The 87794-nt window shown below is 60.8% G+C and carries 82 protein-coding genes; 49 read left to right on the forward strand and 33 right to left on the reverse strand.

Annotation, left to right across the window (positions count from 1 at the left end; translation table 11 throughout):
- Positions 1-568 precede the first annotated feature (568 nt).
- Complete coding sequence (typA, locus tag HGI47_RS16550) at positions 569-2395, reverse strand: translational GTPase TypA (RefSeq protein ID WP_168853887.1); 1827 nt, start codon at positions 2393-2395, stop codon at positions 569-571.
- A 353-nt stretch (positions 2396-2748) separates the two neighbouring features.
- Here typA and HGI47_RS16555 point away from each other — a divergent pair, with 353 nt between their 5' ends.
- Complete coding sequence (locus HGI47_RS16555; RefSeq protein WP_168853888.1) at positions 2749-5433, forward strand: TonB-dependent receptor; 2685 nt, start codon at positions 2749-2751, stop codon at positions 5431-5433.
- Between the two features lie 54 nt (positions 5434-5487).
- Here the strand turns inward: HGI47_RS16555 and HGI47_RS16560 are convergent, their stop codons facing one another.
- The 4 genes from HGI47_RS16560 to pdeM form a co-directional block, all read right to left on the reverse strand.
- The gene (locus HGI47_RS16560) at positions 5488-6201 is read right to left on the reverse strand and encodes a L,D-transpeptidase family protein (protein WP_168853889.1); all 714 of its coding nucleotides are present in this window, start codon (positions 6199-6201) and stop codon (positions 5488-5490) included.
- Between the two features lie 113 nt (positions 6202-6314).
- Positions 6315-6623, reverse strand: a complete 309-nt coding sequence (locus HGI47_RS16565) for a hypothetical protein (protein ID WP_168853890.1) — start codon at positions 6621-6623, stop codon at positions 6315-6317.
- Between the two features lie 241 nt (positions 6624-6864).
- Positions 6865-7386: a translation initiation factor IF-3 gene (gene infC, locus HGI47_RS16570; RefSeq protein WP_168853891.1), complete on the reverse strand. Its 522-nt coding sequence runs from the start codon at positions 7384-7386 to the stop codon at positions 6865-6867.
- A gap of 180 nt (positions 7387-7566) precedes the next feature.
- Positions 7567-8241 (reverse strand): ligase-associated DNA damage response endonuclease PdeM, encoded by a 675-nt coding sequence (gene pdeM / locus HGI47_RS16575; RefSeq protein ID WP_168853892.1) that lies wholly within the window; start codon positions 8239-8241, stop codon positions 7567-7569.
- A gap of 43 nt (positions 8242-8284) precedes the next feature.
- Here pdeM and hemF point away from each other — a divergent pair, with 43 nt between their 5' ends.
- The 3 genes from hemF to HGI47_RS16590 all read left to right on the forward strand — a co-directional run bounded on the left by hemF (position 8285) and on the right by HGI47_RS16590 (position 11973).
- Positions 8285-9148 carry an oxygen-dependent coproporphyrinogen oxidase gene (gene hemF, locus HGI47_RS16580; protein ID WP_168853893.1) on the forward strand — a complete coding sequence of 288 codons (864 nt, stop codon included), beginning with the start codon at positions 8285-8287 and terminating at the stop codon, positions 9146-9148.
- Positions 9149-9236: 88 nt separating this feature from the next.
- The gene (locus HGI47_RS16585) at positions 9237-11324 is read left to right on the forward strand and encodes a bifunctional (p)ppGpp synthetase/guanosine-3',5'-bis(diphosphate) 3'-pyrophosphohydrolase (protein WP_168853894.1); all 2088 of its coding nucleotides are present in this window, start codon (positions 9237-9239) and stop codon (positions 11322-11324) included.
- Between the two features lie 127 nt (positions 11325-11451).
- Complete coding sequence (locus HGI47_RS16590) at positions 11452-11973, forward strand: hypothetical protein (RefSeq protein WP_168853895.1); 522 nt, start codon at positions 11452-11454, stop codon at positions 11971-11973.
- A 130-nt stretch (positions 11974-12103) separates the two neighbouring features.
- Here HGI47_RS16590 and HGI47_RS16595 read toward each other — a convergent pair whose 3' ends face one another.
- Positions 12104-12898, reverse strand: a complete 795-nt coding sequence (locus HGI47_RS16595; RefSeq protein ID WP_168853896.1) for a transglutaminase family protein — start codon at positions 12896-12898, stop codon at positions 12104-12106.
- A gap of 59 nt (positions 12899-12957) precedes the next feature.
- Positions 12958-13365 carry a DoxX family protein gene (locus tag HGI47_RS16600; RefSeq protein ID WP_168853897.1) on the reverse strand — a complete coding sequence of 136 codons (408 nt, stop codon included), beginning with the start codon at positions 13363-13365 and terminating at the stop codon, positions 12958-12960.
- Positions 13366-13746: 381 nt separating this feature from the next.
- On the opposite strand from HGI47_RS16600, the gene rpsM reads away from it, so the two are divergent.
- From rpsM to HGI47_RS16670, 14 genes are all read left to right on the forward strand, one after another.
- Positions 13747-14115: a 30S ribosomal protein S13 gene (gene rpsM, locus HGI47_RS16605; protein ID WP_168853898.1), complete on the forward strand. Its 369-nt coding sequence runs from the start codon at positions 13747-13749 to the stop codon at positions 14113-14115.
- Positions 14116-14164: 49 nt separating this feature from the next.
- Positions 14165-14554, forward strand: a complete 390-nt coding sequence (gene rpsK, locus HGI47_RS16610) for a 30S ribosomal protein S11 (protein ID WP_008065643.1) — start codon at positions 14165-14167, stop codon at positions 14552-14554.
- Positions 14555-14675: 121 nt separating this feature from the next.
- Positions 14676-15740 carry a DNA-directed RNA polymerase subunit alpha gene (locus HGI47_RS16615; protein WP_168853899.1) on the forward strand — a complete coding sequence of 355 codons (1065 nt, stop codon included), beginning with the start codon at positions 14676-14678 and terminating at the stop codon, positions 15738-15740.
- A gap of 119 nt (positions 15741-15859) precedes the next feature.
- A complete protein-coding gene (rplQ, locus tag HGI47_RS16620; protein ID WP_168853900.1) occupies positions 15860-16285 on the forward strand; it encodes a 50S ribosomal protein L17 in 426 nt (141 codons plus the stop codon).
- Positions 16286-16518: 233 nt separating this feature from the next.
- Positions 16519-18585, forward strand: a complete 2067-nt coding sequence (locus HGI47_RS16625; RefSeq protein ID WP_240950247.1) for a prolyl oligopeptidase family protein — start codon at positions 16519-16521, stop codon at positions 18583-18585.
- A gap of 139 nt (positions 18586-18724) precedes the next feature.
- Complete coding sequence (locus HGI47_RS16630) at positions 18725-20935, forward strand: prolyl oligopeptidase family protein (protein WP_168853902.1); 2211 nt, start codon at positions 18725-18727, stop codon at positions 20933-20935.
- A 128-nt stretch (positions 20936-21063) separates the two neighbouring features.
- Positions 21064-21672 carry a hypothetical protein gene (locus HGI47_RS16635; protein ID WP_168853903.1) on the forward strand — a complete coding sequence of 203 codons (609 nt, stop codon included), beginning with the start codon at positions 21064-21066 and terminating at the stop codon, positions 21670-21672.
- 138 nt (positions 21673-21810) lie between these two features.
- Positions 21811-22401 carry a hypothetical protein gene (locus HGI47_RS16640; protein WP_168853886.1) on the forward strand — a complete coding sequence of 197 codons (591 nt, stop codon included), beginning with the start codon at positions 21811-21813 and terminating at the stop codon, positions 22399-22401.
- 109 nt (positions 22402-22510) lie between these two features.
- Positions 22511-22834, forward strand: coding sequence for a DUF1476 domain-containing protein (locus HGI47_RS16645; protein ID WP_168853904.1), 324 nt, complete (start codon positions 22511-22513; stop codon positions 22832-22834).
- Positions 22834-23067 carry a BolA family protein gene (locus tag HGI47_RS16650; RefSeq protein WP_168853905.1) on the forward strand — a complete coding sequence of 78 codons (234 nt, stop codon included), beginning with the start codon at positions 22834-22836 and terminating at the stop codon, positions 23065-23067. The genes HGI47_RS16645 and HGI47_RS16650 overlap by 1 nt, the downstream gene beginning before the upstream one ends.
- A gap of 24 nt (positions 23068-23091) precedes the next feature.
- Positions 23092-23415: a Grx4 family monothiol glutaredoxin gene (gene grxD, locus HGI47_RS16655; protein ID WP_168853906.1), complete on the forward strand. Its 324-nt coding sequence runs from the start codon at positions 23092-23094 to the stop codon at positions 23413-23415.
- A gap of 347 nt (positions 23416-23762) precedes the next feature.
- The gene (locus tag HGI47_RS16660; protein ID WP_206066254.1) at positions 23763-24557 is read left to right on the forward strand and encodes an NUDIX domain-containing protein; all 795 of its coding nucleotides are present in this window, start codon (positions 23763-23765) and stop codon (positions 24555-24557) included.
- 86 nt (positions 24558-24643) lie between these two features.
- A complete protein-coding gene (locus HGI47_RS16665; RefSeq protein WP_168853907.1) occupies positions 24644-24928 on the forward strand; it encodes a hypothetical protein in 285 nt (94 codons plus the stop codon).
- A gap of 46 nt (positions 24929-24974) precedes the next feature.
- Positions 24975-25442, forward strand: a complete 468-nt coding sequence (locus HGI47_RS16670) for a hypothetical protein (protein WP_168853908.1) — start codon at positions 24975-24977, stop codon at positions 25440-25442.
- Positions 25443-25458: 16 nt separating this feature from the next.
- Here the strand turns inward: HGI47_RS16670 and HGI47_RS16675 are convergent, their stop codons facing one another.
- The gene (locus tag HGI47_RS16675) at positions 25459-25836 is read right to left on the reverse strand and encodes a winged helix-turn-helix domain-containing protein (RefSeq protein WP_168853909.1); all 378 of its coding nucleotides are present in this window, start codon (positions 25834-25836) and stop codon (positions 25459-25461) included.
- Positions 25837-25902: 66 nt separating this feature from the next.
- On the opposite strand from HGI47_RS16675, the gene HGI47_RS16680 reads away from it, so the two are divergent.
- Positions 25903-27060: an aminotransferase class I/II-fold pyridoxal phosphate-dependent enzyme gene (locus HGI47_RS16680; protein WP_168853910.1), complete on the forward strand. Its 1158-nt coding sequence runs from the start codon at positions 25903-25905 to the stop codon at positions 27058-27060.
- Here HGI47_RS16680 and HGI47_RS16685 read toward each other — a convergent pair.
- The 3 genes from HGI47_RS16685 to HGI47_RS16695 form a co-directional block, all read right to left on the reverse strand.
- Positions 27035-28075, reverse strand: a complete 1041-nt coding sequence (locus HGI47_RS16685) for an alcohol dehydrogenase family protein (RefSeq protein ID WP_168853911.1) — start codon at positions 28073-28075, stop codon at positions 27035-27037. The genes HGI47_RS16680 and HGI47_RS16685 overlap by 26 nt on opposite strands.
- A complete protein-coding gene (locus HGI47_RS16690) occupies positions 28072-28809 on the reverse strand; it encodes an SDR family NAD(P)-dependent oxidoreductase (RefSeq protein WP_168853912.1) in 738 nt (245 codons plus the stop codon). Before HGI47_RS16690 ends, HGI47_RS16685 begins: the two co-directional genes overlap by 4 nt.
- 119 nt (positions 28810-28928) lie before the next feature.
- The gene (locus HGI47_RS16695; protein ID WP_168853913.1) at positions 28929-31355 is read right to left on the reverse strand and encodes a TonB-dependent receptor; all 2427 of its coding nucleotides are present in this window, start codon (positions 31353-31355) and stop codon (positions 28929-28931) included.
- Between the two features lie 166 nt (positions 31356-31521).
- Here HGI47_RS16695 and HGI47_RS16700 point away from each other — a divergent pair, with 166 nt between their 5' ends.
- Positions 31522-32571, forward strand: coding sequence for an AraC family transcriptional regulator ligand-binding domain-containing protein (locus HGI47_RS16700; RefSeq protein ID WP_168853914.1), 1050 nt, complete (start codon positions 31522-31524; stop codon positions 32569-32571).
- On the opposite strand, the gene HGI47_RS16705 is transcribed toward HGI47_RS16700, so the two are convergent.
- Positions 32560-33528 (reverse strand): LysR family transcriptional regulator, encoded by a 969-nt coding sequence (locus HGI47_RS16705; RefSeq protein ID WP_168853915.1) that lies wholly within the window; start codon positions 33526-33528, stop codon positions 32560-32562. The genes HGI47_RS16700 and HGI47_RS16705 overlap by 12 nt on opposite strands.
- A gap of 113 nt (positions 33529-33641) precedes the next feature.
- Here HGI47_RS16705 and HGI47_RS16710 point away from each other — a divergent pair, with 113 nt between their 5' ends.
- The 6 genes from HGI47_RS16710 (at position 33642) to HGI47_RS16735 (ending at position 40290) form a co-directional block, all read left to right on the forward strand.
- The gene (locus HGI47_RS16710) at positions 33642-35189 is read left to right on the forward strand and encodes an acetyl-CoA acetyltransferase (RefSeq protein ID WP_168853916.1); all 1548 of its coding nucleotides are present in this window, start codon (positions 33642-33644) and stop codon (positions 35187-35189) included.
- Positions 35190-35199: 10 nt separating this feature from the next.
- The gene (locus HGI47_RS16715) at positions 35200-36384 is read left to right on the forward strand and encodes a CaiB/BaiF CoA-transferase family protein (protein ID WP_168853917.1); all 1185 of its coding nucleotides are present in this window, start codon (positions 35200-35202) and stop codon (positions 36382-36384) included.
- 148 nt (positions 36385-36532) lie between these two features.
- Positions 36533-38482 carry a TadE/TadG family type IV pilus assembly protein gene (locus tag HGI47_RS16720; protein ID WP_168853918.1) on the forward strand — a complete coding sequence of 650 codons (1950 nt, stop codon included), beginning with the start codon at positions 36533-36535 and terminating at the stop codon, positions 38480-38482.
- 71 nt (positions 38483-38553) lie between these two features.
- Entirely contained in the window at positions 38554-39099 is a 546-nt protein-coding gene (locus HGI47_RS16725) for a TadE/TadG family type IV pilus assembly protein (protein ID WP_370521775.1), read from the forward strand.
- Positions 39093-39764, forward strand: coding sequence for a pilus assembly protein TadE (locus tag HGI47_RS16730; protein WP_240950248.1), 672 nt, complete (start codon positions 39093-39095; stop codon positions 39762-39764). The genes HGI47_RS16725 and HGI47_RS16730 overlap by 7 nt, the downstream gene beginning before the upstream one ends.
- Positions 39765-39867: 103 nt before the next feature.
- Positions 39868-40290 carry a CHRD domain-containing protein gene (locus tag HGI47_RS16735; protein ID WP_168853920.1) on the forward strand — a complete coding sequence of 141 codons (423 nt, stop codon included), beginning with the start codon at positions 39868-39870 and terminating at the stop codon, positions 40288-40290.
- 837 nt (positions 40291-41127) lie between these two features.
- Here the strand turns inward: HGI47_RS16735 and HGI47_RS16740 are convergent.
- Positions 41128-42342, reverse strand: coding sequence for an argininosuccinate synthase (locus tag HGI47_RS16740; RefSeq protein WP_168853921.1), 1215 nt, complete (start codon positions 42340-42342; stop codon positions 41128-41130).
- A gap of 236 nt (positions 42343-42578) precedes the next feature.
- On the opposite strand from HGI47_RS16740, the gene HGI47_RS16745 reads away from it, so the two are divergent.
- Positions 42579-43313 (forward strand): class I SAM-dependent methyltransferase, encoded by a 735-nt coding sequence (locus HGI47_RS16745; protein ID WP_370521776.1) that lies wholly within the window; start codon positions 42579-42581, stop codon positions 43311-43313.
- A 30-nt stretch (positions 43314-43343) separates the two neighbouring features.
- Here the strand turns inward: HGI47_RS16745 and HGI47_RS16750 are convergent, their stop codons facing one another.
- The 3 genes from HGI47_RS16750 to HGI47_RS16760 form a co-directional block, all read right to left on the reverse strand.
- Positions 43344-44327, reverse strand: coding sequence for a phytanoyl-CoA dioxygenase family protein (locus tag HGI47_RS16750; RefSeq protein WP_168853923.1), 984 nt, complete (start codon positions 44325-44327; stop codon positions 43344-43346).
- Between the two features lie 154 nt (positions 44328-44481).
- Positions 44482-45831, reverse strand: coding sequence for an aldehyde dehydrogenase family protein (locus HGI47_RS16755; RefSeq protein WP_168853924.1), 1350 nt, complete (start codon positions 45829-45831; stop codon positions 44482-44484).
- Between the two features lie 122 nt (positions 45832-45953).
- Positions 45954-47228, reverse strand: a complete 1275-nt coding sequence (locus HGI47_RS16760) for a cyclopropane-fatty-acyl-phospholipid synthase family protein (protein WP_168853925.1) — start codon at positions 47226-47228, stop codon at positions 45954-45956.
- A 152-nt stretch (positions 47229-47380) separates the two neighbouring features.
- Between HGI47_RS16760 and HGI47_RS16765 the strand changes: the two genes are divergently transcribed.
- Complete coding sequence (locus HGI47_RS16765; protein WP_168853926.1) at positions 47381-49429, forward strand: S46 family peptidase; 2049 nt, start codon at positions 47381-47383, stop codon at positions 49427-49429.
- Between the two features lie 67 nt (positions 49430-49496).
- Here the strand turns inward: HGI47_RS16765 and HGI47_RS16770 are convergent, their stop codons facing one another.
- A complete protein-coding gene (locus HGI47_RS16770; RefSeq protein ID WP_168853927.1) occupies positions 49497-49874 on the reverse strand; it encodes a glycine zipper 2TM domain-containing protein in 378 nt (125 codons plus the stop codon).
- Between the two features lie 236 nt (positions 49875-50110).
- Here HGI47_RS16770 and HGI47_RS16775 point away from each other — a divergent pair, with 236 nt between their 5' ends.
- The gene (locus tag HGI47_RS16775) at positions 50111-51181 is read left to right on the forward strand and encodes a hypothetical protein (RefSeq protein WP_168853928.1); all 1071 of its coding nucleotides are present in this window, start codon (positions 50111-50113) and stop codon (positions 51179-51181) included.
- 10 nt (positions 51182-51191) lie between these two features.
- Here the strand turns inward: HGI47_RS16775 and HGI47_RS16780 are convergent, their stop codons facing one another.
- Positions 51192-52652, reverse strand: a complete 1461-nt coding sequence (locus HGI47_RS16780; RefSeq protein ID WP_168853929.1) for a porin — start codon at positions 52650-52652, stop codon at positions 51192-51194.
- A gap of 277 nt (positions 52653-52929) precedes the next feature.
- On the opposite strand from HGI47_RS16780, the gene lepA reads away from it, so the two are divergent.
- The gene (lepA, locus tag HGI47_RS16785) at positions 52930-54747 is read left to right on the forward strand and encodes a translation elongation factor 4 (RefSeq protein ID WP_168853963.1); all 1818 of its coding nucleotides are present in this window, start codon (positions 52930-52932) and stop codon (positions 54745-54747) included.
- A gap of 67 nt (positions 54748-54814) precedes the next feature.
- On the opposite strand, the gene HGI47_RS16790 is transcribed toward lepA, so the two are convergent.
- Positions 54815-56587 (reverse strand): DEAD/DEAH box helicase, encoded by a 1773-nt coding sequence (locus HGI47_RS16790; RefSeq protein ID WP_168853930.1) that lies wholly within the window; start codon positions 56585-56587, stop codon positions 54815-54817.
- A 262-nt stretch (positions 56588-56849) separates the two neighbouring features.
- On the opposite strand from HGI47_RS16790, the gene HGI47_RS16795 reads away from it, so the two are divergent.
- The 5 genes from HGI47_RS16795 (at position 56850) to HGI47_RS16815 (ending at position 60469) form a co-directional block, all read left to right on the forward strand.
- Positions 56850-57761: a CmcJ/NvfI family oxidoreductase gene (locus HGI47_RS16795; protein ID WP_168853931.1), complete on the forward strand. Its 912-nt coding sequence runs from the start codon at positions 56850-56852 to the stop codon at positions 57759-57761.
- A gap of 58 nt (positions 57762-57819) precedes the next feature.
- The gene (locus HGI47_RS16800) at positions 57820-58308 is read left to right on the forward strand and encodes a flavin reductase family protein (RefSeq protein ID WP_168853932.1); all 489 of its coding nucleotides are present in this window, start codon (positions 57820-57822) and stop codon (positions 58306-58308) included.
- 240 nt (positions 58309-58548) lie between these two features.
- A complete protein-coding gene (locus tag HGI47_RS16805; protein WP_168853933.1) occupies positions 58549-59244 on the forward strand; it encodes a Crp/Fnr family transcriptional regulator in 696 nt (231 codons plus the stop codon).
- A gap of 143 nt (positions 59245-59387) precedes the next feature.
- A complete protein-coding gene (locus tag HGI47_RS16810; RefSeq protein ID WP_168853934.1) occupies positions 59388-59585 on the forward strand; it encodes a hypothetical protein in 198 nt (65 codons plus the stop codon).
- On the forward strand, positions 59582-60469 hold the full coding sequence (locus tag HGI47_RS16815) for a bestrophin family ion channel (RefSeq protein ID WP_168853935.1): 888 nt from the start codon (positions 59582-59584) through the stop codon (positions 60467-60469). Before HGI47_RS16810 ends, HGI47_RS16815 begins: the two co-directional genes overlap by 4 nt.
- Before the next feature lie 126 nt (positions 60470-60595).
- Here HGI47_RS16815 and HGI47_RS16820 read toward each other — a convergent pair whose 3' ends face one another.
- Positions 60596-61285, reverse strand: coding sequence for an OmpW family protein (locus tag HGI47_RS16820; protein ID WP_168853936.1), 690 nt, complete (start codon positions 61283-61285; stop codon positions 60596-60598).
- Positions 61286-61533: 248 nt separating this feature from the next.
- Between HGI47_RS16820 and ccoN the strand changes: the two genes are divergently transcribed.
- The 12 genes from ccoN to HGI47_RS16880 all read left to right on the forward strand — a co-directional run bounded on the left by ccoN (position 61534) and on the right by HGI47_RS16880 (position 74436).
- Positions 61534-63183 (forward strand): cytochrome-c oxidase, cbb3-type subunit I, encoded by a 1650-nt coding sequence (gene ccoN, locus HGI47_RS16825; protein ID WP_168853937.1) that lies wholly within the window; start codon positions 61534-61536, stop codon positions 63181-63183.
- Positions 63184-63208: 25 nt separating this feature from the next.
- Positions 63209-63958 carry a cytochrome-c oxidase, cbb3-type subunit II gene (gene ccoO / locus HGI47_RS16830; protein ID WP_168853938.1) on the forward strand — a complete coding sequence of 250 codons (750 nt, stop codon included), beginning with the start codon at positions 63209-63211 and terminating at the stop codon, positions 63956-63958.
- Positions 63955-64125, forward strand: coding sequence for a cbb3-type cytochrome c oxidase subunit 3 (locus tag HGI47_RS16835; protein ID WP_168853939.1), 171 nt, complete (start codon positions 63955-63957; stop codon positions 64123-64125). The genes ccoO and HGI47_RS16835 overlap by 4 nt, the downstream gene beginning before the upstream one ends.
- Positions 64118-65041, forward strand: a complete 924-nt coding sequence (ccoP, locus tag HGI47_RS16840) for a cytochrome-c oxidase, cbb3-type subunit III (RefSeq protein ID WP_168853940.1) — start codon at positions 64118-64120, stop codon at positions 65039-65041. Before HGI47_RS16835 ends, ccoP begins: the two co-directional genes overlap by 8 nt.
- A 22-nt stretch (positions 65042-65063) precedes the next feature.
- Entirely contained in the window at positions 65064-66533 is a 1470-nt protein-coding gene (gene ccoG, locus HGI47_RS16845) for a cytochrome c oxidase accessory protein CcoG (RefSeq protein WP_168853941.1), read from the forward strand.
- A complete protein-coding gene (locus HGI47_RS16850) occupies positions 66530-67000 on the forward strand; it encodes a FixH family protein (protein WP_168853942.1) in 471 nt (156 codons plus the stop codon). Before ccoG ends, HGI47_RS16850 begins: the two co-directional genes overlap by 4 nt.
- Complete coding sequence (locus tag HGI47_RS16855; protein ID WP_168853943.1) at positions 66997-69123, forward strand: heavy metal translocating P-type ATPase; 2127 nt, start codon at positions 66997-66999, stop codon at positions 69121-69123. Before HGI47_RS16850 ends, HGI47_RS16855 begins: the two co-directional genes overlap by 4 nt.
- Positions 69120-69272 (forward strand): cbb3-type cytochrome oxidase assembly protein CcoS, encoded by a 153-nt coding sequence (gene ccoS, locus HGI47_RS16860; protein ID WP_168853944.1) that lies wholly within the window; start codon positions 69120-69122, stop codon positions 69270-69272. Before HGI47_RS16855 ends, ccoS begins: the two co-directional genes overlap by 4 nt.
- Complete coding sequence (locus HGI47_RS16865) at positions 69269-69535, forward strand: hypothetical protein (protein WP_168853945.1); 267 nt, start codon at positions 69269-69271, stop codon at positions 69533-69535. The genes ccoS and HGI47_RS16865 overlap by 4 nt, the downstream gene beginning before the upstream one ends.
- A gap of 4 nt (positions 69536-69539) precedes the next feature.
- The gene (hemN, locus tag HGI47_RS16870) at positions 69540-70874 is read left to right on the forward strand and encodes an oxygen-independent coproporphyrinogen III oxidase (RefSeq protein WP_370521779.1); all 1335 of its coding nucleotides are present in this window, start codon (positions 69540-69542) and stop codon (positions 70872-70874) included.
- Positions 70875-71015: 141 nt separating this feature from the next.
- Complete coding sequence (gene eda / locus HGI47_RS16875) at positions 71016-71630, forward strand: bifunctional 4-hydroxy-2-oxoglutarate aldolase/2-dehydro-3-deoxy-phosphogluconate aldolase (RefSeq protein WP_168853946.1); 615 nt, start codon at positions 71016-71018, stop codon at positions 71628-71630.
- Positions 71631-71652: 22 nt separating this feature from the next.
- Entirely contained in the window at positions 71653-74436 is a 2784-nt protein-coding gene (locus HGI47_RS16880) for a phosphoenolpyruvate carboxylase (RefSeq protein WP_168853947.1), read from the forward strand.
- A gap of 22 nt (positions 74437-74458) precedes the next feature.
- Here HGI47_RS16880 and HGI47_RS16885 read toward each other — a convergent pair whose 3' ends face one another.
- From HGI47_RS16885 to HGI47_RS16940, 12 genes are all read right to left on the reverse strand, one after another.
- On the reverse strand, positions 74459-75559 hold the full coding sequence (locus HGI47_RS16885; RefSeq protein ID WP_168853948.1) for a TrkA family potassium uptake protein: 1101 nt from the start codon (positions 75557-75559) through the stop codon (positions 74459-74461).
- 70 nt (positions 75560-75629) lie between these two features.
- Positions 75630-77033: a DASS family sodium-coupled anion symporter gene (locus tag HGI47_RS16890; RefSeq protein WP_168853965.1), complete on the reverse strand. Its 1404-nt coding sequence runs from the start codon at positions 77031-77033 to the stop codon at positions 75630-75632.
- Positions 77034-77098: 65 nt separating this feature from the next.
- On the reverse strand, positions 77099-77926 hold the full coding sequence (locus HGI47_RS16895) for a phosphoadenylyl-sulfate reductase (RefSeq protein WP_240950249.1): 828 nt from the start codon (positions 77924-77926) through the stop codon (positions 77099-77101).
- A gap of 24 nt (positions 77927-77950) precedes the next feature.
- Complete coding sequence (locus HGI47_RS16900) at positions 77951-78382, reverse strand: DUF934 domain-containing protein (protein ID WP_168853949.1); 432 nt, start codon at positions 78380-78382, stop codon at positions 77951-77953.
- Positions 78375-80027 (reverse strand): nitrite/sulfite reductase, encoded by a 1653-nt coding sequence (locus tag HGI47_RS16905; RefSeq protein ID WP_168853950.1) that lies wholly within the window; start codon positions 80025-80027, stop codon positions 78375-78377. The genes HGI47_RS16900 and HGI47_RS16905 overlap by 8 nt, the downstream gene beginning before the upstream one ends.
- Position 80028: 1 nt before the next feature.
- A complete protein-coding gene (locus HGI47_RS16910; protein ID WP_168853951.1) occupies positions 80029-80325 on the reverse strand; it encodes a DUF2849 domain-containing protein in 297 nt (98 codons plus the stop codon).
- On the reverse strand, positions 80322-81092 hold the full coding sequence (gene cobA, locus HGI47_RS16915) for a uroporphyrinogen-III C-methyltransferase (protein WP_168853952.1): 771 nt from the start codon (positions 81090-81092) through the stop codon (positions 80322-80324). Before cobA ends, HGI47_RS16910 begins: the two co-directional genes overlap by 4 nt.
- Before the next feature lie 69 nt (positions 81093-81161).
- Entirely contained in the window at positions 81162-82097 is a 936-nt protein-coding gene (locus tag HGI47_RS16920; RefSeq protein ID WP_370521777.1) for a mechanosensitive ion channel family protein, read from the reverse strand.
- Positions 82094-83338 carry a cystathionine beta-lyase gene (metC, locus tag HGI47_RS16925; RefSeq protein ID WP_168853954.1) on the reverse strand — a complete coding sequence of 415 codons (1245 nt, stop codon included), beginning with the start codon at positions 83336-83338 and terminating at the stop codon, positions 82094-82096. The genes HGI47_RS16920 and metC overlap by 4 nt, the downstream gene beginning before the upstream one ends.
- A 261-nt stretch (positions 83339-83599) precedes the next feature.
- Positions 83600-84355, reverse strand: coding sequence for a hypothetical protein (locus HGI47_RS16930; protein ID WP_168853955.1), 756 nt, complete (start codon positions 84353-84355; stop codon positions 83600-83602).
- A 133-nt stretch (positions 84356-84488) separates the two neighbouring features.
- Complete coding sequence (gene sseA, locus HGI47_RS16935) at positions 84489-85331, reverse strand: 3-mercaptopyruvate sulfurtransferase (protein WP_168853956.1); 843 nt, start codon at positions 85329-85331, stop codon at positions 84489-84491.
- A 136-nt stretch (positions 85332-85467) separates the two neighbouring features.
- Positions 85468-86094, reverse strand: coding sequence for a hypothetical protein (locus HGI47_RS16940; RefSeq protein ID WP_168853957.1), 627 nt, complete (start codon positions 86092-86094; stop codon positions 85468-85470).
- A gap of 49 nt (positions 86095-86143) precedes the next feature.
- Between HGI47_RS16940 and HGI47_RS16945 the strand changes: the two genes are divergently transcribed.
- Both HGI47_RS16945 and queF read left to right on the forward strand, forming a co-directional pair.
- Complete coding sequence (locus HGI47_RS16945) at positions 86144-86458, forward strand: hypothetical protein (RefSeq protein WP_168853958.1); 315 nt, start codon at positions 86144-86146, stop codon at positions 86456-86458.
- A gap of 265 nt (positions 86459-86723) precedes the next feature.
- Entirely contained in the window at positions 86724-87176 is a 453-nt protein-coding gene (queF, locus tag HGI47_RS16950) for a preQ(1) synthase (RefSeq protein WP_168853959.1), read from the forward strand.
- Between the two features lie 7 nt (positions 87177-87183).
- Here queF and HGI47_RS16955 read toward each other — a convergent pair whose 3' ends face one another.
- The gene (locus tag HGI47_RS16955) at positions 87184-87654 is read right to left on the reverse strand and encodes a MarR family winged helix-turn-helix transcriptional regulator (protein WP_168853960.1); all 471 of its coding nucleotides are present in this window, start codon (positions 87652-87654) and stop codon (positions 87184-87186) included.
- Positions 87655-87794 lie beyond the last annotated feature (140 nt).

Genomic DNA, 87794 nt, shown 5'->3' on the forward strand with positions numbered 1-87794 from the left:
GAAAACAGGCTGCGTGGGTGCATCAAACCTCTCCGTCCAATGCCCCGAATGAATCACAGCAAAGACCTCAACGCGAGGAGTTTTTGCGGGTGTCCAGCTGCTGCGATCCATAAGAGATCGTCTTCTTTGGATTTCCCCGTTCTGCCACTGAAAGGCAGTAAATTCTAAGTCCAATTGCTCTTGTCATGCCTAAGCCCGCCAAAATCATTTATAGGTCAGTGACATATAGCTGTGTCATTGTCCATCGCCGGTCACCTCGATTTGGCCCAAGCCAATCTCGAAACGTACGTCGTACTGGGTTCCAGCTTGCGGCAAGAACTCAATCGGCCTGTCGAACATTGTAGCGACCGTTTCGCTGGAGCGCGAGGGTGGCAGCCGTTGCATTTTTGCTTTTCTTGTTTGGGTTGTGCGTGGTGCGCGCGGTCCGACCCCTCCATCACCTTCGGTGGTCCCGCTCCCCGTTCCGGGGAGGAGCTTTTGTAACAGGCCCTCCCCCGGCCCCTCCCGCTTGAGGGAGGGGAGGCTAAAGAGAAAGGGCGGCCCTTTCGAGCCGCCCTTTCGTTTTTCCTTACGCCGCTTCCTTCTTCCGCGAGGCCTTCTTGCGCTCGTTCGGATCGAGGATCGCCTTGCGGATGCGGATCGACTTGGGCGTCACTTCGACCATTTCATCGTCGTCGATATAGGCGATGGCCTGTTCGAGCGTCATGATCTTGGGCGGGGTGAGGCGGATGGCGTCGTCCTTGCCGGTCGAACGGAAGTTCGTGAGCTGCTTGGACTTCATCGGGTTGACTTCGAGATCTTCGGGCTTGGCGTTTTCTCCGATGATCATGCCTTCGTACAGCGGGGTGCCCACGCCGACGAACAGGATGCCGCGTTCTTCCAATGGGCCGAGGGCATAGGCGACGGCTTCACCGTTGCCGTTGGAGATCAGCACGCCGTTCTTGCGGCCTTCGATCTTGCCCTTGTGCGGACCGTACTTTTCAAACAGGCGGTTCATGATGCCGGTGCCGCGCGTGTCCGACAGGAATTCGCCGTGGTAGCCGATGAGGCCGCGCGACGGGGCCGAGAAGGTGATGCGGGTCTTGCCGCCGCCCGAGGGGCGCATGTCGGTCAACTCGGCCTTACGGATGGCCATCTTGTCAACCACGGTGCCCGAATGCTCGTCGTCCACGTCGATCATCACGGTTTCGTAGGGTTCGAGCAGATTGCCGTCCTCGTCCTTCTGGAACAGCACGCGGGGGCGGCTGATGCCGAGTTCGAAGCCTTCGCGGCGCATCGTTTCGATCAGCACACCAAGCTGAAGTTCACCGCGACCGGCGACTTCGAAGCTGTCCTTGTCAGCCGACTCCGTGATGCGGATGGCGACGTTCGATTCCGCCTCACGCTCAAGCCGGTCACGGATCATGCGGCTGGTGACCTTGGAACCTTCACGGCCGGCCATCGGGCTGTCGTTCACCGCAAAGCGCATCGACAGGGTCGGCGGATCGATCGGCTGGGCCTTGATCGGCACGGTCACTTCCGGTGCGGCGATGGTGTTCGACACGGTGGCGACGGTGAGGCCTGCCAGCGAGATGATATCCCCTGCCTTGGCTTCCTCGACCGGCACGCGATCGAGGCCACGGAAGGTCATGATCTTGGAGGCGCGACCGGTTTCGATGACCTTGCCTTCCATGTCGAGCGCGCGGATTGGATCGTTGACGCGGATCGTGCCCGACTGGACGCGACCGGTGAGGACGCGGCCCAGGAAGTTGTCACGATCCAGCAGCGTGGCGAGGAAGGTGAAGGGCGCGTCTTCATCGAGGTTCGGCGGCGGCACGTGATCGACGATGAGCTGGAACATCGGCTCCAGCGTGCCTTCGCGGCGATCGGGATCGGTGCTGGCATAGCCGTTGCGGCCCGAAGCGTAGAGCACGGGGAATTCAAGCTGTTCGTCGTTCGCATCGAGCGTGACGAAAAGGTCGAACACTTCGTCGAGCACTTCCTGAATGCGTTCGTCAGGACGATCAACCTTGTTGACGACGACGATGGGCTTGAGGCCCAGTGCCAGCGCTTTGCCGGTGACGAACTTGGTCTGCGGCATCGCGCCTTCAGAGCTGTCAACCAGCAGGATCACGCCGTCGACCATGCTGAGGATGCGCTCAACCTCGCCACCGAAGTCGGCGTGGCCGGGGGTGTCGACGATGTTGATGCGGATGCCGTTCCATTCGATCGAGGTCGGCTTGGCGAGAATGGTGATCCCGCGTTCTTTTTCGAGATCGTTGGAATCCATCGCGCGCTCTTCAACGCGCTGATTGTCACGGAAGGTGCCGGACTGGCGGAAGAGCTGGTCAACCAGCGTGGTCTTGCCGTGGTCGACGTGGGCGATGATCGCGATGTTGCGCTGCTGGGCGGACATGAAAACGGGCTTTCGGTTTGGAATCGGGTGGGAGATCGGGACAAGCACAGGCCCGCTCCGGTATCGGCGCGCGCATAGAGGAGATTGTGCGTTGCGGCAAGCACGCTGAGTCAGAAGGGTGCGTTGCGGCAAGCACGCTAAGTCAGAAGGGCGCAACCGGTTGCGAGTGTGACCGGATTGCAACAGTGCATGGAAATGCATGATGAAGGCACAGTATCGGGGCGGACCACGATTGTTAGCGCGGATGCAGGTGTTTATCACTGTGCATGGGAAACAAGGATGACCTGCGGCTGCCCACGGGCGGCCTCTAACACGGCATAAACAGCCGGAATGATTTAAGGAATTTTGCAGCGATGACATTCGAACTTGGCCGCCGCAGTGGCCGCACCGCGCTTCTCGCTGGGGCTTGCGGGCTGGCACTCGCTTTCTCGGCAAGCGCGCAGGCGCAGGACGCCGAAGCAGGCGAAATGGCCCAGCCGGCAACCGACATGCCCGAAGCGGTGGCGAGCGGGAACGAGATCATCGTTACGGCTACCAAGCGCGCGCAGACGCTGCAGGACGTGCCGGTGGCGGTGTCGGTGACGACGGCCAAGACGCTGGAGCAGGCGCAGATTCGCGATCTGAAGGATCTGGTCAGCGTGGTGCCGTCGCTCCGCGTGACGCAGTTGCAATCGAGCGCGAACACCAATTTCATCATTCGCGGCTTCGGCAACGGGGCGAACAATGCTGGGATCGAGCCTTCGGTCGGCGTGTTTGTCGATGGCGTTTACCGCTCGCGCTCTGCCGCGCAAATCGGTGATTTCCCCGACGTTCAGCGCATCGAAGTGCTGCGCGGGCCGCAGTCCACGCTGTTCGGCAAGAACGCCAGCGTGGGCGTGATCTCGATCGTGACCGATGCGCCGAAGTTCGATTTCGGCGGCAATGTCGAAGCGAGCTATGGCAATTACGATGCGCTGGTGCTGAAAGGCGTGGTCACCGGCCCGGTGAGCGAGCAACTGGCGGTGAGCCTTGCGGGCGGGTTGAACAAGCGTGACGGCTATAACGAAGACCTTGGCACCGGCAACGCCACGAACGAGCGCGACCGTTGGTTTGTGCGCGGGCAGGCGCTGTGGGAGCCGAATTCGCAGATGCGGGTGCGCCTGATCGGCGATTATTCGAAGATCGACGAACTGTGCTGCGGTGTGGTCAACCTGCGGCCTTCGGATGCCACGCTGGCGATCCGTGCGCTGGGCGGGCAGGTGAACGGGCCGAACGAGGTCTATGCCGACCGCACCTATTCGAACATCGATTCCACCAACGATATCAAGAACTGGGGTTTTTCGGGGCAGGTCGATTATGATCTCGGCCCGCTGACCTTTACCTCGATCAGCGCCTATCGCCGCACGGACGCGGCGACCAATCAGGATTCGGACTTTTCCAGCGCCGACCTGATCGGGTTCAACGCACAGGATCAGGCGATCAAGACGTTCACGCAGGAACTGCGCGTCGCCACCAACATGGATGGCCCGCTGAACTTCCTGCTGGGCGGTTATTACTTCAACGAGAACATTCGCCAGACCAACCAGATCGGATGGGGCACGCAGGCGCGCGGTTATGCGGATTTCATTATCCGTGGCCTCACGCAGAACACGCAGTCGCTCCCCAGCCTGGAAGCGACGATCAGCGGCTTGACCGGCACCAACTATAGTGGACAGTTCTTCGCTGCTGGGCAGAAGCTGGACGAACGCTATCGCCTGAAGAACGAGGCTTATTCGTTCTTCGGCCAGGCGGATTTCAAGCTCGGTGACAAGATCACCGTTACCGGTGGTGTGAACTATACCAAGGATACCAAGAACTTCGCTGCAGCGGCGGATTCGAGCGACGTTTTCGCCAATCTCGATCTGGTGCAGATCGGCGGCACGGCGCTGAGCCGCACGTTCATCTCGACCGCACTTGGCACGACCAATCCGGCCACGATTGCGGCATTCGCACAGGCCAATCCAGCCCAGTTCGCCGCCTTGCAGACGCAAGCGGCAGGCTTTGCCGCGCTCAACGCCAACCTTTCGACCAGTGCGGCGGCGGCTGATGCCAACCCGCTGACGGTAGGTAACCCGTTGCTGGCATTGCAGCGGTTGCAGTTCCTGCCGCCGTTCCTTGCCGTGCCCAATGCGGTGGAGCCGGGGCGGACCAGCGACGACAAGTTCACCTATATCGTCCGCGTAGCTTATGACCTGACCGACGACATCAACGTCTATGCCAGCTACGCGACCGGGTTCAAGGCAAGCTCGATCAACCTTTCGCGCGATAGCCGCCCATTCCCGGCAGACCGCGCAGCACTGATCGCCAATCGCCTGACGGTGGTGAACCAGACCTACGGCAGCCGCTTTGCCGGGCCGGAAAGCTCCACCGTCTATGAAATCGGGCTGAAGGCAGATTGGGGCCTTGTGACCGCAAACCTTGCGGCGTTCGATCAGCGTATCAATGGCTTCCAGTCGAACACCTTCACGGGATCGGGCTTTGTGCTGGCCAATGCTGGCAAGCAATCGGTGCGCGGGCTGGAGTTTGAAGGCACGGTCAAGCCTGCAAAAGGCCTGCAGCTCAATGTCGGGATGACCTACCTCGATCCGAAGTATGACAGCTTCGTGCTTTCGGCGGTCGGCGATCTTTCCAAAACGCGCCCGGCGGGCATTCCTGCCATCTCGTCGACCTTCGGCGCATCCTATGACCACGAGTTCAACAGCGGCCACCACCTGATCCTGCGCGGCGATTTCCATTATGAATCGCCGGTGCAGATCGCGGAGGGGCTGCCTGGCTTCCTCGACGGCGGAACGCAGGTGGCGATTGCCGCAGCACGGCCCTATCGCCGCGAAGTCAACGAGTTGAACGCCTCGCTCAGCTGGGTCATGCCGATGGGGCTGGAACTGACCGTGTGGGGCCGTAACCTGACGGATGCGCGCTATCTGCTGTCAATCTTCGATACGCCTGCGCAGCCGGGTTCGATCTCTGGCTACACCAGCCAGCCCCGCACTTATGGCGTGGCCGCGCGCTACCGGTTCTGACCTGGGATAAGGTTGGGGAGACGGGAAGGGGGCCGCGAGGCTCCCTTCTTGGTTTCAGCGTACCACGTCTGCCAAGGGGCGCGCATGAAGCGCCGGGAAGGCTGCTTCAAGGGACTTTGTATCGGGCAGGATATAGACGTAGCCGCCCTTCTTGCCGAACATGGGGGCGATCTTGCCGTTGTAGATCGCCTTGGGCACGTTGATGCAGCCGAAAGTCACGCGGTTGTCGTCTATTGCGGGCGACAACATGCGCTTCGTGCGGTTTTCCTTGTTACCCGCCGGAATGGTGTGGATGGCGACGGAAGTGGCGTAATCCACCCATAGCACCTTAGTGTTTCCGGCGGCTTTGCCGAATTTCGCGAGAAAGCGGCCTGCGGGCGTTGTCTTCTCAGCCGGGCCGATTTCGGAAAGGCTTTTGGAGCCGACGCCCGGCGTTGCCTCGTCGCCTTCGGCAATACCGATCAGCACCGGGCCGCTGGCAACTGGCTTTCCGCCAGCATCATAGACAAGGATCATCGCGGCACGCTTGTCGATCACGATATAGGGCAGGGCTTGATTATCGCCGCTGTCGGCAACCCAATCGGTCACACGCTGGGCGGCAATGCTGAGCGGCGGAAGTTCGAAAGGCTTGGCGGGGGCGGCCTGCTTGCGTGAGACGCTTTTCTTTTTCGCTGAGGCTGATTGGGTGGGAGCGGCAAAGGCAGTTTCAGCAACGGGCGGTGAAAACAACAAGGCCAGCCCGGTTAATACGCCCAATACTTTCGCCATGTGTCTTTTAGCTCAATCTTTTTGAGGAACCGGACGGGCAACAGCGGCCCTGCGGAATTGGCCATGCTGCTGCCCGCCCGGCGGGGGAAACTACGTCAGTATGCTAGTGTGCCTCAGTTGCGAGCGCGCTTTTGCGGCTGCTGCTGCATCTGCATCATGCGCTGGTCCATGCTGTCCACACGACCGGTAAGCTGGTCGATACGCTGGGTGTTGGTCTGCGACTGGGCATTGGCAGCCTGAGCCTCGCCGCGTGCTGCCTGTGCAACGCCGTCAGTTGCCTGCAAGCGGCCTTCCACCCCGTCGATGCGCTGGTTTACCGTAGCGATCTGTTCGTTGACATAGCCCTTGGTGGCGCAGCCACCCAGCCCAAGCGAACCGGCCATGATGGCAACCGCAGGGATGATCTTGAGAGACGGCATCATATATATTGCTCCTTGTTTGGTTTTTTGGCGAACCGCGGCGGCAACGCGCGGTTGCGAAAAAAGGGCATGGCTGAATCGCCGGAGCGTGCGGGGATGTGGCTGAATTGATTGGTGGCCGGGGCAGGACATTGCCCCGCAAGACAGGGCGTTGCGCAGCAGCGACGCAAGGAGTAGGCGCAAGCCAAACGAAAAGGGCGCGCCTTGCGGCACGCCCTTCAGGCCTTCTGCAATGTTCCCGCGCTTACTTCGGCGCGAGGACCATCAGCATCTGGCGACCTTCCATGCGGGGGAAGGCTTCGACCTTGGCGATTTCCGCCACGTCGTCCTGCACCTTGCGCAGCAGGTTCATGCCGAGCTGCTGGTGCGAAAGTTCGCGGCCACGGAAACGCAGGGTGATCTTGACCTTGTCACCTTCACCGATGAACTTCGTGACGTTACGCATCTTCGTGTCGTAATCGTGGTCATCGATGTTCGGACGCATCTTGATCTCCTTGATCTCCTGCGTCTTCTGGCTCTTGCGGGCAAGATTTGCCTTCTTCTGCGCCTCGTACCGGAACTTGCCGACATCGAGGAACTTGCAGACCGGCGGGTCAGCGTTGGGTGAAACCTCAACGAGATCCAGGCCGACTTCGGCAGCCTGTTCGATTGCTTCGCGGGTGTACATCACACCCAGGTTCTCACCATCACCGTCGATCACGCGCACCTTGGGCACGTTGATCATATGGTTGAAGCGAGGCCCGCTCTTGACGGGGGGCGCCATCATGCGCCGCGGTGGGGGAGCTATAGTGCTTTCTCCTGCAGTTTGCCCAAATATACGATTGGCGCGCTCATATCACAATGTGCGGCCTTTGAAAGGCCCGGTTTGCATGAAGTTCCCGGCAATCACCGATTGGTGTTCGCGTGTTGCACGGAATCCCGGATGAGGCCGCATTTCAGAGCTTGGTCAGACGGGCTGACGCCAAAGCGCGAAGCGCGCCAGCTTTGCACCTGCCGGGACGATAGCATCGATGGCGCGGGCAGGCTGCAATGCGGCAAGGATAGCCGGATCGCCAGCATCCATACCCCCGGTTAACGCGCCAAAAGCTGGGAGAATCAGGCGGTTCTCGCTCGCCACAGCGCAAGGACGGGCGATGCTGCGGCCCCGGATCGATACGCGCAGCTTGGGGTGAAAGTGGCCGGAAACTTCCGCCTCTGCGCTGCCCTTGCGGGCGATGTGGCGCAGCTTTATGCCGCGCACATCAAGTTCATCGACCAGCGTCCCGCCCGGTGCTGCAGCGTCTTCATCGTGGTTGCCGGTGATCCAAACCCAGTCTGTTGTGCGCGTCAGGGCATCGAGCATTCCGGCTGCGTGCGGCTCCATCCGGGCTACGGCTGCGGCATCATGAAACGAATCACCAAGGCAGAACACCCGGCGCGCCCCAGTGTGGCGCAAGGCATCCGCCAGCCGCTCCAGTGTGGCGCGGCTGTCATAAGGCGGGAGCATCTGGCCGTGCCGGGCAAAGAAGCTGGCCTTCTCAAGGTGCAGGTCCGCCACCAGCAGCGCGTTTTCTTCAGCCCAGAACACTGCGCGTGACGGACCGAGCCGGAACTCCTGTGATGCGAACGAAAAGGGAACCATACTTCCCCTTGCCGTATACGGATTGTCTTGGCAAGGGCCGGGCATGAGCAACTGGACCGATCACACCGCCCGCGCCCGCACATGGTTCGAAACCTTGCGTGACCGGATCTGCGCCGAATTCGAAGCTATAGAGCGTGAGGCGGGGTCTGATGCGTCATTCACGTACACGCCGTGGAACCGCGAGCACGAAGGCGAAGCCGTGGCGAATGGCGGTGGCGGCGTTCAGGGCCTGATGAAAGGCAAAGTGTTCGAAAAGGTCGGCGTGAACGTTTCGACCGTGCACGGCGAATTTTCGAAAGAGTTTGCCGGCACGATCAATGGGGCCAGCGCCGATGCACCGGGCTTTACCGCCACCGGTATCAGCCTTGTGGCGCACATGGCCAACCCGCATGTGCCCGCCGTCCACATGAACACCCGCTTCCTGACCACCAGCAAGGCATGGTTCGGGGGCGGCGGCGATCTTAACCCGCCGATCCCTTATGACGAGGATACGGTGGAGTTCCACGCGACCTACAAGGCCGCTTGTGATCGACACGATGCGGAATACTACCCCAAGTTCAAGAAGTGGGCGGACGACTACTTCTGGATCCCCCACCGCAAGGTTCATCGCGGCGTGGGCGGCATTTTCTATGATCACCTGGAATGCGCAGATGATGCGGCGTTTGACGCCAACTTTGCCTTCACCCGCGATGTGGGCGAGGCGTTTCTGGCAGTGTTCCCCACGCTCGTTCGCCGCCGCATGGGCATGGCGTTCAACGATGCCGAGAAGCTGCGCCAACTCGAATATCGCGGGCGCTATGCCGAATTCAATCTGGTGTGGGACCGGGGCACGCTGTTCGGCCTCAAGACCGGTGGCAACATCGACGCCATCCTGATGAGCCTGCCACCGCAAGCCGTGTGGATCTGACGCTTCCCAATTGATCAAGCAAATCTATTGCAATTGCGAGGCTTTCCCTCTTGCGGGAAAGGGCTGCTTGCCGCCATCTAGGGCATAGATGCTGCGCCAGTACGAACTTGTCGAACGTGTTCTCGCCTATGATCCGCAAGCGGACGAGGCGATGCTCAACCGTGCCTATGTCTATACCGTGCAGAAGCACGGCACGCAGAAGCGCGCCAGCGGTGACCCTTACTTCTCCCACCCGGTAGAAGTGGCGGGTTTGATGACCGAGCTGAAGCTCGATCAGGACACGATCATCACTGCGCTGCTCCACGATACCGTTGAGGATACGCTGGCCACGGTGGACGAGATCGAGCGCCTGTTCGGCCCCGATGTGGCGCGGCTGGTCGATGGCGTGACCAAGCTTTCCAAGATCGAGACGATGAGCGAGAGCGAGCGCGCGGCGGAGAACCTGCGCAAGTTCCTGCTGGCGATGAGCGAGGACTTGCGCGTCCTGCTGGTCAAGCTGGCGGACCGCATGCACAACATGCGCACGCTCCACTATATCAAGAGCGAGGAAAAGCGCCGCCGCATTGCGCGCGAGACGATGGATATATACGCCCCGCTGGCAGAGCGGGTGGGCATGTACGAATACATGCGCGAGATGCAGTTGCTGGCGTTCGAGCAGCTCGAACCCGAAGCCTACGCCACGATCACGGGCCGCTTGTCCGCGATCCGCAGCGAGGAAGGCGCGCAGGTCGATGCCATCGCGCTCCAGATCAAGCAGTCGCTGGCCGAGGCGGGGCTGCGGGTAGAGGTTTCTGGCCGCGAAAAGCACCCCTATTCGATCTGGCGCAAGATGGCCGAACGCCACGTCTCGTTCGAGCAGATCACCGATATCATGGCCTTCCGCGTGCTGACCGAGAACGAGGACGATTGCTACAAGGCGCTGGGCATCCTGCACCGCCAGTGGCAGATGATTCCGGGGCGCTTCAAGGACTATATCTCCACGCCCAAGATGAACGGCTACCGATCGCTCCACACCGCGCTGATCTATTCCAACGCGATGCGCGTGGAAGTGCAGATCAAGACGCGCGAGATGCACGAGCTGAACGAGTTCGGCCTCGCCGCGCACTGGGCTTACAAGCAGAGCGACAAGCCCGATGGGCAGGTGGGCTGGCTGCGCGACCTGATCGAAATCCTCGAATCCAGCCACGACGCCGAGGAGCTGCTCGAAAACACCAAGATGGCGATCTATCAGGATCGCATCTTTGCCTTCACGCCCAAGGGCGCGCTGTTCCAGTTGCCCAAGGGCGCGACGCCCATCGACTTTGCCTTTGCCGTCCACACCAATCTGGGCGCGCAGGCGGTGGGGGCCAAGATCAACGGCCGCCACGTGCCGCTGCGCACGGCGCTGGGCAATGGCGATGTGGTGGAGATCATCAAGAGCCGCACGTCCGAACCGCAACTGTCATGGCTCGGTTTCGTCGTCACCGGAAAGGCCCGCGCTGCCATCCGCCGCTTCGTGCGCCAGAAGGAGCGCGCCGAAGTCGCCGCCATCGGGCGCAAGCTCTATGACGAGATCGTGGAGCGCCTGCCCACAAAGGTCGGCAAGAAGGCCGTGGCCGATGCGCTCAAGCGCCTGAAACTCGCCACCGAAGAAGACCTGATGTTCGCCATCGGCGCGGCCAAGATCGATGACCGGCAGGTGATGGAAGCGCTCGTCCCGGGCAGCGCGGCGAATATCCCGGAAGAGAACTGGCCCAGCCAGAAGCGCGCCATCGCGGTGCGCGGCCTCACGCCCGGCATGGCGTTCAAGCTGGCCGACTGCTGCCATCCGGTGCCGGGCGACCGCATCGTCGGCCTGCGCCGCCCCGGCAAGGGCGTGGAAGTCCACGCGATTGACTGCATGACGCTGGCCGATGGCGTCGACGCCGACTGGATCGACCTGTCATGGGACGCCCGCACCGACGGCGCAATTGGCCGCCTCCGCGCCGAACTCTACAACCGCCCCGGTACATTGGCCGAAATGGCCGGCATCTTCGCCAAGAACCACGCCAACGTGGTCAATCTGGAAATGACCCAGCGCGAGAACCCGTTCCATACTTATGAGGTAGATTTGGAGGTGCGCGATCTGGCGCATTTGACGCGCATTGTCAGTGCTTTGCGCGCGAGTGAGGCGGTGGCGCAGGCGGAGCGGATTTGAGGGGGGGAGGGTGATTGGGGATTTAGTAAACTGTCACCGCAATTTTCACCGTAATTTTGGGAATTGGTGTATTTAGTAAAGTTTCACCGTAATTCTAGGGATTAGGTATAATATGCCCAAAATTAGCATGAGCATTCGACTAATCTGGACTACGGCAATACTTGCGGCTTGTTCGGCAAACAACTCAGTTTCAACGGTTAGCCCCGAAGCCTATACCAACCTAAGTACTTGCTGGGAGCGGGAAGGTAGATTTCAGTCATTTGTCGTTTTGCATGAGCAGAACAGCAAGTACTATCCCTACTTCATTTCTCCGTGGTGCGACGTCCATGCCGAAGGCTATCCGAAGGGCTTGGGTTTCGTCCCCTATATCACGGCGCTCAAGTTTTCGGGTGATGGAGGAGCATTAAGGAGCGCTGCGCTTTTTGCCAATGATTTAGAAGCCACAACTCCGTCCCATTCCCCTCTCCCGATCGTTACGGATTCGGTGTACCTTTACGTCGGATCAGTTGAACGGCTGACGAACGATGGGTTTTTCTTCTATCGCATATCCGATCCAAAGAATTTTCAAAAGACCGGTCTGACGCTCTTAGATTTGATCGAGCAAAGCCCTGTGGCGAGGTTGCAGATGTTCAAGGATCGCGCGAAATAAGGGCAGCCTCGTGGGTGAACAAGCCCACTTAAATAAAAAATCGGGATAGTAGAAGAATTTCGGGAGCAGGCTACTTGACCCATATTTCTTCTTTCGTTGTCGAATGGGAATTACGGGGAGGCGATACAGATTAACCATCTGAATCGTTTTGCCCCACCTCCACCGACTGCGCATTCAACTCCGCCCCACCAAAAATCGTCAGAAACGCCACATCGGCCGCATCGCGTCCCACGCCGATCACCACGGTCTGCGCCGGGTCGGCCATGCCGGTGGCGTCCACCAGACGCCAGCCGCCTTGCAGCCACACTTCGGCCAGCGCGTGGAAATCGGGCGGGGTCACGCCCGGCGCATAGGCGCTGACCATGCGGGCCGGGATGCCGAGGCCGCGCACCAGGGCGATCAGCAGGTGGGCATAGTCGCGGCACACACCTTCGCGCGAATGGAAGGTGTCGAGCGCGGTGGTGCCGCCGTGGCTGGAGCCCGGCACATAGGTCAGGTGCCCGGCAATCCATTCGGTCACCGCCGAAACCGCCATGCCGCCGTCAAGCCCACCGAACTGGTCGATTACCGCCGCGTGCAGCGTATCGACCGGGCAATAGCGTGAGGGCAGCAGGTATTCGACATACTCCGGGGGCAGCGAGGGCAGGGGATCGGCAGCCAGCGCCGCCAGTATCGCTGCCTCGCGCGTCACGCGCACCTTCGCGTCATAGGCAACAGCGAACCTGTCGCGCGGCTCCAACCAGATGCGCTCTCCCACGCCGCCATGCCCGGCGATGGCACGCATCGCGTCCGGCGGGGTCAGCGCGAGCGTGCTTTCCAGCACCTCCTGCCCGGGCAGTGCCGCCGCGCCGATCTGCATCAGCACAGAGGCCTGTTCGCGCATCGTGTAGTCAAGGCGCACGGCGACGTCGATTTCGTGAGTCATGGTCGCCTCTATCCGCAATCCTGAGGAAAGTTCCGGCGCTTTGCCGCGCCGGTCGCGGTTCAGGTAGCGGTGGCGGCCCTGCGTGCATAGAGCCAGCCCAGAAAGGCGGTGACAACAATGGTCACCACATTCTGCAGGGCAGGGGCACCGTCCTTTGCGATCTGGTGCGTCAACAGCGAAATCGCCTCAAGCACCACGAGCGCGGCGCAGGCCATCACGCCCATACGCGTCAGTCGTGTGCGCAGCAAAGCGGCGATAAAGGCGAGCGTCAGGGCCAGTTCCAGCCAGCCGACGGCCCGGCCCAGTGCTTCGGGAAGGTGCGCGGTCCACGCCTTGTGCATGACAAGTTCGGCATGGGAGGAGAACGCCTTGTGCCAACCGACGAAGCCATGAAACAGCGCCAGCGGTAGCGTAAGCACCACGATCAGCCCCTGACGCACCAGTGCGAACTTGCCGTTTTCAGACATTGCCATCCCCCCCTATATTTTTAGAATACGTTTTCTAATATTATTGCAGGGTAAATGCAACGGCGGGCAGGGTGAGCGGGCCGGGAGGGGCCTTCGCGCGATGGTTTTGACCTTGGCGACGAATTGGGATATGATCCATCCGTAATGGAGCAGGACCGCGCCGGGCATGGCGTGCTGTCCGCGATCTTCGTTTGCGCAGCGGTTGACGTTACTATCGAAACCGCCTAATCGCGCCTTTCACTCTCAGTCGGGCATGTTTTGCGAAGTCAGGGTTAAGCACCTGAAACTTTGCGGAAATCCCGGCATTCGTGAGTGTTTTTCGCGATGAGATAGGGCGTGCGGCGTGATTCGCATCGTCCTGTGGAGCAAACGGAGAAGCAAGTGGCTCGTATTGCCGGGGTCAATATCCCCACCAACAAGCGCGTTATCATCGCGCTGACCTACATTCACGGTATCGGCTCGTTCAAGGCCAAGCAGATCGCTGACAAGCTGGGTATCGATCATACTCGCCGCGTGCAGGATCTCTCGGACGCTGAAGTGCTCCAGATCCGCGAAGCGATCGATGCTGATCACACTGTGGAAGGCGATCTTCGCCGCGAAGTGGCGATGAACATCAAGCGTCTGATGGACCTCGCGTGCTATCGTGGTCTGCGTCACCGCAAGGGCCTGCCGGTCCGCGGCCAGCGCACGCACACCAACGCCCGCACCCGCAAGGGCAAGGCCAAGCCGATCGCCGGCAAGAAGAAGTAAGACCTTTTCAGGTCCTTCTTCCGTCCCAGTTTCTCGAGGATAGAAAACAATGGCACGCGAACCTCAGCGCATTAAGCGCCGCGAGCGCAAGAACATCACCAGCGGTGTTGCGCACGTAAACGCCAGCTTCAACAACACCATGATCACCATCACCGATGCTCAGGGCAACGCCATTTCGTGGTCGTCGGCCGGCATGATGGGCTTCAAGGGCAGCCGCAAGTCGACCCCGTATGCCGCACAGGTTGCTGCAGACGATGCCGGCAAGAAGGCCGCCGAACACGGTGTCCGCACCCTCGAAGTCGAGGTCAAGGGCCCCGGTTCGGGTCGTGAAAGCGCGCTGCGCGCGCTTCAGGCGGTTGGCTTCACCATCACGGCGATCCGTGACGTGACCCCGATCCCGCACAACGGCGTTCGCCCGTCGAAGCGCCGTCGCGTCTGATCCTGCATAAGGCAGCAGGGGCGCAGGTACCGGCGCCCCTGCTGCCCAATACTTCGACCGGAGCCGGGAATTAAGCATCCCGGCAACCGGCAAAAGCCCGCACAAACCCCAGGGGAATTCCATGACTGTCAACATCAAGAACTGGCAGGAACTGAAGAAGCCCAACAATCTCGAGATCAAGCCGGGCAACGATGCCAAGCGCCGCGCGACTTTCGTTGCGGAGCCGCTGGAACGTGGTTTTGGTCTCACTCTCGGCAACGCGCTGCGCCGCGTGCTGCTCTCCTCGCTTCAGGGCGCGGCGGTCACCTCGATCAAGATCGAGAACGTTCTCCACGAATTCTCGTCGCTTGCCGGCGTGCGTGAAGATGTGACCGACATCGTGCTCAACGTGAAGCAGATTGCCCTCAAGATGCAGGGCGAAGGCCCGAAGCGTCTGCAGCTTTCGGCCACTGGTCCGGGCGAGGTCAAGGCTGGCGACATTGCTGTCACCGGCGACATGGAGGTCCTGAACAAGGATCTCGTGATCTGCAACCTCGACGAAGGCGCGACCTTCAACATGGAACTGACTGTCGATACCGGCAAGGGCTATGTCCCCGCCGTGTCGAACCGTCCGGTGGATGCTCCGATCGGTCTTATCCCGGTCGATTCCCTCTACTCGCCGGTGCGTCAGGTCTCGTACAAGGTCGACAATGCCCGCATCGGTCAGGAGCTTGACTACGACAAGCTCAACCTGACGGTCGAAACCGACGGCACGATCACCCCGGAAGACGCCGTGGCCTATGCCGCGCGCATCCTTCAGGACCAGCTTGCGCTGTTCGTCCACTTCGACGACCAGATGCCGGTTGGTCACGTTCCTTCGGTTGCAGGTGGCGTTGCTACCCATGCGCCCGAAGAAAGCGATGCGAACCAGCTCAACCGCTACCTTCTCAAGAAGGTGGACGAGCTGGAACTCTCGGTCCGTTCGGCCAACTGCCTCAAGAACGACAACATCATCTACATCGGCGATCTGGTCCAGAAGACCGAAGCCGAGATGCTGCGCACGCCGAACTTCGGCCGCAAGTCGCTCAACGAGATCAAGGAAGTCCTTTCGTCGATGGGCCTGCGCCTCGGCATGGACATCCCCGGCTGGCCGCCGGAAAACATCGAAGAAATGGCCAAGAAGCTCGAACAAGAGCTGCTTGGTTAAGAAATTCGGGGCGTCCTGCGGGACGCCCTGTTTTCAAAGGGTAACTTGGCGGCAACCCAATACAGCCGCCTGGATCGGGGTACCTCGCACGGCCCCCCTACGAACGGAAAGGTAATACCATGCGTCACAAGCTGGGCCAGCGTAAGCTGGGTCGTACATCTGCTCACCGCATTGCGATGCTGCGCAACATGGCAGCCGCGCTGATCAAGCACGAACAGATCACTACCACGCTCCCCAAGGCGCGCGAACTGCGCCCCTATCTCGAAAAGCTGATCACGCTGGGCAAGAAGGGCGGTCTTTCGAACCGTCGTCTCGCGCACGCCCGTCTGCTCGACGAAGTGCAGGAACAGAAGCTGTTCGGCGCTCTGGCAGAGCGTTATGCTGATCGCAACGGCGGCTATACCCGTATCATCAAGGCCGGCTACCGTGGTTCGGACGCTGCGCCGATGGCCGTGATCGAACTGGTCGACCGCGATACCTCGGCCAAGGGTCAGGATTCGGGTCCGGTGATGAACGCGGACGAGGACGAATACGAAGCCGCGTAATTTCGCGCTGCGGTTCGCCGGAAAAGATCAACGGGTGGGGCGTGATGCTCCGCCCGTTTTTCGTTGTTCCTCAGGACCCTGTAAACAGTGTAACCCTGTTCAGCTTCGCTTGCATCTGGCTGAACCATCCCTAGTTTCACCGGCAACTGAAATGAGTCGCACGAAAGCCCCCCATGACCTTGAACCGTCACCTCGTCGCCGCCGTTTCGGCGGTTGCCTTAACGGTGCCTGCAATGGCCGCTGAACCCGCTTTGACCTTCCCGCAGACCGAACGCGGGACCGTGGTGGAGCCTGCGTTTGGGGAGCAGGTGGCCGACCCCTACCGCTGGCTTGAAGCGGATGTGCGGGTCGATCCGAAGGTTGCGGCGTGGGTCGATGGGCAGAGCAAGTTCACCGACGCCTACCTCAAAGCCTTGCCGGAACGCGCGGCTTTCGAAGTGAAGCTCAAGGGCCTGTTCGACTATCCGCGCTGGGGTGTGCCACATGAAGAGGGTGGACGTCTGTTCCATACGTTCAATTCCGGCCTGATGAATCAGGCGCAACTGATCGTGCGTGATAAGGCCTCCCCTGAAGGCCGCGTGCTGCTCGATCCCAATGGGTGGGCCAAGGACGGCGCAACCGCGCTTGATGCGTGGGAGCCTTCGCCCGATGGGGCGACGCTCGCCTATACCGTGCAGGATGGCGGCTCCGACTGGCGCACGATGAAGTTTGTGAGCGCCGCCGATGGCAAGGCGCTGGCAGACGAATTGAAGTGGGTAAAGTTCAGCGGCATCGCGTGGGTCGGCACCGACGGCGTACTCTATTCGCGGTTCGAGGCACCGAAGGAAGGCGAGGCTTTTCAGGCGCTGAACTACAATCAGACCGTGTGGTATCACAAGCTGGGCACGCTGCAGTCCGCCGACCGTCCGGTCTTTGCCACGCCGGATAAGCCCAAGTGGGGCCACAACGCGCAAGTGACGAGCGATGCGCGGTGGCTGGTGGTGACCAGCCACGAAGGCACCGATCCGCTGGCTGCGGTTGCAATCGCGCCCATCAGCAAGGGCGATTGGGCCATCCGCCCGCTGATCGCAGACATGACCGCGCAGTGGGATCTGATCGACGGCGTGGGCGATACGCTGTGGTTCGTTAGCAGCAAGGATGCGCCGCTCAAGAAAGTCGTGAAGGTCGATCTGTCAGGCGCAGAGCCGACCTTCACGACCATCGTGGCGGCGAGCGACGCGAACCTTGAAGGCGCGCGGATCATCGGGGACCGTTTGTTTGTGGAGTATCTGCGCGACGTGAAGTCGGAAGTGCGGACCTTTACGCTCGATGGCAAGCCGCTGGGCACAATGGAACTTCCGGGCATCGGCTCGCTGGCCGGGCTTTCGGGCAAGCCGGGACACGATACCGGTTATTTCGGCTTCACCAGCTTCACTACGCCGGGCACGGTTTACAAGATCAGCGCCAAGACCGCGAAGTCTGCGGTTTGGCAGAAGGTACCGCTCAACTTTGCGCCGAATGACTACAAGGTTGAGCAGGTGTTCTATCCTTCGAAGGACGGAACCAAGATCCCTATGTTCGTGGTGCGCCGCAAGGATGCGACCGGGCCGGTTCCGACGATCCTCTATGGCTATGGCGGGTTCAACATCTCGCTGCCGCCCAGCTATTCCGCCGCGCGCATGGCGTGGCTGGCGAGTGGCGGAGCCTATGCCGTGGCGAACTTGCGCGGGGGTGGGGAATATGGCGATGCCTGGCATGATGCCGGGCGGCGCGCGCGCAAGCAGAACGTGTTTGATGATTTCATTGCGGCAGGCGAATGGCTGATTACCAACGGCAAGACGCCCAAGGACGGCCTTGCGGTCGAAGGCGGATCGAACGGCGGCTTGCTTGTGGGCGCGGTGGTCAACCAGCGGCCAGACCTGTTTGCGGCGGCGCATCCGGCGGTAGGCGTGATGGACATGCTGCGCTTTGATCGCTTCACAGCGGGGCGGTACTGGACGGACGATTACGGCAAACCCGATGTCGAGGCCGATTGGCGCGTGCTGCGCGCCTATTCGCCCTATCACAACGTGAAGGCGGGCACGCCCTATCCGGCAGTGTTAGTGACCACGGCGGACACCGATGATCGCGTGGTGCCGGGGCACAGCTTCAAATATGCCGCCGCGTTGCAGGCGTCAGGCCTTGGGCCGAAGCCTCAACTGATACGGATCGAGACGCGCGCCGGGCACGGATCGGGCAAGCCTGTTTCGAAGCTGATCGAGGAAACGGCGGACGTCTATGCGTTTCTGGCGCACTGGACAGGTCTGAAACCGAAAGACTGACGGGCCTTCTGGGGAGGCGTCAGGCGTCTCCCCTTGAATGTCAAAGTGTGCTAAGTTCCTGACAACGATGATTTGGGAGCAGGACAGCAAAGGAGCGCGCCTTTTGGGCGTGCTTGCCGCGACGGCGCTTTTCGCGTCAATGCCTGCACGCGCGAACGACAGAGCCGATGCCGACACGGCGGGGGCGGCAGTGCTTCCTGCCGCCGTTGCGACAGCGGTCACGGCAGGGGCTACGACCGCGCAATCTGCACCCAGTCGCCTTGTTCTGCCGCGCAGTGCCTATCCTGAAACGCACGCCGATGCTTTGGTAGAGCAGGTGTTCGGCCAGCGTGTTGCCGATCCATTCCGCTGGCTTGAGGCTGATCCGCGCAGCCAGCCCCAAGTGGCGGGCTGGATGGCGCGGCAGAACGCGCTTTCGGCTGACTATCTGGCCAAGCTGCCGCAGCGTGATCGCTTTGCCGCACGCATCCGCAGCCTTTTCGATTTTGAGCGCTATGGCTTGCCGCGCAAGGCCGGGACGCGCTATTTTTATACGCGAAACAGTGGTTTGCAGAATCAGTCGGCGCTGTGGATGCGCAAGGGTTTTGCCGGGCCGCAACGGCTGTTGATTGATCCGAATGCGTGGAGCGCAGACGGATCGCTGGCGATGGCGCAGTGGGAGCCTTCACCGAGCGGCAAGTTCGTAGCCTTTGCCGAGCAGGAAGCCGGGAGTGATTGGCGCACCCTGCGTGTTGTTGAGGTGGCGAGCGGGCGATTACTCGAAGAAAGGGTGCGCTGGGCCAACGACACCGAAATTGCGTGGATCGGTGATGAAGGCTTCCTCTATTCACGCTTTCCCGAACCCAAGGCAGGCGAAGATCCGCGCGCGCCGCGCTTTGACAAGGCCGTGTGGTTTCATCGCGTGGGCAGCGGGCAGGAGCAGGACGAAAAGGTCTATGCCACGCCCGACCACCCTGAATGGAGCCATAAGGCGCAGGTGACCACGGATGGCCGCTGGGCTTTGATCGTGAGCGAGGTGAGTACTGATCGACGCAATGCGGTTCACCTGATCCAGTTGGAAGGACGGCGCGCCGGCCAATGGAAGGCCGAGCCGCTGGTGCCCGGAATCATCGATCATTGGCGGCTGGTGGCGGGGATCGGCAACCGGTTGTGGTTCCTGACCGACCGGGGCGCGGCGAACTATCACCTCGTCAGCCTTGATCTGGCGCAACCGAGGGACGGGTGGAAGGTGGTCGTGCCCGAACGCGGCAATGTGCTGGAAGGCGTTCGCATGATCGGGGACCGCTTCCTGTTGTCCTATTTGAAGGACGGGCAGAGCGTTGCGGTGATGGCCGACCGAAAGGGGCGGCCCGGCAAGGCGATCACATTGAACGGCATCGGCACGGCCAGCGGATTTGGTGGTCGTCCCGGTGATACCGAAACGTTTTATCAGTTCACCAGCTTCAACATGCCGCCCGCGATATATCGCATGGACCTGCGCAGCGGTGAGGTGACGCCGTTTGCAGTGCCAAAGGCGGGCTTCGATCCTGCGGATTACAGCGTGGAACAGCGCGTGTTCACATCGAAAGACGGGACGAAAGTGCCGCTCTATGTTGTGCGGAAGCGCGTGCTGGCCCAAGCTGGTAAGCCGCTGCCGACACTGCTTTACGGTTACGGTGGCTTCGATATCTCGCTGACGCCCAGCTATTCTCCGGTGCGCATGGCGTGGCTTGAAGCGGGCGGGGCTTTTGCGCTGGCCAATATTCGCGGCGGTGGCGAGTTCGGCAAGGCCTGGCATGAAGCCGGGCGGCGCGAGAAAAAGCAGAACAGCTTCGACGATTTCATTGCGGCAGGCGAATATCTGATTGCGCAAGGCATTACTGCCGAAGGTGGGCTGGCGGTCCAGGGATCGTCAAACGGCGGATTGCTGGTGGGCGCTGTAGTGAACCAGCGGCCCGATCTGTTCGCGGCTGCCAATCCCGATGTGGGCGTGATGGACATGCTGCGCTTTGACCGGTTCACCTCTGGTCGGTTCTGGGTGGACGATTATGGCCGACCGGATCGCGAGGAAGACTGGCGCACGCTGCGCAGCTATTCGCCCTACCATAACATTGTCGAGGGCCGGGACTACCCTGCCGTTCTTGTCACCACGGGCGAGAACGACGACCGCGTGGTTCCGGCGCACAGCTTCAAATATGTCGCCGCGTTGCAGGCCGCGCAGATCGGTGATCGTCCGCATCTGCTGCGGGTGGAGCCACGCGCGGGGCATGGCGCGGGTAAGCCGGTGGACAAAGTGATCGCCAGCGGCGCGGATGTGCTGGCGTTTCTGGCCTATTGGACCGGGCTTGAGAAGGATGCTGCGCGGCAATGAGACCGTTCATGTAAATTGACATTTTTATGAACGGCGGCTGTCATGGCGGTTCAGCGCCGTCTCAGCGCGAATCAGGCAAACCTTCATCTGTGGCGGGAAAGGCCCGCCGAAGTTGAAGGATCAAAGCCATGAAGACATTCTCCAAGGCCCTGGTCGGAACTGCCGCAGCCGCTGCGGTTGCAGTGTCTTCGGCCACCCCGGCGATGGCCCGTGATCGCGGCGGAATCGACGGCGGCGATATCATTGCCGGTGCGCTGGTGATCGGCGGCATCGCCGCGATTGCAGCAGCGGCAGGCAGCAACAATGACCGCTACGACTATGACCGCGTTGGCTATGGTGGCAATGACTGGCGTGGTCGCGATGGATGGAACGATGGCCGCAATGGCAACTGGGGCAACAACAACTGGGGCCGCAGCAATCCGCGTGTGGCGGTGGAGCAGTGTGTTAACGCTGCCGAACGCAATGCCGGGCGTGTGAGTTGGGGCCGTAGGGCCGACGTGACGGACATCCGCGACGTGCGCAGCACTCGCTGGGGCTATGAAGTGCGCGGGCGGATTGCAGTGAACACGCAGGGCCGTGATTGGCGCAATGGCGATGCGCGCTATGGCCGGGGTTGGAACAACGACTATCGCGGCTGGAACTCGTCGCTGCGCGGCTATGACAGCGGTTCGTTCAAGTGCAGGATCGAGCGCGGTCGGGTGGTGGACATCGATTACAGCGGCATCCGTGGGTTGTAAGCCTGCGTGAAAATGACGCTGCGGGGCGGGCGGTTCAGGCATCGGAAAGCCTGAACCGCCTAGCCTTGGTTATAGAATGGGACGCCGGTGTGCTGCCACGGGATAGAGGCGGCAACCGGCAGGACGGGATTTCAGATCATGGCAGGACGCATCACGAAATTCGCATTGGCCGCCGCCGGTATGGCCACGGCGCTTTTGCCACTTGCGGCCGAGGCGCGGCCTGGATGGAATGGCAGGGGCTGGAATGGCGGTGGTTGGGGAGGACGCGGCTGGCACCGTGATCGCGGGATTGATGGCGGTGACGTTCTGGCCGGTATCCTGATCATCGGCGGCATTGCCGCGATTGCCAGTGCGGCCAGCAACGCCAGCAAGAACCGCGAACGCAGCGTTCCGCAGGACGATGGCTACCGCTATCGCCCTGAAGATGCCCCGCGCAATGACGATTGGCGCAGCGAAGGCCGCGTGCAGGACTGGCAGGGCAGCGGTCAGGTGGGGCAGAGCAACCGCGATGGCTATGGGCAGGGCAGCGCAACGCGGGGCCTTGATCAGGCGGTCGACAATTGCGCGACCGAAGCATCGCGCGGGGGTGAGGTGGATGAAATCTACGACGCCACGCGCAACGGCAGCGGCTATCGCGTTGCGGGCAGGCTGCGCAATGGAGACAGCTTTTCTTGCGATGTGAACGCGCAGGGCGGTGTGCTGCTGGATATCCGGCGCGGAGCGCGCTGACGCGCATCGTTGAGAGAGGCCGCATCAACGTTTCTTTTTGTGGTCCCTTGCCGTAGGCGCTTTGGCTGATTATCGGCTGAGAAAGGCTTTCAACAAGGAATATCGGCCGATGACCACTTTCGACGACCGCGAGAAGGCATTCGAAGCCAAGTTTGCCCGCGACGAGGAAATGATGTTCCGCGTTCACGCCCGGCGCAACCGCCTGCTGGGCGTGTGGGCGGCTGAGCGTATGGGCCTCGATGCGGCAGAGACGGAGGCTTATGCCAAGTCTGTGGTGCAGGCCGATTTTGAAGAAGCGGGCGACGAGGACGTGGTCCGCAAGCTGCTGGGCGATCTGGTTTCTGCCGGGATCGAAACCGACGAAGCGGAAATCCGCGCGGCGATGGAAGCCAAGCAGATCGACGCGCGCCGCCAACTGATCGGCGAAGTCTGATGGCGATGCCCGCTGCCGAGATCGAGGCGATGATCCGGGCTGCCTTGCCCGACGCCGAGATCGAGATTACCGATCTGGCGGGTGATGGCGATCATTATGCCGCGCGTGTCGTTTCGGCCAGCTTTGCCGGGATGCCCCGCGTGAAGCAGCACAAGCTTGTGTACGAAGCGCTTGGCGGGCGTATGGGCGGCGAACTGCACGCCTTGCAACTTACCACTGCCGTTCCCAATTGAGGGCGGAAAGGAACACCAAATCCCATGTCGACCGACCAGCGCATTTCCGAGATCGTCAACGGCAATGACGTCGTACTGTTCATGAAGGGTACGCCGCTGTTTCCGCAGTGCGGCTTTTCGAGCAAGGCGGTGGCCATTCTCGAACATCTTGGCGTGGAATATGCCACTGTGGATGTTCTGCAGGACATGGAAATCCGTCAGGGCATCAAATCGTTCTCGGATTGGCCGACGATTCCTCAGCTCTATGTGAAGGGCGAGTTCGTGGGCGGATCGGACATCATGATGGAAATGTTCCAAGCCGGCGAACTGCAGCAGGTGATGGACGACGCGGGTGTGAAAGCGGCCTGATGCGGTGATCATGGCGGCGGCAGGAAACTGCCGCTGCGGCCACAATTTGCGGCAAGAACAGGGCGCGGTCGGCAATTGCCGGTCGCGTCTTTTTTGTAGGTTCAGGTTTTGGGAAAGTCCCGGGAGAGGCGGAGCCAAGGGAGACCGGGGGGACTGGCTCCGCCTCGAGAAGAAATTACTCTTCGGGACGACTGGTACTATGCAGGCACCATGCCAGAATTGTCAAGGCATTATGAATAAAGGATTTTGCCTGTTTTGCGGAAATCTAACAAGCGCTGGTTGTAAAGCGATCCGACAAGATCGACGGGCTTGGCAAGCGATCTGCACCGCCCCATGATGCCAGCGTGATGGAAACGCATGATATCGAGCCGGAACACTGGCTGGCAAAGACGACTCCGGCGGCGACGATCGTCATCTTCCGGCGCGATCCCGAGGGCGGCCCGGCGCAGATACTGATGGTAGAACGCAACGCCAGCCTGAAGTTCGCAGGCGGCGCCACGGTGTTTCCCGGCGGCAAAGTCGATCCGGCGGATTTTGAGTTGGCTGCGCGGATTGCGGGCGACGGTGCGGATATTGACGATCTGGCCGGGCGTGTGGCGGCGATACGCGAAACGCTAGAGGAAACAGGCCTGGTCGTCGGGATCGAAGGATTGGTCGATGGCAGGATCGCAGCCGAAGCACGGCGAATGCTGATATCGGTGGGTGATCTGGCACAAGTGCTTGATGCCTATGGCTGGGTGCTTGTACCCGAACGGCTGGTATCGTTTGCGCGGTGGTGGCCAAAGCACCGAACTGAAAGAATTTTCGACACCCGCTTCTATCTTGCCGATCTTGGCACCGGAGCGGTGGATATCGAAGTGGATGCGACCGAGAACCGGCACCTGTTCTGGGCCAGTGCGCAAGGTGCGCTGGATCTGGCAGCGGAGGGACGGATCAGGATCATCTTCCCGACGCGCCGCAATCTTGAACGGCTGGCACAGTTCGCGACCTTCGACGATACCCGAACCCATGCTGAGGTGACCCCGGTTGAAACGATCAGCCCGTTCATGGAGCAACGAGACGGCGCGGCTTGGTTGATGATCCCCGACGGCCTTGGCTACCCGGTGCGCGGAGAACCTCTGGAAAACGCGCAAAGGGGCTGATCCGCTTAATTACCTAGCTCGCGTGAAGCGCGCGTTCAGGCTTTCGGCGTAATGGTGCCGATATGCTCTCAGCAAAGCGCGGCACGATGTCTGGAACGTTTGCCTTGCCTTCATCGCCACATCCGCAGCAGATTACACGCCCGGACGATGAGGTGCCGCTACCTCGTCCGGTCGAGGTGGACGAGCGCCCTGTCGATTCGCCAGTCCATGCTCTGCAGCAGAAGCTCATGCGGCTTGAACCGCAAGGCGAAGCTGATGATTCGGGGGAAAGCAAGCTACCGGGCTGGCTTAGGCTTGGCCTGCCACTTATTATGTCGATCAGCCTGTGGTTTGTAATCATTCAGTTTATCGGCGTGTTCTGGGCCAAGTAATCTTACGTAACGAATTGTTGACTGTCGGCCCGATATCCAATGCTTCATGCAAAGCCCAATCGACAAGCTGACACCCGATCAGATCCTCCGCCTTGCGCGCATCGTGGCGATTGTCACCGCGCTCGCGCTTGGCTTTGGATATGTCACCGATCTGTTGACGCCGGTGTCGGCGGGCATCGGGTCATTCGTGTTGACGTGTTCGCTGCTGCTTGCCGCGCCGCGCCAGAGAGCCACCGAATTGCTGGGCGCAGTCGCGGTGTGGCAATGCTTTGCCGAGTTCCTCTCCACGCTGGAAAGCGGTGAGTTTCAACTGTGGCGATTGGCTGTGGCGGTGGCGACGCTGGGCATGGCAATGGCAGTGATCCGCGTGCAGCACTTGCGCGCGCTGATGAGGAACCACCCCCAAACAAAGGTCGGCGATCTTGATCGCCGCACTGTTGGCGGCATTGGCGTTTTGCCTCCAACGGACGCCGAACTGGTGCAATTGCGCAAGGCCGAAGCTATGGGCCTTTGAGCACTGTAGGCGGGGACTAGGCGTTATCCTTCTGGCTGATCTTCGGCTCTACCAGCATGGCATCGGCCAACGCCTTGTAATCGGCGCAGTCTGACGTGCCCTGCAGCTTTGCCTGCAAGGCCCTGTAGTGGCTAAGTATCGCGGCACCCAACGCAGTCAGTCGTGCCCCGCCGCCCTTGGCACTGCCGGGTGAGGTTTCCACCAGTGGTTCCCGCCAACAGCGGTTCATCGCATCGACCAGCAGCCAGGCGCGGCGATAGCTCATATCCATCGTGCGTGCAGCGGCGGAGATCGATCCTTCGCGAACGATGGCATCAAGCAGGTCTGCCTTGCCCGGTCCCATCGCGATTTCATCGCCGCAATAGAGCTGAATCTTGAGTTTGAGGCGCTGCATCGGCGGTAGGTTACCGGGGGGCAGGGCAGCCTTGCAACTTGTTTCGGCGACCACTAGCACGCTGCGATGATCGCCCAAGTCGAACCGTTTCACGCCATCGCCGTCAGTCGCCTCGCGCATGATATGGAGGCTGCGGGGCACAGCGTCATCCACATGGAGTTCGGGCAGCCTTCCACCGGGGCACCTGCACGCGCCATCGCGCTGGCGCACGAGGTGCTCGACAATGAAGCGATGGGCTATTGGGAAAGCGTTCCGTTGAAAAAGCGGATCGCCCGCAGCTATGCCGAAAACTATGATGTGCAGGTAGAATGCGAGCAGGTCATTCTCACCTGTGGTGCTTCTCCGGCCTTCGTCATGGCGCTATCGTGCTTATTCAGACCGGGTGCGCGCGTGGCTTTGGCGCGGCCGGGATATGTGGCCTATCGCAACACGCTGAAGGCGATGTATCTTGAACCGGTCGAGATGGAATGCGGCCCGGACGAACGGTTTCAGGTGTCAGCGGCGGCGCTCGATGCGCTTGATCCTGTGCCGGATGGGTTGATCGTGGCCAGTCCCGCCAACCCCACCGGCACGATCATTGAACCGTCCGAGATGTCCGCGATTGCTGAGGTTTGTCGCCGCAAGCTCATCAAGGTCGTCTCCGACGAAATCTACCACGGCCTCAGCTATGGCACGAAAGCGGCTTCGATGCTGGAGCATCTGCCCGATGCGGTGATCGTCAATTCGTTCTCCAAGTATTTCAGCATGGCGGGCTGGCGGCTGGGCTGGTTGGTGGTGCCGCCTGCGCTGATCGACGCGGCGCGGGCGCGGATGGGCAACCTGTTCCTGACGCCGCCTGTGCTGGCGCAGAAGGCGGGGCTGATGGCCTTTGAATGCCGCGACGAACTGGACGGGCATGTCGAAACTTATGCGCGTAACCGTGCGATCTTGCTGGAAGCGCTGCCGCAGATGGGACTAGGCCGCATCGCCCCGCCCGATGGTGCGTTCTATATCTATGCCGATGCCAGCGAGTTCACCGACGATAGTTTGGCGATGTGCAAGGCGCTGCTGCGCGACACGGGCGTGGCAACCGCGCCGGGGATCGATTTCGACCCGGTGAATGGCAAACGCTTCATCCGCTTCAGCTTTGCGGTTTCCACGCCGCTGGTGGAAGAAGCGGTGCGGCGGATCGAGCCGTGGTTTGCCGCGCGGCGAGCGGTCAATCCGGAACAAGCACCATCTTGAGCGCACCCGCCTCGCGCGCTTCGAACAGGCGATAGGCTTCTGCGCCTTGCGACAGCGGCAAGCGGTGGCTGATGTAGCGTTCCGGTTTCAGCCGTCCCGATGCGACCAGCGGGAACAGCGAGGGCAGTTCTTCCGGCACGGAGCAGGTGCCAATGCGGAAGGTCAGCCCGCCCGCAAAGGCGCGCTCCAGTGGGAAGGGGAAACGGCGCGATTGCTGGACGCCGATGACCGATACCGTGCCGCGCACGCGGACAAGACGCAGCGCCATGTCCACGGTAGCGTCAGAGCCGACCACTTCGACCACGCAATCAAGGCGCCTGCCAAGCGTGTCTTCCTTGATCCGGGCCGCCGCTTCATCAGGATGCAGCGCGATGGCGCCGAGTGTTTCGGCCATAGCGCGGCGTTCGGGCACTGGATCGATGGCATAGACGACATGCGCACCCATCACGAAGGCGCTTTCCACTGCCATCAGGCCAATCGGGCCAAGCCCGATCACGCCGACCGACGCACCGGGGCGGATATCGGCCTGCCTTGCGCCGAACCATGCGGTAGCAAGGGCATCGGTCATCATCAGCGCCTGATCGCTGCTGACGCCTTCGGGAACGGGCACGGCGTTCGTGTCCGCCGCTGGCACGCGCACGGCTTCGGCTTGCGATCCTTGCAGCTTTGCCGAAAGGCCATAGCAGCCAGAGGCATTGTTTTCGCAGGTGTTGACCACGCCGGAAAGGCACGACCGGCAGGCACCGCAGCCGACGGCAGCGGGGATCATCACCTTCTGGCCCACCTTCAGCCGATGAACGCCACGCCCCACTTCGACCACTTCACCCACGGCTTCGTGGCCGACGCAAAAGCCGGTGTCTTCGGAAAAGCCGTGGCCGTGATAGATGTGCAGGTCCGATCCGCAGATCGAGCAGGCATCGACCCTGACGATGGCATCGCGGTCAGACTGCGGCGTCGGATCGTCCATGCTTTCATGGCGAATGTCGCGCGCGCCGTAATAGCGAAGAGCCTTCACAGCGTAAGCCCTCCATCGACGACAAGCGTGTGGCCGGTGACATAGGACGCCAGCGGCGAGGCAAGGAAGATCGCCGCGCCTGCCATGTCGGCTGGAGTGCCCATGCGGCGCTGCGGGATACTCGCCAGCGCGCCTTCAAGACGCTGCGGATTGGCGGTGGTGACTTTGGTCAGCTTGGTATCGACAAGGCCGGGTGCAAGGCCGTTGACGCGGATACCGTCAGCCGCAAAGGCTTGGCCAAGCGTCTTAGTCAGGCTGATCGCGCCTGCTTTCGATGCGGCATAGGCGGGATTGCCGATGTTGGCCTTAAGGCCGGAAACCGAACTGACGATCACGATTGATCCTTTACTGTCAGCCAGTTGCGGGCGAAACTTCATCGCGCAGTGCATCACGCTGTCGAGGTTGACCGCCATCACCTTGTCCCAGCCTTCACGCGCAAACTCACCGCGTTTGTAAACCACGGTGCCCTGACACAGCACGAGGACATCGAGCGCGGGGAAGGGGAGCAAGGCAGCTTCCACCGCATCGGGGTCGCCCACGTCGACGCAAGCGTAACCAAGGCCCGAAAGATCGGAACCATCGGCAGGATCGTAATCTGCGGCAGAGGCGCGGGTGCCCCAGACATGAACCTCAGCGCCGCGCTGGCGAAAGGCGTGGGCCACGCCATTGCCGATGCCGCTGGAGCCGCCAACGACCAGCACCCGCTTGCCGGTGAAATCGGTATCGTCGATCATCGCTCTCCCTTTCGGTCGCTAATTGCGACTCTCACATGCAGACTAACCGCCTTGCCAAAATGCGAAAGGCCCCCGCCTTCGGATGAGGACGGGGGCCTTTGCTGTCATGTTCTCTCGGCTCAGAAATTCGCGCGGACGCGGATGCCATAAGTGCGGGGGCTGCCGGGATAGGCGTTCCGGTCCCCCGTTTGCAGCGGCGTGGGGAAGGTCTGCGTGAACCATGTCTTGTCGAACAGGTTCTGCACCCAGCCTTCGATCAGAACGCCCGTCTGCGGCAGTTTGAAGCCAAGGTTGGCATTGACCAACGTCACCGGCCCTTGTTCGTCCAGCGTGGCGGTGCTGATCAATTGGCGGCTGGTATATTGGGCCTGAACGCGCGCCAGCAGGTTCAGATTATCGCCCAACGGCTGATCAAGATTGAGCGTGGCGTTGCCCGAAAACTTCGGCGTGAAGCGGAAGCGCGAGCCGGAAAGAACGGGGTCGATCCGGGCATCGACGCCATACTTCGCGTGAGGAATCCATGTGCCGTCAAGGCCGAGCGTCAGCCCATCGGTCAACTGGAACATGTTTTCGATCTCTACGCCATAATCCTTGGCGGACTGGGCGTTCAGCACCGTGAAGCGCAGGCCGATGAACTGCGCAATCTGCAAATCGGACAGGTCGTAATAGAAGAATGCGATATTGGTGCGGGCGCGACCGTCCATATACTGGAACTTGCCACCCACTTCGAAAGCGTTGACCTTTTCCGGCTTGTATCGCGGATCAAGCGGGGCCTGCGCTGGGGCGTTGCCAAAGAATCCGGCGCGGATCGCTGCGGGCAGGGCGTTGTAAACTGCCGCGTTGTTGATCAGTGTGCCCGCCGCGTTCACGTCCATGTTCACGCCGCCCGCCTTGAAGCCACGGTTGTAGGTGGCATAGAGCATCACGTCGTTGGTCGGCCGGTATTGCAGGCCCAGCGTGCCCGAAAGCGCCTTGTTTGTGGAGGTTTCATCGTAAGCTGGCGAGGGCGCTATGCCGAGTAGGGTGAACACGTCTGTCGGGATCGGGCGATAGAACGCATTGTTGAAGAAGCCGCGCTTCTTTTCGACCGAATAGCGCAGGCCGGTGATCACGTTGAACTTGTCGTTCACCGCGAAATCGAGGTGGGCAAACCCGGCATAGGATTTGGCGGTGCCGCCCATGCGTTCGGTCGTCCACGTTCCGGGCCCGGCGAATGCGGTGCCGGGCGCGACGCCAAGGCTTGCAAAGATCGCGTCCCAATAGAACTGCGCCTGGCTGGCCCAGGGCAGGCTGCGGCCCATGCGCAGCTTTTCGTCCGAGAAGAACGCACCGATTACCGCTTCGGCATTCAGCGCAGGAATCTTGGTGTTATAGACCAATTCCTGCGAAATGAAGCGGCTTGAAAAGCTCTCGTTATAGCGGAAGATGTCCGCGCCAGAGAAATCGGGATCGAGATCGCGCTGGTCCACGGTGAACTTGCGCACCGAGGTTATCGATTTGAGTGTGCCTTCACCGATCTGCGCATCGATCAGCAGTGTGCCGCCGTAATCCTCGATCTCCTGATTGCCATCGCCGTTCAGCGTCTGCTGGAATTTCGATGGATCGCGCGCAGGAAGCACGCGGCCCGTTGGCGTCATCGCAGTGGCAGGGATCAGTCCGGCCAGAACGCCAAGGAATTGCTGGCTGCTCGAAGGCTGGAAGCGGGTGAGCAGGTCGATGATCGGCTGGGTGGGGCCATCTACGAACGCCGAGGTCGCATAGCAGCAATTGCCATCGCTGAACGAATAGTCGCCAATCAGGCGAATGGTGAGGTTCTCGTCGGGTTCAAACAGAAGCTGGCCTTTGACCGCACGGGTCTTGGTGCCGTTCAGATCCTTGCCGGTGGTGCTATCGGTAAAGAACCCGTCCTGATGCGAAAACAGCCCGGCAAGGCGAACTGCCACCTTGTCGGACAGGGGCGTCGTTACGGCACCGCGCGCGATCAGCGTGTCATAATTCGCGTAAGTCACTTCGGCCACGCCGCTGGCTTCGTTGAGCGATGGCGCGGCGGAGCTGAGCAGCAGCGCGCCGGCGGTGGTATTCTTGCCGAACAGCGTGCCTTGCGGACCGCGCAGCACTTGCAGGTTTTCGATATCGAGGAAGTTCTGAAGCGCAGCGGCGGCGCGGGTGCGATAGACGCCATCGATGAACACACCGACAGACCCTTCGAACGAACGACTGTTGCCGGTGGTGCCTAGGCCGCGAATGATCAGGTTGGCGCTCGATGTGGCGATATTGGTCACGCGGAAGCTGATCGAAGGGCTGATCGCCTGAATGTTCGCCACATTCTCCACGCGGGCCTGCGCCAGCGTTTCGGAATTGGCGGCGGTGATCGCGATGGGCACATCCTGCAGGTTTTCCGTGCGGCGCTGCGCGGTAACGATGATTTCGGCCAGACCGGTGGATGCAGGTTGATCTTCGGCCTGCTGTGCCAGCGCGATGTTCGGCATGACCATAGCGGCGATCACTGCGCCCAAAGCTGTGCCGCGTGAATAAAGCGTTTTCATCCTACCTCCCAATGCCGGCCTTTGTGGCGGCTTATGCTGGATTGGCCTGCGCTTGCTGTTCAGGCTGGTCTTGCCAGACTGGACAGTGGCAGGTCGCAGGAGCATTGTGCGTTTAATCGCTTAATTGATCTTGACGGATCATGCCGCAGTATTGTCAAATCACTTCATGGACGATTCAGACACCGGTCTCGCGCACGCCAGTGCCATGCGCCAGTTTTCGCAGTTCGCGGAAGTTGCAGGGCTTGACCTGCGCCGGATCTGCCCGCCCGAACTCTACGCTTTTGTCGAGCAGGCGCGTGATGCGGAATGGCTGCCCGCCAGCGCGCATGTCGATGTGTTGCAGGTCGCCTCGATTGCATCGGCGCGGCCTGACCTGGGCGTCGCATTCTCGATGTGGTGCAATGTGCGTGGGTTTGGGCCGGTGAGCCTGCTGTGGGATCACTGTTCGACGCTGGACGAAGCGACTCGCCTGACGCGCCGCTACATGCACCTGGAAAGCGCTGCGATGCGTTCAAACACCGATATCACCGGCCACGAAGCCGCAATCCGGCACGTGCTGATGGTGCCTGCGCAGTATGGCGGCTCGCAGTTCTTGCAAGCAACGTTGACCCTGCAATTGCGTATCACCCGGATGATGTTGGGTGAGGAATGGACCCCGATCCGGCTTGAACTGGACCACCCCGCGCCAGCCAGCCACCGCTATCATCAGGCGGTGTTCCGCTGCCCGGTGGAATTCAACGCAGACCGCTGCGCGCTGGTATTCCGCAAATCCGATCTTCATCGCACGTCGCCGCGCAGCAATCCGAACATGCGCCAGTATCTTGAACGGCAACTGGCGCAGGCCGACAGCCAGTGGCCGGGTGATCTCATGCAGCAGGTGCGTTATTTCATCGCCAGCAACCTGACCGAGCGGCGGGCCAATCTGCCCCATGTGGCAAGCCTTGTCGGCCTATCGCCGCAAAGCCTGCAACGCCGTCTGGCAGAGCGGGATACCACCTTTGCCACGATCCTTGAAGAGGTGCGCAAACGGACTGCCGATGAATACTTCCGCACGGCCCGCCGCCCTAATCTGACCGAGCTTTCGCACCGGCTGGGCTATACCGATGCCAGCGCGGCCAGCCGCTTTTTGCGCCAGCACATGTCAACCGGCGCGCGTGCGCTGATGGCGCAGACGCGAGCCAGCAAATCGATGCAGCCGACGCGGCTAATTGCCTGATTTTTCGGGGATGAGCGTGGCACCAAGCGCCCATAACCGGTCTTCCACCGGTGCGCGCAATTTGCGGTTGCTGCGCAGAATGGCGAGCTCCGTGCGGACATCAAGGCCGGTCACCGCACGATAGACCACGTTGCCGCGATCGCGCGGGCGGAACTGCGCAACCGAAATTGCAGGGATGCGGTATTCGCGGCAATAGCGCTCCAGTGCGAAAGCGTGGGCTTCGGGCGGGAGGAAGCCGGTGGCCCCCGCAGCGGAAAGCCATGCGGAGATCGGCCCGTAGAGGCTCCGGCCATGCAACGGCGCGAGCATAGCGATCACGCATCCGGCCAAGGCTTCGGCGGGGATTACATCGAAGCAGGCAAGGGGGTGTTCTTCGGGAACGGCAAGGCCGATCGGCTCGTCGCTGATCGTATGGCGCGGCAAGCCGTCGGGCATTTCCAGTTCGCCTGCACCTTCACCCGCCATGTCCGCCAGATAGCGCTGGTGCGGCACGGCGGCGGCCACGATCATCGCCATGTCGATGGTGCCGTTTAGCAGCCCTGCACACAGCGAATTGACAAAGCCGTTGTCCACTTTCAGCGCGATATCCGGCATTTCGCGGGCGATGGCCGATAGCAGGGCGGCATGTTCGGGCAGTTCGAAAGTATAGATCGGCGCGCCCAGCACGATGCGCCGATCAGGCCGCGCCCGCCATGAGGCCAGTTGCGCCGCGAAGGCATCGGCTTGGGCCATGAAGGCTCGTGCCTCATCCAGCAACGCCTTGCCAACAGGCGAGAGCAGGACGGCGCGGGTGATGCGATCAAACAGGCGATGGCCCACCTGCTGTTCCAGTTTGCGAATCTGCGCCGAAAGGCTCGGCTGGGTCAAATTCATGCGTTTTGCCGCACGACCGAAGCTGAGTTCCTGCGCAAGGGCGAGGAAACAGCGGAGCGCCTTGATATCGACATCAGTCTGCATGGTCGCAGATATATTGGAATGCCCTATAAATCGAAAGATTAAATTTATTGGACGCTGCGCCGGGCGGCCTTTAGCCTTCGGGCAAAGCTGCCAATCCAGCGGGAGAGAAGCGAATGCAGGTGCCCGATACCACGCCGGTCATCGTCGGCGTTGGCCAGTACGTCGAACGGATCGATGCGCCGGATTATGCAGGGCTGTCGTTTGCAGATTTGTCAGCAAGGGCAGCGGCAGCAGCATTGCAAGACACCGGCGCGATGGCAGAGGTTGCAGCCCTGGTAAAAGCGGTCGGCGCTGTCCGCACGTTCGAGGAATCGGGCGCAATGCAGGTGCCGTTTGGCCGGGCCGAGCACATGCCGCTGGCCGTGGCGCGGCGGCTGGGGATTATGCCTTCGGTTGCCATTCTGGAGAAGGTTGGCGGGCAATCGCCCTTGGCGCTGTTGGCCGATCTAGGGGGGCGCATTGCGCGCGGTGAAGTGCCCGCAGCCTTGATGTTCGGCAGCGAGGCGATCTCTACGGTGCGGCATCTTGTGACCAAAGGCGAAAGCCGTGATTGGGCTGAGAGCGACGATCCAGAAGCGATTGGCTGCGCATGGATCGACAAGGGCATGGGCTTTGAAGGCACACTGTCGGCCCTGAGCATAGCCCACGGCATTCGTGCACCCGTTACCGCTTATGCCTTGTGCGAAAATGCCCGGCGGGCGCGGCTAGGTCTTTCGCGCCACGACTATGCGATGGAAATGGGCCACCTGTTCGCGCCTTTCACCCGCGTGGCGGCAGACAACCCCTACAGCGCGGCCGCCGTTACCCCGATGAGCGCGCAGGAAATCGCTACACCATCGGACCGCAACCGCATGATTGCAGACCCTTATCCGCTGAAGCTCGTATCGCGCGATCAGGTGAACCAGGCGGCGGCAGTTGTTCTCATGTCTGTTCAGGCCGCACGTGAGGCTGGCGTGCCGGAGGACAAGTGGGTCTATCTGCACGGCGCAGCGCTGGCGAATGAGCGGGAGATTCTCGATCGTCTCGACATTGGCGGGTATCCTGCTGCAAATGCTGCCATCGCTTCCGCCCTTGCAGCCGCGGGGAAGCAGGCTGCCGACATGCAGGTTTTTGACTTCTATTCCTGCTTCCCGGTGCCCGTGTTCAACGCTGCCATCGATGGCCTTGGCCTTTCGCCCGATGATCCGCGCGGGCTGACCGTTACGGGCGGGCTGCCCTATTTCGGCGGGGCCGGAAACAACTACTCGATGCACGCCTTCGCCACGATGGCAGAGCGGCTGCGCGCCGCACCCGGCAGCTTCGGCATGGTGGGGCTGAACGGCGGCTTCCAGTCGAAATACGGCGCGGCGGTCCTGTCCACTGCGCCGCGCGATTGGCCGGGGTGTGAAAGCGCCGGGATACAGGCCACGCTTGATGCCGCGCCCAAGGCAGTGCTGGCCGATGTGGCGCAAGGTGCGGGCCGGATCGGCACCTATACGGTCACGTACGTCAAGGGCGTGCCCGAACAGGTCATCGTCATAGGCGACCTGGATCACGGTGGCCGGTTCATCGCCACAAGCCGCGAGGCCGACGCCATCGCCACGGCACTTGCAGACGATCCCATCGGGCGCGCGGTCAGCGTCGCACCGGGCGAGAAGCGCAACCAGTTCACTTTTGCCTGAGGACGCTGCGATGAATCAAAAGCCGGTGATGCTCGAAGGCGTTCGCGTGGTCGATCTGACCACCGTGGTCTTCGGCCCTTATGCCACCCAGATTTTAGCCGATCTTGGTGCCGATGTGATCAAGGTGGAATCGCCGGGAATTGGCGATGCGTTTCGCTGGTCGGGCAAGGCTGCGGTAACGCCGGGCATGGCACCGGCATGGATGGCGCTGAACCGTGGCAAGAAATCCATCGCGCTCGATCTGAAGACCGAGGCGGACCGCGAGGTGATGCTGGGCCTGCTGCGCGATGCGGATATCTTCGTCGTCAACGTGCGCGGCAAGGCGCTGGCGCGCATCGGGCTGGATTACGCCAGCCTCAAGGCGATCAATCCGGGGCTGATCTATGTCCACTGCGTCGGCTTTGGGCAGGATGGGCCTTATGCCGATCTACAGGCCTATGACGACGTAATTCAGGCGGCGACGGGCACCACCACGCTTCTGCCGCGTGTCGACCAGAACCCCCAGCCACGCTATCTGCCGTCGCTGATCGCAGACAAGGTTGCCGGGCTTCATGCCGCTTATGCCGCACTTGCCGCCGTGGTCCACAAACAGCGCACGGGCGAGGGGCAGCATATCGAAGTGCCGATGTTCGAGGTGTTTTCCAGCTTCATGCTGCTGGAGCACCTTGGCGGGCTGAGCTTCGATCCGCCCAATGCGCCTGCGGGATACTTCCGCCAGATTGACCCGGATCGCCAGCCGTTCCCCACGGTGGACGGCCATATCAGTATCGTGACCTATGATGATGGTGCGGTTCAGCGCATCTTCGCCTTGCTTGATCAGCCCGATTTCCTTGCCACCAATGGTCTGGGCACCCCGCAGGAGCGGCTGCGAGGCATGTCTGCGATCTATCAGGGCATCGCCCGGTTCACGCCCGGCTTCAGCACCGCCGAACTTTTGCGCCGTTGCAACGAAGCCCAGATCCCCGCGCAGGCCGTGCGCGATCTGGGCGATGTGATGGACGATCCGCACTTGCGCGATGTCGGTTTTTTCCAGCGGCGCGAACATCCGGTGGAAGGTGCATGGTTCCAGCAATCGGCCCCTGTGCGATTCTCGGTTGCGGAACATGGTAAACAGATTGCACCGCCTCCGCTGCACTCTGAGCATGAAACAAGCGTCAGAAATCAAGGGTGGAAGGCGTTTGACAGCGTAGAGTGAGGTTAATTCGGCCGAAGCTGGGACGTTAGCAATTCTGCGTATTAAAAATAAATGACATTTAAGTGAATTTTATATAACATTAGGACTCTGGAAACCGCTAGGGTCGCTTCTGGCACAGTTGTCAGTACCAGAAGGCAGACTGAGCGAGATGTCAGGGATTCTAACACGTCTTCGGACCAGCACGAGCGGCAGCGTTCTGCCGATCGCCGCGGTGAGCGTGCCCGTGATCATCGCCCTGATCGGTGGCGGGCTTGATATCAATCGCGTCTACAAGGCGCGCAACCGGCTGCAATCGGCGTGTGACGCCGGAACGCTGGCCGGTCGTCGCGCCGTGACGACGAACGGCTATCAGAATGCCGAGAAGGCGCAGGCCGCCACCTATTTCAACACCAACTTCGTCGAAGCCGACATTGGCGCGACCGATACGACATTCTCGACCGCCTCTGCCGACAGCGGCAACATGATCGAAGGCGTGGCGACCACCAAGGTCGAAACCGCGGTCATGAGCCTGCTGGGTTATGACACCATCGACATTTCGGTGTCGTGCAAGGCCACGATGGGCGTGGGCAACAGCGACATCACGATGGTGCTCGATACTACCGGATCGATGGACGAACAGCTCGGCAACACAGGTGAAACGCGCATTCAGGCGCTGCGCCGCGCGATGAAGAATTTCTACACGACGGTCGCCACCGCCACGACCAGTTCGAACGCGCGCATCCGCTATTCGTTTGTGCCCTACAGTTCGTCGGTCAATGTGGGGCGCTTGATCTACAATCTGGATCCAGATTATCTGGTCGACAGTTGGTCGATCCAATCGCGCGAACCTGTGTTCAACACGATCACCGAACAGGTATTCGTGGGGTGGAACACGCCTGTTTATTCCAGTGCTGAAGATTACAGCACGGAAAGCAATGGTAACACAACGCAATATAGCACCACCAATTACACATCGCAGAACAACTGCAATGCTGCGCGGCCGTCTGACACGGCTTGGGCAAACAATGGCAGCTCAACAACCACCACCACCACGACAACCAACGGAAATGGTCAGCAGGTCACAACCACCCGTACTGACCAGCCGCAAAGCCGCACCCGCTACACTTGCCAGCGTGTAAGCAACCGCTGGCGCATCTTTTCATACCCGGTAACGCGAACTTATTACACCTACAGCTACGCCACCTCAGATCCGGTCTACGAAACCCGTACTCGGCAGGAATTTAGCCGCTGGGCTTACAAGCGAGTGACCTACGACACCAGTGTCTACAAGACATTCACCGCCGCAACGGTCCAAAATGGTACCAACGGTGCTGCGATCAGCTACACGTGGGCTGGCTGCATCGAAGAACGTGAAACCGAGGCAGACAGCACATTCAGTTACATCATCGACTCCAATAACCGAGTCAAGATCACGCCAAAGGACGCGCAAGATCTCGATATCGATTCGGCTCCGGACGTCGATACCGAAAGTTCGAAGTGGGCACCGATGTGGCCAGAACTTGCGTACTATCGCCTCAACAGCTCTGGAAATCTGACCAGCTCGGCTGAAACGACCCGTGGCGGCAAAGCAAACTCCTATTGTCCGCAGCAGGCTCGGCTGCTCAACTCGATGACCCAGTCGGAGTTCAACAGTTATGCGGATTCGCTGACGGCAGCGGGATCGACCTATCACGATCTCGGCATGATCTGGGGGCTGCGTCTAAGCTCGCCTGAAGGCCCGTGGCAGAACACTGTCAACATCGCTCCGTCCAACGGCGGCAAGGTATCGCGGCACATCATCTTCATGACCGACGGGGAAATGGCGCCTAGCTATTCCATCCAGTCAACCTATGGTCTGGAATGGCACGACCGCCGCATCACGACAGACGGCTATTCCAATCAGGCTTCGCGCCATACCACGCGCTTTCGCACGATGTGCGAGGTGGCCAAGGCCAAAGGGTTCCGCGTCTGGGTGATCGCCTTTGCATCGTCGTTGACCACTGATCTCTCTGGCTGCGCGTCCAGCAACAGTGCGTTTCTGGCTACCAACGCCACCGAACTGAACGAGAAGTTTCAGGAAATCGCCAAGAGCGTTGGCGAGCTGCGGGTCTATCAGTGATGCGCGGGCTGCGTGTTCTCTCCCCGGTTCGCATCAGGCGACTGCGAGGACTGTCGGTTGACCGCCGGGGTGTGACAACGATCGAATTCGCGATCGTTGCACCGGTGTTCCTCATGATGGTGATCGGATGCCTTGATGTGGGGCAAATGGTCTACGCCAAAGGCGTGCTCGACGGGGCAGTGGAGAAGGCAGCGCGCGACTCATCGCTTGAAACAGGGGATATCGGCCTGGCTGACAGTCGCGTCGAAAACGTGATCAAGAAGGTCCTGCCGGGTGCAACCGTGTCTTCGACCCGCAAGAGCTACTTCGATTTCGTGAACGCGAACAAGGGTGAGAAGCTGAACGACACGAACGGCGATGGAGAATGCTCGACCGGTGAATCCTACACCGATTCCAATGGCAATCAGCGCTGGGACGAAGACCTTGGCAAGGATGGCAACGGTGGTGCGAACGATGTTATCGTTTATACCGTCACCGTAGCCTACGAACCGACTTTTCAGGTGCCGCTGGTGCCGCTCGACTGGTCGCGGCGCGAGATCACATCGACTGCCGTGAAGCGCAACCAGCCCTTTGCGCTGCAGACCGGCAGCTATTCGTCGCAGGTGAGAACATGCTGACGATGAAAACTGCGCCGAAGAAATGGCCGCTGATCAACCGACTGGCGAGCGACACGTCAGGCGTTTCGGTTGTCGAAATGGCGATTGTCGCGCCCTTCATCCTCGGCGTGGCGCTTTATGGTGCGGAGGTTGCCTACCTCACCACCATCGATATGAAGATGAGTGAGATTGCGCTGTCGCTTGCGGATAACGCCTCACGTATCGGCCAGACTGACAACAGCGTGATCACGCCTACGGTGAGTGAGACGGACATCAACGAGGTCATGCGCGGTGCGCAGGAACAGGCGACAGGTCTTGAATTTCAGGCGAACGGGCGGATCATTCTGTCCAGTCTTGAACGTGATGCGACCACAGGCAAGCAGTACATCCATTGGCAAAGGTGCTACGGCAATCTCAGCCGCCAAAGCGCCTATGGCAACGCTACCGATAAGAATGGCCTGACGGGGCCGGTTCTGCCAGGAATGGGCGATGGTCCGACGAAAGTTACCGCCGCTGCGAATTCGGCCGTGATGTTTGTCGAGGTGTATTACCGCTATCAGGGACTGTTCGGGAACACCTATGTCAGCAATCGCACCTTGCGCAAGGAAGGGGCGTTCATGATCCGTGACCAGCGCAATCTGACACCGGGTGTGACTGGCACCGGCGGCACGTATCCCTGCACATGATCTGATTGCGCACCATCAATTCATTTGTGCGCAAGGCTGGGATAGACTGGCGGTGGCGGATCGGCTTTCGTGCCGACTCCGGGCCGAACAGGGAGATGGTTCGATGAGGAAGATAATTCCCACGCTCGCAGCGGCAGCATTTGTGCTGATCGCTCCACACGCGCAGGCAAAGCCTGTTACGCTAACGGCGGCGCTGACTGGCCCGGCGGAAACCGGAGGCGGTGATGCGGATGGCACCGGCGGGTTCAAAGCCGAAGCTGACGACGAAACCGGCGACTTCTGCTTTACGCTATGGGCCGAAAACACCACAAAGCCAACAATGGCGCACGTTCACGAAGGTGCTGCCGGAGCCGATGGAAAGCCGGTGGCGACACTAGAGGTCACCGGCAAGGACAGCGATAGCTGCATCGCGATGGAGCCGGAACTGGTCAAGAAGATCATCGCCGCCCCACAGGACTATTACGTCAACGTCCACACCGTCGATTTTCCCAAGGGCGCGGTGCGGGGGCAGCTTGAGGTGAAGTAACCGCGATACGCACAGTAAATGGGGGCCAGCATCGCTGCCGGCCCCCACTCTACGTCAGTTTCGTGCCTTTATTACAGCGCGTTTGCTCCGGCTGCCTTGGCCTTCGCTCACCGTTTCCGGTTGGCTTCAGGCGTTCAGCCATTGTTCTGCCAAGCGTTCGATGTTCATGGCGTTCGTTCGGATGCCGTTCGGGGCGCGAAGCCCCTGGGCTGCTGCCGATCCGTGCGTTTGCCCGGTTCGCGCCGCTCTCCGCCTGTTCGCATGATCACATCGCCAGCAGGCTCTAAGGCTTGCTCTGCTCTGCATTGCCGCGACTGCTTTTGACTGCTCTTTCAAGCGGTCATCAAAAGCCGTTACTGGACGTTGCCTTCGCTCCTCGGCCTCGCTCCCGTTCGTGCTCGCACACGGTCGGACGAATTTCCGTAACGAAGGGATGGAATATCTGTCGTCATCTTTCCTTTGCTGCTTCCGCGCCAACACCAGATCCCGGAGGCCGAGGTCTTCGCCGCGCTTCGTACATCTGAAAAGGTGCCGACTGACACCCCGCTTCCGAACATGACATTCACAGTTTTGCACATCCACAGATCAACCCGAAGGTATCTGACGGTTGGTTACGCTGCAAACTATTCCTGTTCGCATCGGTATGTGTAATTCCTTTGAAAATCAGATAATTAAATCCAGATTTTCGGAGTTTTCCACAATCTCGACAGGCAAAAGCTGCGCTTCATAAGTGAGTCGCGCAAGCAAAAAATGCGGGAGTTATCCACAACCCCCGCACCTTTCGGTGGATAGTTTCTGAACTGCACCTAGATGCACCTAGGTGCACCTAAGCCGCGCTTAACGACCGCGCTGTGCCAGCAAACGCAGGCGAAGGGCGTTGAGCTTGATAAAGCCCGCCGCGTCCTTCTGATCGTAAGCACCCGCATCGTCTTCGAACGTGACGTGCCGCTCGGAATAGAGGCTATCCGGCGACTTGCGGCCTACGACATATGCGCCGCCCTTGTAGAGCTTGAGCCGCACCGTACCATTCACGCGCGCCTGGCTGTGATCGATCGCCGCCTGCAGCATTTCGCGCTCCGGGCTGAACCAGAAACCGTTATAAATCAGTTCCGCATACTTCGGCATCAGCTCATCCTTGAGATGGGCTGCGCCGCGATCGAGCGTGATGCTTTCGATGCCGCGATGGGCGCGCGCATAGATTTCGCCGCCCGGCGTTTCGTACATGCCGCGGCTCTTCATGCCGACGAAGCGGTTTTCGACGAGATCGAGGCGCCCGATCCCGTGTTTGCGCCCCAGATCGTTGAGCGCGGCGAGCAGCGTGGCGGGCGACATCGCTTCGCCGTTGAGCGCGATGCCATCACCCTTTTCGAAATCGATGGTGATGTATTCCGGCGCGTCGGGGGCGTCTTCCGGGTTGACCGTGCGCGAATAGACGTAATCCGGGGTTTCTTCCCACGGATCTTCCAGCACTTTACCTTCGGAAGAGGTGTGCAGCAGGTTGGCGTCGGTCGAGAACGGGCTTTCGCCGCGCTTGTCCTTGGGGACCGGAATCTGGTGCTGTTCGGCCCACGCGATCAGCGCCGTGCGGCTGGTCAGATCCCATTCGCGCCACGGCGCGATCACCTTGATGCCGGGTTCGAGGGCATAGGCGCCAAGTTCGAAGCGGACCTGATCGTTGCCCTTGCCGGTCGCGCCATGCGAAACGGCATCGGCCCCGGTTTCACGCGCGATTTCGATCAGGCGCTTTGAAATGAGAGGGCGCGCGATGGAGGTGCCGAGCAGATAATCGCCTTCGTAGCGGGCATTGGCGCGCATCATCGGGAACACGAAATCGCGCACGAATTCTTCGCGCAGATCGTCGATATAGATGTTCTGATCGGGCACGCCCATCAGTTTGGCCTTGGCGCGCGCAGGCTCCAGTTCCTCACCCTGACCGAGATCGGCTGTGAAGGTTACCACTTCGCAGTTGTAGGTGACTTGCAGCCACTTGAGGATGACGGAGGTGTCGAGGCCGCCTGAGTAGGCGAGAACGACCTTCTTGATATCGGACATGAGCGGAGCGACTCCCCATAAAACACGCGCCGCGCGCCTAACAGGCAGGGGGGCGCACCGCAAGCAATCGTACGTCCATGCGGTGGAGCGTACTGAGCACAGCATCCTGCGGCATCTGCGCGAAACTTTGCAGACCTTGCTTTTGCCGATGTTGCTCCGCTAGCTTCGACGCACTTGACGCAATGCCATGCGCCGACGGTGCGGGTATTCGCTCAGTCGCAGTCGGGGAGGTAGGAGTGAAGTTCTGGAAGAGGCGAGGCCCAGTGCCTGAATTGGGCCACTCGATCCGCGACTATCAGGCGTTGGTGCGATTGAAGTTGAAGGCAATGCCGCATGAGCGAGCCTTGGCACTAGCGCAATCCATCGGGGCGCCCACGCTCGAAGATTTCATGGCGCAAGGTGACGGCCATGTAGCGGTTTTGCGGCATCATGGGCTCGAGAATGGAATGGCCATCTATGACCTTGGTTGTGGCTGTGGGCGCACAGCCCAAGCGCTTCAACGGTCAGGCTGGCAGGGGCACTACACCGGGGCGGATGTAGTTCCCGAGTTATTGGCGGAGATAGCGAGGACATGCCCTGATTACCGGACTGTCCTGAACTATGAACGCACGATATCGGCCAATGATGAATCGCTGGATATCGTCTTTCACTGGTCGCTGTTCACCCATCTATTTCCAGGGGAATCTTATCTTTATCTCCTTGATGCCTATCGGGCGCTGAAGCCAGGTGGGAAGATGATCTTTTCTTTCTTGGAGCTTGAGGATCGCGCCCATGATCATGTCTGGCAGGCAGGTTTGAGAAAGCTGCGAAACGGTGAGCGGCCTGAGCAGTTGGACGCGTTTCTTCATCGGGATTGGATTACCCGATTTGCGCGTGATGCGGGGTTTTCGACCGCGCGCTTCACGAATGGGGACGATGACGCCCATCATCCCCCATTCTGGCAGTCTTTGGCAATTTTGGCGAAAGGCTAGGAAGCCGATCCTGACTCTTTCGCCTTAGCGCTAGCCGCCTGTAATTCTTGATATCAGACCCGTGATGCCGCGCCTGAGGCGATGGGGGAGAGCATTGCGTAGTGGCGGTCGGACGGATTTTGGATCGGAGACTGCGGCCCCCTGATAGATGTTCGGCTTCGACGTCATGTCGGCAATGCTGACGATTTGCCGAAGATCCAGTCGGCCGAGGTATTCGTCCGAATGGGCCGGCGTGTAGTACACACAATCATCGAAGTAGTAATGCGTCACCTGCGACCAGCGGGTGCGCCGCGGGTCGGTTTGCACGCTGCCGCCGTGCAGGAGGTTGGCGCACCAGATGAGCGCCTGTCCCTTGCGGGCAAGGAACCGCTCAGTTGGCGCGTTCTGTACAGAGATCAGGGCTGCCCAGGCATCATGAAATGGCAACTGGGCAGATTCAGGACGGGAATCGGCGCCTCTGCGCCCGATCATGCAGTTGTCCATCATCGGCCATTTGTGAGACCCCGGAACGTAGTTGAGCGGCCCTGCATCATCGTGGATATCTTCCATTGCCAGCCAGACGCCGCACATGAAGCGCGGCGGAACGCTGGAGAAGTGGACGCTGTCGGTGTGCAAGTCCTGCTGGGTGCCGACCGGGAAATTCAGCGTTTGAAAGGGAAAGGCAGACCGTCCGTAAAGCCGTGACAGCAGATCGAGGATGACCGGATTTGCAGCAATGGCCTTGACGTCTGGCTGCGTTTTCCAGGCATCCTGAATCCTTCCGATGCCGCCTTGCTTGATGCTGCTATGATCGGAATCGTCAATTCCGAGTTGCGGGGCAAGATCTGCCCGGATTCTGTCTATTCGTCCGTCAAGGTCCGGGTCCGGGAAATCAATGACGACATAGCCATCACGATTCAGCGCTATTGCGATTTCCTTTTCCCGGTCATCAAGCTGCATTCTGTCGATTTCGGCAGAGAAAATCGGTGATTCCACTAACGGAACGCCTGGGAAAATCGGATGTTCGGGCTTCATCTGTGCGTGCTGCTCTTGATACGTGACGGGGCAAGGGTATCACCTGCGCAGGGTGCTTGCCTACCGCATTGCACGACATGCGGTAGGAGCAGGCCAATGTGCTGACAAGTGCCAGCATCGAACCCATGTGGCAGAGGGAGCGCTGCCGGGTGCTTCAAACGTGCCGATAGACCGCGCGTTCGTGGCTGAAGCACTTGAAGCCGAAGACGCCGTGATAGCTACCCATGCCGCTGGTGTTTACGCCGCCGAAGGGCAGGTTGTTTTCAAGATAGTGTGAGAAAACGCCATTTACCGTAACGCCGCCCGACGAGGTGCGTGACAGCACCTTTTCGACGTTCGCTTCGTCCTTGCTGTAGACATAGAGCGCCAGTGGCTTGTCGCGCGCCTCGATGTATCCGATGGCCTGATCGAGCGATTCATAGGTCATCACGGGGATGACTGGCGCAAAAATCTCGTCCTGAAGGATGGTCATCTGCGGGGTGACATCCGTCAGCATCGTGGGATGCACGGTCAGGTCTTCGGCATCGAATGTGCCGCCCGCTGCCACAGTGGCGCCCTTGGCCACCGCATCGTCGAACATCGCCTTCACGCGGTCGAAGTTGGCCTTGTTGACGATCTGCGCGATGCCTTCCTTCTTGATCTGGCCTGCTTCGTCATAAAGGTTCTTCTGCACGTTCGTGCGGAAACCTTCGACCAGCGCAGCCTTCTTGTCTTCCTTCACGAAAACATAGTCCGGGCTGATGCAGGCCTGACCGCCGTTGAACTGCTTTGCAGAGGCAAGCTGTGCAGCGACCTGATCGATATCGGCACTGTCGTCGACGATCACGGGCGATTTGCCGCCTAGTTCCAGCGTTACGCTGGTAAGATGCTTGGCCGCGGCGCTCATCACGATCTTGCCCACCCGCGGACTGCCGGTGAAGAAGATGTGGTTGAAGGGCAGGTCAAGCAGTGCGGTTGCCACCGAAACGTCCCCTTCGAACAGGGCAACGTCCTTTTCATCGAAGGCTTCCTTAATGATGACCGAAGCGATCCGGGCGGTTGCAGGGCACAGATCGGTGAGCTTGACGATGCAGGTGTTGCCCGCCGCGACGGCGGCTGCCACCGGCCCAAGCGCCAGACCAAGCGGGAAGTTCCACGGCCCAAGGATCAAGCAGACACCGCGCGCTTCGTGGATGATTTGCGCGCGGTCGGCCGGGTTCATCGAAGTGGCAACCTCGACCGGCTTCATCCATTCATCGAGATTGTCGATATTGCGCTGCACGTTGCCGATGACGTTCAGCACTTCGGTCACGCGGATTTCGCCCACCGGCTTGCGCGTATCTTCAAGAACGGCAGCGACGATATCATCGGCGTGCGCCTCTACCGCCGCTTTCAGCCGGGCGAGCTTTTCCTTGCGCTCGTCAGCGGACGAAGCCTTGGCTTCCCACATATGCGCCTGCTGGAGCGCGAACACGCGAGTGATATCGGCGGAAAGGTCTGCGGCGGTGGGTACGGCGGTGGTCATTGGTCGGGCATCCTGCATCACGGCTTGTTCGTTAGTGTAACTAACGACTGCAATGCGGGATGGCAACGGTGAGTGCAGCAGTACGATTGGCTTTCCGCTGCGTGGAATGCCGGTGTGGCGGGCTACTCCGCCGCTTTCCGTTCCAGATGCCATTCCGGCGCTTCGTCCAGTTCGGCCAGCCTTGCCCATTCCTGCTGCATGTAGTCGCGCGTCATGGGCAGGGCGCTGCGGCGCTTTACACTCTGGATATGGAAGTTGACCATGCTGCCGTGGCGAAAGCTCTGTTCGGCACCTGCCAGATAGAATTGCCACATGCGGAACAGGCGTTCGTCATAGAGCGCAATGATTTCATCACGGTGCAGGGTGGCGCGGCGATACCATTCGGCCAGAGTGCAGGCGTAGTGATAGCGAAGCACTTCGATATCGCCCACTTCCCAGCCGGTTTTCTCCAGTGCGGAAACGAGTTCGCTCATCGCCGGGATATAACCACCGGGGAAGATGTATTTGCGCGTCCACTTATCGGTCGTGCCCGGCGCGCCTTTGCGACCGATGGTGTGGGTGAGCATGATGCCGTCGGGATCGAGCAGGTCGTTGGTCTTGGCGAAATATTCCCCGAAATTGGGTGCGCCGACATGTTCGATCATGCCGACGCTGGTGATGCGGTCGAACCGGCCCTGAACATCGCGGTAGTCAACGAGTTGGAACTTCACCTTGTCGGCCACGCCTGCGGCCTGCGCGCGTTCGTTAGCGAAGCGGACCTGATCGGGGGCGAGGGATACGCCCAGCACTTCGCAGCCATAATGACGGTTCAGGTAAAGCCCAAGGCCACCCCAGCCGCAGCCGATGTCGAGAACGCGCATTCCGGTGCTTTCGCCGGGGGTTAGACGCAGCTTCGAGGCAATGAGGGCCTTTTTGTCTACCTGCGCGCGTTCCAGTGAGTTTGATGGATCGCGGAAATAGGCCATCGTGTATTGCCGGTCTTCATCGAGAAAGAGCTCGTAGAACTGGCGGGTCAGATCATAGTGGTGGACGACGTTCTTTGATGCGCGGGCGCGTTCGTTGATCTGGTCTATGCGGGACAGCGCTTTGCTGGCCAGTTTGCGCAATGGCCCCTTGCGATCGATGCCGCCCGCGTTGCTGGCGTTGCCCATCACGAACAGCACGAAATCGCGAATGTCGTGGGGTGGTTCCACGACCATGCGGCCGTCCATGTAAGCCTCGCCCGCACCGAGGCGCGGGTCTTTGGCGATGTGCATCGCTGCGCCCTTGTCGGTGAAGCGGATGGTCAGCGGCTGGGATGTTGCGTCGCCATAGGCGTATTCCTTGCCGTCATGGTCGATGATGATCAGGCGGCCCTTGCGGATCAGCCGGGTGAGCATTTTGTCGAGCAACCACATGGGGCAAGATTATGCCAAGGGCATTCTGTCGCAAGGATTAATTGGTTGCTGTATGGTGTCGAAAGGGCGCGGAGTGTAACGTTGTATCTTTCAAGCGGCGGCGTCCTGTGCCAGATGGGGTGATTGCAACTGAAACCGTCTGGACTCCTGCCATGCATACGTTCCGCTTCTTCGCTTCTGCCGCGATTGCTTCGCTGGCGCTTCACGCCGCTCCCGCATTTGCCGATGAAGGCATGTGGACGTTCGATGCTTTTCCCGCCGCGAAAATGCAGGCCGATTATGGCTGGGCACCGGACGGGCAGTGGCTGGGAAGGGTGCAGGCAGCGGCGGTGCGCCTTACGGGGGGATGTTCTGCCAGTTTTGTCTCTCCCGAAGGATTGATCCTGACCAACCATCACTGTGTGGTGGAATGCGCGCAGGACAACTCCACCGACCAGCGCGATCTGCTGAAGCAGGGCTTCGTCCCGGCGCGGCGCGAAGAGGAACTGAAATGCCCCGGCCAGCAGGCTGAAGTGGTGACAGCGATCACCGATGTGACGCAGCGGGTTAAGGTGGCAATCGGATCATTGACGGGCGAGGCACTGGTCAAGGCGCGCGATGCGGAAGTTGCCCGGATCGAAAAGGATGGCTGCAAAGACGCCAAAACCAACCGGTGCCAGGTGGTGACGCTGTTCGGCGGCGGGCAATACAAGCTTTATACCTACCGCAAGTATTCCGACGTGCGGCTTGCATGGGCGCCGGAATTTCAGGCAGCGTTTTTCGGGGGTGATCCCGACAACTTCAACTTTCCGCGCTATGCCCTTGATGCGGCATTTTTGCGGGCATACGAGAATGGCAAGCCGGTAAAGGTGAAGTCGTTCCTGAAATGGAACCCGCGCGCGCCAAAGGCGGGTGAGGCGACGTTCGTGGTGGGCAATCCCGGTTCGACCCAGCGCTTGATCACGGGCGAGCAGCTTGCCTTTCAGCGCGAGGTTTCGCTGCCTCTGACCAACACGATCCTGTCCGAACTGCGCGGGCGGCTGATCACGGCGATGGCGCAAAGTGCGCAGGCTAAGCGCGAAGGCGCGGACCAGTTGTTCGGGATCGAGAACAGCCTGAAGGTTTACATCGGGCGGCAGCAGGCGCTGAACGATCCCACGTTCGTCAAGATGCTCGCCGATGCCGAGGCCGATCTGAAGGGCAAGACGCTGGGTAAGCCGGGGATCGGTGATCCGTGGGCTGATACGGCCACGGCGGTGAAGGCGTACCGCGATGTCTATGTCCCCTGGCGGTTCATCGTTCCTTCTTGCACGCTTATGGAACAGGCGCTGACGCTGGTACAAGCGGCGGAGGAGCGCGCGAAGCCGAACGAACAACGCCTTCCGGGCTACACCGACAGCGCTCTGGAACTCACCGAGAAGACGCTGCTGGATCAGGCACCGGTCTACCCGTGGCTTGAGCAACTGATGATGACGTGGAGCCTTTCGAAAGCGCGCGAATATCTGGGCGCGGACGATGCGGACACGAAGCTGCTGCTGGGCAGGGAATCCCCTGAAGGGCTGGCGGAGAAGCTGGTCGGCGGTTCTACGCTATCCGATCCGGCAGTGCGCAAGGCTTTGTGGGACGGTGGCGAGAAAGCAATTGAGGCGTCGACCGACCCGTTGATCGTTTTCGCGCGCAAGATCGATGCGCGGGAGCGGGAGCTGAAGAAGCTGGTCGATGAACGTTACACGGGGCCTCTGGCCGAAGCGGGGGCGAAGCTCGCCGATGCGCGGTTCATGGCTTATGGCGACAAGGTTTATCCTGACGCCACGTTCACGCTGCGCATCAGCTATGGCAAGGTGCAAGGCTGGAAGGAGCGCGGGCAGGACGTGAATCCGGTGACCACGCTGGGCGGCGCGTTCGAGCGGGCGACCGGGGCTGAACCTTTCGATCTGGCAAAGGGTTTCGAGGCCAATGCGGCGAAGATCGACAAGTCGGTTCCCTATGACTTCGTGACCACCAACGATATCATCGGCGGCAATTCGGGATCGCCGGTGATTGACAAGGCAGGCACGGTAATCGGCGCGGCCTTCGACGGGAACATTCATTCGCTGGGTGGCAATTATGGCTATCAGGGCGAGATCAATCGCACCGTGGTGGTGAGTGCAGCAGCAGTCCAGCACGCGCTGGAAGTGATCTATCCCGCGCCTGCACTGGTGAAGGAACTTGGCGCGAAGTGACGAAAAAGGGCGGGGCCTTGCGGCTCCGCCCTTCCGTTGCGACCCTTTTTGAAGGGCTGGTTGTAACTTAACGGCAGCGGCCACCGCTGCGCTCAATCTCGCGGCCGAGCAGTGCGCCACCGGCAGCGCCAAGCAGCGTGCCGAGCGTCCGGTCGCCCTGCGTATCGATGGTCCGGCCCAGCAAGGCACCACCCGCGCCGCCGATGATCAGCCCGGTGGTGCCGTTGTTGCGCTTGCAGTAATAGCGACCGTCACGACCGCGCCAGACCTGATCATTGCGCGAAATGCGGCGCGGTTCGATGTAGCGCCCACGGCTGTCGTACAGGCGGTCATGCTTGACTTTGTGATAGCCGTGCGCGGGTGCGTGGCGCGGCGGATCGGCCAATGCCGGGGCGGCGGGAATGGCGATTGCGGCGAGCGCTGCGGCGAAAATCGTCTTCTTCATGGATTGCTCCCTTGGAAATCTGTGATCCGAACGAGCGGATTTGATGCGACAACGCCGAGCTTCCAGCCTTGATCCACAACGCCAGATGAACGCGCCGTTGGATTGCAGATTTCACGATGAACCGACGCATGTGCGCGGCCAAGTGATTGAATGTTAGGGGAAACAATCCGTTTTCCTACACGAACCATTGTGGTTATCTATCTCGGTCGATTGTTCCGGAAACGATGGAGAAATCGATGTCGAACCCTGAAGTTACATTCCCTGCGCGCTACACACCTGTCAGCGCGCTTGCTTACGCCGGGCCTGATGGTGCCGCCGAAGTGGTTGCAGTGGACAAGCCGCTGCCGGTTACCGCTGGTGCCACGGCGTTTGCCTTGCCCGACGGATCATTGCGGACGGTTAGCAGCAGTTCGCCTTTGCCGGTCGTCACCGGGCCTACCGCATTTGCCTTGCCTGATGGTTCGGTCCAGTCCGTTGCCAATGCATCGCCTCTGCCGGTGGTTTGCGCACCACTGCCGACCGGTTCTGCACACATCGGCAATGTCTTCATCGATGATGTTCCCGATGGTCCTGTAGTTTCAGGAAGCGTGACGGCTGCCGCGATTATCGTCTCCAGCGCACTCACCGGATATGCCGGGGGCGCTTTTCAGGTGTTGAGCAGCGGATCGGGCTGCACGATCACTTATGAGCATTCCGTGGATGGGACGACCTGGCTCGCTTTGCCGGTGCTGGTGAGCAATATCGCCACGGGCACGCCCTCGGCCACGTCGACAAGCAATGGCATCTACTCCTTCGGATCGAGCGCCGCCTTTGTTCGTGCGCGCGTGTCGGTTTACGGGTCCGGCACTGTCTCTGTTGCACTGGTGTTGAAGCGCCGCCCCCTCAACGTGATCGGCACATCGCTCGCGGGCGGCAACGCTGCGATCGGGACTGTCGGCGTCACTGGGACAGTCACCGTATCGGGCACGGTCAACACCAATACCGGCTATACGGATAGCACCGCCACACTGGCATCGCTGGCGACATTTACCGGCACGGGCCGAGCCAATTCATCCGCGCAGAACTGCTTCTTCAATGCCACCGCCTTTGCCGATGCTGGCGGCACACTGTTTATCGAGCAATCGCTGGATACCGGTGCGACGTATCAACCTATTGCATCGGCCCCGTTGGTAGCGGGCGGCGCAGCTCAACTGTCGGTGCGTGTGGCCGGCGCCTACACCGCCGCAACGCTCTACCGTGTCCGCTATGTCAACGGGGCGCTGGCCCAAGGCATGTTCCGCCTGTCCAGCGCCTATTCGGCACGATGACGGACGAGTCTCAATAGTTCCACTGCACTTGCGCGCGGACCACGTCACCCTTGGCGCGTCCGGTCCGCCGCTCGTCAGCCTCCAACTTATTGACGTTGGAGTAGCTAAGGACGATTTCGAGTTCCTTCATCGGCTGCCATTCTACGCCCGCTTCATATTCTTCGCCATCGAGGCGCGGCGCGTTGGCAGCGGCTTTCCAGCCACCACGGTACTTCTGCCATCGCGCGAAAGGAATGATCTGGCCGATGGGCGTGTGCGGCATCCGGTACATCGTCATCACATAGCCGCCGGTTGAATCGCCAGACTTTATCGCACCTGCGACCGGATCCCACACCGGGCTTTTGCCCCATTTCCATTCGGCCTGAATGCCGAAGGGGCGAGGGTAGATCATGGCATGGATGCCAACGTGATTATCGGTGAACTCGGTGGTTGAAACGCCACCGCTCCGAAGTTCGGGCCGGAACTTGTTCAGCATTCCCGAAGCGCCAAACTCTGCAACCTGCCCTTCGAAAATGCCGCCCAAGCCATCGAGCCTGACGGGCATGGTGGCCAGCGCGACCGTCATCAGGCCGCCCGTGCGTTCGGTGCGATTGATGGTCTGACCATTGTAGATACCGAAACCTAGAGCGCCGTAGTTGCCGAACAGCTTCTGCCCATCCTTGGCCAGATCGTCCCAGATTGCCTGAATCGCTGGCGGCGTGAAATAGGCGACCGCGCCCAGATCGCGTTCGCCCGGCACGGGCTGGTTGATGGCATCGGTACGGTCGAGCGGCACGCGGTTCTGCGAGCTTTGCAGGTTTTCCCAGCCAAACGGCACTTTCGACTGACCAAAGCGCACGCGCAGCGTCTTGGCATCATTCAGGAACACATCCGCATAGGCATCGCGCATCTGGAAATAATTCAGACGCGATTCGCCGCTTGATTGGTTGGCAACGGACGAGGCAAGATCGCCCTGCAGATAGAGGGAGACGCGATCCGAGATATCGCCCTGCACGACCAACCGGGCACGGCGGATCGAGAAGTTGCCATTCTCGTTGATGCCGCTGTCCTGCACTGACCGCAGGCGTGATACGCCCGACGCAGCCGATTTCGGCCCGCTGACGATTTCGTTCATGCGCAACTGGGTATAGCCGCGGATTTGCAGCTTTTCGTACCACGCCTTTTTCTTCTTTTCGGCCGGGGCAGTAGCGGTTGCTGGAGTTGCTGCCAGTTGCACAGGCTGGGCAGGGGCCATGCCGGTTGTGGTAACCGCGGCTGGATCTGCGTTACGGGCAGGGGCCGCTGCCATTTGCGCCGCGCCCTGCTGCGCGACCTGCATCGCGCGGACCATTGCTTTCAGTTCATCGACCTGACGCTGAAGATCAGCGATCTTGGCGCTTTGGTCCTGCGGTGCTTCCTGAGCCTGCGCAATGCCTGCCGCGCTCACAAACACGCTGGTCGCGAGTGCCGCCCTGAAAGCCCTGCCGTTCATTTCCTGAGAATCTCCAACCTGCAGCGATCTGCTTTGACGCGCCCGCTAATCGCCCAAAATGACAGATATATGACTGATAGTTGACGCATTCGGGCGGTGGTGACGGCGCTATTCATTGCTAAAACTATGAAAATAATACAGAAACTGTTCGTTACAGTTTCGCAAAATTCGTCAGAAAAATGTCTTTGAAATGAAAATTTCCGACTTTGGCTCATAGAGATTTCCACGCTGGGGGTGTGGCGTGACTCGCAGCCTCGCACCTGCTAACGGCGCGCGCATGACAGACCTTTCGTTGATCCGTAATTTTTCGATCATTGCCCATATCGACCACGGCAAGTCCACGCTGGCGGATCGCCTGATCCAGTACACTGGCGGCCTTTCCGCGCGCGAGATGTCCGAGCAGGTGCTCGACAACATGGACATCGAAAAGGAGCGTGGCATCACGATCAAGGCGCAGACCGTGCGGCTTGATTACAAGGGCAAGGATGGCAAGACCTATCAGCTTAACCTGATGGACACGCCGGGCCACGTCGACTTTGCCTATGAAGTCAGTCGCAGCCTTGCCGCTTGCGAAGGCGCGCTGCTGGTCGTCGATGCCGCGCAGGGCGTGGAAGCGCAGACGCTGGCCAACGTCTATCAGTCTATCGAACACGATCACGAGATCGTGCCGGTGATCAACAAGATCGATCTGCCCGCCGCCGAGCCAGAAAAGGTGAAAGCCGAGATCGAGGACGTGATTGGGCTGGACGCCAGCAATGCCGTGATGACCAGCGCCAAATCGGGCATCGGTATCGAGGAAGTGCTGGATGCCGTGGTCGAGCGCATTCCTGCGCCCACGGGTGATCGGACTGCGCCGCTCAAGGCGATGCTGGTGGATTCGTGGTACGATCCCTATCTCGGCGTCGTCATCCTCGTTCGCGTGATCGATGGCGTCATCAAGAAGGGGTTGCAGGTCAAATTCATGGCCGGCGGCACCGATCATCTGATTGATCGTGTCGGCTGCATGAGGCCGAAGATCGATACGCTCGATGAACTCGGCCCCGGCGAAATCGGCTTTATCACCGCGCAGATCAAGGAAGTCGCGCAGGCGCGGGTGGGTGACACGATCACCACTGTAAAACAGGGCGCAACCGTGCCGCTGCCGGGCTTCAAGGAAGTGCAACCGGTGGTGTTCTGCGGCATCTTCCCGGTCGATGCTGCGGACTTTGAAAAGCTGCGTGAAAGCATTGCCAAGCTGCGCCTGAACGATGCTTCTTTCAGCTTCGAAATGGAATCGAGCGCGGCTCTGGGCTTTGGTTTCCGTTGCGGTTTTCTGGGATTGCTGCACCTTGAAATCATTCAGGAGCGGCTTAGCCGGGAATACGATCTCGACCTGATTACCACTGCGCCTTCAGTGGTTTACCGCATCCAGTTGCGCGCAAGCCGTACCGATGATGCGCGCGAAATCTTGCTGCACAACCCGGCGGATTATCCCGACCCAAGCCGCATCGAGCAGATTGACGAACCGTGGATCAAGGGCACGATCTATACGCCTGACGAATACCTGGGATCAGTGTTGAAGCTGTGTCAGGACCGTCGCGGTGTGCAGACTGGGCTGACCTATGTCGGCGGGCGTGCGCAAGTGACGTATGAACTGCCGCTCAACGAAGTGGTGTTCGATTTCTACGACCGCCTCAAATCGATCAGCCGTGGCTATGCGTCGTTCGATTATGAGCAGATCGGGCTGCGCGAAGGCGATCTGGTGAAGATGAGCATTCTCGTCAACAACGAGCCGGTCGATGCGCTGTCAATGATCGTTCACCGCAGCGCTGCTGAAGCGCGCGGGCGGCACATGTGCGAACGGTTGAAGGATCTGATCCCGCGCCACCTTTTCAAGATTCCGATTCAGGCGGCTATCGGCGGCAAGGTTGTTGCGCGCGAAACGATTGCCGCGATGCGCAAGGACGTGACCGCCAAGTGCTATGGCGGCGATATCAGCCGCAAGAAGAAACTGCTGGAAAAGCAGAAGAAGGGCAAGGCGCGGATGCGCGAGTACGGGAACGTTTCGATCCCGCAGGAAGCGTTCATCGCTGCGCTACGGATGGGCGAAGAGTAACTTTCGCCTCTTTTGCGTTACAGGAAACAAAGAACCCGCCGCAAGCGATCCGGCGGGTTCTTTCGTATCAGCGCGACCCTTGCGGTCCCTTGCGGTGCGGCTTGCCTTGCGGGCGCTGCCCGGCGGGGTGCGGTCGGCGCGGCGGGCGGCGATCGTCGCTGCGCGGACCATCATGATGGGGGCCGTTGCGGCGTGGCCCATCGTTGCTCCGGCGATTGTCGCGCGCGACTTCGCGCGGGCCTTCGGGCGCGGGTTCGATGTGGATACCGTTCTCGTCCTCACCCTTGGGATCGGCGGTGCGGCGCACGGCATCGGCAAAGCGATCGGCAATCGCGCGCGGCACCTGGAACCAGGTGTCGTTCGGCGTAATGCGGATGGCTCCGATTTCCTGCCGCGAAACGTGACCACGGCGGCAGAGCGTTGGCAGGATCCAGCGCGGATCGGCGTTCTGGCGGCGGCCCACGTCCATGCGGAACCATACCACATCGTCAAAGCCGGGGCGGTGTGCTGCCTGCTTGCGGCCATCATCGCTGCCCGAAAGCAGTTCTTCGGGCTGCGGCAGCGATGCACGGTGCGCGCGCACGAGCGCGGTGGCGAGTTCTTCGGGCGAACGCTGTTCCAGCAGCGCGCGCGCGATCTCGATATCCGCCTCATCCGCTTCGACCGGGGCGAGGATGGTTTCGAGCAAACGTTCGCGGTCCTGCGCACGGATCGCTTCGGGCGTAGGCACATCGGCCCATTCTGCGTTGATCCTGGCACCGCGCAGCATCATTTCCACGCGGCGGCGGCGCGGGAAGGGCACGATGAGCACGGCGGTGCCCTTCTTGCCCGCGCGTCCGGTGCGGCCTGAACGGTGCTGCAGCGTCTCAGCGTCGCGCGGAATTTCGACGTGCACGACAAGGCTGAGCGAGGGCAGGTCGATCCCGCGCGCGGCAACGTCTGTTGCCACGCAAACGCGGGCGCGGCGGTCGCGCAGGGCCTGAAGGGCGTTGTTGCGCTCTGACTGGCTGTGTTCGCCCGACAGCGCGACAGCGGTGAAGCCGCGTTCGACCAGCGTGGCGTGGAGGCGGCGCACATTGTCGCGCGTGGCGCAGAACAACATCGCGGTTTCGGCTTCGTGGAAACGCAGCAGGTTCACGACGGCGGCTTCGATCTCTGCCGGGGCAACAGCGACGGCGCGATAAGCAATGTCACCATGCCCGCGATTTTCGCCCACCGTCGAAATACGTAGGGCATCGCGCTGATACCGCTTCGCCAGCGCTTCGATCGGTTTGGGCATCGTGGCCGAGAACAGCAGCGTGCGGCGATTTTCCGGCGTTGCGTCGAGCAGTTCTTCCAGATCTTCGCGGAAGCCCATGTCGAGCATTTCATCGGCTTCATCGAGCACAACGCAGGCCAGCGCAGTGAGATCGAGCGCGCCGCGTTCAAGATGGTCGCGCAGGCGACCGGGCGTGCCGACCACGATGTGCGCACCGTGTTGCAGTGCGCGCCGTTCCCGCGAAGGGTCCATGCCGCCGACGCAGGTGGCGATGCGGGCATGGGTTGGCGCATAGAGCCACGCAAGTTCGCGGCTGACCTGCAGCGCCAGTTCGCGCGTGGGGGCAACGACCAGCGCCAGCGGTGCGGTGGCAAAAGGCAGCGCGCTTTCATCGCTGATGAGTTCGCCGGCCATCGCCAGGCCGAAGGCAACGGTCTTGCCCGAGCCGGTCTGCGCGGACACGACCAGATCGCGGCCGGCGGCTTCAGGTACGGTCACAGCAGTCTGCACAGGCGTAAGTGCAGTATAGCCATGCGCTTCGAGAGCCTGCGCAAGCGGGCTGGGGAGGTGTTCAAAAGTCATCGTCAAAATCGCCATTCCTGCCGCTTTCGCAGCATTTGCAAAGTGTTGGGCCTATCGGCTGGATGCCGGAATATTTCCGGCTCGAATCGCCACAGCCCGTTCCCACACAGTGCACGGCGATACCTGTGTGGCGGCCCCTACACACATTTGCGCGGTTTGGCTTGCACTATTTCGCTGTGCTTTTTCTCATGCTCCACTTGATTAGGTAAACTAACATATGTGATGATGAACAGAGCCGGATCAACACGGCGTGGAGAGGCCGATGAACGATATCGCAGAGATGGAATCTGTCGAGGAAACCGCACGCCGCGCGCCCGCATTGATACGCTATCTTGGCGAAGGCGACTACGTTACCCGGCGTTACGTGTCGCAGGGGGCCGAGATGAACACCGGCGACTATTTCGACTACCCTTGCGATGTGCGTGATGGAATGCCGATGCGCGATCACTTCTCGCTCGACGTTCATGGCTTCATGCTGGGGAAGCATCGGTCCGAAATTGCGGATTTTCATGACAAGCCTGCCGTCGATGCCGCGTATCTTCAAGAGGTAGAGTCACTTGTAACCCGGCTTTGCGGGGCCACGCGCACTGCCGCACAAGGGTGGATGATCCGCACATCTGCAGATCTCACCGCGCGTGCGAAGCAGAAGGTCAAAGGCTATCAGCATTCCGGCGGCATACAGCCCCCGGCGGGCGAGGCGCATGTGGACTACAACGAAGTGACCGGTCGCCGCGCTGCGGAGCGCATCTACAAGGATCGCTTCCCCGATTGTCCCGGCTACAAGCGTTACATTTGTTTTTCGCTTTGGCGGACGTTTTCGCCCGGCCCGCAGGACTGGCCGCTTGCCGTATGCGATGGGCGAACGGTGCAGGATGAGGAAACTGCATCGAACACGCTGTTCGTCGTCGATGAATTTCCCACCGGCGACGCGTTGACCGCGCCGGTCGAAGGCGAGGACCAGATGATCGCCGCCACGATTTTCCGCCATCGGACCCGCCATCGCTGGTGGTACTTTTCGAACATGGCGGCTGACGATGTGCTGTTGTTCAAGTTTCAGGACAGCGATCATTCGGTAACGTGGCGCTGCCCGCACACTGCGTTTCACGATAGCAGCCTGCCGGATGCGAAGATTCGCGAGAGCATCGAAGTGCGCTGTATCGCGTACTTCGAGTAAGGTCACAACTCCACACTGACGGTTGACGCGCGCGCCGTTTGCCGACAGGCAGGCGCGCATGATCGATCCCCGCCATTTCCGCAATGTCCTTGGCACCTGGCCGACCGGTGTCTGCGTGATAACCTCTGTCGATACCGACGGCGCGAAGCATGGCCTCGTGGTCGGATCGTTCACCTCGATCTCGTTGGACCCGCCACTGGTAGGCTTCTTCCCCGATAAGAAATCGAGCACTTGGCCCAAGATCGCGGCGGGCGGGCGCTTCTGCGTCAACGTGCTCGGCGCGCGCCAGCTTGATCTCTGCAAGCGCTTTGCCGCCCGCGCGGATGACAAGTTTGCCGAACTGGCACACGGGCATACGCCATCGGGCCAGCCCTTGTTGGAAGAAGCGCTGGCGTGGATCGATTGCACGCTGGAACGGGTCGAGGATATCGGAGACCACTTGCTCGTGGTGGGCGCGGTGCAAGCGCTTGACCGTAGTGAGCATGGCACACCGCTTCTGTTCTTCCGCGGACAGTATCACGACGTTGCGGATTTGCCGGCAATCTGAAAATTATTCGACGTTGCGGCAAAAATCCGCGCTTTTTGATATCCGTCAAGGCCGTGGTACGCTGCGGCATATAGAGATGATTTCGACGAAGCGGTCCGGGTGCTGTCCACCTGCACTATCTCCGCTTCGGCGATTTCTCCCCAACTTGGGCGGCCCGATTTTCGTGCCGCCCAATTTTTTGCTGCAAGACCGGAACTTTGGGTAATTGCTCGCACTGGGCGAGAATGATAACGCTTTCGTATGACCTCCTGCGAAACCTGCGTCGTCCGCAATCGTGCGATCTGTGCCGGACTCGATAACAACGAGATTTCTGCGCTCAACGCCATCGGTCGTCGCCGGACGGTGACTCCAGGGGAATCGCTGATCTGGGAAGACGATGATTCGTTGCTGGTGGCCAACGTCATCGAAGGCGTCTTGAAGCTCACCACCAGCACAGAAGATGGGCGCGAGCAGATTGTTGGTGTTGCCTATCCTTCGGATTTTATTGGGCGTCCGTTCGGCCAGACCAGCAGCGCCAGCGTTGTTGCGCTTACCGATGCGCGGGTATGTGTTTTTTCGCGCAACGATTTTGATCGGTTCGCACGCGAACATCCCGAACTTGAACACAAGCTGCTGGAACGCACCTTGGCCGAACTGGATCGCACGCGGTCCTGGATGATGCTGCTGGGTCGCAAGAATGCTTCGGAAAAGATCGCCACTTTCCTGCTAGAAATGTCTGACCGCTTGGCCGAAGTGGGCTGCACTCCGGCCTTCGGTCCGGCAAAGCGTTTCTCGCTGCCGTTTTCCCGCCAGCAGGTAGCCGACGTGCTGGGCTTGACCATCGAAACCGTCAGTCGCCAGTTCACCAAACTGAAGAACGATGGCGTGATCGAATTGCCTTCCCGCCGTGAGGTGGAAATTGTGGATCGCATTGGTCTTCAGGCTTTGGCGGGTTGAAGATTTACCCGTCAGTTCCTTTAGTGAACTGAAATTACTGTGAAATTTCAACGCCCAAGCGAAAGACATATTTTCTAACGGAAACTGTTCCGGCGCAAAGCATTGCCTCCTGCGTGCCGCATGTGCTGAAATGGAGGTTCCCTTTGCCGCAGCCCAATCCCTTTCACGCTGACGATGATCGTGCCGGAACGCTTCGGGCCAGCGTGATGCTTTTTGCTTTTGGCATCCTTGTGCTGGGTTATCTGGTGGCGATCGGCCACCCTGACTGGTTTGTCCTGCGCCCGGTTTCATCCGCTTCATCCGCAATGTATGAAGCTGCGCAGCACGAGGATGATGCGTGATCGTCAAACCGGTTCCTTCGTTCAAGACCATCGTTCGCGAAGTGTGGAAGCCGTTGACGCTGCTCTTCGTCTGGGACGTCATCGTCACGGTGGTCTACTATATCCTGCCGTTCCGCGCGCCGGAATTGCCGCTCACCCTGTTCGGGTCTGCAGTGGCGCTGTTCCTCGGCTTTCGCAGTAATTCGGCATATCAGCGCTGGTGGGAAGGGCGGGGCCTGTGGGGGTTGATGATCAACGCCAGCCGTAATCTGGCGCGGGCAACGCGGAATTTTCTGCCGGACCCGGAAGCCGCTTCGTTCAAACGTGATATCGTGTTTCGCCAGATTGCCTATGTAAACGCGCTGCGCTGTCAGCTCCGGCGACAGAGTTTCGATGATGCGACGCTGGGTTATGTCGCCAAGGCCGGTGCGGAAATCGCGATGCAGCGCGGCAACGCGGCGAACGGCCTGCTGGATGGCACCGGGCGAAAGATCGACGATGCGCGCAGGGCAGGGTGGATCGATACGATTCAGCAAAGCGCAATGGAAAGCGTCCTTGTCGATATCGCCAATGCGCAAGGCGGGATGGAGCGGCTCAAGAACACGCCGCTGCCCAATCACTTCCGCTTCTTTCCTATGCTGTTCGTGCACATGTTCTGCATCCTCCTGCCGTTCGGGCTGGTAGAGACGCTGGGCTTCGCCACGCCGCTGGGATCGACCATTGCCGGTCTGATGTTCCTTGCCGTGCTGGCGATCGGTGACGATCTGGTCGATCCGTTCGCAAACGAACCCCATGATCTGCCGCTGTCGGCAATGTGCCGAACGATCGAGATCGACCTTCTGCAATCGGTGGGACTAGAAGCGCCGTCGCCCATCGTCGCGGATCGCAAGGGCGTGCTCTGGTAAAAAGATGCGGGCAGGAAAGCGGCGAGGTGATCCCAGAACCTCGTCGTTTCCTGCCCGCTATCCCCACAGGTTCCGATGCGCGTGGGGGCACCCGGAACCTTGGGGGATTTCGTCAGCGCCGCCCGATCAGAAGCGGAAAGTCAGGCCCGCGCTCAATACCCACGGGTCAAGCGAATGCTTGGTGGTCAGCACTTCGGCATTGCCGGCATAGAAGTGCGCGGTCGTGTCCATGAAGTACTTCTTGGCGTCGAGGCTGATGCCCATGCCCTTGTCGTTTACAGGAATGTCGATACCGGCCTGAAGCGCAAAGCCCAGTTCGTTCGACATTTTCACCTTGGTGACGCCAAGCGGCGTGACGCTCGATCCCGGTTTTTCGCCAAACACCACGAACAGCGACGGACCTGCGCCGATGTAGGGCTTAATCCCGCCTTCCAGCGGCAGGTGATATTTCAGCGTCACTGTGGCGGGCAGGATCATGACATGGTCGACGATATCGGTCGCAGGCGCTAGCGTGCCGGTACCTCTCACCCCATGCGTAGTGAAGCAGCAGATCGTTTCAACAGAGACGTTCGGCGTTGCGAAGTATTCCACGGCCAGCGTCGGCACGTAGTTGTCGTTCGCCTTGGTGTTCGCACCGACGGTCAGGCCAAGCGGATCGTTCTTCACTTCCACGATCTTTCCGTCGGGAAGGACGGCGGTGCCCATAACCTTTACCTGCAGCTTGCCTTCCGCCGACCCGGCCATTGCCTGTGCCGGTGCAAGCAGCGCTGCCGCTACGGCGAGGGCGGGAATCGCGGTTGAGATCAGCTTCTTCATTGCTCTTGTCCTGCACCACGGCTGGCCAACCCCTCGTTGGCCGAAGATCGTCCCGTGGCTTGGACAGCCTGATGCACTCAGCCGAATCATCGGACATTGACAAAGCGCAAAAATGAAAAATCGCCGCATTCGACCAAAGTATAGGGTCAAGTATTGTTCATGAATTCCGCGATTTGACCCTTATCAATGTTCCCTTGCCGATGAAGGTGCAGCGCGATCTGCACATCACTCATGGAAGGGAAGGCTCCATGGTTTCGGCACTATCGCGCTCGGGCCTCTGGCTCGTGTCGCTCCTTATCGCCGTCGCCGCCTGCGCTGCAGCCGTCGACACGGGTTTCGCAATCCACATGGGCATCGTCGCGCTCGCCTGCATCATCGGGCTGATCGTCACGCTGCGCGGCGTGGACCTGTCGAAAGCCATCCTCGCACCCGATCAGGGCCGCTATGATGACGATGTGATCCGCTGGGGCGTGATCGCAACCGTCTTCTGGGGCATGGCCGGGTTTCTGGCGGGACTTTACATCGCGCTGCAGCTGGCTTTGCCGGTGCTGAATCTCGGGTTCGAATGGACTTCGTTCAGCCGCCTGCGTCCGCTGCATACCTCTGCGGTCATCTTCGCTTTCGGAGGCAACGCGCTGATCGCCACGTCGTTCTACGTCGTGCAGCGTACTTGCCGGGCGAGGCTGGCCTTCCCCGGTCTCGCCCGTTTCGTGTTCTGGGGCTACCAGCTGTTCATCGTGCTGGCGGCAACCGGCTATTTGCTGGGCATCACCCAGGGCAAGGAATATGCCGAGCCGGAATGGTACGTCGACCTGTGGTTGACCGTGGTTTGGGTTGCCTATCTCGCGGTTTTCGTGGGCACGATCGTAAAACGCACCGAACCGCACATCTATGTGGCCAACTGGTTCTACCTGTCGTTCATCGTCACCGTCGCGATGCTCCACATCGTCAACAACCTGAACTGGCCGGTCAGCTTTGTCGGCAGCCGCAGCTATCCCATCTTCGCAGGCGTGCAGGGCGCGCTGGTGCAGTGGTGGTATGGCCACAACGCGGTGGGCTTCTTCCTGACGGCTGGCTTCCTGGCGATGATGTACTACTTCGTGCCCAAGCAGGCCGAACGTCCGGTGTTCTCCTATCGCCTGTCGATCATCCACTTCTGGGCGCTGATCTTCCTCTACATCTGGGCGGGTCCGCACCACCTCCACTACACCGCGCTGCCCGACTGGGCGCAGACGCTGGGCATGGTCTTCTCGGTCATGCTGTGGATGCCAAGCTGGGGCGGCATGATCAACGGGCTGATGACGCTCAACGGCGCTTGGGACAAAGTCCGCACCGATCCGATCATCCGCATGATGGTGATGGCGCTGGCCTTCTACGGCATGAGCACGTTCGAAGGTCCGATGATGTCGATCAAGTCGGTCAACAGCCTGTCGCACTATACCGATTGGACCATTGGCCACGTCCACTCCGGCGCTCTGGGCTGGAACGGCATGATCACCTTCTCGGCGATCTACTACCTCGTACCGCGTCTGTGGAACCGCCAGCGCCTTTACAGCCTGCGCATGGTCAACTGGCACTTCTGGCTCGCGACCGTCGGTATCGTTTTCTACGCTGCTTCGATGTGGGTGGCGGGCATCACGCAGGGCCTGATGTGGCGTGAATACGGCGCTGACGGATATCTGGTGAACAGCTTCGTCGAAACCGTTGCCGCGTTGAAGCCGATGTTCTTCCTGCGCGCTTTCGGTGGCCTGCTGTTCCTTGCTGGCGCTGCGGTGATGGTCGTCAACGTTTGGCGTACGATCCTTGGCCGCAGCCGCGAAGAGGCTCCGATGCGTGATGCCGCCTTCGATCCCGAAAAGGACCGTCCTGTCGTCGCTGTCGCTCCGGCCGCAGCCTGATTCTGACGCTCTCGGAGAAAATCCCATGACCACCATCGTGGAAAAGCACAAGAAACTGGAGCGCAACGTAACCCTCCTCAGCATCGCGGCTTTCGCTGCGGTGACTGTGGGTGGCATCGTGGAAATCGCCCCGCTGTTCTGGATCGACAACACGATCGAGAAGGTGGACGGAATGCGCCCCTACACCCCGCTCGAACAGGCCGGTCGCGACATCTACGTGCGCGAAGGCTGCTACACCTGCCACAGCCAGATGATCCGACCGTTCCGGGATGAGGTTGAGCGTTATGGCCACTACAGCCTTGCTGCGGAATCGATGTACGACCATCCGTTTCAGTGGGGATCGAAGCGCACCGGGCCTGATCTGGCCCGCGTCGGCAACCGCTATTCGGATGAATGGCACGTCCAGCACCTGAAAGATCCACGCGCCGTGGTGCCGGAATCGATCATGCCCAGCTATGCCCATCTGGCCGAGCACAAGCTGGACATGGGCGATATGACCGCCACCCTGCGTACGCTTTACCAGGTCGGCGTTCCCTATTCGCAGGACGATATCGCCAAGGCCAATGACGACCTCATTGCCCAGGCTGATCCAGAGGCTGACGCTTCCGACCTGAAGAAGCGCTATCCCAAGGCGCAGGCACGCGATTTCGATGGCGATCCCAAGCGACTGACCGAGATGGACGCGCTTGTCGCCTATCTCCAGATGCTTGGAACCCTGGTCGATGTGAACGCGCCTGCCGCACAGGAAGCCCTTGCCAAGGAGAAGGGCCGATGAGCGCGCACTCCACTTACGACATGCTGCGGCACCTCGCTGACAGCTGGGGTCTGCTGATGATGACGGCAATTTTCGTGGGGTTGAGCGCATGGCCGTTCCGCCCCGGCGCCAAGGTGTTGAACCGCGATGCCGCCACTTCGATCTTCAAGGACGAAAGCGATGTCTAATCCCAAGATTGACGACGCAACCGGCGTCGAAACCGTCGGCCATGAATGGGACGGTATCGAGGAGTTGAACAATCCGCTGCCGCGCTGGTGGTTGTGGACGTTCTATATCACGATCGTATTCGCGATTGGCTATTGCGTGGCCTATCCCGCGTGGCCGCTGATCGACAAGGCGACCGCCGGAACGCTCGGCTGGTCGAGCCGTGGCGATCTGGAAAACGAGATGACGGCTGAAACCGCGCGCAAAGCGGGCCTGATGGCCGAACTTGGCAATGCCTCGATTGAACAGATCGCCGCCGATCCTCGCCTGCGCCGCGCCGCTATTGATGGTGGCCGCGCCGCGTTCAAGGTCAACTGCATCCAGTGTCACGGCAACGGAGCGGCGGGCAGCGCGGGCTATCCCAATCTCAATGACGATGACTGGCTGTGGGGCGGCGATGTCGCCACCGTTCACCAGACACTCGTCAACGGCATTCGCCAGCCGGGCGATGATGCCACGCGCATGAGCCAGATGCCAGCTTTCGGTCGCGATGGCATTCTCAACGCAGCGCAAGTGCAGGATGTGGTCAGCCATGTGCGTGTGCTGGCTGGTGAGGAAAAGCCAAGTGCTTCGGCCCAGCGTGGTGCACAGATATTCACCGACAACTGCACCGTCTGCCACGGCGCTGCGGGTGAGGGTAACCGTACGGTTGGTGCTCCGCGTCTCAACGATGCAATCTGGCTCTATGGCGGAAGCCGCGCGGCTATTGCCCAGACGGTCAACAACGCGCGCTACGGCGTCATGCCATCGTGGGGCAATCGCCTCGATCCGGTCACGGTGAAGATGCTTGCCACTTACGTCCATTCGCTGGGCGGTGGTGAAGAAGCACCTGCGCCCGCGCCTCAGGAGGCAGCGCCACCCGCTGCTGCCACCAACTAAACACGATCAAGGACACACGGTCATGACTGCGCACGATCCCAACCTCCGCGCGGACCATTCCAACGAGATCGGCTTGTACGAAAAACGCAAGTCGGTGTTCCCAAAGGCCATCGACGGGGCGTTCAGGCGCTTCAAATGGCTGGTCATGGCCGTGTGCCTTGTCATTTACTGGGGCACGCCGTGGATCCGCTGGGATCGCGGCCCCTATGCTCCCGATCAGGCGGTGCTGATCGATCTTGGCAACCGCCGCTTTTTCATGTTCGATATCGAAATCTGGCCGCATGAATTCTATTTCGTTGCCGGATTGCTGATCATGGCGGGCATCGGCCTGTTCCTCGTCACATCGGCAGTGGGCCGCGCATGGTGCGGTTATGCCTGCCCGCAGACGGTGTGGACCGACCTGTTCCAGCATGTCGACCGTCTGGTGGACGGTGACCGCAACGCCCAGTTGCGCTTGCAGAAAGCACCTTGGACGGCCGCCAAGATCGGCAAGCGCGCGCTGAAGTGGGCCATCTACCTTGGCATCAGCTTTGCCACGGGCGGTGCGTGGATTTTCTACTTTGCCGATGCGCCGACGCTCCAACACGCATTCTGGACCGGCACTGCCGCGCCGGTAGCCTACGCCACCACGTTTGTGTTGACGATGACCACGTTCATCTTCGGCGGCTTCATGCGCGAACAGGTCTGCGTCTACATGTGCCCTTGGCCGCGCATCCAGACTGCTATGCTCGATGAAAAGAGCCTGATCGTTACCTACAAGGACTGGCGCGGTGAACCGCGCGGTTCGGTCAAATCCGCGCTGAAAGCTGCCACGCCGCTGGGCGATTGCATCGATTGTATGCAGTGCGTCGCCGTGTGCCCCACTGGTATCGACATTCGCCAAGGGCCGCAGATCGGCTGCATCACTTGCGCGCTGTGCATCGACGCTTGCGACAAGGCGATGGCCGATGTGGGCCGCCCGCGCGGGCTGATCGATTATTGCACGCTCGACGATGCCGAAAAGGAAAAGCGCGGCGAAGAACCCACGCCGATCCTCAAGACGATCTTCCGCCCGCGCACGCTGGTTTATCTCGGTGTGTGGAGCGCCATCGGTCTTGCGCTGCTGTTCATGCTGGGCCAGCGTGCCCGGCTCGACATTTCCGTCGCCAAGGATCGCAACCCTGAATACGTGATGCTTTCGGACGGCGCGATCCGCAATGCTTTCACGCTGAAGCTGCGCAACATGGAAGCCCGACCGCGCACCTTCAACGTTGCGCTAGAAGGCCTTGATGGCGGCGCGATGTTCACTGACGAGATGGATGCCGCAGCCGCAAAGCGCGTCTTGACCGTCGAAGTGCCTGCCGACACGACGAAACCGCTGCGTGTCTATGCAGTCCGTCCGCGCGGCAGCAAGCCCGCCGAATTCGCCTTTGTCCTGACCTCTGACGACAAGGAAGGCGGCATGGATCGCGGCGAAACCACGTTCACCACAGCAGAAGGAAACGGCCAATGACCCAGATGCGCCGTAAACCCGTTCCGTTCACCGGTCGCAAGATGGCGGCGATCCTCGTCAGCTTCTTCGCGGTGGTTATTGCCGTCAACGTGCTGATGGCACGCCTTGCCAGTTCCACGTTCGGTGGGGTGGTCGTCGACAATTCCTATGTCGCCAGCCAGAAGTTCAACGGTTGGCTGAAAGAGGCTGAGCAGGAACAGGCCCTTGGCTGGCGGGGCGATATCGCCCGCGATCAGGCGGACCAGGCAGGCATCGGTCTGGTTGATAGCTTGGGCAAGCCGCTTGCCGCGGCGAAAGTCACGGCCGTTGCCGAACATCCGCTCGGCCAGCGCCCGACGACCACGCTCGTGCTACACGAAACTGCGCCGGGGCACTACGCCGCCCCGCTTGAGGCAGGCCGCTGGCGGTTGAGCGTCAAGGTCGAGGCAGATGGCCGGATCTGGCGTACAGTGGGCGAAGTGCAATGACCGCGCCTGCACGGGCACTGACCGTCTCCGAAAGCGCCACCGTTCACACCGTCCTCGCCGTGCCCGGAATGCACTGTGCCGGTTGCATGGGCAAAGTCGAACGTGCCTTGGCTGCGCTGGATGGAGTCACCAGCGCGCGCACCAATCTCACCGCGCGCACGGTAGAGGTCGTCCATCAGTCTGAAATCGAAACGCCAGCGCTTGTGGCCGCGCTCGCAGCCATAGGTTTCGATGCTCAGCCGCGCGAGATCGAGGCGGAGCCTGTCTCGGCGGTAAAGCCTCTGCTCGCGCCGCTGGGCGTTGCCGCCTTTGCCTGCATGAACGTGATGCTGATGTCGGTCAGCGTCTGGTCGGGCGCGGAAGGCACCACGCGGTCGTTGTTCCACTGGGTATCGGCTTTGATCGGTGTTCCCGCCATCGCCTACGCCGGGCGGCCCTTCTTTGCTTCGGCATGGAAGGTCTTGCGCCACGGCAAGACCAACATGGACGTGCCGATTTCCATCGGCGTCACCATTGCCACCGGCCTGTCCTTCTATGAAACGCTGAGCGGCGGGGCAGAGGCATGGTTCGATGGCGTGCTCATGTTGCTCATGTTTCTGCTCGCAGGGCGCGTGCTCGACGCAATGATGCGCGACCGCGCGCGATCGGGTGTCGATGCGCTGTTGCGGCAGGTTGCCACTGGCGCGATGGTCGTGGCCGCCGATGGAACAACGCGCTGGCTGGACACAAAATCGCTGCAACCGGGAATGCTGATGCGCGTCGCCGCCGGAGAGCGCCTTGCCGCCGATGGTGAAGTGCTGCGCGGCCAGACCCGTCTCGACCAATCGCTGCTGACCGGTGAAAGCGCACCGGTGCAAGCAGGGCCGGGCACGCTGGTCCATGCGGGGACGCTCAATGTCGATGCTCCGGTGGACGTGCGTGTCACCGCCATCGGGCAGGATACCGCCCTTTCCGAAATCGCCCGTCTGATGGAAGCGGCTGGCCAGTCCCGCTCAAAATACGTGCGCATCGCTGATCGCGCGGCGAGGCTCTATGCCCCTGCCGTTCATACGCTGGCGGGGCTGACCTTTGCCGGATGGATGCTGGCCGGTGCCGGCTGGTATCAGTCCCTCGTCATTGCCATTGCCGTGCTCATCATCACGTGCCCTTGCGCGCTTGGCCTTGCCGTGCCGGTGGCGCAAGTCGTGGCAGCAGGCGCGCTGCTCAAGAAGGGCCTGCTGGTAAAGGATGGGTCTGCGCTTGAACGCATGGCCGAAGTGGATCGCCTGCTGCTCGACAAGACCGGCACGCTCACACTCGGTCGACCGGTGCCCGATGACGTGGCGCTGGACGCGCTGTCTGCACCGCAGGCGTCGGTAGCGCTCGCGCTCGCCAGCCACAGCCGCCACCCGTTGTCGCTTGGCCTCGTGCAGGCGCTCAGCGCGCGAGGCATACCGGCGGCGATTCTGGAAGATGTGCGCGAAGAGCCGGGGCAGGGCGTTACCGCTCGCTGGAATGGCCTTTCTGTCGCGCTTGGGCGTCCGGCATCGGCGCAGGGCATGGCCACTGCACTCAGGATCGAAGGCGATCCGGTGCGCGTCATCCCCTTCGCTGATCGTCTGCGGCCCGATACTACCGAAGCATTGGTCTGGCTCGAAGCGCTGGGCGTGGAATCTTCCATCCTTTCAGGAGATTCCGTAACCGCCGTCGCTGCCGTGTCGCACGCTACGGGTCTGACGGCCCAGGCAGCGGCATCGCCGGCAGACAAGCAGGAGGCGATCCAGCGCTTGCAGAACGCCGGGCGCAAGGTGATGATGGCGGGCGACGGGCTGAACGATGGCCCCGCGCTTGCTGCCGCGCACGCGTCCATCGCGCCGGGTTCCGCCAGTGATGTGGGGCGGCAAGCAGCAGATATGGTATTCACGGCGGATTCGCTGCTAGCCATTCCCCGCGCCATTCGCGTCTCGCGCCAGACCATGCGCGTGGTGCGCCAGAACTTCGTGCTCGCCATCGGTTACAACATGCTGGCGGTGCCGCTGGCGATCCTTGGCCATGTCACCCCGCTGATCGCGGCAATCGCCATGTCCACCAGTTCGCTGATCGTTGTCGCCAATTCGCTGCGCCTTGCCGGAGAAGCCAAATGAACGGCGTGGCTTTCATGCTTCCCATTGCGCTTGGCATGGGCCTGCTGGGGCTGGTTGCGTTCTTCTGGTCATTGAAGCGCGGGCAGTTCAGCGATCTCGATGGTGCGGCGGCGCGTATCCTGATCGAGGATGAGGAGCGCGAACCATGAGGCACCGCGCACTCCGTATCCTCGCGCCGCTTGCCGTCCTGCAAATGGCCGCGCCCGCTCCGGTCAACGCGCAATGGATCATGGTTGCCTCGTGCACGGGTGGCAGCGGCGGCATGGTGCCCGTCCGCCTGCCCGGCAAGGACGATGGCAGCAAGAATCTGCCCTGCTGCAAGGTTTGTCATATCTCAATGCGCAAGCGCCTTGCCACCGATAGCTGTTGCGGAAACGGCGACGACGGTGAGGACGATTCCGATGGCTGCTGACATGATGACCAGCCCTGAAGTCATCGGGAACTGGACGTACTGGCCCGAACTGCTGGAACGCCCGGTCCCGCGCTACACCAGCTACCCCACTGCCGCAGAATTTGTGGAAGAGAGCTTTGAAGATCGTCAGGCTGCGGCGTTACGGGCCTTGCGCGGCACCGTCTCGCTTTATCTGCACATCCCCTATTGCCGGGAAATCTGCTGGTATTGCGGCTGCAACACCGGTGCCGCCAACAAGACCCAGCGCCTGACCGCTTATCTCGAAGCCCTGCATCACGAAATCGAACTGGTTGGTCGCCATCTGCACCCATCGGTCAAAGTCACGCGCATTGCCTTTGGGGGTGGCAGCCCCAACGCGATCAAGCCAACCGATTTTGTCAGGCTGGTCGATCGCCTCACGCTGAACTTCCGTCTGGAAAAGCCGGTCCTGTCGATCGAACTGGATCCGCGTACGCTGGAGCCGGGCTGGTTCATGGCCATCCGGGGTATAGGCGTGATCAAGGCCAGCCTCGGCGTGCAGACACTGGATCCGCGCGTGCAGGCCGCTATAGGGCGCGTTCAGCCGCGCGATGATATCGAACGGGCGGTTGAAGGTTTGCGCAAGGGCGGGGTGGATTCGATCAATTTCGATCTGATGTATGGCCTGCCATTCCAGACCGACGAAATTCTCCGCGATACGCTCGACCAGTCCGTTGCGATGGGCGCAGACCGGATCGCGCTGTTCGGCTACGCGCACGTCCCGCACATGATCCCGCGCCAGCAGCGTATAGATGCCAGCGAACTCCCCGGACAGCGTGATCGTTTTCGCATGGCTGCCGAAGGCCACGCGCGGCTCGTGGCAGCAGGCTATCAGGCGGTCGGGTTTGATCACTTTGCCTTGCCCGATGATGATCTGGCCCTTGCCGCCCGCGCCGGCACGCTACGCCGCAATTTTCAGGGCTTCACCGAAGACCAGTCGCCCGTCCTCATTGGCCTTGGCGCTTCGTCAATCAGCGAATTTCCCGATCTTTTCGTGCAGACCGAAAAGAACGCAGGCCGTTATCGTATGCTTATCGGTGCGGACCAGCTTGCGGGCCGCAAGGGGGTGGTGCGCACGGCTGAGGATCGCCGCAGGGGCCAGATCATCACCGATCTGCTGTGCAGGGGCATGGCAGACGTTCCGGCAGATCTCATCGCTACCAATCGGGATCGGCTCGAACCCTTCATTGCGCGCGGCTTGGTCCGGATCGATGGGGGCGTTCTTACGTTGGAGCCGGGAAACGAGCCCTACGCACGTTCAATCGCCGCTGTGTTCGATGCGTGGCGTTCCGGCGCTCGCAAATTCAGTTCGGCGGTTTAGATATCACTCTGACATAACCGGATCCGTCTTCAGCCATCAAGAATAGCTATGCACCCGGCCTTAGCAGGTGCACAATAAGGCTGACTCGCGTTAAGCCCGCTTCCACAACGGAACGCGCGCCAGTTGCGCGAGGGAGACGCCATGAAGCCGATCGAAACCATCATGCGCACTGCGCCGGTCATTCCGGTGCTGGTCGTCGAAAACGTCGATCACGCGCTCCCCATCGCGCGTGCGCTGGTCAAAGGGGGCCTGCGCGTCCTTGAAGTAACCCTTCGCACGCCCGCCGCGCTGGATGTGATCCATGCGATGAAGGCTGTCGAAGGCGCCATCGTCGGCGCTGGGACCGTCACTAATCCCGATGAACTCAAGGCCGCCATTGATGCAGGTGCGGAATTCATCGTTTCGCCGGGCCTCACCGAAAACCTCGGCAAGGCTGCGGTCGCTTCGGGCATCCCGTTCCTGCCCGGAACAGCCAGCGCGGGTGATATCATGCGCGGGCTGGACCTTGGCCTCACGCACTTCAAATTCTTCCCCGCTTCCACATCGGGCGGGCTTCCCGCGCTTAAGGCGTTGGCAGCGCCGTTCCACCAATGCAAATTCTGCCCGACCGGCGGCATTACCGCCGCCACCGCGCCGGAGTGGCTGGGTTTCGATCCGGTTCTGTGCGTTGGTGGCAGTTGGGTGGTCGGCAAAGGCACGCCCGATGAAGCAGCGATAGAAGCCGCCGCGCGCGAAGCTTTCGCACTGGGGCATTGAAAGTCAGGGGAACACAGCGGATATGAAGACGGTCGCCAAGCTCAAGGCCAGGTTGCAGAAACTCCATGAGCGGACGGCCGAAACGCCGCTGTTCAACCCCGTCTTTCAGCTCAGTCACGATCTGTCGCGCCTGCTCGAAGGCGGCGACATTTCGCTGTCGGATATCGATGGCCTTGTTGCAGAACTCGAATGCGAAGCCCTGCAAAGCCGCGCCGCGCGGCTGAAGCGCTTGGTCGCGCCAACCAATGCGTCTGAAAACCTCGGCCTGATCGCCGCGCTCAACCCCGAAGAGGCGGGGTTTTCAGAATTTCGCAAGCGGTGGGAGAAGCCGCTGCTTCATGCGGTTTTCACCGCACACCCCACGTTCTTGCTGTCCCCTGCCCAGTCGGATGCGGTTGCCACCGCCGCGCTGACGGACAATCCGCAAGCCTCCACCGTCTGCACCGTGCCCCACGAAGGGCCGAAGATCACGCTGGAATTCGAACACGTAGAGGTGTGCAACGCCATCCAGCGCGCTGCCTCTGCGCGTGACCAGATCAACGCCACGCTGCTCGGCCACGCCCGTCTGCGCTGGCCGGGCCGCTGGCTTGATTTCCGCCCGCTGCCGTTCCGCTTCGCCACGTGGGTCGGCTATGACATGGACGGTCGCACCGATATCGGCTGGACCACGTCCATCGCTTTCCGCCTGCGCGAAAAGGCGCTGCGTCTGTCAAGCTACGCTGCCTCACTTCGGACCATCGACGACGCGCACCCGCTGCTCGCCACGCTGGATGCGGCGCACGATCATTCGGCGGAAATGGCGGAACTATTCTCCGCCCCGCTTGAAACGCCTGATGCGCTCGCCAATGCTGCGAACCGCCTCAGCGCCGATGATCCGGCCAAGCTCCTCAGCCTGACGCCGCTGATCGAAGCGCTTGAGGCCGAAGCGAAGAAGGCGGACGAGGACAAGGCCGTCCCACTTGCCACGCTCGCCGCCGCCATGCGCGCTGATGGCCTTGGCATCGGCTGGATACACTTCCGCGTAAACTCGTCTCAGCTTCTCAACGCGCTGCGCCGCCGCATTGACCCCGAAGGCACGCTCGACCTTGGCAGCAAGAGCGCGCTGTCGCGCCTGCGCGAACTGCTGGCCGAGGTGAAGCCGCTGCGCGTCAACTTCGGTGCGCTCGCAATCGAAACCAGCACTGCCATGCGCCAGTTTTTGGTCATGGCCAAGATGCTGCAGCACATAGATGCCGATGCTCCGATCCGCATGTTGATCGCGGAATGCGAACAGCCGCAGACCGTGCTCGCCGCGCTCTATTTCGCCAAGCTGTTCGGTATCGAAGGCAAGGTCGATGTTTCGCCCCTGTTCGAAACCGAAACCGCGCTTGAACACGGTGGCCGCTTCCTCGAAGCTCTGCTTTCGGAAGACTCCTACCGCAGCTACGCTCGCCTGCGTGGCCGCGTTTCGATCCAGACCGGTTTTTCCGATGCAGGCCGCTTCATGGGCCAGATCCCCGCCGCGCTCGCCATCGAACGCCTGCAAGGCCGTCTGGCCGACGCGATGAAGGCGAATGGCCTGACCGATGTGGCTGCGCTGATCTTCGATACGCACGGCGAATCGATGGGTCGCGGCGCGCATCCATCGGGCTTTGCAGATCGCCTCACATGGCCACTGTCCGGCTGGGCGCGTCGTCGCTTTGCCAAGGCTGGCGTCACCATCGAACCCGAAGCCAGCTTTCAGGGCGGTGATGGCTATCTGTTCTTCCGCAACGATGATCTGGCGCTGGCCACGCTTACCCGCATTGCCGAGGCAGAAGCAGCCGACCTCGATCTTGCCGTCAAAGACCCGTTCTATGATCGCACCGATCTCAGCCTCGACTTCTACCGGTCGATCCGCCGCGTTCAGCGTGAACACCTTGAAAGCGCAACCTATTCCCGCGCGTTGACGGCGTTTGGCCTTGGCCTTTTGAAAGGCACCGGCAGCCGCGTTTCTCGCCGCCAGTCCGATATCGGCGCTGACCGCACGATGAGCCTGCGCCAGATCCGCGCGATTCCGCACAACGCCATCCTTCAGCAGATCGGCTACCCGGTAAACGTGATTGCCGGGGCAGGGACGGCTGCGGGTGAGGAAATGGAATCGGTGGCCGAACTGCTCGGTCGGTCGACACGTGGCAACCAGCTCGTCCGCCTGCTGCGCGCCGCCAATGGCCTCGCCTCGGTCAAGACCGTTGCCGCCCACGGCGAACTGTTCAACTCCGCTTATTGGGCCAGCCGCCCTTATCGTGGCACTGAAACCGCGCTCGAATCCGCCTGCCTCGCGCTTGCCGAATATCTGACCAAGGACGACAGGGCAGGGGTATTCCGCCGCCTGACATCGCGCTTGCGGGTAGACTGGATGAAGCTCCACCGCCTGCTTTCGCTCGTCCCCGGCCACAAAGCAGGCCGCGATCCGGCGCAGGATTCAGATCGGCGCAACATCGGCCTGCTGCAATCGGTACGCCTTGCGCTGCTGATGCACATGTTCATCCGCGCAGTGCAGGTGCCGCCTTTCGCCCGCTCGAACGATGTTAGCCGCGATGACGTGCTGGAGATGGTTCTGTCGCTGCGCGTGGACGATGCGCTGGCCCAATTGCGCCGCGCCTATCCTGTGATCGAACCCGAAATCGCCGATTTCGCGGTGGACGAGGCAACCGACTACCCCGATCATCGCGGAGAAGATTACGGCGCCATCCGGGCTCGCTTCATCGACCCCATCGAACGTGCCCACGCGCTCAACATCCGCATCGCCGTTGCCATTTCGAACTATTTCGGCGCACACGGCTGATCGTGCGGCGCACCTTCTTGGGTTATGCCTTCACGAAGGTTCGCCCGTGCTTCACTGGGGCCTTTGCCGCGCTGAACACTGCGCCGGCCGAAAGCCTGCTGCCGCGCACCACCAGCATCACCTTGTCACCCGACTCGAGCGTTACGTCTTCGCCCGGATGCTGGATTGACTGGCCGTTAGCACGGTCGATCTGCACCACGAAGAACGCGCCGTTGCCCCGACGTTCGGCTTCGCCCACCGTCTCTCCGGTCAGGGCGCTGTCGGACAGCACTTCCACCATTTCGATATCCAGCCCGAAGTCGTGGAGATTGCGCCGCACCGCGCCAATATCGTCAAGCTGGTCAGTTGCCGGATAGAGGATCATCTCCACGATCCGTTCCGCCCCGATGTGCGTCGGCATCACCACTTTGTCCGCGCCTGCATGGAACAGCTTGTTCTCGGTCGTCGGAGCCTCACCGCGCGCGATGATCTCGATTGCCGGGTTCAGATTACGCGCTGATAGCGTGATGAACACGTTGGCGGCATCATCGGGCAGGACCGTCGCCAGCACCTTGGCCCGCGCAATTCCGGCAGCCTTCAGCGTTTCCTCGTGTGTGGCTTCGCCCACCATGCACAAAAAGCCTTGTGCCTTGGCATCTTCCGCTTTGGTGTGGTCTCGTTCAAGGATCAAGAATGGCCGTTTCGCCTCGGTCATGGCTTTGGCCAGTTGCACGCCGATGCGGCCGTAGCCGCAGATGATGACGTGGCCTTCCAACTTTTCGATTTCGGTCAACATGCGATCCAGTCCCAGCAGGCGACGGAATTGAAAAAGGGTGAAAACCTGCACCAGCGCACCGGTCAGCACGATCATGCCGGTACAGCCCAGCATGATCGTGCCGCTCGTCCACCAGCGCAGAAAGATCGTGTCAACGGGGCGGATTTCGCCATAGCCGACCGAGAAGATCGTCAGCAGAACCATGTAGGCGGCATCGCTCATCGGCCAGCCTGCAATTACAAATCCGCAAGTGGAAATGACGAAGACCGCCACCACGAAGATCAGTGTGCCGGTCAAAAGTCGAAGCGGCGAACCCAATACCGAGTTCGCCCCCTGCGTCAGCGCAGAAGCGTCACTATCCCGTTCCATCCCGGCCCCTTCGGGCAGCACTTTAGGAAGCGCAGGGGCTGCTTGTCCATAAGGGGTTCCGCCCTTGTGATCAGATCAGCGCGCTAACCACCCAGACCACGCCAACAAGCAGGAACACGCCCGCAACGTCCAGTGCAAAGCCTGCCTTCACCATTGCCCGCATCGAGCAATGTCCGGTCGCCCAAGCCAGCGCATTGGGGCCGGTGCCCGCTGGGAGCATGAAGCCCCATGTCGCGGCAAAGGCAGCGGGCAGGGCCAGCAGGATCGGATCGGCCCCCAATGCTCCCACCAGCGCCGCCACAACCGGCATGATCCCGCTTGCCGCTGCTATGTTGCTGGCAAACTCCGTCACCAGAACCACAAAGGCCACAAGCACCAGCGCCACGACCGGTAATGGCACGTGGGCGAGGGGGAGCAGCATCTCCCCCATCCACTTGGTCAATCCACTTGATGTCATGCCCATCGCCATCGCAAGCCCGCCGCCGAACATCAGCACCACGTCCCACGGCGCGCGGTTCGCTTCGGGCCAGTTCAGCATGGGCCGTCCCGTGCCGTCGGGCAACACGAAGAGGACCAGCCCCGCAACGGCAGCAACGGTGCCATCGGTGAAACCACCTTCAGGAAACCAGCCTTCCAGCACGGGCTGGAACACCCAAGCAAGAAACGCCAGCACCACAACCGGCACCAGTCGGCGTTCCGGGATGCTCCATTGCGCCGTATGACCAATTGCCGCCCGCGCGGCCGCCGGGTCGAAGCTGTCAGCATGCAGGTTCTGCACTCGCGCGATGATCCACCCGGCCATTGGCACCGCCAGCAAGGCAATGGGCACGCCATAGAGCGCCCATTGCAGAAAAGTCACGCGCGTGCCCAGCGCGGTTTCGATCAGGCCCGCCGCAATCGCGTTGGTCGGCGTGCCGATCAGCGTGGCAAGTCCGCCGATGGAAGCTGCAAAGGCAATGCCCATCGGCAAGGCGCCAGCCATGCCACTGGTCTCGCCTTCCTCCACACCGCCCGCGCGCAGCATGGCAATTGCCATCGGCATCATGATCAGCGCGGTCGAGGTGTTCGAAATGAAGCTTGAAAGCACGGCCGTCGCCATCATCACGCCCATCAGCAACTGCCACGGCTTAGCGCCTGCCAGTCCCATGATGAAGAGTGCAAGCCGCCGGTGCAGGCCGGTTCGCTCAATGGCAAGCGCCAGAAACGCACCGCCCACGAACAGGAAGATGATCGGCGAGTAATAGGCAGCGGCTGTCTTGTTGGCATCGGCTACGCCCGTCAGCGGTAGCACCAGAAACGGGAGCAGTGCCGTGGCCGAAAGCGGCAGCGCCTCGGTCATCCACCAAGCCGCCATCCACCAGACCAGCCCAGCAGCGCTCCAGCCAGCATCGGGCATTCCCGCAGGCGCTGCAATCAACTGCGTAATAGCAAAGCCGATTGGCCCCGCCCAAAGCCCGATTCTGCGCGCATCCACTGCCAACAACCCGCTCCCCAAACCCTTGTCTCGGGACTAGCAGAGCCATTGTATGGCTGGCAAATTCAGAAAACCGGTTCGTATCCCGGCGGCAATTCATCGCCCGGTTTGCCATCGCTGGCAACACCATCTGTCGGCTGGTGAATGCCACACTCGGTCTTGTCCCAGCCTTTCCAGCGGCCAGAGCGCGGGTCTTCACCCGGCGCAACCTTGCTGGTGCAGGGGGCGCAGCCGATCGAGGGATAGCCTTGCGCCACCAGCGGATGAGCCGGAAGCCCGTACTGCGCGAAATAACCCTCAAGCGCAGACTTGTCCCACGAAGCCAGCGGATTGATCTTCAATCGTCCCTGCGCATCCGAATGATCGATCTCGAAGCGTGGCAGGCCTGCACGGGTCTTGGACTGGAAACCTTTGCGCCCCGTCAGCGAAGCATCGAAATGCAGCAGCGCCTTGGCCAGCGGCTCCACCTTGCGGATTTCGCAGCAGCCGTCGGGATCCCACGACCAGCGAAGGCCGTTCTCGTCCTTCTTGGCTATCACGTCGGCGTCCGGTTCGATGATCTGGAGATTGGTCATCCCCAGAAAACCGATCAGCTCGTCACGATAGGCCACGGTTTCGGCAAAGTGCTTTCCGGTTTCAAGGAACAGCACCGGCACCGAAGGATCAACTTCGGCAATAAGGTGAAGCAGGACAGCACTTTCTGCGCCAAAGCTCGAAACCACTGCAAGGTCGCCCGCCAGCCCATCACGGATCACCGAACGCAGCATTTCCTGCGTGTCGCTTCCCCGGAACAGGTTGTTCAGGCGAATGGCGTCCGTCTCGGTAAAGCGCGGGCGCGTGTCGATCAGGTCGATCTTGCGATTGGCAACCATAGAACTCGGCGTCCTGTCCATGCTTCAATCCTTAGTCCCGCAGGCTCAAGCGGGGTGGCGCTTCGCCCAGATTGCCGGGCGCCCATCGACGGTCTTCTGGTAAACTTCGGGCCAGGTCGCGAAGGCCTTTTCAGCGGCTTCGGCGCTGATGGCCTGGTTCGGAGCAAAGCTGTCAAACCCGCAGCGGCGCATGTGCGAAAGCTGGTCCAGCAGCACACCACCCACGGCGCGCAGTTCACCGGCATAGCCATGCTCGCGCAGAATACGCGCTGCCGAATAGCCGCGCCCGTCGGTATAGGCAGGGAAGTTCACTTCCACCAACGCCAGCCGGTCGAGATGCGGCAGCAGCGCGCGGGCATCATCACCCGGCTCGATCCGCACCGCAGTGGCATTGTTCTGGTCGGCAAAGGCATCCACCGTCACGGCAGGATCGCTCACCGGTTCATCGCTGCGATAGCGAAGGTTCTGCTCAACCATTTGCAGTCTCCTTGGCATAGATCGCCTCCTTGAACGGGGCCATGCCGATGCGGCGATAGGTATCGACGAAACGCTCCCCTTCGTCGCGCTGTGCGAGATAGACGTTGGTGGCCTTTTCCACCGCATCCACGATGCCGTCCTCGTTGAAGCCGGGGCCGGTGATCGTGCCAAGCGAGGTGTCCGCGCCTTCGCATCCGCCCAACAGAAGCTGGTAGTTTTCCACGCCCTTGCGGTCGACACCAAGGATGCCGATGTGGCCCGCATGGTGGTGCCCGCAGGCATTGATGCAGCCCGAGATCTTCAGCTTCAGCTCGCCCAGTTCGCGCTGGCGGCCAAGGTCTGCGAACCGCTCGGAAATCTTCTGAGCCACCGGGATCGAACGCGCATTGGCAAGGCTGCAATAGTCCAGACCAGGGCAGGCGATGATATCACCGATCAGGTCAAGGTTTGCCGCTGACAGATCCGCCGCGTCCAGCTTCTGCCAGATGGTGTAGAGATCAGCCTTGCGCACGTGCGGCAGCACGATGTTCTGCGCGTGCGTCACGCGCAGTTCGTCGAACGAATATTCCAGCGCCAGATCGGCCATCAGGCGGATCTGATCAGCCGTCGCATCGCCCGGAATGCCGCCAACCGGCTTCAGGCTGATGTTGACGATGGCATAGCCCGGCTGCTTGTGGGCGTGAACGTTCTGGTCCACCCACAGTGCGAAATCGGGGTCCGAAAGGTCCAGATCGTCCGAAGCGCCAGCCTCGAAGCCCGGCTGTTCGAAGAAGCCCTTGATCCGCTCCAGTTCCTCTGCGGGCGGTTCAAGCCCCAGCGTCAAAATGTGCGCAAACTCTTCTTCCACCTGACGGCGGTATTCGTCCGCGCCAATTTCGTGGACCAAGATCTTGATGCGCGCCTTGTACTTGTTGTCGCGGCGGCCATAGCGGTTATAGACGCGCAGGCACGCTTCCAGATAGGAAATCATCTGAAGCGGCGGCACGAAATCGCCGATCACCGGTGCGATCATCGGTGTGCGGCCCATGCCGCCGCCGACATAGAACTTGCAGCCGATTTCGCCCGCATCGTTCTTCACCAGCTGGATGCCGATGTCGTGCAACTTCATCGCCGCGCGGTCTGTCTCCGAACCGATGATCGCGATCTTGAACTTGCGCGGCAGGTAATCGAATTCCGGGTGGAAGGTCGACCACTGGCGCAGCAGTTCGGCATAGGGGCGCGGATCGACCAGCTCGTCAGCCGCAGCGCCCGCGAACTGGTCGGACGTGGTGTTGCGGATGCAGTTGCCGCTGGTCTGGATCGCATGCATCTCGACCGAGGCCAGATCGGCCAGAATATCCGGCGCATCCTGCAGCTTGATCCAGTTGTACTGGATGTTCTGGCGCGTGGTGAAGTGGCCATAGCCGCGGTCATACTTGTCCGCGATATCGCCCAGCATGCGCATCTGGCGGCTGTTCAGCGTGCCATAGGGCACGGCCACGCGCAGCATATAGGCGTGAAGCTGCAGGTAGAGGCCGTTCTTCAGGCGCAGCGGCTTGAACTGGTCCTCGGTGATGTCCCCGGCCAGGCGGCGCTCCACCTGATCGCGGAACTCGGCCACGCGGGCATCGACCATCGACTGGTCATAGCTGTCGTACTGATACATCTCAGATCACCCAGTTCCCCGCCGCAGGATCGGCAGGCTTGAGGGAAAGGTCGAGGCGGACCGTAGGGCCAAGCGCCCGGATGCGGTCCTTGATGTGCGCCGGGCGCACGCCTTCGTCGGTCACGGTTGCTTCGATCACTTGCGTGTCAGTGACGATCTGCTTGGCGTTTTCGCGCGCGATGATCGCCTCGGCATGTTCGCCCGCTTCAACCGCATCGTTGACATGGCGCGACCAGCCTTCGCCGGTCCACCAGATCACGTCTCCGGTGCGCAGATCACTTCCGGTGATGATCTTCACTTCACGACCTCCAATACTCGCTTCAATTCCATCATGTCTCCCCGGCCTGCCACGTCACCGATTACGATGAGGGCAGGGCTCTTGACCTTGTTGTCCGCAACCACCGCGCCCAGCGCCGCCAGTTGCCCGCGCAGCACGCGCATCTGCGGCCGCGCTGCGTTTTCGATCACCGCCACTGGCATATCGGGCGCAAGCCCGTCGGCCATCAGCTTTTCGGCAATCGCGTCTGCGGTGGCGACGCCCATATAGATAACCAGCGTCCTGCCAACCCCGGCAAGGCCCGCCCAGTTCTGGTCGGTCAGCCCCTTGCACTGCCCGGCCACAAACGTAACGATGCTGGCGGCATCGCGGTGGGTGAGGGGGATCATGGCCGAAGCCGCCGCCCCCATCGCCGCGCTGATCCCCGGCACAACCTGCACCGGCACACCTGCCGCAAAGCAGTCCTCAGCCTCTTCGCCGCCGCGCCCGAACACGAACGGATCGCCACCTTTCAGCCGCACCACGTCGTTTCCGGACAAAGCCTCGCGCACCAGCAGGGCGTTGATCTCTTCCTGTCGCATCGTGTGGCGCGAGCGCTGCTTGGCCACCGAGATCATCCGGCAACCCTGTGGTGCCATCGCCAGAATCGAAGGATCGACCAGCCCATCGTGCACCAGCACGCGCGCATTCATCACCAGCCGCGCCGCACGCAGCGTCAACAGGTCCGCATCGCCCGGACCAGCGCCCACCAGAAACACGGTTCCGACTCTTGAAGAGGGATTGCTCATGACAGCGCAGATGGGCGCGGGTGGCGCAACCTGCCAGCGAGAATGCTTTGCCCCCCGCCTAGATCAGCTTTAGCCGCCCGATTGCTCCCCAGCCGTCCCGCGCTTCCCCACCGCCTCGGCCAGCGCGCGCAAACCTTCGCTATCCTTCAGGTTCACGTCCTGCTGCGGAAAAGGGATCTGCACGCCATGCTCGCCAAACAGCCGCCACACCCGCCACAGCACGTCCGACCGCACATTGCCCACGCCGCCTTCGGGATCGTCGATCCACACCACCATCGTCATGTCGATGCTGCTTGGCCCGAACCCGCTCAGCAGCACACCCGGCGAAGGGAAGGGCAATACGCGCGGTGTAGAGGATATCGCTTCCAGCAGCAGCTTCTGCACCAGATCCAGATCGCTGCCATAGGCGACGCCGATGGGAATGTTGATCGCCACTTCGCGCGAGGAATAGGACCAGTTCTCCACCTGCTGCGTCATCAGGTTTTCATTCGGAATCAGATATTCGCGGTTATCGCGCGTGGTCACCGAAACCGCGCGGATGCCGATCCGCTTCACCTCGCCAAACGAATTGCCCTTGCCATCGGCCACCGCGATCACGTCGCCCGGCTTGATGGATCGGTCCATCAGCAGAATGATCCCCGCGATCAGGTTGCCGAACGTCTTCTGCAACCCGAAACCGATGGCCAGCCCGAACGCGCCTGAAAACACCGTCAGCGCCGTCAGGCTGATCCCCAGCACATCGATGCCCACAAGGATGGCAATCGCCCATACCGCGATGGACACCAGCTTCTCGCCCAGCAACTGCTGCGCACCGTCCAGACTGTCGATCCGCCGGAACAGCCGCTTCGCCAACCGGCTTCCCAGCCGCGCAAACGCCAGCACCAGCGCCACGACGATCAGAATGCGCAGCGCACCCCAGACCGAGATGTGGTACGTCCCGATATCAAAACCAATCTCGTTGAGCAGGCGGATCACTTCCGCCACCTGTTTGCGGAATTCGTTCACGCCTGCTCCCCCAGGGCCGCCGCCCAAACCGCCAGCCCGCGCTCCAGATCCGCGATCAGGTCAGCAGTATCCTCCAGCCCGATGGAAAGCCGAACGCCAAACTGGTCGGCAGCATCCATCCCCGCCAGCGGCCACGCGCTCGCCGTGCGGATGCTGGCAGGATCGACCGGCGTGGCAAGGCTTTCAAATCCGCCCCACGAATACCCGATGCCGAACAGCTCCAGCCCATCGATCAAGGCATCGCGCGCCGCGCTCGTCCCGCCCTTCAGCACGAAGCTGAACAGCCCGCACCCGCCGCTAAAGTCCCGCTGCCAAAGCTCATGCCCCGGCGATCCCGGCAGCATCGGACACAGCACCCGCGCCACCTCGGGCCGCCCATCCAGCCACTGCGCAATCGCCAGCGCCGAAGCCGTCTCCGCCTCCAGCCGCACTTTCATCGTGCGAAGCCCGCGCAGCATCAGCGAGGCGTCATCGGGCGAAACCACATTGCCCAATCCCTGCGCACGCAGCCGCAACTTGCGATACCATTCCGGCCCCGCACTCGCGCTGCCCATCATGCAGTCCGAATGCCCCGAAACATGCTTGGTCAGGCTCATCACGCTGATATCCACGCCATGCGCCAGCGCGGCAAAGCCCAGTGGCGATGCCCAGGTGTTATCCAGTACAGACACGATCCCGCGCGCCTTCGCCGCTGCCGCCAACGCGGGCACATCCTGCACTTCCATCGTCAAACTGCCGGGGCTTTCCAGCAAAACGCACCGCGTCCGCTCGCAACAAGCCGCATCGAACGAGGCCATGTCGGTAGGATCAAACCACCGCGTCTCCACCCCGAAATCCCGCAGCAACCCTCGCCCCATCGCCCGGCTCGGCTCATAGGCATTGTCGGTCATCAACAGCACATCGCCCGGCCGCAACACGGTGAGGAGAACCCCCGCAATCGCAGCCACCCCGGAAGGATAAAGCACAGTCCCAGAAGCGCCCGGCTCCAGTTGCGTCAGCGCCTCAGCCAAAGCCCACTGCGTAGGCCCCCCGCGCCGCCCATAGTAGAACCGCCCATCCTCATTAGCCGGATGCGCCCTCAGCGCGGCCATATCGGAATAAAGATGCGTAGAAGCCCGCCAAACCGCCGGATTGACCACCGCGCCGGGATGCTCCGGCGTCCCCGTCCACCCTTTACGCCGTCCCGCCAGTACCCCGCGCGTCGCGGGGCCGAGGGCGTCAAAATCATCAGAACTGCTCATGCGTGGAGCGATAGCAGAGGGAAGGGGCGGGAGTCATGGGGGTAGGTGTGCAGGCTATGCAACGCCTGCCAACTTACCCCTTCTTCGTTATTCCCGCGAAGGCGGAAATCGAGCAAAAAACCACGTGCGCAATTCATTATGCGACGAGTTCGCTGACGTTATTTGACATGACTACGGTTGAATAGAAAAATCTTAAGCCATCTAAGATTTTAACGGATATGAAATAATGCAGAGTCCGCATCATAATGCGAAATGTCAATTTTATGATGAAAATTCTAAACACATCAAATGCGCAGACCCACTAGACTTCCAAAATTCGCCTTCATTAATTCCATTGATATTTGAAAGATCAATTATTTTCTTACTTATATCTTCTTTAACTTTATCAAAATTTTTTTGAATCCATTCTGAAATTTTTTCAATAATATCCAAAAATGCAACAGTTCTTCCATATGCGCTGAACGATATGTGTGAAATTGGGCCAATTATTTTTAAACCTGACGGATTTACAATCGGGATTTTCTCTCCTCCGTGAAGAAGGCCCAGCCGCAATGCATAGCTCCGAAATTTTGGCTCTTCTGGATTGGGCCAAGCTATCCATGAAACACTTCCTATAAGCGCGTCCTTAGATTTAGAATTAGCAATATTTCTAATTTGATCGTTAAAATGACGAAATCTATTTCTGAGAAATATAAAGTCATTCATATCATCAATTAAGCTTTTAGCAATAGGTCCGCAGCCTCCCATTTTCTTCTCATAAAACTTCAAAATTTTATAAAATGAATATATTTCATCTATTAGAGACCAGCAATATAAAAAAGTTGGTGTAATATAATTATTTTTATTATTTTCTATTGAAATATACTTCAAATTGTTCACAATTGAATTGATACAATAGCAGATGGCATCTGAGGAATATATAATATAATCTACAATTAATTTAAATTCGGGTTCTATGCATATGGGGAAGGAGCGAAGCCAGGATTTTTCATCGATGATAATAATCGGATTTTGCATCAGTTCTCTTCTTGGTTTCACGGATGCAGAAAAATGCCAAATAAGGGACGTGGGGCGCATTATCTGCAGAATTATTGTTCACTGCGAAAGTGATAATTTAACTCGTTCTCAATGGGTATCTGCGTCCAAACTCTCACTCCACCCCAACCGCCTTAGGCGTCTCCGGGTCCAGTCCCCACTCGCTCCACGATCCATCGTAAAGCGAAACGTCTTCCTTGCCGATCAGGTGCGCGGCGAAGATCAGGACGTTGGCCGTCATCCCCGATCCGCACGAAGAAATCAGCGGGCGCGAAAGGTCTACGCCTGCGGCTTCGAACAGCGCCTTTATCGCGTCAGGCGCTTTCCACCTGCCATCGGGGTTGAACAGGCTGGAATAGGGCAGGTTGCGCGCGCCGGGGATGTGGCCGCTGGCCAGCGCCGGGTTCGTTTCGGGCACATCACCGGTAAAGCGGCCCGCCCCGCGGGCATCAACCACCTGTTCTGCAAGGCTTTTCAGGTTGGCGAGGACATCGGCTTTGCTGCGCACATGGCTGTCGTCAGACCATACGGTGAAGTGCCGTTGGCGCAGGCTTTCGGTGCCTTGCGCGCATTTGCGCCCCTCTGCTTTCCATTTGGCGATGCCGCCATCCAGCAAGGCTACGTTCTGCGCGCCGAACAGGGTCAGCATGAACCATGCGCGCGTGGCGGATTTGATCGGGCTGTCGTCATAGATCACGATGCGGCTGCCATCGCCAAGGCCCAGTGCCTGCATTCGGCTGGCAAATTTTTCCGCCGGCGGCAGCGTGTTGGGTACCGGCGATGTCTTGTCGGTCAGGTCGGCCAGATCCATGAACACCGCGCCGGGGATATGGCAGGCTTCGTATTCCAATTGCGGCACGCGGCCATGTTCCGGCAAAAAAGCCGTAGCGTCGACAATGCGCAAGTCGCTCGCGCCGATTTCGTCAGCGAGCCACTGGGTGGAAACCAGCGAATCCATAGGGTCTCAAAACTCCTGCCTGCTTTGCACGACCCGTCTTTGCGAGTTCGCACGTGCAGCAGACTAGACTCAGGTGTGACGTGCGTCACCATGAAAAAATAGGATTAAATGACATCTGTTTTCGGTGCCTGTTGCGTCAGGCAAACTGCGGCACAGTCAATTCGCGATGGCTCACTTGGCCATAGCTGCGCGGGCCTTGGTCCAGCCGGAAAGGCTGCAATCTGCCGCCCGCTGCGCCTTCATCCAGCCCGATCACGAAAGCACTTCGCAGGCGAAGCGGCGGGGCGGTACCGGCGGCTTCAACCGCGATTCGCAGCAGCGGCACGAACAGCGCTGCCCCGCCGTGGCGGATCGGGGTGATCGCGCTCATCGGAAGGCGCACGTCGCCTTCCAGCACTGCCGTTTCTCCAGCGGCAAGGCCTGTCAACCGATGCAGCACCGGCGCATCGCTTGCGCCAAGCTGCTCCTCGGCTGGGCGCGATGCATGGGCGGCGATCATATCTGCGCGAACGTTCACCGGGCCGAGATCGGCTCCCGCTGTCAGCAACATGCGGTAGGATAAGGTGGCGTTGATCAGGCTGGCGTTCATTCGCACGGCATCGAGTTGCAACACCAGCACCGGCGCGACAGCGGCGACCGGCGGGGTAGCAAGAGGCGGGGTGGTTTCCGGCAATTTGGGCGGCGTGAATCTTGGTTCGGGCAAAGCCTTCTTACGCCGCCGTAGTAGCACCAGTGCCAGTCCGCCCAGCGCAGCAAGCGCCATCGCGCCCAGCAGCCACGGCCATAAATTGCTTTCGTTTTCAGATGATCCAATGGGTGAAGCAGGTGCAAATGTCGGCGCGGGTGCGGGCGGGGGGCTGCTCGCAATCGGCGCAGGCGTGCTTTCCGGTTCCGGCAGCGGTGACGGCGAGGCGGCGGCAGGCGCACGCGGCGCAGGCCGCGCCGTGGCGCTTGGTGCAGGGGCTGGGGGCAGCGTTATTGTTGGCGTTGGCGACGGTGGGGGCGAAGCGGCGGGCGCAGGTTCTGTCGGAGCGGCTTCGGCGGTTTGGGCCGGACGGGGCGGCGGCGCGTCGGGGACGACGGGGCCTTGCGCCGTGGGCGTCGGCGCGGATGCTGGGGGTAGCTGATAACTTTCTGCATCCTGCGCGGCGGCAGGCAGCGCGGTGAGAAGGATCGTCGTGAAAAGTGGCAGCCCCGTCCAGTACATCATGTTGGTTGGAAAGAGGGCCTGCGGTTTAATCGCGGCTGAACCGGCCTGCCCGATCCGGCCACTTGCTCCGCGCGTGCGACAGGTGCATGGGGCAGGGCGGTTGTGCACAGTTCAAGCGCATTCAGGTGCGGCTTGGTGCATCTAGGTGCATCTAGGTGCACTTCGGAAATGCAGGCGAAAACATGACGAAGACACCCCTTTTCCTCGGACAAAACAGCAGCTTGCCAGCTTCTCCTGAAGCGGCAGTACTGGATTACGTGCCCAATCCACGCCCCGGCACGCTCTACATGATCCGCTTCGCCGCACCCGAATTCACCTCGCTCTGCCCCGTCACCGGCCAGCCTGATTTCGCGCACCTGGTGATCGATTACGCGCCGGGCGAAACCATCGTGGAATCAAAGGCTTTGAAGCTGTTCCTCGGCTCGTTCCGCAACCATGCAGGCTTCCACGAGGATGTGACCGTTGGCATCGGCCAACGTCTGTTCGATGAAATGACGCCGCAATGGCTGCGCATCGGCGGATATTGGTATCCGCGCGGCGGAATCCCTATCGATGTGTTTTGGCAGAGCGGCGCGCCGCCCGCGGGACTTTGGTTGCCAGATCAAGGAGTTGCTTCGTACCGCGGCCGCGGTTGAGCGGGTTTCAGGCCGCCAGTGATGGGCGGTAGATGGCGCTGGGCGGGATTTCCGAGGCCGCAATTCCCTTTGCCACCCGATCAACTCCCAGCGCGGTCAATCGTACCCAGATACGCCGACGGTCCAGCGAATCGGGTTCGCGTACGATAAGCCCTGCTTCCTGAAACAAGGATAGCCAGCGCAGCACCGTTGCACCCGGCACATTCGCGCCAAGTCCCAGGCCAGTCACGGAAATCTGGCGACCTTCTACAGAATTGACGTAAAGCTCCAGCAGGAGATCCCAGGCTGGGTCGGCCACCTGGATACCAGGAAATAGCTCCTGCCGTCGCCGTCGGGCTGAAATCTTGGCTTTTGCCATTGCAATAAGCTGTTCAGCGGACGGTGTTCGCTCGTAAGCAGGCTTGACCGTGTCGCTGCGCAACATATCGAGAAGCAAGGTTGCGATTGCTTCCAGCTTACTCCGGTCTTCGCTTTCCATACTGTGCGTCCAGATCCTGTCCCGCCAGGAGCATGACTGCGAATTTAGAGTCCTCTAGCAAGGAGGAACCCCTCCGACTTCAGTCGGATACTGGCTTCAGCCACAGACTCGCGTGGTAGCCTGTAACCTCGGGAAAAGCG

It is taken from the genome of Novosphingobium sp. ERN07 (assembly GCF_012641335.1).
Classification (GTDB): domain Bacteria; phylum Pseudomonadota; class Alphaproteobacteria; order Sphingomonadales; family Sphingomonadaceae; genus Novosphingobium.

Bases quoted from the DNA above. Each gene is read 5' to 3' on its own strand.
- HGI47_RS16705 (WP_168853915.1), bottom strand. From the start codon at position 33,528: ATGCAGACTGATGTCGATATCAAGGCGCTCCGCTGTTTCCTCGCCCTT.
- HGI47_RS16645 (WP_168853904.1), top strand. From the start codon at position 22,511: ATGACCACTTTCGACGACCGCGAGAAGGCATTCGAAGCCAAGTTTGCC.
- HGI47_RS16740 (WP_168853921.1), bottom strand. From the start codon at position 42,342: ATGTCCGATATCAAGAAGGTCGTTCTCGCCTACTCAGGCGGCCTCGAC.
- HGI47_RS16755 (WP_168853924.1), bottom strand. From the start codon at position 45,831: ATGACCACCGCCGTACCCACCGCCGCAGACCTTTCCGCCGATATCACT.
- HGI47_RS16615 (WP_168853899.1), top strand. From the start codon at position 14,676: ATGACTGTCAACATCAAGAACTGGCAGGAACTGAAGAAGCCCAACAAT.
- rpsK (WP_008065643.1), top strand. From the start codon at position 14,165: ATGGCACGCGAACCTCAGCGCATTAAGCGCCGCGAGCGCAAGAACATC.
- ccoG (WP_168853941.1), top strand. From the start codon at position 65,064: ATGACTGCGCACGATCCCAACCTCCGCGCGGACCATTCCAACGAGATC.
- infC (WP_168853891.1), bottom strand. From the start codon at position 7,386: ATGATGGCGCCCCCCGTCAAGAGCGGGCCTCGCTTCAACCATATGATC.
- HGI47_RS16665 (WP_168853907.1), top strand. From the start codon at position 24,644: ATGTCTGGAACGTTTGCCTTGCCTTCATCGCCACATCCGCAGCAGATT.
- queF (WP_168853959.1), top strand. From the start codon at position 86,724: ATGACGAAGACACCCCTTTTCCTCGGACAAAACAGCAGCTTGCCAGCT.
- typA (WP_168853887.1), bottom strand. From the start codon at position 2,395: ATGTCCGCCCAGCAGCGCAACATCGCGATCATCGCCCACGTCGACCAC.
- HGI47_RS16945 (WP_168853958.1), top strand. From the start codon at position 86,144: ATGGGTGAAGCAGGTGCAAATGTCGGCGCGGGTGCGGGCGGGGGGCTG.
- ccoP (WP_168853940.1), top strand. From the start codon at position 64,118: ATGTCTAATCCCAAGATTGACGACGCAACCGGCGTCGAAACCGTCGGC.
- HGI47_RS16595 (WP_168853896.1), bottom strand. From the start codon at position 12,898: ATGACTCACGAAATCGACGTCGCCGTGCGCCTTGACTACACGATGCGC.
- HGI47_RS16590 (WP_168853895.1), top strand. From the start codon at position 11,452: ATGAGCATTCGACTAATCTGGACTACGGCAATACTTGCGGCTTGTTCG.
- ccoN (WP_168853937.1), top strand. From the start codon at position 61,534: ATGGTTTCGGCACTATCGCGCTCGGGCCTCTGGCTCGTGTCGCTCCTT.
- HGI47_RS16700 (WP_168853914.1), top strand. From the start codon at position 31,522: ATGGACGATTCAGACACCGGTCTCGCGCACGCCAGTGCCATGCGCCAG.
- HGI47_RS16820 (WP_168853936.1), bottom strand. From the start codon at position 61,285: ATGAAGAAGCTGATCTCAACCGCGATTCCCGCCCTCGCCGTAGCGGCA.
- HGI47_RS16730 (WP_240950248.1), top strand. From the start codon at position 39,093: ATGCTGACGATGAAAACTGCGCCGAAGAAATGGCCGCTGATCAACCGA.
- HGI47_RS16930 (WP_168853955.1), bottom strand. From the start codon at position 84,355: ATGCAAAATCCGATTATTATCATCGATGAAAAATCCTGGCTTCGCTCC.
- hemF (WP_168853893.1), top strand. From the start codon at position 8,285: ATGAGCAACTGGACCGATCACACCGCCCGCGCCCGCACATGGTTCGAA.
- HGI47_RS16900 (WP_168853949.1), bottom strand. From the start codon at position 78,382: ATGGTTGAGCAGAACCTTCGCTATCGCAGCGATGAACCGGTGAGCGAT.
- HGI47_RS16765 (WP_168853926.1), top strand. From the start codon at position 47,381: ATGCATACGTTCCGCTTCTTCGCTTCTGCCGCGATTGCTTCGCTGGCG.
- HGI47_RS16775 (WP_168853928.1), top strand. From the start codon at position 50,111: ATGTCGAACCCTGAAGTTACATTCCCTGCGCGCTACACACCTGTCAGC.
- HGI47_RS16695 (WP_168853913.1), bottom strand. From the start codon at position 31,355: ATGAAAACGCTTTATTCACGCGGCACAGCTTTGGGCGCAGTGATCGCC.
- metC (WP_168853954.1), bottom strand. From the start codon at position 83,338: ATGAGCAGTTCTGATGATTTTGACGCCCTCGGCCCCGCGACGCGCGGG.
- HGI47_RS16660 (WP_206066254.1), top strand. From the start codon at position 23,763: ATGGAAACGCATGATATCGAGCCGGAACACTGGCTGGCAAAGACGACT.
- HGI47_RS16770 (WP_168853927.1), bottom strand. From the start codon at position 49,874: ATGAAGAAGACGATTTTCGCCGCAGCGCTCGCCGCAATCGCCATTCCC.
- HGI47_RS16855 (WP_168853943.1), top strand. From the start codon at position 66,997: ATGACCGCGCCTGCACGGGCACTGACCGTCTCCGAAAGCGCCACCGTT.
- HGI47_RS16795 (WP_168853931.1), top strand. From the start codon at position 56,850: ATGAACGATATCGCAGAGATGGAATCTGTCGAGGAAACCGCACGCCGC.
- HGI47_RS16690 (WP_168853912.1), bottom strand. From the start codon at position 28,809: ATGATCGACGATACCGATTTCACCGGCAAGCGGGTGCTGGTCGTTGGC.
- ccoO (WP_168853938.1), top strand. From the start codon at position 63,209: ATGACCACCATCGTGGAAAAGCACAAGAAACTGGAGCGCAACGTAACC.
- HGI47_RS16680 (WP_168853910.1), top strand. From the start codon at position 25,903: ATGATCGCCCAAGTCGAACCGTTTCACGCCATCGCCGTCAGTCGCCTC.
- HGI47_RS16895 (WP_240950249.1), bottom strand. From the start codon at position 77,926: ATGGACAGGACGCCGAGTTCTATGGTTGCCAATCGCAAGATCGACCTG.
- HGI47_RS16720 (WP_168853918.1), top strand. From the start codon at position 36,533: ATGTCAGGGATTCTAACACGTCTTCGGACCAGCACGAGCGGCAGCGTT.
- HGI47_RS16940 (WP_168853957.1), bottom strand. From the start codon at position 86,094: ATGGCGCTTGCTGCGCTGGGCGGACTGGCACTGGTGCTACTACGGCGG.
- HGI47_RS16585 (WP_168853894.1), top strand. From the start codon at position 9,237: ATGCTGCGCCAGTACGAACTTGTCGAACGTGTTCTCGCCTATGATCCG.
- HGI47_RS16735 (WP_168853920.1), top strand. From the start codon at position 39,868: ATGAGGAAGATAATTCCCACGCTCGCAGCGGCAGCATTTGTGCTGATC.
- HGI47_RS16865 (WP_168853945.1), top strand. From the start codon at position 69,269: ATGAGGCACCGCGCACTCCGTATCCTCGCGCCGCTTGCCGTCCTGCAA.
- HGI47_RS16670 (WP_168853908.1), top strand. From the start codon at position 24,975: ATGCAAAGCCCAATCGACAAGCTGACACCCGATCAGATCCTCCGCCTT.
- HGI47_RS16790 (WP_168853930.1), bottom strand. From the start codon at position 56,587: ATGACTTTTGAACACCTCCCCAGCCCGCTTGCGCAGGCTCTCGAAGCG.
- HGI47_RS16905 (WP_168853950.1), bottom strand. From the start codon at position 80,027: ATGTATCAGTACGACAGCTATGACCAGTCGATGGTCGATGCCCGCGTG.
- HGI47_RS16560 (WP_168853889.1), bottom strand. From the start codon at position 6,201: ATGGCGAAAGTATTGGGCGTATTAACCGGGCTGGCCTTGTTGTTTTCA.
- HGI47_RS16850 (WP_168853942.1), top strand. From the start codon at position 66,530: ATGACCCAGATGCGCCGTAAACCCGTTCCGTTCACCGGTCGCAAGATG.
- grxD (WP_168853906.1), top strand. From the start codon at position 23,092: ATGTCGACCGACCAGCGCATTTCCGAGATCGTCAACGGCAATGACGTC.
- HGI47_RS16650 (WP_168853905.1), top strand. From the start codon at position 22,834: ATGGCGATGCCCGCTGCCGAGATCGAGGCGATGATCCGGGCTGCCTTG.
- HGI47_RS16955 (WP_168853960.1), bottom strand. From the start codon at position 87,654: ATGGAAAGCGAAGACCGGAGTAAGCTGGAAGCAATCGCAACCTTGCTT.
- HGI47_RS16630 (WP_168853902.1), top strand. From the start codon at position 18,725: ATGCCTGCACGCGCGAACGACAGAGCCGATGCCGACACGGCGGGGGCG.
- cobA (WP_168853952.1), bottom strand. From the start codon at position 81,092: ATGAGCAATCCCTCTTCAAGAGTCGGAACCGTGTTTCTGGTGGGCGCT.
- HGI47_RS16675 (WP_168853909.1), bottom strand. From the start codon at position 25,836: ATGCAGCGCCTCAAACTCAAGATTCAGCTCTATTGCGGCGATGAAATC.
- HGI47_RS16715 (WP_168853917.1), top strand. From the start codon at position 35,200: ATGAATCAAAAGCCGGTGATGCTCGAAGGCGTTCGCGTGGTCGATCTG.
- HGI47_RS16835 (WP_168853939.1), top strand. From the start codon at position 63,955: ATGAGCGCGCACTCCACTTACGACATGCTGCGGCACCTCGCTGACAGC.
- HGI47_RS16555 (WP_168853888.1), top strand. From the start codon at position 2,749: ATGACATTCGAACTTGGCCGCCGCAGTGGCCGCACCGCGCTTCTCGCT.
- rplQ (WP_168853900.1), top strand. From the start codon at position 15,860: ATGCGTCACAAGCTGGGCCAGCGTAAGCTGGGTCGTACATCTGCTCAC.
- HGI47_RS16880 (WP_168853947.1), top strand. From the start codon at position 71,653: ATGAAGACGGTCGCCAAGCTCAAGGCCAGGTTGCAGAAACTCCATGAG.
- HGI47_RS16750 (WP_168853923.1), bottom strand. From the start codon at position 44,327: ATGAAGCCCGAACATCCGATTTTCCCAGGCGTTCCGTTAGTGGAATCA.
- HGI47_RS16565 (WP_168853890.1), bottom strand. From the start codon at position 6,623: ATGATGCCGTCTCTCAAGATCATCCCTGCGGTTGCCATCATGGCCGGT.
- ccoS (WP_168853944.1), top strand. From the start codon at position 69,120: ATGAACGGCGTGGCTTTCATGCTTCCCATTGCGCTTGGCATGGGCCTG.
- HGI47_RS16710 (WP_168853916.1), top strand. From the start codon at position 33,642: ATGCAGGTGCCCGATACCACGCCGGTCATCGTCGGCGTTGGCCAGTAC.
- HGI47_RS16600 (WP_168853897.1), bottom strand. From the start codon at position 13,365: ATGTCTGAAAACGGCAAGTTCGCACTGGTGCGTCAGGGGCTGATCGTG.
- HGI47_RS16625 (WP_240950247.1), top strand. From the start codon at position 16,519: ATGGCCGCTGAACCCGCTTTGACCTTCCCGCAGACCGAACGCGGGACC.
- HGI47_RS16760 (WP_168853925.1), bottom strand. From the start codon at position 47,228: ATGTGGTTGCTCGACAAAATGCTCACCCGGCTGATCCGCAAGGGCCGC.
- sseA (WP_168853956.1), bottom strand. From the start codon at position 85,331: ATGGATTCGCTGGTTTCCACCCAGTGGCTCGCTGACGAAATCGGCGCG.
- HGI47_RS16885 (WP_168853948.1), bottom strand. From the start codon at position 75,559: ATGGAACGGGATAGTGACGCTTCTGCGCTGACGCAGGGGGCGAACTCG.
- HGI47_RS16800 (WP_168853932.1), top strand. From the start codon at position 57,820: ATGATCGATCCCCGCCATTTCCGCAATGTCCTTGGCACCTGGCCGACC.
- lepA (WP_168853963.1), top strand. From the start codon at position 52,930: ATGACAGACCTTTCGTTGATCCGTAATTTTTCGATCATTGCCCATATC.
- HGI47_RS16805 (WP_168853933.1), top strand. From the start codon at position 58,549: ATGACCTCCTGCGAAACCTGCGTCGTCCGCAATCGTGCGATCTGTGCC.
- HGI47_RS16640 (WP_168853886.1), top strand. From the start codon at position 21,811: ATGGCAGGACGCATCACGAAATTCGCATTGGCCGCCGCCGGTATGGCC.
- pdeM (WP_168853892.1), bottom strand. From the start codon at position 8,241: ATGGTTCCCTTTTCGTTCGCATCACAGGAGTTCCGGCTCGGTCCGTCA.
- HGI47_RS16780 (WP_168853929.1), bottom strand. From the start codon at position 52,652: ATGAACGGCAGGGCTTTCAGGGCGGCACTCGCGACCAGCGTGTTTGTG.
- eda (WP_168853946.1), top strand. From the start codon at position 71,016: ATGAAGCCGATCGAAACCATCATGCGCACTGCGCCGGTCATTCCGGTG.
- HGI47_RS16635 (WP_168853903.1), top strand. From the start codon at position 21,064: ATGAAGACATTCTCCAAGGCCCTGGTCGGAACTGCCGCAGCCGCTGCG.
- hemN (WP_370521779.1), top strand. From the start codon at position 69,540: ATGACCAGCCCTGAAGTCATCGGGAACTGGACGTACTGGCCCGAACTG.